This window comes from Cohaesibacter gelatinilyticus (genome assembly GCF_900215605.1).
GTDB lineage: Bacteria > Pseudomonadota > Alphaproteobacteria > Rhizobiales > Cohaesibacteraceae > Cohaesibacter > Cohaesibacter gelatinilyticus.
The window spans coordinates 1-115,343 of the sequence record NZ_OBEL01000005.1 but is presented as its reverse complement, the minus strand read 5'-3'; the positions used below and the strand labels follow the sequence as shown (position 1 = coordinate 115,343).

Here is a 115,343-nt window from a genome sequence, read left to right as displayed (position 1 = left end):
AGGGCGATAGGCCCTTCATATTCATCTCCGTGACAGCCCCCAAGAAGAAGGCAACGGGGGCCTTCTCCTCGTTTGATGGAAAACAGAGGAACCCTTAGATTGGCCCAAGCGCTATGATTGAGAGATGCTGGCACATCAATATAGCCTGCATGAAATCCTTCAGCGTCCAGATCAAGAGCTGTAGAGAGCATTGTGTCTTCCTGACTTATGAATAAAAAGACAGGCATAAAAAGCGCGAGCTGGCTGCTTACTTAAACTCTTGCTTCTTATGCCTGTTGAGGGAAGCTGGTTTTATTGTTCTAAAATGCTACCCACGACCTTGTTCAAACGCCCAAGGCCTTCTCGCAGATGCGCTTCCGGCAATGCGGAACTGAACCGGAAGTGATTCTCGACATGGAACCGACTACCAGGAATGACCAGTACATCTTCTTCCGCATGCAAACGGCGGCAGAGGGTCTCTGAGTCAATTGGCAGATCAAACCTGATGAAAGACATCGCCGATGCTTGTGGCGGCGAGACAGTGAAGACACCAGGATGAACCTGCAATGCCTCAGTGAGTGTCTCAAAGCCTGTACGGATCAGACGCCGCGCCCGTTCGACCAGCAGACCACGAGCCGGTTCTGCAAGCGCAGCCTCTGCAAGGCGCATGGACAATGTTGTCGCGGCCACTGTTGCATATTCATGACGACGCCAGCTCGCCGTGATGGTGTCTTTTGGAGCGACCATCCAGCCAAGGCGCAGGCCGGGAAGGCCATAGGCCTTACTCATGGAGTTCAGAACAACGACCTTGTCATAGTCACCCCAGAAGCTTTTGGTCACTTCATCGGTATCACGTTCAGTGCCGATATAGACTTCATCAGCGACAACCCATGCCCCAACTTTGGCTGCGGCAGCAATGATGCCATCACGCTCTTCCTGACTGACAACACGACCAGTTGGATTGTTGGGATTGATGATATGGATGACTTTGGTGTTCTCATCCACTGCATCCATGACGGCTTGCGGATCGATTTTCCAATCATTCAGCGGATCCATGTCCACATAGCGTACTTCGATGCCACGGTTGCGCACATCGCCGGTCAATTGCTCATAGATAGGGCGGAATGCAACCATGTTATCACCCGGTTCCAGCAGAGTGTTGGCGACCAGGGTATTGGCCTCTGACGCCCCTGCGGTCACCAGAATATTGTCTGCATCGGTGCCCGGATACATCTTTGAGATATGTTCACGCAGCAGGGTAGAACCATTCACCTGCGGATAATCCAGAACCGTTTGCCAGATTACATCCGGATTGAGGCCGGTCAATTTGACCAGCTCGTCAACCTTCATCGGATGAACACCACTTTCCGAATAATTATAAACGACACCGTGTTCCAATTCCGACAGGAACTGCTCAACATGGAATGGGTGAAACATGAGGTTTCCTCTCTTTCAATCAGGCATATCTTTTTTCTAGTGTCGAAAAGGCAGCCGTTAGTAACAGAACCATGGCCAGATAGATTGCGCCAGCGGCAATGAAAGCTTCAAAAGGTGCAAAATGCTCTGAGGAGAGCTTTCTGGCAATTCCGGTCAGATCCATGATGGAGATGGTGCTTGCCAGAGATGTGCCCTTCAACATCAGAATGATTTCGTTGCTATAGGCAGGCAACGCGATCCGTGCAGCCTGCGGCATCAGGATCAAACGTCCCGTTTGGAAATTGGAGAAGCCATAGGCAGCAGCGGCCTCCAGCTGCCCTTTCTCTACCCCTAGGACACCACCGCGCATGATTTCTGATGTAAAGGCGGCAGAGTTCAGACCAAGAGCAAGAACGGCGCAGAACCATGCTTCGCGCAAGAAGGGCCAGGCGAAGCTGTTTCGAATGAACTCGAACTCTCCCAAGCCATAATAGATCGCGAACAACTGGACCAATAGCGGCGTGCCGCGGAAAAACAGCACATAGAAATCTGCAAGTTTCGACACAATCGAAATGCGGCGCAAACGGACAATGCACAACAGCAAGCCGAGAACAAAACCAATACTGAGAGCGCTTGCAAGGATGGCCAGTGTGACCGGTATCCCTTCTGCAAGGTCAGCGAAGAATGAAAAAAGCAAAGACCAATTCATGCTAACCTGCCTTCAATGCGAATTTGTTTTCTGCGCGACCGAACAAGCGCTCTGAACCAAACGAAATCAGAAGGTAGAGCAGCGCAGCAACTGCATAAAATGTAAATGGCTTGTGGGTCGATCCTGCTGCGACGGTTGCCTGACGCATCAATTCGGCAACGGCGGTCAAAGATACAAGCGCCGTATCTTTCAACGTTACCAGCCAGATATTGCCGAGTGCTGGCAGAGAAACTCTCAACAGCTGTGGCAACTCGATCAGCACGAAAGCCTGCGGGTTTGAAAATCCATAGGCATGGGCCGCTTCGATCTGCCCTTTGGGAATGGACTTGGCCGCTCCGCGAAAGGCTTCAGATGTATAGGCAGTCACAATGACCATCAAAGCAAAGGCACCAAGAGCAAAACCACTAAGATTTATCCGCTCCGTATATCCAAAACTTTGCGCCACCGAGCGAACCACAGCACCGGATCCAAAGAAAAACAGATACAGGACAAGAAGCTCGGGTACACCACGAAAGATCATTGTATAGGTGACCACCAGCCAGCGCGAAACCCGCCCCTGTCGTCGCAGGATCATCAGCAGCAATCCAGCAATGCAGCCACCGGCAAATGCTATGATTGCCAGGGCAAGGGTGGTCCCCAAACCTTGCAATAATTCATCGCCCCAGCCTGATTGTCCGTAGGAAAACAATTCTAGCATATTGATCACATCTTGCTGTGGTTGGATCGATGGCCCAGGCCGCCGATCATGAGAAGAGCCAGAAGCGCCCAAATAAATGGGTTAGATGGGCGCTTCTGTTTGGACTTTAGGGAGCAACGGAATAGCCGAACCACTTCTTGGACAGCTTTTCGATTGTGCCGTCTTTCATAAGTTCTGCGATCGCTGCATCCATTTTGGCCTTCAGTTCAGCATTGCCTTTGCCAATCCCGAAGCCGATGCCTTCACCCATTTGAGGATAGTCAGCATAGGTCAGGGTCGGGCCAAACATATTCAGTTTTGCATCAGGATTGGCCTTGGAAAATTCCTCCCAAGACGCCACTTCCATAAGAGCTGCATCGATACGGCCAAATTTCAAATCAGCGATGATCTGGTCAGCCTGCTGGTAGATTTTGACGTTCACACCAGGGAAATTCTCGGCAACGACAGATTCAAAAATCGAGGCCCCCTGAACCCCAACGGCTTTCTTGTCCAGTTCTGCCTTGAGTTTTGCCTGATCCTTGATAGAAGAGAACTTGTCTCCGGATGTCGCAAATGCTGCAGGGGCCTGCGCATAGGCATTTGAGAAGTCGATGCTTTTCTTGCGCTTCTCAGTGATGGAGATAGCCGATACAATCATATCATATTGGCCGGCAACCAAAGCCGCCAACAAACCATCATAGGCCTGATTGGTCCATTCACACTTTACTTTGGCTTTCTCGCATGCGGCATTGCCTACATCGATATCAAAGCCAATCATGTTGCCGTTGGTGTCTACTGACTCCCAGGGCGGGTAATCTGCACTGGTGGCAATTCTGATGGATTCAGCCGCCGCTGGCAGGCTGACGAATGCCGACAGTGCAGCAGCTAGAACGACTTTCTTCATTTGAACATTCCTCCTTGTTAAATGACTGACGCCAGAAACTGAGCTGCTCGCTCTGTTTTTGGCGACCCAAAGACTTCTTCCGGCTCGCCATCCTCAGCGATCCGGCCTTGATCGAGAAAAATCACACGATTGGAAACCCGGCGCGCAAAGCCCATCTCATGGGTCACCAAAATCATGGTATTACCCTGATCTGCCAGTTCCTCGATCACCTGCAGCACTTCGCCGACCAGTTCGGGGTCCAGCGCAGAGGTCGGCTCATCAAAAAGCAAAAGAGATGGATCCATAGCCAAGGCGCGCGCAATTGCGGCACGCTGCTGCTGACCACCGGAAAGTTGATGCGGGTAGTAATGCATTCGCTCCCCCAAACCGACACGCATCAGCAGCTCTTCCGCCCGCTCATTTGCGGCCTGCTTATTGCGCCCCAAAACATGGATCGGAGCGATTGCTACATTTTCGAGAACGGTGAGATGTTGCCAGAGATTGAAGCCCTGAAAGACCATCGGCAGTGCGGAACGGAGCTTTTGAACATCCTTGGTGACTTTCAGTTGACCTTCATGGTTCGTTTGAAAATCTACCTTCTGTCCATCGATGTGCATCACGCCCTTCTCGGGTACTTCAAGCAAATTCAAGCAACGCAGAAAGGTACTTTTACCCGATCCAGAAGAGCCAATGATTGAAATCACCTGCCCCTGTTCTGCACTCAAGGAAATGTCTTTGAGAACGGTAAGCTGACCATATGACTTTGTAAGATTCTCCACGGATAACCGAGATATGGGTGCGGTCATAATCTATCTCCTCCCAAAGACAGGCATGATCAGAAAATCCAAAATGGATATTTTTGTCTTATCGATAGACGCAGAAGTCGTCGGATATGATCGAATACCATATCCGGCTCTTCAGGATCGATCGTGTCTGTTACTTGGATCGCTGTTCCATGTTCAGCCAAACCGACTTGGCAATCGCAGCATCCTGCACTGCCACTCCGGTTAGATCGGCAATCGTGATATCGTCATCCGAGCGAGGCTTGGCTCCGTTCAAAAGCGCTTCACCAAGTGGCGTCAGATCACTTTCTGCAATCACCTTGGCTTGCAACGCGTTCGTTGTTTCACCATGCTCGATACATTGGGACGGAGAATCCACGAAGATTTGGGAAGCTCTTGCGAAGAGCTGTTCATCGATTTCCTGTTTTCCCGGTGAATCAGCACCAACAGCGACAATATGCGTTCCAGGCCGCACCCATTCCGCTTCGATCAGTGGAGCTTTTGACGGTGTGGTCGTTACGATCACATCCGCTTTTTCACAGAGCTCGCTTGGCGTCTCCGCTTGTGCAACATCAACATCAGGCAATTCAGAGCGCAGGACCTCTATCAGCGAGGCTGTTTTCTCATCATCCCTGCCCCAAATGACAACAGATTTGTAGCCAAGCAGCTCACAGATCAGTTTTGCCTGCAGATGTCCCTGAATGCCGCTACCCAAGATACCGATAGTCTTTGCCGAGCTACGAGCACCCAGGCGAGTTGCCAAAACGCCAGCAAGTGCTGTTCTGAGATCAGTCAGAACGCCCTCGTCTTGCAGAATGGCCAGAGGCGTTCCATGCTCGGCCGAAATCACCGCCATGAAACCATTTGATGAACTCATGCCCTTGGCAGGATTGTCATAGAAGCCAGTTGCGAGTTTGACGGTGAAGACCTCATCTCCATCAACATGCGCACATTTAATGTGACACTCACCGTTTGATGTATCAAAGCCCAGATGGGTTACAGGAGCCACCTGCGCCTTGCCTGAAGCAAATGCTTTAAAACCATTTTCAATATCGTTCAGAACAGCTGGCAGATCGACATGGTCTAGGATCTGCTCCTTCCCGATGATTTGCATGGCGGCCCAATTCCCTTTGTTGCGAGAAATATCTCAATTTTATTTCGTAGACATTTTGTCTAATTTAGACTAAACAGTATACATCAAAATATGATCTGACAAGCCGGAAAATTCCATGACAGTAGATTTGGTTGATATTCAGCACGCACAGGACCGCATTCGCCCCTATGTTACCCCCACGCCCTTGGCAATCTCTCACAGCTTAAGTAGGCATCTGAATTCCAAGGTTTTTTTGAAATACGAGACACTGACTTCAACGGGTGCATTCAAGTTGCGCGGAGCAACCAACAAATTGCTGAGTTTGCCTGAGGAACAACGCAATCGTGGTGTCATTACCGTTTCCAGCGGCAATCATGGCCGGGCGCTTGCCTATATTGGAAAAGAACTCGGTGTTCGGGTGATTGTGTGTGTCACTGAAATCGTTCCGCCCGAGAAAGTTCAGGGACTTCGGGACTTTGGTGCGGAAGTTGTGGTCCATGGAAGCAATCAGGATGAAGCAGACGCCGAGGCACGGCACATTGCGGAAAGTAACGGCCTGCTATTTGTCTCCCCTTTTGATGATCGTGAAGTCATCGCTGGGCAAGGCACCATCGGATTGGAGATATTGGCTTCCCAACCGGATCTGGACTGCGTTCTGGTTCAGCTTAGCGGAGGCGGATTGATGAGCGGCGTTGCCAAAGCCATCAAGAGCCTGAAACCGGAGATCGAAGTCATTGGAATTTCATCACTCCATGGCGCTGCCATGTTAGAGAGCATCAAGGCTGGCCACATCGTCAACGTAGAGGAAAAGCCTTCCATCGCTGATGCCTTGCCGGGGCCCATTCCACCAAACAATCGCTATACATTTGCGATGTGTAGAGATCTGGTCGATACTCATATTCAGGTCTCTGATGAGCAGATTGTAGAAGCAATGGCCCATATTCTGCATAACGAGAAGTGCATCGTCGAAGGCGGAGGCGCTGCCGGCGTCGCGGCATTGCTGAACAATCAGGAGCAGTTCCACGGGAAAAATGTTGCGGCCATTCTGAGCGGAAACAATATCAGTTCAGAGCGCGCTATCAATCTGATCGGAGACTAACCAAGCCCCAGCGACCTCGACTGCTTTAATTGAGGTCGCAATTAATAGCTTTGAAAAATAAAGAGAAATTCAGACAATAAAAAACCCCGTCAGATTCACTCTGCTCGGGGATTTTGGTGCCCAGGAGAGGACTCGAACCTCCACTTCCATACAGAAACTAGCACCTGAAGCTAGCGCGTCTACCAGTTCCGCCACCTGGGCAACTCAGGTGTGAGGCGGTTTTTAAGGAGGTCTTGGTCCAATGTCAACGCGCCTATTTTAAAAATGTGCACAATTCACACGATAAAATCTCACCCAAGGGTGCAGTATGGGGAAAGTCTGCGATTCTGGCCTTCACACAGCGCTGTGGAAGGACTATGGAGAGAGAAAGGTATTTCATCCATTTGTGACTCTTGTGATAAAATACCATCTGCGCTTGTTCGCAAAGGGACCAAAACAATGATGGCAAATCAATCGTCCAAGATTGTAACTGTATTTGGTGGCTCAGGTTTTCTGGGACGCCATGTTGTCCGCGCTCTTGCTAAACGCGGCTATCGTGTACGCATTGCCGTACGTCGTCCAGAACTGGCTGGCTTCATGCAGCCGCAAGGTGGCGTCGGACAGATCTTCCCTGTTCAGGCAAATCTGCGCCATGACTGGTCCATTGAGCGCGCAATTGAAGGCGCTGACACCGTCGTCAATCTGGTCGGTATCCTTTACGAGACGTCCAAGCAGAGCTTTGAGTCTGTTCATAAAGATGGTGCTGAGGCCATTGCAAAGGCAACTGCCAAAGCCGGCTTGAAGAATCTGGTCCAGATCTCCGCTATCGGTGCTGATCTGGAAAGTGACTCTGACTATGCACGCACCAAAGCTGAAGGCGAGAAAGCCGTGCAAGCTGCAGTGCCTGAAGCTGTGATTGTTCGTCCTTCTCTTTTGATCGGCCCCGACGATGATTTCTTCAATAAATTTGCCGAGATGAGCCGCTTCTCTCCTGCCCTGCCACTTATTGGTGGTGGTGAGACCAAATTCCAGCCGGCCTTTGTTGGCGACGTAGCTGAAGTGATTGCTCGTGCCGTTGATGGTGAACTGGAAGCCGGTCAGACCTATGAACTTGGTGGACCGGAAGAGAAGAGTTTCAAAGAACTGCTCGAAATCATGCTTTCCGAGACTCAACGCAAACGTCTTCTGTTGCCAATGCCATTTGGCATCGCCAAGGCTCTTGCATGGTGGACCGAGATGCTTCCATCACCTGTTCTGACCTGCGATCAGGTAACTTTGCTGAAGACTGACAATGTTGTCAGCGATGCCGCAAAATCTGCCGGCCGAACCTTTGAGGGCCTAGGGATAAAAGCCCAGTCGGTTGAAGCTGTTGTCGGGTCGTATCTGTGGAGCTATCGCCCTGCTGGTCAATATGAAGCCAACCGCGCGCGTTAATCCCGATTTTCATGCTGACAGGATATGAAAGGCGAGCCAATGACTCGCCTTTCTTTTTATCTGAATGGTAGTCTGCTCTATTCATCAATGCTCTTTGGCTGGCATAATTGGCATCAGATCCATACGGGCCTTGAAGCTTGACCAATCTTTTTTTTCCGGATCAGACCAAGCGCTTTCCGCAATCGCAGAGAGGCGTGGGAAAACCATATGATTGAAGCGAGCACGGCTGGTCAGATTTTCGCTCCAGATGCAACCCTGAATACCGAGCAACTTGCCTTTAGGCATTTCACCGGCATCTGGCTCAAACTCATAAGTTTGCTTTGCCGATGATATTCCCGCCCAGCTAAGACCGGGCTCGTCCCAATTATCGGATTGTGCCATGTCCAGATAATAGGCTTCGCCCGGACATAGAATGACATCATAGTCTTGTGTGGCAAGATCCACACCATTCTCGGCTTTCAACCAAGCCATGATAGGGCTTTTTTCCGGGCTAAGACCCTGCTCCTTTGCAGCTTCTTCCCAGCCAATGGCAGTTTTCTCATGTTTGGCCAACAGCTTTTCGATATAACGCATGATAACTGCTTGCATTTTTTTGCTGTCAGGGTTCCCGTCTTCATCAAGCAGGCTTTTGGCCTTGGCCCAACTCATTGCTGCGCCAGATCCATTCCAAGCCTGTTCGGCAACTTCATCGCCTCCAACATGAATCCATTTGGAGGGAAACAACTCGACCAATTCTTCAAAGATTGTATCAAGAAACTTCCAAGTTGCCGCAAGACCCGGATTGAGCGCATTGTTGACGTAACCCTGAACTGATGCACCTCCCTGCATGGCGCTGGGGTCGACCAGTTCCGGCAGTGCCATCAGAGCTGCATGGCAATGTCCGGGAATATCGATCTCCGGCACCACGACGATTTCCAGCTCGCTCGCACGGGCGATGATCTCTCGCATATCTTGCTGCGTGAAGAAGCCGCCATGACGCTCCGGCCCAGAACCATGCTGAGGCTTGAGCGATAACTCATGGCCGCGCCATGCACCGATTTCCGTCAGGCGTGGATAGGCCTTGCTCTCCAAGCGCCAGCCCTCATCGTCGGTCAGATGCAGATGGAGACGGTTGAAGCGGTTCCAAGCCAGAATATCCAGAAAATCCAGAATGTCCTGTTTGTCATAGACCTGCCGGGAGACATCCAGATGCATTCCGCGCCAGGCAAACCGGGGGCTATCAATGATCATACCAACTTTGGGAAAGGCAAATTGATCATTGTCTCTTGCGCTTATCGCCATTTGGGCTAATGCGATCAGCGCATAAAGGCAAGCTTCACCATCATTGGTGGTGATGAGGATATGATCTTCACTGAAGTCGAGAAGGAAGGAAGTATCCTTCTGATGATCTTCTTCGTCCTCTTCGTTTGAGAAAACAAAGTTCAGTTCCTCTTCTTCATCTTGTTCATAATAACCAAGATTGACCTCGAGCAAATCAGGAGCTGGTTGATCTGAAAATAGCGAACTTTCCAACGCAAAAAGACGCTCAATCAGATCATTCGCACGACGACAAAGAGCGGTATCCGACAAGAAAAAGCCCCTGGGCTCTTGCTCGAACCAGTCCTCGATCCGTGCGACTTCGGGCGCTGGCAAAAGACCCAAAGGTGAAATCTTTGAAATTCGAATAGGTTCCTGATCTGCACAGGTCTTTGCAACTTCAATTGCTTTTGCTGGCTGCAAAGGCTCACAGGTCACAAGTTCAATGGATCCATCATCATGAATGAGATAGGCGCAACTGGGGCCATCCGTGCAATGAGAAGGTTTATGACTCAGACGTGGAATGGTCACGCTCCAAACCACGCCATCCTCGCCTGCTTCGCAGTCTGTCAAAGGACCTATTTCATGGTAATTTGCAGTGCGCGCAACAAAGCAACCATTTTCCAACTCCGTCTCTGGTGGGATCCGGGTAATGGATGTAAAAGCCAATCGTGCGGTGCTTTCCAATTGACTATCAGGCTCACCACTTAAGGTAAGTCTCATGGCACCGGTGTTTGTACTCTTCTCAATCCATTGGCTTTGCAACATCCACGTCATCTACGTATCCTTGCCCGTCTTATTCCCCGGTCCAAATATAAAAGGCGGAGCCAAGCCCCGCCATTTACTCGATGTCTGTTAAGCGTCTTGGCCGCTATTAGTCAAGCGGTGGAATACGCAAAACCTGACCAGGATAGATTTTGTCCGGATGGGTCAACATTGGTTTGTTGGCTTCGAAAATGCCTTCATATTTTGCGCCATTGCCATAATGTTCGGAGGAAATTGCCCAGAGGGTATCGCCTTTTTGGACGGTGTAGAAGGTTGCTTCCGGCTCTTCGGTCTTGACTTCAATATTCTCTTCAACCTTGGAGATGCCAAGGGTATTCCCCAGTGCCAGAACAATCTTTTCTCGCAAGGAACTGCTCTCAGTGGCACCCGCCACCTTGACGGTATCACCTTCAACTTCGATTTCCAGATTTTCGGCTTCCAGACCATGTTTTGCAACTTCGGCCTTGAGATCTTCCGCTGCCGGAGTCTCATCTTCAGAAGTGATGCCGATTTTCTCACCAACAGACTTAATAAAATCAAATACGCCCATGTTCAAACTCCATCAACCGGCCCAAATCACAGGCCAACAGCTGCTCTATTTTATGCACCCATATCAGGCAAAGCAGATTTATGACCAAAAAACAATAAAGGAATGAGCCTAAGAGTGCTTTCCCAGGCCCATTCCTACAGTTTTCTGTCTTTTCTAGTTTTTAGAATGAGCGCTGCACATCTTGCAGGAAAGAGCCGACCATCTGTTTCAGCTCTCCAGCCTGCCCTGCAACATTGCGCGAACTATGCAAAACGTCGTCCGCACGATGTGTGGTCTCACCTGCTTTTGTGGTAACTTCACTCATGTTGGTTGCAACAGTCTGCGTGCCCTCCGATGCAGTTTGAACAGAGCGAGCAATCTCGTTGGTTGCAGCCCCTTGCTGGCTTACGGCACTGGCAATGGAAGAGGTATAAGAAGAGACATTTTCCATGATTTCGGCAATTGCGCCAATGGAAGATGCAGCATCACGGCTGGAATCCTGGATATCATGGATTTGCTGTGAAATCTCTTCTGTTGCTTTCGAGGTCTGAGTTGCCAGCTCTTTCACTTCAGAAGCCACGACAGCAAAGCCTTTCCCCATCTCACCAGCACGAGCTGCCTCGATTGTGGCATTCAGTGCCAACAGATTGGTCTGCTCGGCAATGTCACGAATAAGGCTCACCACCTCACCAATTTTGCTGGATGCATGCTCAAGGCTCTGCACCTTGACATTGGATGTCTCGGCGGCTTGTGTGGCTTCGCTGACAATGTTCTGGGTTTGCTCGACCTGCTGATTGATATCGGTGATCGAAGCCGCCAACTCTTCTGTCGCCGTCGCAACGGTCTGAACGGAATCTGCGGCCTGCCCCGATGCACCATCTGCCTGATTTGCCCGCTCGGAAGTATCTTTCGCAATGGCAGTCAGAATTTGGGCATCATTTTCCATACGACCCGCATTTTCACTGACCTCGACAAGTGCTTGCTGAATGGCAGCGTCAAATCCAACTACCAATTCATGCACTTTTTGGTGACGCTTGTCTTCCTGGTCACGACTTTCCTGTTGCTGATGTGCCAGATCATCTGCCAGTTTTGCTTTCTCTCGAAAGACCTCAAGTGAACGGGCCATTTCGCCAATTTCATCCTTACGGTTCTGATCATCAATCCCACAGGTCAATTGACCGGATGACAGCGATGACATGGCTTTTTGCAGGCGTGAGAGAGGGGCAGTGATAGAATGAGACTGCCAATAGCCGATCACCCCACCAAGAATGATAAGGGAGACGAGAATAACTGCACTGATCCAGAGATAATTGCTCCAGACATTTGCAAAATAATCCGCAGGCACAAGAACATGAAGCAGCCCGATTGGATGACCTGAGAAATCACGGATTGGATGGAGTGCGGAGGCGTAAACATCACTCGCAATTTTCAAATCATCCAGCATCACTGTTTCTTTTACTGCACTCAGCAGTTGATCCTTACCCAGCAAAGGATCCTTTCCAGCAGTACTGGCCATCAACGAGATATCTGCGGCCTTGGTACCAAATTGCTCGAAACTGGTGTTCGGTAGCAGGTAGAATTCTGTTTTTACGCCACTTTTGTCAGTGAAAACCTGAAAGAAATCCTTGCCAAATGATAGACCGAATTCGATAGAGCCAACATGATTGCCTTGATGCGCGATGGGTACAACACCACGGACACCAATACCTGCGCGACCACGCTCCAGCCCCATGATGGTGGTTTTTTGGGTATTGGTTGCAACTACTGTCTTACGAAAGCCAGAGAGATCATCACCGAATTTTTGCGGTTTATGAACACGCAGGAAAGACGTGGCTGGTGACAAATGGAACTGGAATTGACGCACACCATTTTCTTGCTTCCATTTCGCAAATCCGCTATTGAATAGAGCTCCCAATCCTTCCCGGTCCTGCTCAGCCATTGCTTGTTGAACGGCTGGAATTCCTGCCACCAATGCCGCTCGATTTACCGCATCGCGGTTCCAGTTTTCGATCCGACTGTCCAGTTGCGCGATGTAAGCTTTCAGCTCGCGTTGCTGGGCAGTATCAATCAGATCGCTGATAACGATGCTGGTAATCGTGGCCATCAGACACAGGACAACAAATACGATACCCGAGAGGGTGACGATGAAGCGATTTCGGAGGGACATAAGAAGGCTCAATTCTAATACAGATTGGACGGTCGGTAAAATTCGAACATACGACCATTAACAAAATATAAAATATGAATGTGTCTCGCGCCTATAAGTGAAACATATCGAACTATTTTGTTTGAAACCGAACAAATGAGAGAGAGTTATATGACAAAATTACGCATTTCTACCGGCTCTGATATGGAAAAAGAGGCAGGATATTCTCGTGCAATAGTCGATGGAGATTGGTGTTTTGTTTCAGGCACCACCGGGTATGACTACAAAACCATGACGATGCCTGATGATATTGTCGCTCAGGCCCATAATTGTTTTGCGACAATAATTCAGACATTGGAGGAGGCAGGCTTCAGCCTTCAGGATATTGTTCGGACAAAATATTACGTGACATCAAGGAAACATGCTGATGCCGCTTTTCCCGTCTTTGGGCATTATCTTGGCGAGGTTCGTCCAGCAGCGACCTTGATCATCTGTGATTTGCTGCGAGAAGAGATGAAAATCGAGATCGAAGTCACCGCCAAGAAATCTGCGTAGAACCATTCATTCTACCAAAACAAGAAAAGCCCGGCATGGGCGGGCTTTTGATTTTATACTTCCATCACAGATCAGAATTTGAAGACCAGATAAAGGGCCAGATCTTGCCAAAACCACAGCAAGGCTGCTGTTGCAAGCATCATGATGGCAAATGGCCAGGCACCGCGGACCACTTCCTGTAACTTTGCTTTTCCCACCGCCTGGATGATGAAAAGGTTCATGCCAACTGGTGGAGTAATCAGAGCCGTCTCGATGAGGACTACAAAGAAGATGCCGAACCAGATGGGATGAATGCCCATGGCTTCCAAAGCCGGATAGAGCACCGGCACCATGATGAGCAACATGGAGATGGATTCCAGAAAAAAGCCCATCAGCAACAAAACACCGCCAACTGCCAGCATGAAGATATTGGCATCTGAAATATTGGTTGTCAGTGCCGTCGAGATTGCTTGCGGGATCTGGAACAGAGTGATGGCATACGAGAAGACCTTGGCACCAGCAATGATCAGGAAGATCATGATCGTGGTGACCATAGCCTTATGAGTGGCATCTTTGACCTTCTCCCAATCCATACGTCCCATGGCATATGTCATGGCCAAGGCAAGAACAAAGCCAACACCCGCACTCTCACTCGGTGTTGCGATCCCTGCATAAATGGAGCCAATGATACAGGCTGCAAGAAGAATCGTAGGCAGCGCCATCAGGGTTGCGCGCTTACGCTCAGCCCAATCGGCCTTCGGGCTTGGCGTATAGCCACCACCAAAGCGGGAATAAAGCATGCCATAAATGATAAAGAGCCCGGCCAGGAACAGGCCCGGCCCGATCCCTGCCAGGAACAGGCTTGGGATGGATTCTTCCGTCACTACACCATAGAGAATGAGCGGAATCGAGGGCGGAATTAAGATCCCAAGTGTTCCTCCGGCTGCTAACATTCCAAGTGTGAAGGAACGGTTATAGCCTCTTGCTTCCATCTCTGGCAGAGCAACCGTACCAATGGTAGCGGCTGTTGCGACAGACGACCCGGAAATTGCAGAGAAAAGCGCGCAGGAAATAATCGTTGCAACACCCAGCCCGCCCGGCCAATGCCCAACCCAGCTTTGCACGGCTGCGAACAGATCCTTACCCACGCCGCCTTTCAGCAAGACACCAGACATCAGAAGGAACATGGGCACGGCCAACAACTCGAAACTGTCCATGGTGCCATAGAGCCGTTGCGGTACGCCGACCAGTGGAAAGCCTTTCCACCAAAGCAAAATGACACCAAGACCTCCAAGCGCGAAGGCAACGGGAACGCGCAAGCCCAACAGAACGACAAGGGCGCCAAGAATGATTGCTGCTTCCATTTTATTTTCTCGCTTCTCTTGGCATCAGTCTGCGCTATGGGCATCAAGCTCTGGCACACCTATGGTCCAGACCTTGACGATCTCGGCCAATGCTTGCACAAGCAAGAAGCCCAACCCGACCCAGATGGAACCATGGGTCAACCATTTTGGTGGGGCTAGAAAAGAATCTGTGGTATGGCCAGCCAGAGTTGCTTTCAGCCAAAGATCGAAGCCGAATTTGACGGCAACAGCACAAAATCCGGCGATGATGATGAGAGACAAAGTCTCCACCAGTTTTCGGGCCAGACTATCCGTTTGCTTGAAAAACAGATCGATGACGATCAACTCACGATGCTTGAGCACATAGGCTGACGCCAGAAAGGTCGCCCAGATCTGAAAGATGCGTGAGACTTCATCCACCCAGATGGTCGGGGCGATAAAAACATAGCGCATCACTACTTCATATGTGACGAAGAAGCCCACCGCAAACAGCATCCAGGCGGAGAGCTTTCCGGTAAATTCGGCGATTTTATCTATGAAAGCGAGCATGGCTCTTCCTCGCTATAGAGATTAGGGGCAACCGTGGCCGGCCGCCCCCTTTTTCAAAGCAAAAAGCTTATTTTGCAGCTTCGATGACCTTGGCAGCGGTCTCACCACCATTTTCGATGAAGCGATCAACCACTGCTTTGGTTGCTTCGCGCCATTTGGCCCGCTCTTCGTCGGTCAGATCAACGATATTGATCTTGTCTTTGAGGAATTCGAGAGTTTCATTCTCGATTTTCAGCATATTGTCGCGAAGTTCCTTCTCGACCTTCATGCCGCACTCATTGACGATCTTCTTATTGGCATCAGAGAGGCCATTGTAGAAGTCATTGTTCATGACAGCCACGAACTCGATATCCGCATCATAAGACAGGGTCATATTCGGCATGACTTCATAGAGCTTGCGGGATTTTACGCCGGTGATACCGGTGATGCCAGCATCAACCGCGCCCTGCTGATAAGCCAGAAACTGTTTGGAGCCGGACATCAGGGTTGGTGCACCGCCCAGAGCTTCCACGGTCCAGCCAAGAAGCTTACCGAAGGTACGAACCTTCTTGCCTTTCAGATCGTCTGGCACGCGAACAGGCTCTTTGGACAGATAAATGGTGCGGCCATAGGCCTGCCACCACAGAATGCGGGCATTGGTCTGTTCCAGAACGGCAGCATCCAGCACCTTGCGTACGTCGGAACCAGGAGCGGTGGCTTTTTTCACCTTCTCTTCGCTATCCAACAGGAATGGCACATAGATGGCGTCCACGGCGGGTACGGTACCAGCAAAACGTGTCAGAGATGCAGCACCCATTTCAATAGCACCGGACCCGACGGCTTCTGGTACCTGCTTGTCCTTATAAAGCTGGGCAGACGGAAACAGCTGCACTTTCAGATCAGATGCCTGACCTTCAACACAGGATTTCCAAGCATTGAAATTCTGGCCCAAAGGGTGCTTTTCCGGAAGCTGAAGCGTGATGCGGATGGTTTTGTCGGCCATTGCAGATGTGCTGGCAGCCGCACTCACGGCCAAGGCTGCGACGGCACCTAACAGAAGTTTTTTCATGATTTTCCTCCCCAGTAGTGAAACTTGCGTCGGATTTGGGTCAATCCGACGAGAATATGGTCTGGCTAATATGGTCAGGACGACCAAAGGCGGGGCTCGCTTATACACGAACTGTTCTATTTGACGTTTGTTTGTTGCAGGTTAGTGGAGAAAGCGGCTTGTTGCAAGCCTTCACAAATTGCCTGTTTTGCAGATGTTGCAAAATTTCGGTCAATTCAGCCCAAAAGTAATATTCACATAATCTGATTGATAAGATTTTCGCACAGCAATTCGTCCGCACCACCTAAAGGTGCAACTGACTATGCTCAGTCATCCGGCAGTGAGCCAGCGAGCCTTTTGGCACTGGTACGCAATTCAACAAGAATATCATCGCGTATTTTCTCATTATAGCGGCTGATCAGACCAGAGACTGAAAAGGCACCGGCAAGTGCCCCCCGCGCATTGAAGATCGGCATGGCAACCGAGAAGAGATCAGGATCTCTCTCGCCTAGTGAAACATAATAGCCATCAATGCGAATTTCATCATATGGCGCACCACGCGCACCACTATAGGCGAGCAAAATTCGGCCGGTTCCTCCCATATTGACCGGCAATCTCAAACCTTCTTCCAGATGGTGACGCACTTCTTTTTTGGAATTTTCTCTGTAAAGACAAAGTCTTTGATCACCTTCTCGTACAAAGAAGGAAGACGTCTCACCGGTCACTTTGGTCAGGTAGCGAAGCTCAGGCCGTATTTGATCACCGGCTGCAAAATTCTTGCGATAGAGCGATCCCAAACGCCACAAACCCGGCCCCAAATGATAACGCCCTTCCTCATCTTTTCGGATATAGCCAAAGCGCTCAAGAGATCCGCAAAGGCGCAGGATAGTACTTTTATAAAGTCCGGTTACCTGCGCCAACTCGCTTAACGAGAAAGAAATTTGACCTTCGGAAAAGACCTCCAATATGCTCAAAGCACGTTCAACAGCTTCCACTTTTTGCTCTGGAGATTTTTTCTCGCTGGTCATATCCCATCCTGCACTATTCTATTATTTGCACTCATTGTTCTGCAGAACAGAATGCATTGTCAAGATGATCTTGCTTCCCGATAGATGATATAGAGAGAGGCTGCCACGATCAGACCTGCCCCAAGCCAGAGCTGTCCAGGAGGCGCAAAGCCAAAAGCCAGGAATCCACCCAGTACATTGAGAGGCAGTTTGACATGATCGAATGGTTGCACATAAGTGGCATCAGCCGTTGCATAGGCCTTGGCAATCAGGAACTGGGCCAGCATGGTCAGGATACCGGATCCTATGATCAAGGCGACCATCAAACTCGAGATTGTCTCAAAACCGCTTCCAAGCGCCAGTAGGCCATTGATTGGCGTCATCAGGACCAGAAGATAGACCGTCACCGTTGTAGCAGGTTCCTGAGAGGTCAGGCTTTTGGTCAAAACAGATGTCGCTGCCCAGAAGATGGCTGCGACAACCGGCCAGAGCGCATGGACGCTAAAAGCATCAGACCAAGGCGCCAGGATGATCATTCCTCCAACAAAGCCAATGAGCGTCGCACTCAGACGATGCCAGCCAATTTGCTCGCCCAGAAACAGTCTGGCTCCAATTGTGACAAAGAAGGGTGATGTCATGATGAGCGCAATAGCTTGCCAGATTGGCACATGAGCAAGGCCTGCGACCCATGCCTGAACACCAAGAACAGCAAATAGCACCCGGAGCAAATGATGGCCAAGGTGACGGGTTTTCATTGCACTGAGCCCTACCCTGGCTAACCAGGGAAGTGAGAGCAACAATGCAACCAGATATTGGCCGAAGACCACGAGAGGGGAAGAGAGCCCCAGTCGCATGGTCAAGAATTGAGTGGTGACATTGACGAGAGCGAAGAAAGCTCCTGCAACGATCATGAAGGCGGCGGCACGAAAAGCAGCAGAGCGAAAGAAGGGATCCTGCTCCGAAGCACGTGCTGGATTTTGGGAAGTCTGATTCATTTGGCTTTCCTTTTCCATGCAAGTTTTGCATGGCTCAAGCGTTGGTGAATCAGGACGCACGGATTGAGAGGATCTGGCTCTGCCCAGTGAATAGATCACACACAGACAGGCACATCTACCCAAACAGCCATTTGGCCATCAGAGGCAATGATCCCGTTCAATTGCCGTTCTCTTTCATCCGGACTGTAACCGTCGGCTCTGGAATCGCACCAGATCTGCTGACCATTGCCTCTGTACCTGGTAAGGCGCTTTGGCAATGCGCTCGCGGGCTGACAGAAAAGCTTTGAGGCCTTTCTGAATACCGCCGGTGGGGACTTTCACCCCGCCCCGAGAACAAACCCACAAAAGATGCATCTCTTGCAAGCGGGGCGAGAATGCTTTGTTTTGGAAAGAAAAGCAAGCCTGCCAAAAGCGCAGGCCGTAAAGCACATCTGCTTTCACAAAAGACAAAGGCGGGATCCAAGGTCCCGCCCTTTTGTCTTGATTATCTATCCTTTGCGTAGGTTACGCATCAGGTTTGGTTTGATCCGCATCACCATCTGACTTTGGTGCGGAGCTTTGACGATTGTGGCGGCTCTTCATGAAGCGATCAAACTCTTCCTGATCTTTCACGCGGCGCAGCTCTACCAAGAAGTCTTCAAACTCAGCTCTTTCAGCCTCCAGCTTGCGGCGCTCTTCTTCGAGGCGCTCCATCTCAGCCTTGCGATATTCATCAAAGGCTACATTACCGGTCTTCGAGAAGCCACCATGGCGACTACGCGTGCCACAACATGCTCCATCTGCATGACTTTTCATCCGGCTCTTCATGTCCTGGAACATTTCACGCATTTCATCTCCCCAAATAATATAGGCCAACATTGCAAGACCAAGCGGCCAGAAGAAAATAAAACCAAGAATCATCAAAGCAACATGAGGTGCTTTCCAAGATGATTTAACGGTTGCTGCCTGTGACATTGTCTTCCTTTCGATTGGTTTTACGTTATGCAAAATTGCAATTTCTTCAAACAAGCAACTTTGCCTCTCACACCACAAGAGATGGGTCATTTTTTACTTGCTTCAAGATTTTTTGAGCAAAATTTATTTTTCGCGATTTGTCTTGAAGTTGGAGCTTTTCCTCCCATACGTGCCCGTTCATTGATGTAAGATCAGACAATATCAATGAACAACTGGTTTCAACTGTCACTGACGAAAGCACATCACTTCGTGAATTAAATTCCCTAATTTCAATGAGTTAATCCATTGACGCTACGCCAATGGCATTGGAGAAGCCTCGAAATCCTTACAGGAACACAAAAAGGCCGGATGAAAATCATCCAGCCTTTGAAATTCTCGACAATTTTGTGAGCTAGCTAGATCACGCTTGCTTTTTTGCTGGCGCCTTGCGGCGTGGAGCACGCTTTGCGGCAGGCTTGGATGCAGCGCTCTTGGTTTTTGCTTCTGTTGCACCGAGCTCATGATCCTGTTTACGAATGAATGCAGAGATGCGAGGTGCTATTTCAGAGCGGAAACGGCTGCCGTTGAAGACGCCATAATGACCGACACCTGCTTGTTCATAGTGATCGCGCTTGTCATCGGACAGGTTTGGACACAGGTCATGAGCGGCTTTGGTTTGGCCGACACCAGAAATATCGTCCTTCTCCCCTTCCACTGACATGAGAGCCGTCTGGATGATCTTGCTGCAATCCACTGCCTTGCCACGATATTCGAGTGTGCCATTGGGCAGAGAATGATCAAGGAATACAGCTTTCACCGTTTGCAGATAGAATTCTGCTGTCAGATCCATCACTGCCAGATATTCATCATAGAAATCGCGGTGCTTCTCGGCGGAGTCGCCGTCACCAATGATAAGATGATTGTAGAATTCCTGATGTGCCGAGACATGGCGATCCAGATTCATGCCCATGAAACCGCCAAGCTGCAAGAAACCAGGATAAACCTTGCGCGAAAAGCCTGCATGGGGGAATGGCACATGCATGATCACATTTCTCTCGAACCAGCCATCACCCTTGCTTTTGGCAAAGTCATTCACTGCCGTTGGTGAGATGCGGGTATCGATTGGACCGCCCATAAGCGTCATGGAAGCTGGCGCCATTGGATCATTGTTTTCATTCATGACGGCCGCCGCCGCCATGACAGGAACAGAAGGCTGACAAACTGCCATAATATGAGTGTTTGGCCCCAGATGATGCAGGATATCCATGATATATTCGATATAATCACACAGACCAAACTCACCTTCAGTCACAGGGACCAGACGCGCATCAATCCAGTCAGTGATATAAACATCATGATTGGGTAGCATCGTTTCCACCGTGCCCCGTAGAAGCGTTGCATAATGACCGGACATCGGGGCAACGATCAGCAGTTTGGGATCTTTTTTATGATCGGCGGGCAGCATCCGCTCGAAATGCAGCAGATTGCAGAAAGGGCGTTGCCAGACAACTTTTTCATGAACGGAGACAACTTCACCATCGACAGTCGTATCTTCCAGATCAAATTCAGGCTTGCCATACTGGCGTGTTGTGCGCTCGAACAGTTCGCACGCGGCTGCCAGAGATTTTCCCCATGGCGTTTGGGAGATAGGATTGACCGGGTTCTGCAGATAGATGCGGGTTGCATCAGCTGCGGCACGCCAAGGACTCAGAATTGCATGGTTCCATTCATAGAGTTGATAGAATGGCAAGGGCATGGCAGAAAGATCAAATTCCGGCATTTTTCCTTCAAACCAATTGCTCTGCATTGTCATTCGATTGTCTCCTGTTGGACCATTGCTGGTCTTAGTCCCGTCCACCTCAAAGTTGACCTATATATTTTCGTGCCGCTCATCCAAGATCAATTTGTGCATCGCACTACATTACTGTTACATTCTGTTCAGTGACAAGGAGGAATATACGCAACTTTTGGGGAATGCCGAATAGTTTTAGCGAGATTTATGCTGCAATGCAACAATTGCTGGCCATCTTTCGTTCATAGTTTCGAAAAAATGTAATTTTCTTCATTCCATCTTGCAAGCTCATGCAACACGGCTCATAGTCTACGACGATTACAAAAACTCCGTAGAGTCAACAGGCACTCCATGCTCACTTCCTCGCTGGCTGATCCCAGCTTTGGCAATCGCCATATAAAATTGGACACGCTTGTACGCCTGCGCTGGCTTGCCATTGGCGGCCAGACCGTTGCTGTTGTCATTGTCCATTGGTTGCTTGGGTATGCGTTTGAGGCTTGGCTTTGTCTTGCCTTGGTCGGTCTTTCTGCTTGGCTGAATTTCTATTTACAATTCCATTTCCGCAAGCATTTTCGCCTCAAATCAGAGATGGCCACGGCGTTGCTGGCCTATGACAGTTGTCAATTGGGTGGCTTGCTTTATCTGACCGGTGGTTTGCAAAATCCCTTTGCCCTGCTTTTGTTGGTACCAGCAGTTATCTCAGCCACCACTCAGTCGGCACGCTATACAATCTTTCTGGCTGGTATCATAAGCCTGATCGCTACCTTGTTGATCTGGTTCCATCAGCCCCTGCCGTGGGCTCAAAACAACCCACCAGAGCTGCCCCTCCTTTATATAGCAGCAATCTGGGTAGCGATTCTCCTCACCATGGGCTTCATGTCAGTTTATGCGCATCGCGTGGCCCAGGAGGGGCAGTTGCTCTCTGACGCCCTGTCTGCAACGGAGCTAGTTCTGGCAAAGGAACAGCATTTATCCAATCTCGACGGCTTGGCCACCGCTGCCGCTCATGAATTGGGGACACCTTTGGCTACCATCACACTTGTTGCCAAGGAATTGGAACGCGAGCTGATTGAGGATGATCCCATCTATGACGATGTTCTCTTGCTGCGTACGCAATCAGAACGTTGTCGCGAAATTCTGGGCAAATTACGTTCTCTCTCGAGCGCGGAAGATGCAACTTTCGCCAAAATGCGCCTGAAAGCACTGATTTCAGAAGTCTGCGAGCCTCATCTTGGTTTCGGCATTGAGATTGTTCAGAAGTTCCCACCCAATCTGGAACGCCAGCCTGTTCTATTACGCAATCCAGGGCTCCTTTACGGGCTGGGCAATTTGTTGGAAAACGCTGTTGACTATGCCAAGGGCAAAGTCGAACTCACAGCCAGTTGGAGCGATAGCCAGATCACCTTGCGGATCATGGATGATGGTCCCGGTTTTGCCGATGATGTGATCAACCGTCTCGGTGATCCATATGTGACCACGCGCGCGCACCATTACAAGTCTTCTGGCTCGGAAGCTAATGAAGAAAAGAGTGGTTCTTCCGGGCAAGATCAAATCAATGGCGGACTTGGTCTTGGTTTCTTCATCGCCAAGACCCTTTTGGAGCGTTCCGGAGCAAAAGTCTCAATTGCAAATCGACAAAGCCAGCCTCTTGGCAAGGATAAGCAAGGCGGCACAAATTCTGAGCAGATCACTGGCGCCATCGTCCTTATTTCGTGGTCCCGCCACGAACTTGAGGCAGATCAATATAAAAGAAGTAAGTTTGATGCTAAATTAAACCTTGAGACTGAATGACACAGGCCCTGCTTCACTATCCCGCAGGGTATTTATACGGACTATACAATAGGCAGCGAGATAAGCCGAAATGACCCTGACAGCTGAAACCATGCCAAATGAGCCCGGATATCTTTTGCTCGTAGACGATGATCGCCCATTCCTGATCCGTCTGGCACGGGCCATGGAAAGCCGTGGATTTGAAATTCAAACCGCAGACAGCGTTGCAGATGCGCTGACTTTGGTGAATAGCAAGCCTCCTCGCTATGCTGTTGTCGATATGCGTCTTGGCGATGGCAATGGTCTGGATGTGATCGAAGCCATTCAAAAATCCAATCCGGATGCCCGCACGCTTATGCTGACCGGCTACGGCAACATCACAACCGCTGTTACCGCCGTAAAGCTTGGAGCCATCGATTATCTGGCAAAACCAGCCGATGCGGATGACATCTATGCCGCTCTGATGAATGAAGGCGAGAAAAAAGCAGCTCCACCGGAAAACCCCATGTCGGCTGATCGTGTCCGTTGGGAGCACATTCAAAGGGTTTATGAATTGTGTGATCGCAATGTTTCCGAGACCGCTCGCCGCCTGAACATGCATCGCAGAACCCTGCAGCGTATTTTGGCCAAGCGCGCGCCGCGCTAAGCCAAATTCAGAATGGAGGTAGCAAAAGGGCCGTTCTTGCGGCCTTTTTCTTTTAGCGATCAGGTCCAAGTCGACTTGGCACACCGGGATCCATGACATCATGCAAGCGGTTGGCTGCGCTTTTAGCAAAAAGCAAGGTCACAGCCTTCCGACGAGCTGCTGGCAGTTTGTGCTCCGGAGCTGATCTTAATTCCTCTGCGCCATGGCTATCAGCAATGATGAAGCCAGCCTCTTCAGGGAAGATTTCCGCCGACGTCTCATGATTGGTGGCAAAAAAGAAGCGATCACAGAAGTCACGATAATCAGGCCATTTCTGATCGGCCCGAAAATCTTCCAGCGATGATTTGATCTCGACAATCCAGATCTCGCCCTTGGCATTGATAGCCAACAGATCGGCTCTGCGTCCAGACTTGAGCGTGACTTCCGGTATTGATGCAAAACCACGTTGGCGCAGATGACGCATGGTGCCGCGCTGGATTTCCAAAGCACGGTCGGACTGACGGCCATCCGTCGGGACCGCCAGATCCGGTTTAATCATCTTGCTCATAGGCTCGATCCGGTGTGATTAATCAAGCACCACTTTAACCGCCTTGCGGAAGCCGTCAACAAAGCGCTCGATATGAGCCTCTTCCATAATCAGCGGTGGTGAGACAGCGATGGCATCACCAAGGCCACGGATCATGATACCCTGGTTCCAGCATTCTTTCAGCAGGGCTGCACCGATCGCACCGGGTTTGCCTTCCAGTGGCTCGAACTCGATTGCACCGATGAAGGCCATGCCTCGTGCATCAATCACACGGGGCAAGTCTTTCAAGCTTTGAAGGGCTTCCTGCAGCTTATCGCCGACCGGCCCAGACGCGCGATCCCAGAGATTTTCGCGATCATAGATATCCAGAGCAGCAAGCGATGCTGCGCATGCCAGTGGGTGGGCGGAATAAGTATAGCCGTGGAAGAATTCAATGCCCTGACTGGTCGAGAAAACGGCTTCCTTGATGAAATCACGGCAAGCCACCGCTCCCATAGGCACGGTGGCGGAGGTGATGCCCTTGGCCATGGTCATGATATCCGGCACAACACCAAAGGTCTCAGCGGCGAAAGCCTTGCCTGTGCGGCCAAAACCAGTGATGACCTCATCGAAAATCAACAAAATGCCATGTTGGTCACAAATCTCACGCAGGCGCTTCAGATAGCCTTTTGGTGGCAGCAACACACCGCCAGCACCAGCAATTGGCTCAACGATCACAGCTGCAATGGTGGATGCGTCATGGAAGGCAATGAGATTTTCCAACTCATTGGCCATATCCGCGCCGCCATATTCCGGCTGGCCGATGGTGAAACTGTTGCGTGACAGATCGTGGGTGGAATTCAAATGATCCACTGGCAACCATTGACCAAAAGCACGACGGTTTGCAGTCAGGCCACCGAGAGAGACACCACAGAAATTCACACCGTGATAGGCGCGCTGGCGAGAGATGATACGCTTGCGACCAGTATCCCCTTTTGCATCATGATAGGCATAGGCAATCTTTATGGCTGTGTCCGCGCTCTCAGAACCGGAATTGGTGAAGAAGAGGTTGTTGAGATCACCCGGTAGCATCTTGGCAAGACGCTCGGAGAGCTCAAAGGAAAGCGGATGACCAAAGTTGAAGCTCGGTGCAAAGTCCAGTTCCTTGAACTGGCCATGAACAGCATCTGCAATTTCATCGCGCCCGTGGCCCAGATTACAGCACCAAAGGCCTGCAGTCATATCGAGGATTTCTTCTCCTTCAGGGGTGAGGTAGTGCATCCCCTTGGCGCTTTGCACCAAACGGGGATTTTGCGCGAAATCCTGATTGGCCGTGAATGGCATCCAGTGATTGTCAAAGGAAATGGGCTTGTTGCGCGAATAGGCGGTCATGGATCCTCCTCGTGGCTTGTCTCTGGTCGAGCCAGGTCCAGCCAAATTATTTCTATTGCGAAGAGCTTGAAAGAAAATTGGATCCAAAGGCAAGTGTTTTTTGCGCAAGTTGCTCAAAATATAGAGCGACGCGAATTGGGCTGTTCATGATTATCTGACATTGGTTCAAATGGAACAGCTTCCCTCATCGCAAACATTGCGATTTCGATATTTCAGGAAAAGCTTGTATGCCGCCATCCAGACACTCTTCAGACCCGGCACTGTGAAAATCCAAGCAAAAGGGCGCAGGAATGGTATCAATCGCCACATTGCAGCAAAGGCATCAACCGCAATCAACCAACGTCCATCACTATCCCTCACATGCATGATGGTTAGCAGATCATACCGACTTTCACCATCAACCACTGAACCTGCGGGGAGTTTGGATGCATCAACCCAATTGGCTTCGACATCGGCATGCTTTCTATAGAAGGCAATTTCCTTTATACAGATTGGGCATTCTCCATCAAAATAGATGGTTTGCATGAGTATCTCTCCAAGCGTGCTTTACATCAGATATAGTAGCGCAATCGGACTTTCCAAATCTCAGGGGTAATTTGCCGGATTATCCTAACGACTGAACTATCTTGTTTACGCGCGAATAATTGGCTTGGATCGGAAATAGATCCAAGCCAATTTAAACCAACAGATCTTACGATTCTTTACTCAGCAAATCGTCAATGATCTCCTTGACCCCGAAACGAACAGGATCGCAGACCGGCAGACCATATTGCTCCTTTATTTCCTGAATGGCGTTCAGGGCCTCTTGCTCGGAGAGAGAGGATGTGTTCAGGCTGATCCCAGCACATCTGATTTCCTTCGACACAATGCGCCCAAGCTGCTCCGTCAGCGAGATGATGTGTTCAATCGATCCAACCCTATGGTCCTCGAAACCCGACAGCTGTTTGCGACCATATTCATGGCATACAACAAAAGCATCAGGTTGTGCACCATGCAGAAGTCCCAATGATACGCCTGCATAGGCTGGATGAACCAGAGACCCTTGCCCTTCTATCACATCCCAATGGGCGTCATCGGCCGAAGGAGCCAATGCCTCGACGGCTCCAGCAATAAAATCTGATACCACCGCATCAATCGCGAGGCCTTGGCCATCGATCAATACACCGGTTTGGCCCGTGGCGCGAAATGTTGCTGAAACGTCCCGTGCTAGCAACTCGCGATGCAGTGCCAGCGCTGAATATTTCTTTCCGACAGCACAATCCGTTCCGACCGTGAGCAGTCTCTGCCCGGATCTTTTTCTCCCGTTTGCAATTGGGTGAGGTCCATGAGACAGGCGTACATCATAGATGTTTCTTCCTGTTTCCTTGGCTGTTTTGTCCAATGCGGGAATTGAGCGCAAGGGTGAGTGAAGTCCTGACGCAATATCCATCCCCGCTTCCATGGCCTCGACAATCCTGGTGATCCAGCTGTCTGGCAATTGTCCACCGGGTATTGCAGTTCCGATAACCAGAGTTTTCACCCCTTGTTGAACTGCCGCATTCAAGTCCAGATCCGGCAAACCCAGATCTGCAGCACAACCGGGTTCCCTCAGTTGTCCGGCACATCTTTCCGGTCGCCAATAGGCCAACCCAGCGCCTGTCTTGGCCATTTCAGGGATCTGCGTATCGCCCAGATAGATCAGATAAGGGGCTTCAATTTTAAGCATGAAAAACTCCGTGAACATTCAGCCCCAAAGGGAAGGGGAAAATGCAGATAACGCGCCATCTTTATATGTCATCGCCGAAGGTCGATCGGACGCAAGCAGCAATGGACCGTCCAGATCGGACCAATTCGACAAGGTTCCGATAACATAGGCAGGAGCCATGGAAAGCGAGGTTCCCGCCATACACCCCACCATGACGCCCAGATCTGCATCTTTTGCAGCTTTTGCCAATGCAAGGGCTTCTGTCAGTCCGCCAGTCTTATCCAACTTGATATTGATGCCTTGATACAACCCGATCAGATCGGGAAGATCTTCTCGGGTATGACACGATTCATCAGCATAGATCGGCACCGGGCAATCCACATTCCGAAGCTCATGATCACACTCTCTACTAAGGGGTTGTTCGATCATGGCAACGCCAAGATCCGCCAATTGCGGACCAAGCTGGCGCAGATCTTCCGCTGACCAGCTTTGATTGGCGTCGATGATCAGTTCGGCATCCGGTCTCGCTTTACGAATTGCAGCGACGCGATCCAGAACACCTTCTGCATCTGCCTTTATCTTGAGAACATCGTGCGTTGAATCCTTCGCCAGTTGCGCCATCATTTTTGGAGCGTCCAGACCAATGGTTTGGTCCACCGTGATTGTATCAGGCCCGGGTGGCAAACCAGCAAGTTCCCATATGGTTTTGCCACTCGTCTTGGCCCGCAAATCCCAAAGAGCACAATCAAGCGCATTACGAGCTGGTCCGGGTGGAAGAGAACGACAGATCGCGTCTATCGCCTCTCCATCCATGAGTTGATTACGGACTTGCTCCAATATCTCGGCAGTTTCCTCTGCCGAGATATCAAAGACCACCGGAACCACGCCCTCTCCATGCCCGGGTATCCCATCACTTTCGAGGGTCACATATGCAATATCCAGCGCCGATATCGAAAATCCGGCAAAGCGAAAGGGTCTGGCCAATGGCCAGCTTTCCATCTTGAATGTGTAATTGATCATTCGCGAATTGCCTCTCGCTCAGGGCGACCACCTTTTCGGGACCGAAGGGTTGGCGCAGCCAACATGATGATCACGAACAAACCGGTAGCGATTTTCAGATCTCCCGGTGGCAATCCAGCAGCCAGACAAATCGAAATGAGCTGATAATAGATTATAGCCCCAACAAATGGCGCAAGAAGCTGTCGCAAGAAGGATCGTTTTCCTAGAACCGCCTCTCCAATCATCAATGCTGCGAGAGCGTTGATGAGAATACCAAGGCCCATATTCACATCTGCAAATCCCTGGCTTTGGACCATCAATCCTCCGCCAAAGGAAGCAAATGCCCCAGCAAGACCCACTCCGCCGATCGTGGCACGCCAGACATTGATGCCTTGAGCTTCTGCCATATCCGGATTGGCGCCGACAGCTCGCATGGCAATGCCCCGTTCGGTCAGGAACCAATAGTTCAAGACCAGAATGGTAATCGTCACCAAGCCACCTGCAACCAAGATTTTTGTCATGGTACCAGTGAGTTCCAGCCAGCTCAGCAGATCAAAGATTTTGTCTTGACTAAAAATGGGCACATTGGCTCGGCCCATAATTCTGAGATTGATGCTGTAGAGCATTGTTGTGACCAAAATCCCGGCCAGCAGCGTATGAATACGAAATCTCAGGTGAAGGAAGGCTGTGGTACTGCCTGCCAAAAACCCGGCCAAAGCTGAAAGCAACAGCGCCGGTATAGGAGGGATCCCAGCCAGCAATGCAACTGCGCAAACGCAACCACCAAGAGGAAATGCACCCTCAGACGTCAAATCAGGGAAACCAAGAATACGAAAAGGCATCATAACAGCGAGAACGACAAAGCTCAGTGTCAAGCTCTGTCCCAATGTCACTGTGATGAGCGAAAAGTAAGTTGCAAGAATCTCACCCATACTAGCCTCCCAGAACCATCCGGTCGGACTTGACCGAAAAATAATCGATCAACTTTGGGACCGAGGTATTTGCCTTCTCATCTCCAGAAAGCTCACGAATAACCTGCCCTGCATCCAGCATTACAATGCGATTTCCAAAGTCGATTGCATGCTGCATGTTATGAGTGACCATCAAGGTGGTCAGTTTCAGGGCTGTAACTGCCCTCAAGGTCGCATCCAGAACAAGATCGGCGGTGCGAGGGTCCAAAGCGGCCGTATGCTCATCAAGCAAGAGGACATCAGGGCGATCCGACACAGCCATGACCAGGGAAAGAGACTGTCTTTGTCCTCCGGACAATAGCGAAACAGGTGTGTCCATTCTGTCTTCCAGTCCAAGACCCAGATAGGACAGCTCTTCGCGATATTTGTCCCGTCTTGCAAGCGTCAAACCAATCCGAAGTCTGGCTTTTGACTGCCGCATTTCAGCCAACAGCATGTTTTCCGCTATTGTCATGCTGGCTGCGGTCCCCTTCATAGGGTCCTGAAACACACGAGCAACATGATTTGCCCGACGATGAACGGGCATTTGCGTCACGTCATCTCCGTTGATAACAATACGCCCGGAATCAAGCCGCTGTGCGCCAGCAATTGCATTCAACAGCGTACTCTTGCCCGCACCATTACTGCCGATCACTGTGGCGAAGTCACCCTCAGCCAACGTCAAATTCAGCCCATCAAGTGCAACTTTCTCGTCGGGGAGCCCCGGGAAAAAAACCTGACGAGCATCTTTAACCTCAAGCATATTACGTTCCCTTGAAGCAGCCGGGTTCTCACCTTGCGTGAGCACCCGGCCTGAAATGGTCTATTTGATGATGCAATCACAATTGTCGAATTCCGCTGGAATTTCCGCACCAATGGCGTCCATTGCCGAACGAGAGATCGTGATGGCGTGATCTTCATAGGCCGGGCGCAAAGGAGCGATATCGGCGGTCTTTTCACCCTTCAGCAAACGAAGTGCGATTTTGCCCGCGTTGTGGCCAATTTGCTTGTAGGAAACGGAGAATGCTGCAGGCAAGATGCCCTTGCGTACAGGGCCATCGTCAGAATTCAGAAGAGGCACTTTGGCTTCATTTGCCGAAGCAGCGACTGCAGCAATGGCAGGCTGGATCAAATTGGAGCCAGATCCATAAATCAAATCAGCCTTACGTGCGAGAGCCGCGACACGCGCTGGGATTTCGTTGGTATTATCGATGCTGACTTCTGCAACCGAAAACTTTGTCCCTTTGGCAGCCTCTTTGACACTTGCCACCATAGCAACGTCGTTGGCTTCACCCGGATTGAACGGAACGCCGATTGTTTCAGCTTTCGGGAACAGCTTCTCGACCAGTTTCAGAGTTGCGCCAATATCCAAGCCATCACTTGCGCCTGTCATTTTCTTGCCGCCTTTTTCCCAGGAAGGCACCAATCCTGCTGCAACAGGATCCGTTACTGCACCAAAGACCATGGGATAGCTGGCATCGGCGAACATATTGAGTGCGTTCTGAGCAACCGGTGTCGTGATGGCGAAAACCAGATCTGGTTTGCTTGCATTGATCTTGGCAAGCATCTGAGGCAGAAGTGTCGTATCAAAATTCACATGATCGAGGGTGAAAACAACGTCTTTTCCTTCAGACATCCCTGAGGAAGTGATTTCCTTTTTAAAACCCTCAGCAACCGCGCTGAGCTGTGGATGCTCGCCGAAATTGGCAATTGCGATTTTCAGCGCATCAGCATTTGCAACATTGCAAACGGGCACCAGCATAAGAGCCGCAACAAGGCCGCTCCAAATGGATTTGCGTTTCATATCTTGTTCTCCTCCACGGGGAATTCTTTATTTTTGCATTTCCCCTTTGTAAGTCTTAACATGATTTTGCTTATATGCAAATTTTTTGCATATAAGCAAAATTAGCTGAAAGACAACTCTATTGTAATGCCATGAAACAATCACCTGAAAAGCACGACAGAGTCGAGTCTGATCATCCTCAACATCAGGATCTCGGACGCCGTTTGCGCTTAAGCAGAAAATCAAAAGGAATGAGTTTGGCACAAGTCGCCGAAGCAGCAGGGCTGGCGATCTCTACCATTTCCAGAGCAGAGCGAGGCTTGCTCGCTCTTACCTATGACAAGCTCATCAAAATCGCCGAAGGGCTTGATGTGGAATTATCCGTACTCTTTGGAAAGTCTGGAGAAAGCTTCAAAAGCAATAGCCTGTCAGTTGCGCGCCTTGGAGATGTACAAGTCCAGGAAACGGCAACCTATCGATATGAAATGCTGTTTGCCGATATATGGCACAAAGGAATGACCCCCATGACTGGTGTCGTCAAAGCGCATTCCCGCGCCGAGTTCGACCAGTTCATAGAACATCCCGGCGAGGAATTTCTGTTTGTCCTATCCGGACAATTGACCGTACATACAGAAGCTCATGAACCAGTCCTGCTCAATTCCGGAGAAAGCATTTATCTGGATAGCGGGATGGGGCATATCTATACATCAGCCGGTGAAGAAGACTGCCGTATCCTCGTTGTATGTTTGACGCGATAATCCTTTTGAAGACTATAGTGCCATACCAGCTGCATATCCCGACGACCAGGCCCATTGGAAGTTGTAACCGCCAAGATGACCGGTGACATCCACGACCTCACCGATAAAATAAAGACCCGGAACATTATTGGCCTCCATGGTCTTGGAGGAAAGCTCCTTGGTATCAATCCCACCGATGGTGACTTCGGCTGTTCGATAGCCTTCTGTTCCCATTGGTACAATCTGCCAGCGATGGATATTCTCTTCTGCTTTTCGCAAGATTTTGTCGCTTTGCGTCGCCATGTGGCCGGACAGGCCATCGCGCGCGGCGATGGCTTTTGCCAGCTTCTTTGGCAGGATATGGCCAAGCGCATTGCTGATATCCTGCTTTGGATGCTCTTCTCGCGCTTTCTTCAACTCTTCCAATATATTGACGTCGGGAGCCAGATCGATGGTTACCGGCACACCTTCTTGCCAATAGGAAGAGATCTGCAAGATGGAGGGACCAGACAGACCGCGGTGGGTGAAGAGAAGACCTTCTCGAAAAACGGTCTTGCCAATTTTCACGATAGCGTCAACAGCAACACCGGAGAGCGGCACAGACCACAGCTTTTGCTGCTCGGAAAATGTAAAGGGTACAAGGGCGGCTCGGGTTGGCAGGACATTGATGCCGAACTGCTTTGCCAGATCATAGCCAAAGCTGGTTGCTCCCATTTTGGGAATGGACTTTCCGCCCGTTGCAACAACCACTGCCCGCGCCAGTTCCATACCTGAGCTGGAGGCCACTGAATAAAGCTCACCTTCGCGCAGCACTTGTTTGATCTGAGAATGAAGGCGCAGTTCCCCTCCATGTGCACGCAACTCTCCTAGCAACATATCGATGATCTGCTGAGCGCTGTCATTGCAGAAAAGCTGTCCCAGTGTCTTTTCATGATAGCGGATATGATGGCTTTCAACCCATTTGATGAAGTCATTCTGGGTATAGCGCTTCAACGCCGAGATACAGAATCGGGGATTATCGGACAGATAATTCTTTGGCTTGATATCCAGATTGGTAAAGTTACAGCGGCCACCGCCTGAGATACGAATTTTCTCAGCCGGTTTCTTTGAATGGTCCAAAACCAGAACTTGTTTGCCACGCTTTGCAGCCGTGATGGCCGCCATCAAACCGGCAGCACCGCCACCAAGGATGATGGCGTCCCAGATTTTTCCGGCTGGATTTGAATTGGACATGATGTGTCTCTTCTTTCAGGAAAGCTAATTTTGCGTGACAAGATGAGGCCAGTGGCCATGTGTAGCGGATTTACCCACTTTTTGCCCAAAAGTGCAAAGTTTTTTGGATTTTTTTTCTTACCTTAAATCCGTCTATATCCAGATACGAAATCTCTTAGGTCCAGAGAGTCTAGAAAAGCATTTCTCCTGCTCTGCTCTTTGCAGAAAAGCGGCATCCATAGCTTTGTTTCCTAATGGCTTTCGAGGCCTTGAACTCTCTCGACAATAGAATATTTTTCGATATAACCCAGTCAAGAATAAATGTTTTAGCAAAACATTCTATGAGAATTCGAAATCTATCATGTTGCGTGTGCATCTCGCCGATCACCCTTTGGACCATGAGGTTTGCAACTTGAAGAGAGAGGCCAGGAGAAGACCATGGCACTTGCCCGACAATCCCATTTGGCACAGCTGGAAGCTGAAGCCATTCATATTTTTCGAGAAGTGGCCGCCAGCTTCAAGAAGCCGGTGATGCTTTATTCCGTGGGTAAAGACAGCTCGGTCATGCTGCATCTAGCACGCAAGGCTTTCTATCCTTCTCGTATTCCTTTTCCATTGCTTCACGTGAACACCGGCTGGAAGTTCCGCAAAATGATCGAATTTCGTGATCAGATGGCCAAAGACTACGAATTTGATCTGATCAGCCATACCAACCCGGACGGTTTGCGTGACAACGTCAATCCGTTCGATCATGGCTCCTCACTGTATACACAAATCATGAAAACGGATGCCCTGAAACAGGCACTGAATGCTGGCGGCTATGACGCTGCCTTTGGCGGCGCGAGACGCGATGAAGAAAAAAGCCGCGCCAAGGAACGTATTTTCTCCTTCCGCTCGGAAAATCATGGCTGGGATCCAAAAAATCAACGCCCGGAACTATGGTCTCTTTATAACACTCGCATTCGTGACAAAGAGAGCATCCGCGTCTTTCCCCTGTCAAATTGGACCGAACTGGATATCTGGCAATACATCCTGTCTGAAAACATTCCGATTGTTCCCCTTTACATGGCTGCCAAACGCCCTGTCGTCGAGCGTGATGGCTCACTGATCATGGTAGATGATGAGCGTCTGCCATTGCAGCCTGGTGAAGTACCACAAGAGAAGCTGATCCGCTTCCGTACTCTTGGTTGTTATCCGCTGACTGGCGCAGTGGAATCCGGTGCCGACAGTCTGGAAGAGATCGTCGAGGAAATGCTGGTGGCAAAGAGTTCCGAGCGCTCCGGCCGTATGATCGACCATGATGATTCTGCCTCCATGGAAAAGAAAAAACGCGAGGGCTATTTCTGATGAACCAAGCTGTTTCCCTCTCTCCTGCAATTGATGCAGGCACTCCTGCTTCCGCGCTGTCCAACTATCTGGCTGCACAGCAGGAAAAGAGCTTTTTGCGTTTTATTACCTGCGGTAGTGTTGATGATGGCAAGTCCACTCTGATTGGGCGCTTGCTCTATGATACGAAACTGATTTTCGAAGATCAGCTTTCAGCTTTGGAACGCGATTCCAAACGTCACGGCACCGTCGGTGAAGAGATAGACTTCGCACTGTTGCTTGATGGTCTACAGGCCGAGCGCGAACAGGGCATCACCATTGATGTGGCCTACCGCTTCTTCGCCACCGACAAAAGAAAATTCATCGTAGCGGATACACCCGGACATGAGCAATATACCCGGAATATGGCGACTGGCGCGTCAAACTGTGATCTGGCTGTCATTCTGGTCGACGCTCGCCATGGCATTGTAACCCAGACCCGTCGTCACAGCTTTATCAATAGCCTGATCGGTGTGCGCCATGTGGTGCTAGCGATCAACAAGATCGACCTTGTAGACCATGATCAGACGGTTTTTGACAGGATTGTCGCCGATTATGAGCAATTTGCCTCCGGTTTTGATTTTGACTCGATCACTGCTATCCCACTGTCCGCTCGCTTTGGTGACAATGTCGTGGAGCGGGGTCCAAACCTTGACTGGTATGATGGTCCAACTCTTCTGAGCCATCTGGAGAATATCGAGATCTCCAAAGATGAGAGCGCCCGCCCACTACGCTTCCCTGTCCAATGGGTGAACCGACCAAACCTCGATTTCCGTGGTTTTTCGGGCACCGTTTCCTCAGGTCGCGTCAGCGTGGGTGATGAGATCGTCGTTGCCAAATCCGGTAAAACCTCTCGCATCAAGGATATTGTTACCTTTGATGGCAGCCAACAGGATGCCGAGGCTGGTGAAGCTGTTACTCTGACGCTGGAAGACGAAATCGATATCAGCCGGGGTGATATCATCACTCAACCTGATCATCGGCCACATATCAGCAATCAGATTGCTGCTCACTTGATCTGGATGGATGATGCGCCACTTCTGGCCGGTCGCTCTTATGTGTTGAAAATCGGTTCGCAGGAAGTCAATGCATCCATTACCACCATCAAGCACAAAGTGGAAATAAACAGCTTTGCCCATGAAGCGGCCAGCAAGCTGGGTTTGAATGAAATCGGTTTTTGTAACCTCTCGACTTCTTCACCTATTGTCTTCGATAAATATGAGGAAGATCGTCAAACTGGTTCCTTCATTCTGATTGACCGCTTTACCAACCAAACAGTTGCAGCTGGCCTTGTCTGGTTCGGCCTTGGTCGTGGCGAAAATCTGGTTTGGCACAATCTGGATGTCGATAAGAAAGCGCGTTCAGAGCAAAAACACCAGAAAGCCAAGGTGCTTTGGTTCACCGGCCTGTCCGGTTCTGGCAAATCCACAATTGCCAATCTGGTCGAGAAGAAACTGCACGCCGTTGGCAAGCATACCTATCTACTGGATGGTGACAATGTACGCCATGGTCTGAACAAGGATCTGGGTTTCTCTGACGAAGACCGCGTCGAGAATATTCGGCGTGTTGGTGAGGTTGCCAAGCTCATGGCCGATGCTGGCCTGATCACGCTGGTATCCTTCATCTCGCCATTCCAGGCTGAACGCGATCTGGTGCGTGGCATGCTTGATGAGGATGAATTTGCGGAGATCTTTATCGATACACCATTGGAAGTCTGCGAAGAACGTGATCCCAAAGGGCTTTATGGAAAAGCGCGTAAGGGCGAGATCGCCAACTTTACCGGCATTTCGTCGCCTTATGAAGCTCCAGCCAACCCGGACGTCCATGTGAAGACCACAGAACGCAATGCCGAAGATGCCGCCCTTCATATCATCCGTGAAGTTCTGGGTGAGGATGGCATTGATCCGGATCTGGCTGATTTCACCATCTGATGGACCGATAATCCGACATTAAAAGGGAGGCCTTACCTCCCTTTTTTCCTAGCCAAACACCTATCAGCCTGCTTTTTTGAACTCAAGCTTACCAGGCTTGGGCAATACCACGTCCAGCACTTGCTCAAGCCCTTCGATTGCCTGCTGCATTTCCTCTTGCAAGCGGAGCAAATGCTGTGTGCCTTCACTTTCCAACTCGCTGGTTTCGATCTCTCTCCATGATAGACATGTCTGGAAAAGCATTTGTGCACCAATATTAGCTGAGGCTGATCGTAAAGCATGGGCCTCATCGCGAAAGGCTGCACTGTCTGTTTGATCGACTGCATCTGAAAGTTTCAGCAACGCATTGGCAGCATCATGGCTGAATTGCTCGGCAAGTTCAGAAACAAAATCCTTGCCACCCAGATCGACCAGATCATTCACCGTTGTCTCACAAACCGGAGATAACTGTTCTACAGGCACCTCTTCAAGATTGGTTTTGGTTTCCTGTTCTTGAAGCTGGCTCGGTTCAACTGGATCAATTCCCTGATTGTCGTTATCGGTTCTCACTTGGGCGTGCAGATCAATCGCTTTGCTGAGATCCGTCCGGTCGATCGGTTTATGCAGACAGCCTTGCATACCCACAACTTTGCAAGCCTGTTCCATTTCCAGATTGGCATCTGCGGTCAAGGCGAGGATTGGCGTGCCAACCAGACCCTGTTCTTCACAAATGCCTGTATATTGTTCGGAAGCATCCAGTCCATTCAGAACAGGCATGTTGATGTCCATCAATACCAGATCAAAACAACCCTCTTGCAATTGCTCCAATGCTTGCTGACCATCTCCCACCAAAATGACGTCATGTCCCATGCTGATCAGCATTTTCTCAATAACCATCTGGTTGGTTTTGTTATCATCGGCCACCAATATGGTTCGGCTCTGAGGAGAATTCTCATGAGACGTTGCGGTTATCCCGTCCAAGCTATCATGCAGATGATTGGCAAAAGATGCCAACTTACGCAAATCGTAACGCGGTTGTCGGCGATCAATCCAGGAAAGTGCGGAAGATGCATATCCAAGGGCCGGTGCTTGAGCTATCTCCCCTTCATCACCAATCCAGACAAATTCAAGGGAACCCGCATTGGTTGATTTTGCCAGCCGCTTTTCTATCTCCTGAGGTACTTCCTTTATAAGAGCGCGATCAAGCAACAATACTGGTGTTGCTCCTTTGCGCACGGCTTCTTCTGTCACCGCCTGAAGTCCCTGCTCAACCGATGCATGGGCTTGGTCTACCATATAATTGGATCCAAGAGATAGCACCAGATCTTCATCATGGGTCACAAGCACCATCGGGAAATGACAGTCCGGCTCCATCATCTCGCGCTCAATCTGGCGATATTGCAGTGGGACTTCGATGGAAAAATTGCTTCCTTTTCCGACTTCGGACCGTAATGAAATTTCACCGCCCATGCTGTGAACATATTCCCGGCATAGTGCCAAACCGAGGCCAGATCCGCCAAAGCGATCAAGAATGGACTCATCCTGTTGGGAAAAGCTTTCAAAAATCGCCTGCTGCGCATCCTTGGGAATGCCTGGTCCCGTATCAATCACCTCAAAGCGCAGACGTTGACTGTTTTTCTCGCTCTCCACCACCGAGATGGACAAGGTCACGCTGCCTTTTTCAGTGAACTTGATCGCATTGGTTAAAAGATTGATCAGACAATCTTCCAAAAATCGCATATTGCCAAAATAGGATGAACCAAGAGCTGGATCACCATGAATGGTCAAGTTCAAGCCCTTTTTCGTGCTTTGCACTTTGCTCACTCGATAAACCCGGCCAACAAGCGCAAACAAGCTGAAAGATTCCAGCTTCTCGGGCATACGGCCACTTTCCGCACGAGAAAAATCCAGCAATGTATTGATCAGATGCAAGAGTGACTGGCCAGATTCCGATATGGTTTTTGCCATGCGTCTTTGTTCGCCGTCTATTCTGGATTCGATCAACAAATCGGATAAACCGCAAATTGCATTCAATGGCGTACGTACTTCGTGCGAAATGGAGGCAAGAAAGCGCGATTTGGCACGGCTCGCCTGTTTTTCGCCTTCCAAAGCATAATTGAAAGCCTTCAAAAAGCGCGAAACGTAGCCAATCAGCAGCAACATGCCTGCAATCTTCGCAATGCAAGTGATCGGTGCCTGTGTCCAGCCGCCCTGCAGACCCCAAAGCACAGAGAGAGATGTGACAGACAGAATGGCGCCATAGGTCAGATAAGCAGTGCCATACCGGAAGCCGGAGCTGAACACCATCCAAAGATAGAGTGGAAGCAAGAACCCTTGATCTGCTCCAAACGTCAAAGCTGAACAGATGAGTAAGGAAGCATCCGATGTGATGGACAGAACACGACGGACGGGATTGGGTTTTGGGAAGTAGAGCAAATGCAGAAACAGAATAACGGCTAAACCCAGATAGCTCATTCCGGGCGCAAACAATAAGTTAAAGGTACGCTCTGCATCTGGATAACCCGCCTGCATGAACGCGAAGTGTATCGATGTCCAAATGACAACCATACCGACCCGTGAACGTTGAGCTTCATGTTCGCCATCCTCACGGTTGGCAAGGATTTGAGTTATCTTTGCTTTATAATGAAACCCGGCATACCAGACTTTGCCAAGAAGAGAAGGCATCAGGCTGCTCCTTCTTTGGACATGGGCACGTCTTCTTGCATTTGCTGTCGTAATAGATTCGCCATCACCGAAGCTGGTTGAGGTTTGCCAAAGAGATAACCTTGTGCGCTATCACATTGTTCCAAACTCAGCATCTCGGACACCTGTTCATATTCCACACCTTCCGCAATGACTTCCATGCCAAGGCTATGGCCCAAACTGATGGTGGCCCGAACAATCGCTGCATCCGAAGGATTTTCATGCATGTCACGGACGAAAGATTGATCCACTTTTAGCCGGTCAACCGGGAAATGTTTGACATAAGAAAGAGATGAACAGCCTGTTCCAAAGTCATCAATTGAAATCTTGACACCCAATTGACGCAATTGTGCCAATTGTATTGCTACAGCTTCTGTATCATGCAAGACGATACTTTCCGTAAGCTCCAGATCCAGCAAATGCGCCGGGAAACCACTTTCTCCCAACAACCGACCGACCAGAAGCGGCACAGATTGCCGCTGGAACTGAACAGGTGAAAGATTTACCCCTATTGAGATATCCGGCAGGCCTTCCTTGCGCCATGCAGCACCTTGTTGGCAAGCTGATCGTAAAACCCATTCATTAATAGGCATGATCATGCCGTTTCGTTCTGCACGAGGCAGGAACTCGCCCGGAGTTATGATTTTTCCCTGCTCGGTACGGATGCGCAACAGAGCTTCAGCTCCAATGATCCGGCCACTCTGCAAATCAACCTGCGGCTGATAATAGAGCTCGAACAAATGATTGCTCAGCGCATTTCGCAATAACTCGTCGGTCTGAAAATCATCTTTTTCCCGCTCTTCAATGTCTGAAGCAAAGAAGCAGATATTGTTGCCATTTGCTGCCTTGGAGCGATACATGGCCAAATCAGCGTTGCGCATCAATTGCTCGAAATCACCACCATCGTCCGGATGTGTCGCAATTCCAACGGATCCCGTCACCTCGGATGCAGCTTTCATGGAAGTAATTGCCTGAGGCAAGGCGTCCTTGATCGCTTCCGCCATCCGGGCAATTTCTGCATCAGAACGCACATTGGCTTGAAGAATTGCGAATTCATCACCACCCAGTCTTGCCGCCAGATCATCTGCCCCGATGACATCTGAGAGTTGCTCACCAACCCGGATCAACAATTCATCTCCAACGGCATGTCCATTCACGTCATTGACCTGCTTGAACCCATCCAAATCAACCAAATGGATGGCAAATCGCCCGTCACCACGGCGGCAACGTCCGATTTCCCGCTCTACCCGATCGCGTAGTAAAATTCTATTGGCCAAACCCGTCAGGGAGTCATGGTGAGCCAGATGCCGCAAATGATCTTCGGCTGCCTTGCGATCAGAGATGTCCTGCGCATTTGTTACAACACCGATTACTTCGCCATTGTCTTCAAAAAGGGGGGATTTTGTTGTCTGGAAAACCCGCTTCCTACCGTCAACTCCAAGAATTTCTTCCTCATAAGCTCGTACGGGCTTTTTGGATGCAATAACCAACTGATCGATCTTGCGAGCCCTTTTTCCTCTTGGTTCTCCCAGAATTTTGATGCTGTCCTGCCCGATCACGGTCTCAATATCCAGTCCCAGATATTTGGCTTTACAAACATTCATGAACAGAAAATTGCCATTCAAATCAGTCGCACTGACCATGACGGGGATAGTATCAATCACTCTCGCCAACTGTGCTTGAGCGTGTCTGGTAGAACTTTCCAGGTCGCGCTCACTCTGTGTAAGTGATTGTTCCAGATGTCTGGCACGATCTGCCAAAATCTGGTTCTGGCGATGCAGCCGCAAAAGATTTCGGGCTCGTGCAGAAAATTCTCGATGATCAACCGGGCTCAGCAAAAAATCGGTTGCGCCGGCATCCAGTGCCCTTAGCCGTAATTCCTTTTCTTCAAAAATGGTGATGGCAATGACGGGAATTTCGGACAGATGCTCCTGAGAGCGAATGCGCTCAATGAACTCATCTCCATCCATCCGAGGCATTTTGAAATCGGTAATCACCAGATCAGGCGTGTTGTCTTTCAGCCAATCCAAAGCAAGGATAGGATCTGCCAGTGGCGTGACCTTAACATCCTCAGCCAAACCCTGTGCCAACTTGGCATAGATCTGACGGTTGGTGTTTTGATCGTCAACAATGAGAATGACTGGCATCGTTCTCGCCCTGGCTAAAATCAAAGCATCAAACGGAAATAGCCGATCACGCCAGCATGTCCGTTCAATGCAAGGTAAAGTTAGCCAAGCCTATCCAGCACAAGTTAATAAGGCAGCGCATGTGACGCCAAAGTTGTACGAATATGCCGCAGTTCCTCGACTTATCGTTAATCAAGGGTAAATTGAACTGCTTGGAAATTCCTGATGTCTAGCGCAGACCACTCCATGGATCTTTGGAACTTCTGCTTTTGGAAGATCGTCTCTTTTGGCGCTTGGAAGAACCAGAAGAGTGAATGGCTGCAGTCGGTGTGTTGTCTGCATTTGCATATTGCGGGTATTTTCTTGCGCCTGTGACCGTCAACTGACCCGTTGACGCCAGATAGGCATAAATCGCGATCGCACTATCCGCCCGCGCATAAATCTCAACTTCACGAGCGTCAAGCAGCGCCACTTCGGCATCGAGAACATCCAGAAAAGAACGCTGTCCTGCTTTTTCCTCGATCTTGATACCGCGCAAGGCATCACGTGCAGCTTTCACTTCTGCTTTCGCCTGTTTGACAACGGCCTTTGAAGACTTGTAACGCAAATAGCGTTCCCGAGCAGTGGCACGAATTTTGGCAGCCAGTGAAGAGGAGCGATATCGTGCTTCGCTACGGTCTGCCTTGGCTTTTTTGATATCGGCTGTTCGGGCGCCGCCGTCAAAGATGGGCAAGCTCAATCGCAAGGAGAGAGACTTCTCCGATGATGGTGTTGTCTTGCCAATTGATGTATGAGATCGGGTCAGCCCAGCATTGACATCAACACTTGGTAGCAATGCGCCCTTGGCAGCTTTGACACCATAATCCATCGCCCGATTGTTCGCACTGGCAGCACGCAATTGCGGATGCATGGATATCGCTTTCTGCTCAGCTTCCTTTGCAGATTTTGCAACAAAGCGCCTTGGCATTTGCGGATAATGCAATTTAGCCGGACGATACCCTACCAATGCCTCAAATTGACCAATAGATGCTCCAAGATCAGCTTGCGCTCCAGACAACGATGCTCGGGCACGGGACAGCAAAGCTTCGGTTCGCGACAGATCCGTTCGTGTCAATTCTCCGGCCCGAATGCGAGCGCGTGTCGCACGCCGTTGCTTTTGCAAATTGTCAACATGCCGACGTCGCAGACTGATCATCTGCCGCGCGGAGTAAACGTCCATATAGGCGCGAACGGCTTCCAGCAGTGTTTCAGTCTCTCGGCTTCGAACGTTGTACTGGCCGGATATATATCTATGACGGGACTGTTTCAGCTTATTTCGATCTTGGAAACCATTGAACAGACGATGACTGGCAGACACACCATACTGACTGGTGCGTGTACGACGTGTGGATCCCGATTTGGAACGTTCATCAGCAAGAGTGTGAGATCCTGTGGCCGACAAGCTCGGCAACATGGCCGAACGCGCCTTGTCAACCTCGGCTCTGCGTCCCCGTTGGCCGGCCTCTTCGGCCTTGATATCGGGATTGTTGTCATAGACATCATAAAGCATCTGGGACAGGCTCTGCGCGGAGACAGGAGAAGCCAACAAACCAAGCATCATACTGGCTGCCAGCATCACATGCCGAATGCGATCTTTTTTTGAAATGCCGTGAGCCATGATGCCGGATTTCTATCCATAACCTTAAGATCGCCCTGTCTTGCCAACAATCAGAGCCGAACTTTGCAAAACACATTTGGATACCGGATCAGGCATGCTTTGAAAAAGCCATACAAATCCAATGCCCTGTTTCATTTGTAAATTTTTATGGTTAACAAAGAGTGCAAATTCGCATCAACGCTCTGTAAAGGCCTGATCAAGTGAACGGAAAACAGGCTTTAACAAGTAACGTGCGAGGGATTTCTCACCGGTCAGAATATCCGCAGTGACAACCATGCCCGGAAGCACGGGATAACTGGCCCCCTCACGCATCAAGTTGTTCGCATCAAGAGCGATCTGGATCTTGAAATATGGATCGCCTCTTTCATCCTCGAATGAGGTAGCAGAGATCGTTTTGACCTCACCCTCGAGAGTTCCAAAAACATATGGATCAAAGGTCGATACCGTTACCTTGGCGTTGGCTCCCTGACGAATATGACCGATATCTTTTGGCGGTACTCGAACCTCAGCCACGATGTTGCGATCATCAGGTACAATACGAGCGATCACTTCACCTCCACGAACAACAGCTCCAACGGTATTAATCGCCAATTCCTGCACCAGACCACTGGTCGGAGCGACAATATCCAGACTTTGGACCCGGTCTTGTTGCTTGGTCAGAATTTTATCCAACTCGGACAGTTCTGCCTGACTTTGCTGGCTTTCTTTGGCATATTTCGCCTTGCTGGCCGCACGTTGCTCCTCGAGCTGAATTTCTGCCTCGGAAATTTGTTCTGTCGCAGTTGCAATTCGACCATCGAGAGCAAAATAACGCGATCGCGCTTCTTCCAACGCTGCTTCGGCTTCCAGAACAGATCGACGAGAGGCATATTGCTGTCTCAACAAACCTTGCAGAATTTTGTGTTGCTCAGCTGCAATTTCCATGCGCTTCGCCGCACTGTTCTTTTCCGCTTTTGCGGTTGCAAGTTCAGCCTTGCGTCGTGCCACCTGACTTGCAAGCTTGGCCTCTTCTCGTCCCATCCGGGCTTTCTCTGACGTGAAGAAACCATAGGAGCTTTTGACCAGTTTGGGATAATTGGTCAGGTCATCGCCATAGACCGGCTGGGCCTTTTGTTTGGAGAGAGCATCCAGATTGGCAATCGTCATGCGCAGAGAAGCAGCACGCACCGCCAAGCGATCTCGGTCCGACTGAGTGGCTGTTGATCTCAGACGCGCAAGTGGCTGGCCTTTTGCGACGCGATCTCCTTCCCGGATCAGAAGCTGATCGATATAACCGCCTTCCAGATGCTGCACCGTCTGTACAGAGGCACTTGGCTGAATTTGCCCGGTTGCATGTGTGACTTCGAGAACAGAGGTGAAGAAACTCCAGGCAATGAAGCCAATCAGAAATGCAAAGCAACCGGAAATCACATAGGCAAACAATTGGGGCGGATGCTCCAATTCCAATGCCAATGGCAAAGACAGAGCCTTTGGATCAAGCTCTTCTTCCCTTGATGTGAACCACTTTTTCATTTTGACCCTGAGACCCAAGAACGCACGATGACGTCAACAGACCTTATTATGAATTATTTAATCTTAATGCTTGGTTGCCGAATGCCACCAGAAAGCTCGTTTCAAGGCTTTTTTGAACATTCATGATAATTTGTTGCGCCTAGACAGCCATTTTATTGAATGCATCCAATTGTGGGAGAACCTGTTCTGGAGATCCGTTCATGATCAACTGACCTTCATGAAGCACGAGTACCCTGTCAGCCATTTTCATATGGCTGGGACGCTGTGTCGTGAACAAGATCGTCGCCTTGCCACGCAACGCTTCCATCTGATCCATCAATTTGCGGTCCGTTGAGAAATCCAGATAATTGGCAGGCTCATCCAGGAAATAATAAACAGCCTCTCTGGAGAAGGTTCTCACCAACAGCAGTTCCTGCTTCAACTGATCCGGCATCTTGTTGACAGTATCCACCTTCAAACGGGTCTGTAGACCTTCTGGCAGGTCCGGGTGATGGAGATCAATATCGAACTGCTCCATCTTGGCTTCAATATCGGCTGGCGTGATCGCCGGATCATTGAGCTGGAAATTCTGTACCAAAGTGCCATAAAAGAAAGTCGGATGATCTGGCTGGTAACTCACTTCGCGTCTCAGTTCCCCCAGATCAATCTGGCGAATATCGAGATCATCATAGCTGACAGACCCAGCTGTTGGACGATAGAGCCCTGCCAACAATTTCAGCAACGTTGACTTGCCACCACCACTTGGTCCGGTGATCGCAACAATTTCGCCCGCTTCAATCGACAAGTTCGCAGCCTTGATTGCCCCATCCACCGCCTTGGGATAGCGAAAGGATACATTCTTGATTGCAAGATTCCCTTTGAAAGTCCGGCTGATATTGGGCACTTCACCCGGGGTGGATTCGATAGGCATCTTCATCAGATTGTTGATCATGCGCACAGCTTCAAACAGTTTTCCTACTCTGGACAAGCTCAGAAACGCATTTTGCAACGGCGACAAAACCCGCCAGATCAGTGCCATGATTGCAATCAGACCACCAATAGACAGATTACCCGCCATCACTGCCAAGGTGCCACATCCCAATGTCAGCAGCCCTGCCAGCATCGACAGACTTTGCGACAGGGTCTGGATTTTTTGCGAAAAATGATTGGATCGAAAATCAAGAGCTGCAAACTCGGCAGCCGCTTCATCAAAACGTTGCTGCCAGATCTTCTCTCCGCCAACATTGCGAATATCACGCTGCATCAAAAACAGTTCCATCATGATATTCTGTTTCTTCGTCTTGGCCTCTCCAGAATGAATGGTCTGTCGTTTTGCGATGGGAAGCGAAATCAAGGCAAGAATGGTATAACTGATTACCAACAATGCTGGAATTGCAGCCAACCAGCCACCTATGACTGCAATAGCAACGATGAAAATGATAACAAACGGCAAATCCAGAATGGCCGTTCCCAATGTTCCCAGGAACAATTCCCGCAATTTTTCAAACTGCCGGAGACGCGCCAGCTGGGCCCCAATTGGCGCGCTGTGAACCATTGTAAAAGGCATGTAAAGCAGATGCTGGAACACCTCGACCGACAGAGCCGTATCAAAACGCGCACCGATATACGCCATGACTTTGGAGCGCAGCAAACGCAAGCCAAAATCTGCTGCAATCACCATGGTAATTCCGACCACAAACATGGCCAGGCTGTCCAAAGCCTTGGATGGAATCACATATCCGTAAATGGACATGATGAAGATTGGCACGGCCAACGCCGCCATATTGATACCGAAATTGACCAGAAACAGGCTCATGAACAATTTTTGGAAGGATGACACTGCCTGTGTAACCCAACCAAAGGACTGGATTTTTTTGTTCAGGCTCTCCAGATCTATTTTCTTGACGTGATAGAGCCTCTGAACTGATTTGGGGGCAAACCAGATTTCGTGCTGGCCCGTCTGTCCGTTGAAGCGGGTGATTTCGCCACTGATCGGATCGAGATCCAGAAGAACCGATATATTCCCCATCTCGTCGACATGCAGACAAGGCAATTTTTCGGCCGTTAAACTGGCGATCAGCACCGTTTCTTTTTTTGTCGCCAGATTCAGACGTGCAAGCACAGCGCGCAGCCCTGTCAGATCCGATACTTTATCAAAATGGGGCAGAGCCTGTGCCAGATGGCGCCCCTCTCCGCTCCACCCAACCGCGGTAAGCAGGATTTGAAGACAACGCCCGGCAGAACTGTCGTAATCAATACCAGCCCAGCTATCTGCCATACCCTGTTTAAAATCTTCCTGATTCAAGGCTGAGACCAGAATATCCTCTGCAGCCAGATCTTCTTCATAAGCACGATAGTCCTCACGCTGGCCTCGCGGATCCAGCAAACCTTCAGACTCAGTATTAGGCGATGGTACAGGCATTTCAGCCTGCTGCTTTCTCGCTGCTTTTTGCTGATCCGCCAGTTGTTGCAAATCATCCAGATCAGCCTGACCCTCGGCTATTCGGCGGGCCACATCCTGATTGGCAGACAATTGAGATGTAGCTGGCTCCTGAGCACCATCCCTCTCAGATTTGATAGGATTCAGATGGATAGACGGTTTTCTCGGCTCGTTCATGCCACGCCTCCCATGCCTTGTCCCATCGTGAGATCAATGGATCGCTTTTGTTGCTGCACCTGCCCGGGAACCGTGTATGGTTTCAAATCGCCATCTTCCAGCACAAAGGTTTGATCAGCAATCGCAAGAAAAGACGGGCGATTGGACAACAATAATGTAGTCATGTTGCCTCGAAGACTTTCCAAACCGATTTTCAGCAGTGAATCCGCTCTTTGATCCAGCAGGGCATTGGCTTCTTCGAGCACGAGAATTTGTGGACGTCTTGCAATCGCTCTTGCAATACAAATCCGTTGCTGGAAGCTGGGTGGCAAGCTTTCGTGACCATTGCCCCCAATCATCATGTCGTATCCCTGCGGCAATTGCTGGATATCACTTTCTAACCCAATCAATTGAGCAGCCCAGCGGGCAGCCGCCAAATCCTGACGGATGTTGAAAAGGGTCAAATTCTCCAATATCGTGCCTCGGAAAATCGCCGGACTGTTGGGCACATAGGCGATGGAGTTCGTCAGATCGAAATCCTGAAGATCTATGCTTTTCTCGCCACCCATCAGGATGGTACCCGCTTCCGGCGGTGTTCGACCTCGCAAGACCCGGAAGAAATGATTGTCGTCTCCCGCCTGATTCCCCTTCAGGCCAACAAACTGTCCTGACGGAATGGTGAGATTGATTTTCGGGCGGTGCACATCTGCCTCGGTATCGACGGGAAGCTCGATTTCCTGCAATTCGATTGCACCGCTTTGCAGAGCATATGTTGGTCGTTCACGTTGTTCGTCCGGATTGATAGCAAACAGCTCATCAACATTTTGCTTGACCAGATCAAAATTGCTCAACTCGCTCCAGGAACGCACGGACCGCACCAATACTTCAACTGCTCTGCCACCAAGGAGCAAGCAACATGCCAGAGAGCCGATGGACTGACTGCCTTGAACGACCAGAAATGCACCACTGGAGACAATGGTCACCATGGTGACAGCGGCAAAAGAAGCACTTACTGCCTGGGTCACACCCTCCAAACGGACCGAATGATGAAAAGCCTGTGCGATTGTTTCCTGCAATCGTTCATACCGACGCATCATCTGAGGTTCACACGCCATGGTCTTGATGGTTTCAAGGCCAGCTAAAACCTCAATGATGAAATCATATTTGCGCCGATCCAGGCTCTGCCTTTCTTCCTGCAATTCCTGGGTTTGTCTGGTTTTTGCCAGCAGATACCAGGCAAAGATGACAAACAACCCGACAACCAACCCAGCAATCACAGGACTGACAATCGCCATCACGCCCAGAAAGATGAAAATGAACGGCAGATCCACCATACCCATACGCGCAGGCCCGGCAAACATTCTGGCTGTTGCTGAAAGAGCATTCATCCTGTCGATATGTGTGCTGGCAGGCTGGCTTTCTACTGCACTTGGCTCTGCTTGCAAGACCCGTTTGATGGCTTCAACTGACGAGACATAATCGATGTAAGATGCCGACCAGCCGGAAATGTGCGAGCGGATGATCTTCATCAATGTATCTACAACAATAACCAGGCTCAAGCCCGCCATAAGATAGAGCAATGTATCATAGGAGAAATTGGGAATGATCCGATCATAGATCTGCAAGATGACAATCGGCATCGCCAGACCTAAAAAATTGACCACGAAAGAGGCTGCGATAATTCGTTTGGGCACACGGATTAGATTGGCAAACCACATGGACTGCATGGAGCTTGGCGGTGCAAATGTGGTTTTCAGTCGCTGCCATGAGTTGTCAAAAGAGGCTTTATGCTCAGCCTCCTGTATCTGTTCAAACTGGCTATTCTCTTGCTTCATGTCATAACTCAATCTGACGTCTTCATCGCCTTGCCCTCAGACTGGGAGAACGACATTCGCGTTGCTCAAATTCATCTTGGCTCCGCAGACACTTCTGCGAGCACTATGCATGCCAAGTTGTTTAACCTTTCTTAACCACGTTTGTTAAATTCCGTCCATTTGAGCTATTTTGCTTTGAATTCAGACCTGTTCGATAAAATTTTATCTAAATTGCAACATTGAATTAAGGCCTATTAATATAGCGTCGAAGCCTGAAATCCTGCCTTGTTTCAAAAGGAAGAAGTCATGGCTGACGAAAAAATTACACCGTCTTCCCCCTCCAATGCTGCGAAGTCTCATGAGGCGCATCGCGCGCAGAACTCTGCGCAAAAGGCTGAAGCCGACAAATCTCCCAACGCCATTCATGACTATGACACGCAGGACCTGAGTGCTTCCCGTCAGGATATTCTCAATCCCAATCTGCATTATGGGACAAGCACCGAAGACGAGTTGCTGATCTCGCAAACAGATACATCGACCGGTGCCAAACAGGAAGCGGATCTCAGCCCTAGCAACCAAGGGGATGATGGTACGGACCAAATCCCATCCTCTTCAAACACCAATGAGGGCGCGGGTGGATTTGATACAAGCGGAACATCTTCTTCTTCTGCATTGCCCACCAATGGCCAGTCAGCCAACATATCAGGGGCGTTTCAACGTCAAAATGATCAACCATCCGGTTTTGCACCTGTTCAGACAAGCAGTGATGAGACCAGTGATCCCGGTCTGAACGCTCCGAATGCCGCTTCCCTTTCTCCATCCTCATCAGATGGAGGAACGCCCGGTGTTTCAACAGGCGGCGGATCTTCCGGTCCTGAAAATCAGGCACCGACAGATCTGGATCTTTCAGATAATTTGGTCACGGAAAATGATGGTGGCGCTGTTATTGGTGTTCTCAGCACAATTGATGACGACAATAGCGGTCATACCTATGACGTCAATGATGATCGCTTTGAAATCGTTGAACAAAATGGCGAAACCATTCTCAAACTCAAGGATGGTGTCAGTATTGACTATGAAGCCGAAGGCGACAGCATCGATTTGACGATTACGGTGACTGATGCTGAAGGGGCCAGTTACAGCGAAGATTTCACCATTTCGGTACAAGACATCAACGAAGCCGTCGAAGCTCAAAATGCCAGCGCAACAGCGACGGAAGATCAGGCAAGTCTGGATGGACAATTAATTGCGACTGATCCGGATGGTGATACTCTGAGCTTTTCTCTTGTCTCCGGGCCGTCATCTGGCAGCGTGAGCATCAATTCGGACGGTTCCTATAGTTTTACGCCTGGTTCTGATTTTCAGCATCTTGCGGCGGGTGAAAGTCAGACAGTCACCTTTGATTATCGTGTTGACGATGGCAACGGTACATCTGATACAGCAACAGTGACCATCGAGGTTACCGGCAGCAATGACGCACCGACGGCGGTACAGCTGTCCAATAGCTCTGTCTCAGAGAATAATGCAGGTGCCGTTATCGGCACATTGACCACTTCCGATGTGGATTTATCCGATAGCCATAGCTATAGCGTTGATGATAACCGGTTTGAAATCATTGAGCAAAATGGCGACCAGGTTCTCAAGGTCAAAGATGGTGTTGCTTTTGATTACGAGGTCGATGGCGATAGCATCACTCTCAATATCACAGTTGATGATGGCCAGGGCGGTGTCCTGACCCAAAGTTTTAATGTCGCTATCGATGATATAAATGAGGCGGTAACCGCCAACGATAGTTCTGAGACGACTTCGGAAAACACCATATTGAGTGATCAGGCAACCGCGACTGATCTCGATGGCGACAGCCTGACTTACAGCCTCAATGGCCAGCCTTCCGAGGGTTCGGTCACCATGAATGCGGATGGCAGCTACAGCTTTGCCCCTGGCACCGACTTCGATGATCTGGCCGTTGGCGAGAGCCGCACTGTTACCTTCGATTATACCGCTGATGATGGCAAAGGCTCAACAGACACCGGCACCATCACCGTGCAGGTCACAGGCACCAATGATGCCCCGACTGCCGTGCAGCTGTCCAATAGTGCAATCGTTGAGAATGCAGATGGCGCTGTGGTTGGGACCCTGACCACAACGGATGTCGACAGCTCCGACACCCATAGCTATACCGTCTCCGACAATCGCTTCGAGGTGGTTGAGCAAGGTGGCAATCAGGTCCTCAAGCTCAAGGATGGTCAGACCCTTGATCATGAAGCTGCCGACAGTGTCTCTGTCACCGTCACGACAAATGACGGCAATGGTGGAACCTTCGATCAGGACTTCACGATCAATGTGACGCCTGTTGCCGATGCGCCCAATCTGACCATTGGAAGCAGCACGAGGGCTGTGATTGATACAAATTTCGAAAGCGCCAATACTAATTTCCAAGGGCAGTATGACGGCTGGCAGTCAGATAGTGGCACGATAGAAATGTGGATCAATCAGAGTGATTCAGCTCAAGGTGGCAACAATCATATCGAGCTGAATACCGACCCGTCTGATAGCTATGATGACGCGCCGAATATCTATCAAACTGTCGATACCGTTGATAATGCATCTTACCAACTTACTTTCGATTATTCCGGTCGCCCAGGCTTTGGCGCGGATGTCAATAAGGTCGAAGTTTTGTGGGATGGCGTCGTGGTGGAGACCATTTCAGTGGATGCCACTGCCAATGCCACTTACGCCTGGCAGTCCATAACCATCAATCTGCAGGGGGATGGCGATCCATCGCGGATCGAGCTTCGTGAAGCCGGACTTGATACCGAGCAAGGCCGCGGCATGATGATCGACAACATCAAATTGACCGAAACCATTGATGATGGCGCACATGGAACAGCAGGAACCGCAATCAAGTTACCTGACCTTACCAGTTCTTTGACAGACAATGACGGCTCGGAAAGTCTGGCCCTGGTGATTGGCAACCTGCCACAAGGCACTGTTCTTTCTGACGGAACCAATAGTGTAACCATTGGCTCTGACGGACAGAGCCCCAATATTGAAAGTTGGGACCTGAGCACGCTTGAAGCGACGCCACCAGCCAATTATAGCGGCGAAATTGCTTTGCAAGTGACCGCAACAGCCACAGAGACAGCCACAGGTGACACAGCAAGCACCTCTGGAACCATCGATCTCTATGTCGAGGCACCTGCTACCGGCCTTTCTCTTGATGGCACCACCAGTACAGCCAGTGGCGCGAATGGCGCGATCAATAGCACCAACTGGTCCCAAACCAACAGTGGGTTTACCGTTACCGGTCAGAATGTTTCAGGCGGAAGCTTGACGGGCGCCAGTGCGGCAAATGTCGAGGTTTGGGATGGTGCCCTTGGCGTCAATGGCACGGTTTCAGATACAGACAGTGGTATGGCTTCTCAATTGGCCTATGACAAGGCCTCGGGAGAATCCGAAACTCTTGCCATCGACTTTGACAATGACGTCAGTTCCGCGAGTTTCGACTTCCAGCATCTTTACACCAGCAGCTATGGCGAAAGTGGTCATTGGGCCGTTTATAACGATGGTACTCTGGTTGCCGAAGGTGATTTCTCTGAAAGCACATCGGGAAGCGGAACAGGCACGGTCACAATCAATCCGGGGCAATCCTTTGATCAGATCAAATTCACCGGAAATCTGCAAAATGATGGGTCTGATGGTTCTGATTTCCAAATCAAGGAAGTTCGGTATCAAGAGGCGGATCAGACTGTAGAGAATAACGACACCCTACGCGGACAGGATGGCAATGATATTCTGAACGGTCTGGGCGGCAATGATACTCTTTATGGCCACTCAGGAAATGATGTGATTGATGGCGGCGCTGGAAATGACATCATAGAAGGCGGACTGGGTAATGACACCTTGCGTGGCGGTGAAGGCGATGATCTGTTTGTTTTCCGTATGGGGGAAGGCAATGATCAGATTGATGGCCATGGAGGAAGTGGCACGGATAGTTGGACCGATGTCATCGAATTGCGCGAGGCCGCAGGTGGCAGTGATCTTGATTATGGTTCCGACTGGACGCTGACTGTTTCCAACGGCTCCTTCCTGGTCAATGGTGACGACACCATTGATCTGTCGGATGGTGCAGAAGGAATTATCACCTTCAGCGATGGATCGAGCATCGAATTTGAGAATATCGAGAAGATCGAGTGGTAACTCTGCCGGATGCACCTGATTGGTGGATCTGGTACATATCAAGCATCAGGGTCGGAAATCATTGGGTTTCCGACCTTTTTTCTTGAACAAGTGCCTGCCCATTAACGGTATTTTAGAAGCATGGTTTTAGGCTAATCACTAACAATTTGAGGTGATTAGGCAATGTTAGACACGATTGCAGATTTGGCGCGGGAAAAGTCCAGTGACAAGCGGCGCGAATTGCTTGGCAAGGTAGCCGATTTGTTCTTTGATGGTGCGGAGCATCATACTCAACAAGAAGCTCTGATTTTTCGCGATATCGTGTTGAAAATGCTGAATGATATCGACCTGGAAGGGCGAACGGACTTTTCACAGCGCGCCGCACCAAGATCCGATTTGCCACCTGAGGTCGCTCGCCAACTGGCTCAGGATGAAGTTGCCGTGGCTGGTCCGATGCTTCAACATTCACCGGTTCTGACCGATGATGACTTTGTGGAATTTTCCCAAAAACTCTCCCCTGAACATCTTGTGTCTATCGCCCAGCGCGATCATCTCAGCGGGACCGTAACTGATGCTCTGATTGAAAATGGTACCCGAGAGGTCTGGCATAAAGTTTCGCAAAACCATGGCGCAGAAATTACCGAGAATGGTTTCAACAAGCTCGTAGACAATGCAGCCGATGATGCAGTTTTGCAGGCCAGTCTTTGTGGGCGTCCCGACATTCCTGCAAGCGTAGCGGAGAATTTGTTACCCCTTCTTCCTGAAGAGGGGAAACGCCGTCTGGCATGGTTGTTTGAGAATTCTGCCGAAGAAGCCGAGGCATTGGTAGGACAAGCCCAGAAAGCCATGGTGAAAGAAAAGCTGGCCGGGAAAAAGGGCCGGATCGAAGCGAAAATTCTGATCAATGATGTGAAGGCGGGTAAAACTCCATTTTCTGATGCGCTTGATCATTTGATCGAAGGCGATCGTACCCAAGATATCATCATGTCCCTGTCAGCCATTTCCGAGATTGAAGAGGCCGCTGTTTCCAATGCCTTCTATCAGATCAAGGATGAGGCCATCGCCATTCTCTGCAAGTCCACCGATGTGACGGAAGCGACCTATACACGCTTGATCTCGATGCGCTGTACCAAACTGCATTTGCCGGATTCCATGGTAGCGCGCAGCGTGGAACGCTATAAAGTTCTGGATCTGGGCTCTTCCCAACGAGCCATGCGTTTTGTACAGATGCGCAAAAGCCTGGCAAAAGCATTGGGATAGTCAATCCATCCTCGGACAGATATACAAAAGGGCTCCCAATGCGGAGCCCTTTTTCTTGATCAGCTACGATAATGAAAGCTCAGGTGGCAGTTGGTTGGGAGGCTTTGGCTGCTTCTTCGGGCACCTGATCGGGGCTCAAAACGTCAGCAATAGCCTCGCGTGACAATTCACCTTGAATTTCACCTTCTTCATCGACCACCGGAACCGGATAGTCAGCATTGATTGTCTCTGGCAGAATATCTTCCAACACAGCATCCGGGGCTACAATCGGGATATCCTCATACACTTTCTCACAAAGTGCGTCATCGCCATTGTCATCGCGCACGGCCTCTTCCAGAGTCTCTTGGGAGACAATACCTTGATAGCCGTCATCGGTGACATGATAGCCATAATCATCATCGGTCTTGCGCATCTGCTTCAAAGCATCTGAAATACTGTCTGCTGTAATGCGGCAGATTTGCGGTTGCATTACGGTTTCCACCGTCAAGGCACGTGCGCGGTTCACATCACGTACAAAAGCTTCCACATAATCGGTTGCAGGGTTGAGCAGGATTTCCTCTGGCTTGTCATCCTGAACCAGCTCGCCATCTTTCAAAATTGCGATGCGATTGCCAAGATGCAGGGCTTCATCCAGGTCATGAGTGATGAAGATGATGGTTTTGTGCAACTTCTCCTGCAATTCAATCAACTGATCCTGCATTTCCGAGCGAATCAGGGGATCAAGGGCCGAGAAAGCCTCATCCATCAACAGGATTTCCGCGTTGGTCGCCAATGCACGCGCAAGGCCAACCCTTTGCTGCTGACCACCTGACAATTGGCTTGGATATTGTTTTTCATATCCACCCAAACCAACTGTCTCCAACCATTCGACAGCACGCTCATTGGCTTCTTTCTTACTTAGACCCTGAACGGTCAATCCATATGCAGCATTGTCCAGCACAGTCCGGTGAGGCAACAGGCCAAAACGCTGGAATACCATGGACATCTTGTGGCGACGAAACTGCTCCAGTTGATTCTGATCCAGTGTCATCACATCGGTGCCATCAACCAGGATATTGCCCTCGGTCGGATCAATCAAACGGTTGAAATGGCGGATCAAGGTGGATTTACCGGAACCGGAAAGCCCCATGATCACGGAGATCTCTCCGCGATTGATCTTGAGATTGATATCTTTCAACCCCAGAGTGTGGCCGGTCTTGGCCAGAATTTCATCCTTGGACAATCCCTCATGCACCAGATGCATGTGCTTGTTGGCCTCGGAACCAAAGAGTTTATAGAGCCCTTTGACCTCAATGAGGGTGGCGTTATCTTGCTCGCTCATCAGTGGGCCCCTTTCAGATGTTTCTGACTGCGTTTTGCATAGGCCTGACTGACACGGTCAAAGATGATGGCCAGGGCCACGATGGCCAGACCATTGAACAAACCAAGAGTAAAATACTGATTGGTAATAGACTTCAGCACCGGTTGTCCGAGCCCTTTCACGCCGATCATGGAAGCAACCACAACCATGGCCAGAGCCATCATGATGGTTTGGTTGATACCTGCCATGATGGTGGGCATGGCCAACGGGAGCTGAACCTGGAACAAGCGCTGGTGCTTGGAGGCCCCAAAAGCCGTTGCAGCTTCCAAAACTTCCTTGTCAACGAGGCGAATGCCCAGATTGGTCAAGCGGATAACAGGCGGGATAGCGTAAATCACGACTGCAATCACGCCCGGTATCTTTCCGATGCCCAATAGCATCACAACCGGGATGAGATACACGAAGGCTGGCATCGTTTGCATGACATCGAGAATTGGTGTCACAACCGACTGGATCCGGTCGGAACGTGCCATGGCGATGCCAATGGGAATGCCAATGAAGATGGACAGGATCGTACAGACCGTGATGATCGATAGTGTCCGCATCGTGTTGTCCCACATGCCGAAATAACCAATCAACAACAGGGCAATGACAACACCAACCAATAATTTGGCTGAGCGGGAGGCACTATAGACGATACCGCCAATGACCAGCACCATGATAGGCCATGGCGTGGCAAGCAGAAGTTTTTCAAACCAGATCAGGAAAGCAAGAAGTGGATCGAAAAAGCCTTCGATTGCGTCTCCATATTCACGGGAAAAGCTGCGATAGGCTCCATCCAGCGTCTTGCGTATCTGAACCAGGCCTGACCTTTCCATTTGGGGGAAGTCGGTTAGCCACGATGTTTCAGCCATTGCAGGCTCCATTGTTTCTCTGGTTTGAAACACAAAATCCCGGATACGTCTCTGCGTACCGGGATTTTGCAGGTTTAATCTGAATGCTTATAGCTCAGAAGCGGCTTTCTTGACCTTTTCTGCGACATCAGCAGGCAGCCAGTTCATCCACAAATCTTCGCGGGTCTTCAAAACATGGGCTGCGGTAATTTCTCCATCAGCCTGCTCATCTTCCATCCATGCCAGAATATTGTTCATGTCGGCATTTTTGAAGGAACGCTTGCCAAGATATTCATTGATGTTTTTGTTCTTCTTGGCAAAATCACCAGTGGTGATGGTCTGTACCAGAGACGGCGGATACATGGTTGGTTTTGGATCTGCACAATCTTCCTGAGTTGTACAAGCGGTGAAATGTTCGACATCAATGCCGGAACCGAAATCCACCTTCACCATCTTGTATTTACCAAGAACTGCTGTAGGCGCCCAATAATATCCAAACCAGCCCTGCTCACGCTCATAAGCTTTGGCAATGGATCCTGACAGGCCAGCGCCCGAACCCGGATCAACATAATCAAAGCCGGCATCTTCAAATTTCATGGATTTTGCCAGATTACCGGTTGAAATCTGACAGTTCCAGCCCGCAGGACAGCCATAAAATGCGGCGCGGTCTGGATCCTCGGGATGCTCAAACAATTTTGCATTGGCAAGCACACCTTTGATCGTGGCAAGAGATGGGTCTTTTTCGACCATATAGGCCGGAACCCAAAAACCTTCTTCACCACCATCGGACAAAGACTTGCCAGCAACAGCCAAACGGCCATCAGCGACACCTTTTTCAATGGCCTCTTTCATGGAATTTGACCAGAATTCTGGCGCAATATCCGGTTCGCCCTTTTCCATCATGGAAGCGCCGGTTGGCTGAGTATCGCCAGGAACGAGCTCCGCTTCACAGCCGTAACCATGTTCCAGAATGAAGCGGTCAAGGTTGGCAATCACAGATGCTGATTTCCAGTTCATGTCCGCAATGGTGACTTTGCCGCATTCGCTCGCATGGGCACTGACAGCAGCGCCAGACAACATCAGCGCAGCAACCAAAATCCGTTTCATATAGTTTCCTCCCGGGATAAATCTCTCAAGCCATATTCGCAGGCAGACCATGCACAATAAAAAACCTGACTGTGTCCTAAGATTGACAGTCATTGAAGCATGTCAAAAAGTTTCCTCTTGAAACTTGTGGCCCAAGAGTAACAAGTTCTGATGAAAGGCGTCAATCTTTACCCCTCATACCAACGATTAATTGAGTTCGATAATCATTCTCCTGATAGCCTATACTTGATATCAATACAGAATATTCACTTGAAGGCAAATCAGATATGCTTGTTTTTCTTAATCAATTCTTTCGATGCGACTTTTTTATTATTTTTATATAACCATTAGGTCGGTTTTAGAACATTCTCAACACCACTTGAGCAACTTCCGACCAGTCCTTGGCAAGTGTTCATACTTAGGATACTAGCCATCCCCAACGCGGCAATTCGCGCAACAAAAGACTGTGGATTGGATTCCATTTTCACGCTGGATCTGGAATAAGATTTGCGAGAAGCAAGTTTAAAATGCACTGAGCACATCGAGATGTGAATTTTCGCCAAAGACCTGCTCTAACATATTGACGCACAAAGTGCTTTTGAGCGACATTTTATCTTTAGACAATTCTGCATAAAATAGAATGGCAAAGGCGTGGATTCGCAAATGAATGTGACGGGCGTTTATTCGCCCTCACCAAACAGATCATCAACCAGATTGGTGATGGCGTTCAGGACTTCTTCGGCTTCGTTACCACTTGTTTCCACTTCAATGCAACAGCCCGGGGCAGCCGCCAGCATCATCAAGCCCATGATCGATGTACCACAAACCGTCTGACCATCTTTCGAGACCGCCACACTCGCATCAAATCCTTCAACCAACTGAACAAATTTTGCCGAGGCGCGCGCATGGAGACCTCGTTTATTCTTGATTGTCAGAGTGTTTTTTACGGCGCTCACGGCTGGTCTCTTATCGGTCTTGGCGTTTTCCGCTCGATTGGCAGAAATTACTTTTTGTTAGCGATCAATGCTAGTGGAGATCATGACCCTGATAGCAATTGACTTGCGATATTGATATATTTGCGTCCCGCATCGCAAGCCTCAACAACCGCTTCATTCATTGGCTTGGTATTGCGCAAACCGGCCAGCTTGATCAGCATTGGCAGATTCACCCCGGCAATTACTTCGACCTTTTCTTCATCCATCACGGAAATGGCCATGTTGGACGGGGTCCCACCAAACATATCAGTGAGCAAAACCACACCCAATCCGTCATTCACTGCCTCAACAGCATCCAGAATATCCTGGCGGCGCTGTTCCATATCGTCATCAGGGCCAATGCAAATGGTCGCGATTTGCTCTTGTGGTCCGACAACATGTTCCAATGCGGCGCGAAATTCTTCGGCCAGCCGACCGTGGGTAACGAGTACTAGGCCAATCATGCGGCGTCTTCGACTCCCTTGATGCGAAATTGATCCCCTGCCTATGTGGGCAAGACAGCTTTGCTATCATGACCGTTCGTCGCTTGAACGCAAGACAAAAGTCGCCAAAAAGGCAAAAGTGATCATGGATGAAATGTGGATAGACGGGCAAAGATAATATCTGATGCCGTAATACAGTCCCGACACGGCACTTCCAGCTTCTGAATCGTTCGATTCAGCAAGCATATATGAGTATTTTTCGCTTCTGGCATTCGGTCCACGTCGTCAGGCCTGATCAGATCGACAACCAGATGAAGTCGCACGAGTTTTTCGAATCTCTCTTCATCTTCAAGTGAGCAAATACCAATACCGCGGACTTCCTGCTTGGTAAATGTTGCTTCAGGTGCAACTGCAATGAGGGCTGATGATCCTTCGGGGGCAATCAGATGGACATAATCGTCGCTGACAAGGGCGGTGAATACGCCCTTTTGGTGGCATTGTCTGGCAATATAGCGCCGCAATTGCGATTTGCCACTCCCCGATTCTCCACGCAATAAAACCCCGTAGCGGCCAATCAACAGGCAGGATGCATGATCAAGTTCCTGATCTGTTTTGGCGGAACGCAGCAATGAACAACCGGATATGTTCATTGCTTATTCCTCATCGCTTGTCAAAGCGGGGATACGGACAGTGAAGCGAGCACCGAGAACACTGGCAATACCTGTATCATCAACCTCTCCCAATCGGTTGGATGCGATGATCTTGCCTTGATAGGCCTCGATAATCTGTTTGGAAATGGACAGGCCAAGGCCCGAATTCTGACCAAATTCCTCACCTTGCGGACGATCTGTATAAAATCGCTCGAAGACACGGCTGACATCCTCTGCCTGAATGCCAGAGCCATCATCATCAATGGTTATTTCCACCCAATTAGCAGTTCTTGTCAGGCTCACCCTGACTTCTCCATCTTGTGGGGTGAAAGAGCGGGCATTGTCGATCAGATTGACAAAAACCTGGCCAAGACGACTGTCATTGCCAAGAATATCGAAGCCTTCATTCTGTTCGTCCTTACAGTCAAACAAAACGGAGATCCCTGATTTCGCACCAATTTCATCTTGAATCGCGACAATCGTCTCCAGCAAGGCTTCCAAATTGATCCGTTCTGATTCAAGGCGTGCCAACTCTGCGTCCAAGCGCGAGGCGTCCGAGATGTCCGAGATCAATCGGTCCAGACGACGAACATCGTGCAGAATTATATCAACCAGTCTTTCTCTGGATTGATCATTCCTGGCCAATGGCAGAGTTTCGACCGCCGAGCGCAGGGATGTCAGCGGGTTCTTCAACTCATGAGAAACATCTGCAGCAAAAGCCTCAATTGCATCCATGCGCTGATAGAGCGTATCGGTCATATCGCGCAGTGATTGTGACAACATGCCGATCTCATCTTTACGATCCGAGAAATCCGGAATTTGCTCGCGCGCCTTGACACCACGACGTACGCGTTGCGCCGCTTCAGACAAGCGGCGCACCGGGCCGGCAATCGTGCCTGCCAGCAAGATGGACAAGGTTCCGGTAACCAGTGCTGCTATGAAAAAGAGGCGCACAATACCCCAACGCTCTGCCTGCACGATTTCATCAATCTCACCATCGCGAGTAGAGAGCAGCAACGCCCCGGCGATCACACGTGAGCGCTGAATAGGAACCGCGACAGACACGATCAGCTTCCCTCGATCATTGACGCGAACGACCGAGCCAGGCGAGCCATCCAGTGCCAAGACCACTTCCGGATATCCGCGCCCATCGCCACTTCCAAGCTCCCGATAAACCGGCAAATCTCCCCGACGCATCCAGAGCAGAATATCTTGCCAAAGTTGCTGCCACCACAAGGCTTGCCATATTGAGGCATCTCCTGCGTCATCGGGAGAAGGCAAGGCAAATCGAAGAATACCCTTACGATGCAAACGCCGGGAATCGATGACCAGATTGCCTTCCAGATCGTATATTCGGGCTCGGGTATCCGTTGGTGAGATGGCTGCCCTCAGAATGGGGGCGGCACGTTCGGGATCAATGGGAAAGTCAAAGAAACCAAAAGTGTCTTCGCTGGGTGTGAAGCTTTCACCCGCTTGCAGTTCAAGCAAACGATCCGGATTGATGGTGATCGCATCAGCATCCGCTGCTGCTGAGGCAGAAACGGCACCGGCAATGATTTTGCCTTGTGTCAGCAAGGACGTCACACGAGCATCAATCAGACCTGCGCGGAACTGATTGAGGTAGAGAATGCCGATCACCAATACCGCAAGTGCCGCAAGATTGAGCAGAACGATGCGGCGGGTCAGTGATGAGAAGGCGATCATTTCCAAAAGACGTGCAAGGCGAACACGCAACCTGAGCCACCATGCCTTGCGGGCACTGATCGTGTTGCCCGCCTGTTGGCTGTGGCTATGCTGTTCTTGCGCGTCCATCTGGTTATTCGGCATCCTTATGCTTGTTCGCGGAAGCGATAACCTACGCCATAGAGGGTCTCAATCATATCAAAGCTGTCATCTGCAACCTTGAACTTTTTGCGCAAACGCTTGATGTGGCTGTCAATGGTGCGATCGTCGACATAGACCTGATCTTCATAAGCTGCATCCATCAGAGCATTGCGGCTTTTTACCACACCAGGACGCTGCGCAAGTGAGAACAGGATCAAAAACTCGGTGACGGTCAGGGTGACGGGTTTTCCATCCCAACAACAAGTATGACGCTCCTGATCCATGGAGAGCTTGCCACGCTCCAACAGATCGGATTTTGGCGTTTCGGCATCTGCCCGGGCCATGCTCTCACGCGCCTGCGCCCGGCGTAATACAGCCTTTACCCGCTCTACCAGCAGTCTTTGGGAGAAGGGTTTGTGAATGAAATCGTCAGCCCCCATTTTCAGGCCAAACAATTCATCAATCTCATCGTCCTTGGAGGTGAGGAAAATGACCGGCAGATCAGTCTGCTGTCGTAAACGACGGAGCAATTCCATACCGTCCATACGAGGCATCTTGATATCCAGAATGGCCAGATCAGGTGGAGCATGCAGCAATCCATCCAGACCAGAGGCACCATCGGTATAGGTATCAACCTTGTAGCCTTCTGCCTCCAGTGCAATGGAGACGGAGGTGAGGATGTTACGATCATCATCGACCAGGGCAATCGTTGCCATGCCACTTCCTTTCTTGCTGCTGTTTGCGCCAACTCCACAACCACTCAAGCAGAGTAAGTCGGGACCATCTGGCTTCCTTTGCTTGCCAAGTGCTGACTCCGCAAAGGGACAACAGGTTGTTATGCCAACTCTATTATAGAACCGTTTGTTTGGCAGGTAAGGCTAGAAAGTCGCAAAATTGTGGCACTTTCTACCATCAGGCATGGAATCGCACACTGATCCCCAATTTCAAGCCTTCAACAGGCGAACTGCTTGCGCTTTTTAACAGTTTTATGAACTCCTGTGAACTATTCGACCAAAGGATGAAAAATGGGCAAAAAGTTAGCTGTAAAATGTCATCGACTTGTTATATGAGAGAGCCGTCCGATGATGGTTGGCCGCCTTTGTCATTAAATATAGATCGTCTCAGAATCGAGCCTGTCCTTGTTTTTGGCACATATCTGGCCTAGTGTCGCGGGCATTCGGAAGACAACAAAAAACAAAAGGTCTTTCGCAAGGGGTTTAGAGTAGAAGCGGGTACATCCGCCGGATCATACAAACTTCCGCAGCTTTTTTTGCGGATTCCCGAATGGCTGGTCGCTTGACTGGCGATTGGCTACCGGGCTGGCCAAGAGGTCAGATTGTCACAATTATAAATGCGGCACGAAAACGTGCCACATTATGAGTGTCTCAAGGGGCTTGAAAAAGTGAAACAATTCGGCACGTGGAACGAAAACCACGGAGCAGATCAATCTGGTTTGCGTAACCTCGACAGCGTCTACTGGAATCTCCGTGAACCGCAGCTCTATCAAGAAGCATTGAACCGCGAAGAAGGCCAGATCGTTGCTGGTGGTGCACTGGCAGTCGATACCGGCAAACATACCGGTCGCTCTCCCAAGGACAAATTTGTTGTTCGTGATGCAAACACTGAAGATGCTTGCTGGTGGGACAACAACAAACCAATGGACCCAGCCAAGTTTGACATTCTGTATGAAGACTTCATGGATCATGCAGAAGGCAAGCAGCTTTTTACTCAGGACCTGTATGGCGGCGCTGACGAAACCTATCGTCTGCCAACCCGTGTCTTTACAGAATTTGCATGGCATTCCCATTTCATTCGCAATCTGATGATCCGTCCGGCTCTGGAAGAACTCTCTTCTTTCGTTCCTGACTGGACCATCATCGACCTGCCAAGCTTCAATGCAGATCCTGAGCGCCATGGTTGTCGCTGCGAAACCGTTATTGCGGTGAACTTCACCAAGAAAATGGTTCTGATCGGCGGCACATCCTACGCAGGTGAGATGAAGAAGTCTGTCTTCTCCATCCTCAACTTCCTGCTGCCTCCTCAGGGCGTGATGCCGATGCATTGCTCCGCCAATGTAGGCGATAAAGGCGACGCAGCTGTGTTCTTCGGTCTGTCCGGCACTGGTAAAACCACCCTTTCTGCAGATCCTAGCCGCACATTGATCGGTGATGACGAGCATGGTTGGGGCGCTGATGGCCTGTTCAACTTCGAAGGCGGTTGCTACGCAAAAACCATTCGTCTGTCCAAGGAAGCAGAGCCGGAGATCTTTTCCACCACCGAACGCTTCGGCACCATTCTCGAGAATGTTGTGGTCGATCCGGTTAGCTGTATTCCTGACTTCGACGATGGGTCCAAAACCGAGAACACCCGTTGTGCCTATCCGATCCACTTCATTCCGAATGCATCTGATACCGGTCTGGCTCCACATCCAAAGAATATCATCATGCTGACCGCTGATGCCTTTGGCGTTCTGCCTCCGATTGCGCACATGACCCCTGAACAGGCCATGTATCACTTCCTATCTGGTTACACCGCGAAAGTGGCTGGCACCGAAAAGGGCGTGACCGAGCCGGAAGCAACCTTCTCCACCTGTTTTGGTGCCCCGTTCATGCCGCGCCATCCTTCCGAATATGGCAACCTGCTACGCAAGCTGATGAAAGAACATCAGGTCAATTGCTGGCTGGTTAACACCGGTTGGACCGGAGGTCCTTACGGCACTGGTCATCGCATGCCGATCAAGGCTACCCGTGCCCTTCTGACCGCAGCATTGGATGGATCCCTGAAGAATATGGACTTCCGCATGGACGAAACTTTCGGAGTTGAAGTCCCTGTGTCAGTTCCCGGTGTTGATGATGCCCTGCTGAACCCACGTGATACCTGGGCTGACAAGGCAGCTTATGACGCACAAGCTACCAAGCTGGCAGGCATGTTCGTCGAAAACTTCAAGATCTTTGAAGCCCATGTCGATGACAGCGTGAAATCAGCTGCTCCAAAGGCTTTGATCGAAGCTTAAGGTCGAACATCTTCCGAATAATAAAAAGCCCGTTCTCTTGATTGAGGGCGGGCTTTTTCAGTTTACTTCTCTCACGGCTATTCCTTGGATTTATACGTCTTCACGCTATTCCTGATCTAACGATCAGGGCTCCAGACAGGGCGCTTCGCGCTTGCCTATCGGCCGTCGCAAAAGGAAAGATTTCCTTTTGCGGATCCTTTTCCCTCTCTAAGTATCTCATGGAAAAGAATTCGGCAGAAACATAGGTTTCTGCCGGGAGCCAACAGGCGACCGAACCGAATGGTTCGTGCCCTCGCAAGCCTGAGCGAAGCGAAGAATAGCTGGCAAGAGATAAAATACATCATCATGTAATGATGATGGGCCCTTTTTTGCCAACCACGACTGTGTGCTCAAACTGTGCGGTCAGATGGCCGGGGGTGAAGAGCTCCCATTCCCGCTCGCCTTCTTCAGCGTAATCAGCGCCGGTTGACAGGAATGGTTCAATCGCGAGCACCATTCCTTGTTTGAAGGTTCGGCGATCAGACTTATCCGAAATTGCGAGAATTTCAGGTTGATCATGCAAAGTTTTGCCAACGCCATGACAGCCCAGCAGATTTTCGATCAGACTATAACCAGATGCTTTCGCCTCAGCCTCAAAAGCCTGCGGAATAGTCTGCATGCGTACACCGGGCTTCAGGCCTGCAATTGCCTTGTCACGCGCCCGTTTGGCGGCTTTGACAATAGCTTCTTTCGCAGGTAGCACCGGAGGCAAGATAAATGTAGCACCAGCGTCGGCGAAGTAGCCATTCTTGGAAGCCGAGACATCAATATTGATCATGTCGCCCGGCTTCATGGTCTGTTCATCCGCCCAACCATGCGCGATCACGGGCTCAATGGAAATGCAAGTCGCCCCCGGGAAATCATAGATCAGCTCTGGTGCGCTCTCAGCTCCTTCGCGTTCCAGAACTTTACGCCCAAGATCATCCAACTCTCGAGCTGTCATACCCGCTTCCAAGGCCTGCCCCATCGCTTCAATCGTCAGACGTACCGCCGTGCCGCATGCTTTCAGGCCTTGCAATTGATCTTCGGTGGTTACGATCATGGCGTTTCTCTTTCAATCGGCAGAGCGAGGATAAAGCCTGCCCGGTACTGGACAAGGCTTCCTGAGACAAGGATGCTGAGCGCTTATAGGAAGATCGTCCCAAGAAAACAAGAAATTTGAGCGGAAGAGAAGCAATGGCGCAGAAAGCCCACTATCAGGCCTTGTCCTTTAACGAGCAAAGCGAAGCAGAAATGCAAACCAATGCCGATCGCTTTTTCGATATCATGAAAACCCGCCGCACAGTTCGTGATTTCTCTGATCGCCCTATTCCCCGCTCGATCATTGAACGCTGCGTTGAGACAGCGGGACGAGCACCTTCCGGTGCCAATCAGCAACCATGGACCTTTGCCTGCATCGCCAATACGGACATCAAGAAACAGATCCGAGAGGCGGCAGAAGAAGAAGAGCGAGCTTTTTATGCAGGACGCGCTGGTGACGAGTGGCTGGATGCCTTGGAGCATCTTGGGACGGATGCCAACAAGCCCTTTCTGGAGACTGCTCCCTGGCTGATTGCCATTTTTGGTCAACGCTATGGCGTGGATGATGAAGGAATGCGACACAAGCATTATTACGTGCCGGAATCCGTCAACATCGCCACCGGTTTTTTGATTGCAGCTCTTCATCAGGCGGGCCTTGCAACTCTTACCCATACGCCGGCCCCAATGGCCTTTCTCAATCAGATCTGCAATCGCCCGGAAAATGAGAAGCCGTATATCCTGCTGGTGGTTGGCTACCCTGAAAAAGGAGCGGAAGTTCCGGTTATCGAGAAAAAGAGTCTGGAGGAGATTTCGGTCTGGCTATGACGCAAAAAGGCCTGGTCGAAACCAGGCCTTTTTTCGAACCAAATGCATCAAGTCTCTTACTTAATCTCGTAGAGCGTGGTTGAACCGGAAACCTCATTGGCGACCGCAATCATTGGGGTGCCGGTCGGGCTGACTTTCGCATCGATGAAAGCGATGCCTTCCGGGGCGATGTCACCTGCCGTCATTTTCTCGGCAGAGCCTTCAAGCTTCACATTGTTGGCATAGGTCACATAGTGAGCTTTGGCTGGCTCGGTGATGTCATAGACCACAACACCGCCCATACGTTCCAGACCTATGAAGGCATAGCGCTTGCCATCCATCTCTCCAATGGCAAGAGCTTCCGGCTCGGTGCCTTTATCGTCGGAACGATTGTCAAAGCTCTCATTCGTGCCCTGGCCATTGAAGGCGGTCGGAGCCAGCTCAGCCATCTTGGCTTCGATCTCGGTACCGGAGTCGAAGACCAACTCACCTTTTTCATTGAAGATGGAGAAGGAACGTCCACCATAGCCATAGATGGCATCCAGATCACCGTCACCGTCTGTATCACCTTTGGCAGTGGTGATTTTCAGACGACCCAAATTGCTCTTCTTCTGAAGCTCTTCCGCGTTCGGGAAGGCTGTTGGATCCAGCTTGACCTTACCAAGGCGCGTTTCCTCGGAATAGCCATCATAGTCACGCGCGTCACCTTCGTTGGCTGTCACGACATAATTCATGCCACCCTGTGTAAAGGCCATGATGGTGTCAGGCTGACGCATGGAGAGAACCGGCCAGGTATTGCGATTAATCTTTTCGTCCTTGTCGGACAGATCAACCGCATGCTTGGAATAATCCTGAAAACCAAGAGCGAATACTGATGTCAACTCGGCCTTTTCCAGATCGATCACTGCCATTGCGTTATTTTCCTGCAAGGACACAAAGGCGGTTTTACCGTCAGGCGTCACTGCACTGTATTCAGGCTCAATGTCCTGCGCAAGACTGGTACCGTCTGGTGATGGTGCATGGAAGCTCTCGCCAAGTTTTTGGGCATCCAGGTCATTGAAGGAGATGGTTTTCACATCCAGCGACGGGATGGAAACAAGGGAGACCGAGCCTTCCGGATCATTTTTGAAATCATCAGATGGCTCGCCTTCATTGGCAACCACAACCAGTTCGCCATCCGGGGCAAAGACAACACTATCTGGCAATGCGCCGACTTGTGCTTCACCGACCAATGTACCATCAGTTTTATATAGCACCAGCTTGCCAGCAGTCTGCTTTACCTTCATCTCAACGGCAATGGCGACATAGTCTCCATGAACAGCGACGGAGTTGGCGGCCTTACCATGCTTTTTGACATCAATGGCCCCGATCTTTTTGATCTCGGCCGGATTGGAAATGTCGAGAATATCGATGCTTTTATCGTTGCCATTGACGACGAAAAGCTTCCTGCCCTTTTTGTCATAGGAGACGACCTCGGCTGCGCCCTTATCAAAGACGCCAGATTGGTAGGAGCCAACAACCTTCAATGACATGGCATTTACAAGACCGGGAGCGGTCAAAAGCGTGGCCAGCAACAAGCCTTTTGCAAAGGATTTCAGCATTTTCTTTCCCCACATGAATCAAGTTGCGCAGACCCTAAGGACTGTGTGTGACAGGTTAGTGAAGCTTTCCCTTCCCACTATCAATCGCAATTGTCCGCCAGACAAGAAAGTCTGTTTGCTGCCTTTTCCTATTGCCGTGAGTTGGATAGGTTGGGGGCAACAATCGAGGAGAGAATTTCAATGTGCCGTTGGATTGCCTATCGGGGACAGCCGGTTTTTCTGGAACACTATATCACCAAGCCTGCCCATTCCCTGATCCATCAGAGCCTGCATGCCGAAGAAGCCAAAACGGAAACCAACGGTGACGGTTTTGGCCTTGGCTGGTATGGCGAGCGTGATGCGCCGGGGGTCTATCACGAAATTCTTCCTGCCTGGAATGATTGCAATCTCAAGAGCCTAGCAGCGCAAATCCGCTCTCCCCTCTTCTTTGCCCATGTGCGGGCCTCGACCGGCACTGCAACCAGCCGTGCAAACTGTCATCCCTTCTCCGCAGAGCAATGGATGTTCATGCATAATGGGCAGATCGGGAACTATCGTCAGGTTAGGCGCCGATTGGAAGCTCTGTTGAATGATGAGCATTATGCACTTCGTCAGGGATCAACCGACTCGGAATTGCTCTTCCTGCTGGCTCTTCAGCAGGGACTTGATGCATGCGCAGTCACGGCTTTTGAGGCTGTTCTTGGCGAAGTGAAACGCGCCATGCAGGACAAGAAAATAACAAGTCCTTTGCGATTTACCTCGTGCCTCTCTGATGGCAAACGTCTGTTCGGTTTCCGCTGTTCATCAGATGGTCATGCCCCATCGCTCTATTATCGCAAATATGAAAATGGCGATGTTGTTTTGGTTTCTGAACCAATTGACCGCCAATCCGAATGCTGGAATGAAGTGCCCCAGGATCATGCCATCTGCTTTGCTGGTGACAAGGTGATCACGCGCCCATTACAGGTGGCTTGAGAGGATTTCAATGAAGCGCGATTTTCCTTTTCTCAATGCTGATATCGAAGTTGCTTTTGACGCCTTTGATGAGATGGAGCGAGAACACTTACTCGCCATTCGAAAACTAATCTATGAATTAGCAAAGCAGGACAAGGAAGTCGGCACCATTGTCGAGAGCTTGAAATGGGGACAGCCCAGCTACGACACCAAGCCAAGAACCGGCACGCCGATCCGTCTCGGGATGGTCAAATCTGCTCCTGATCATGTGGCGCTTTTCGCCCACTGCCAAAGCAATGTGATGGCTGTGGCCCGCCTCCATTATGAAGATCATTTCTCATTTGAAGGCAATCGGGCCTTGCTCATCCCTACCACAAAAGCGCTACCAATTGAGGCAGTGAGCCATGTGATCCGCATTGCTCTACGCTATCGTCTCAAAGCTTAGATTCTCTCAGTTTTGGGGCACAGTTCCTTATAGAAGATCCGGGTTGGATGACGGACACCGTCAGGTCGTTCTGCATAGTTTGGAATATCACCCAGCATCTGATAATCGCACGCCTCATATAGAGGAACTGCACCTGAGCTGCTTTCAGTGTCAAGGATCAACAATTGAATTCCTGCCACTCTAGCAGCTTGTTCCATATGCTCCAGCAATTTGGCAGCGATGCCTTGCCGACGACAGGATGGGCTGACTTGAAGCTTTTGCACTTCCGCCCGGTGTCGCGAATTTGACTTGCTTGCACGAGCAAGCAGAACGCATCCAGCAATCTTGCCTGCACTTTCAGCCACGAATAGACGGCAAATCTGGCCATCAAGCTGGGCGATCAGATGTTCCCACCACATGATGATGGGCTCTGGACCTTCTTTCTTCAAAAAGCCTATGGAAGCCCCTGCTTCGACGCAATCTGCCGTAATTTTCACCAGATCTGCCTCAATTCTAGGCAGATCTGTAGGGCTGACTTCATAGACTTTGACGGAATTGGACAAACTACTCATGACGTTGCCTTTGCTCCTTCCAACGATTGGAAATTATCAAGCAAAGGTTGTGCCAGTTGGTATGTAATCTGTTCGCCTTTAATGTGCCTCATCCCAGTTATCTGCCGATTGGGCGTCCACTTTCAGTGGAACGGAGAGTTGCATGACTGGCATGCAGGCCTCTTCCATCACGGATTTGATAACAGGAAGCGTCGCTTCAACTTCTGGCTCTGGTAGTTCGAAAATCAATTCATCATGGACCTGAAGGAGCATGATGGCAGAAGAGCCAGCTTTGATCAGAGCATCATCCATCCGGATCATTGCACGGCGAATGATGTCAGCAGCCGAACCCTGAATCGGTGCGTTGATTGCGGCGCGCTCCATGAAGGCCCGCATTTGTGGGTTTTTGCTGGTGATCTGCGGATAATGGATCTTGCGGCCAAAGATGGTTTCGACATAGCCATGATCGCGCGCGGTTTGCTTGGTGTCTTCCATATAGGTGCGAATGCCCGGGAAGCGCTGGAAATAGGTATCGATATAGTCCTTGGCTTCGGTTCGTGAAATGCCGAGCTGATTGGCCAAACCAAAGGCAGAGATACCATAGATGATTCCGAAATTGATGGCTTTGGCGCGGCGACGGGTCATCGGATCCATGCCTTCAATCGGCTCGCCGAACATTTCGGAGGCCGTCATGGCATGAATGTCCAGGCCATCGGCAAAGGCCTGTTTGAGCTGGGCGATATCAGCAATGTGAGCCAGGACCCGCAGTTCGATCTGGCTATAGTCAGCAGAGATAAGCTTGTTGCCGCTTTCTGCCACAAAGGCTGTACGGATCTTGCGACCTTCTTCGGTTCGGATCGGGATATTCTGCAGGTTCGGATCAGAGGATGCCAAACGCCCTGTGGTAGTGGAAGCCAGCGAATAGGATGTATGAACACGACCGGTTACCGGATTGATAAAACCGGGAAGCGCGTCAGTATAGGTGCTTTTCAGCTTGGATAATTGACGCCAGGCTACAACGCGGCCCGGCAGTTCATGACCTTCTGCAGCCAGATCATCAAGCACACTGGCGGACGTCGACCAAGCCCCGGTTTTGGTTTTCTTACCACCTGGCAGACCCATTTCACCAAAGAGAATATCACCCAATTGCTTTGGTGAGCCGATATTAAAAGGCTTTCCTGCCAATTCGTGGATCTCTTCTTCCAGCGCGCCCATACCTTGAGCAAAATTGCCGGAAAGGCGCGAGAGGATCTGTCGATCCACGGCAATACCGCGCTGTTCCATACGCACCAGAACAGGCATCAATGGGCGCTCAAGACGCTCATACACTGTGGTCATGCGTTCGGAAGCCAAACGAGGTTTCAGAATTTGCCAGAGGCGCAAGGTGACATCGGCGTCTTCCGCCGCATAAGCCGTCGCCTTATCCAATTCAACCTTGTCGAAGGTGATCTGCTTCTTGCCAGTACCTGCAATTTCCTTGAAAGGGATTGGCTTATGACCAAGCCAGAATTCTGACAGCTCATCCATGCCGTGGCCATGTTGCCCTGCATCCAGCACATAGGACAACAGCAAGGTATCATCAAACGGATTGAGCTGAATATCATAACGGCTGAGAAGCAGCGCGTCATATTTCAGATTCTGGCCGATCTTCAGAATGCTTGGATCTTCGAGAAGAATTTTTAGCTTCGGAAGTGCCTGATCCAGTGGAATTTGGCCTTCTGCAAGACCGCCACCGAACATATCATCATCACCCTTGGTATGGCCAAGCGGAATGTAACAGGCTTTCCCCGGTTCAGTAGCCAGTGAGACGCCAACCAGATTGGCCTGCATCGCATCCAGACTGTCCGTCTCTGTATCGACGCTGATATAACCAATGCGTTTGGCCTCAGAGCACCAGCGTTCCAGTGCGGTCAGTTCGGTGACCATCTCATACTTCTGATTATCAATCGAAAGGGCGCCCACTTCACTTGCAATTTTTGCCGCAAGATCGGCAGGGCCACCGCTACGTGCAGTGCCCTCACTCCCCTCAGCTGATGCTGAGCTTTCCTCTGCTGCCATTTTCGGCGCAGGTTCCCAGCCTTCAATATTCAGATCGCATGCCTCGACATTTTCCGCTTCTGTCTCGGTTGCTTCTGCGATGCGGCGGGTCAGTGTGGTGAAATTCAAGGCTTTCAAATAAGAGACCAGTTTTGGTCCATCCAAATCATCGCGGAAGAGATCGTCGATTTCCATTTCCAGCGGCACATCTGGTTTCAGATAGACCAGCTCGCGTGAAATACGGGCCTGATCAGCAAATTCGATCAGATTTTCGCGCCTCTTCTTCTGCTTGATGGTTTCCGCCCCAGCAAGCAAACTCTCTAGATCACCAAACTCGTTGATGAGCAAAGCGGCGGTTTTTATGCCGATACCCGGTACGCCAGGTACATTATCGACCGAATCACCAGCCAGCGCCTGAACATCAACCACACGATCCGGGGCCACACCGAACTTCTCGACCACTTCATCATGGGAGATGCGTTTGTTCTTCATGGTATCGACCATGACAACACCGGGCTGGACCAGCTGCATCAGGTCTTTATCAGAACCGACAATGGTAACATCTGCTCCGGCAACCAATGCCTTCTGGACATAGGTAGCGATGATGTCATCGGCCTCATAGCCAACCTGTTCAATCGCCGGAATGTTGAAGGCCCGCACAGCATCCTTGATCAGGCCGAACTGGGGCCTTAAATCTTCCGGCGCCGGTGGGCGATGGGCTTTATATTGATCATAGATTTCATTGCGGAAAGTATCGCCCTTGGCATCAAAAATCACAGCAATATGGCTGGGGTCGACACCTGAAAGACCTTTCTCACCTTCCTGCAACAGCTTCCAGAGCATATTGCAGAAGCCTGCGACAGCACCAACCGGTAGCCCGTCACTCTTTCGGGTCAGTGGCGGCAAGGCATGGTAAGCACGGAAAATATAGGAGGAACCGTCCACCAGAAAGAGATGGGGTTTATCTGCCATGATTAGATATCCTTTCCTCACCAACCACTTTGACTATTTGTCAAATCACATGAACAAACCATGATCATGTTTGGGTCACCATAGCGAAGAGTGGCGATGAGGGAAAGAAAGGATACGGGAAAAGTCGCACTCGCCCCCAAGATCGCGTGAGGATGGGGGCAGGTGGATTTTGGCCCTATTCCGCAGGAGCGGTACGCACCTTACGGCGGCGCTCAAGATGTGCCCACTTTGGACGTTTATAGAGAAAGGTTCCCATCCCGCTTCGGTTGACCAGCTCGAACATCGCGATTGCCCCGCCAACCGCAATGGAAAACACGATGAGTGAGGCAATACCACTGCTACAAACAGCGCAAATCTTTGGTAACAGGATACGTGTGACTACCATGGGCAGGAAGAAACCCAAATAAATTGGAAGGGAATTCTGACCGCAATATCCAAGGAATGCGCCTGCTCCCCGATTTGGCAGTACCGCGCAGAAAGAAACCACAGCCACCATTCCGGATATGCCCAGAACGAGAGCCATCGGCATGTTGGCATTATATCCCATGAAGACCATGGCGGCATTGACCAGCCCCCATGCCATCAACCCGAAATAAACAGATAGTTTTTGTTCCTGCGCCGAATGGGCCAGCCGAAACCAGAAATCTCTTCCGAAATAGCCGATCAGGAAGAAAATGTAATAGTCCGCAAAGCGGTCGAGGATAAAAATCGGTATCTCTTCGGAGATCATCTTGAAGCAGATGGCAACAACAAACTGACCGAGAACCGGCAGTTGATGTGTCAGCCGCAAAACAAGGAAGAAGATTGGCAGGAGATAGATAAACCAGAGTAGGCCAAATGGAGAAATGAAAGACTTGAAGAAGAGAAAGACCGTGCCATCCACCCCCAAGGTTGAGGCAAAATTGGCGCCTTTGAAGATAAAGTTGATGCAGAGCCAGAGAAAATAGAAATAAAAGAAGTGAACAAACTTGCTATCCCAGAAATTGCGCCAATTCTGGGTCATTGCCTTGACTGCAAAAAGACCGGCTATTGCAAAAAAAACCGGCATGCGAAATGGTTGTGCAAACGAGATAACCTCATGCATCCAGCCTTGAACTGCATAATATTTCTCAACGCCCAAGGTCGAATGCAACAGCACCACCAAGAGAATTGTCAGGCCCTTGGCCCTATCCACCCAGTCCACACGTTGCGGTAATTTCGCCATTCCACTCTCCATCAATCGCACACCAGTTTAGGCAAGTGGATTTAACGAATGCGTTTAGCAGCATGCAGGAATGATGGTTAACTGGAGTTAGGCTTAACAAAGGTTTGTGAATAGGGATATGTTAACAAACTATTGACGGCTGAGACCTAGAGTGATGGCAAAGATGGATCTACCCATCAATTTGCCGCAATGTGTCTCTAGGACGTAGGCTCCTAAACGCACAAGCTGTTTCCAATCTGCCAGCAAGAACCTTATTACTCGCCATGACGCGTTCCAAAAAGCCATCCTCACCCAATAAGGGGGCAAAAGCTCCAGGATCACAAAAGCGCAAAGCCGGAGCCCGTGCGCCATCGGATATCCAGCTTAGTGCCGAAGATCGCACTACCCAACCCGCTACGAAATCCAAGCGTGCCACCAAAGGCAAGGGAGCAAGAAAAACGTCTGCCCGTAAGACGAAAGTTGCCAAAAGCAGCAAACCCAATATCCTGTTTCGCGCAATCCGGTTTCTTGTCTATTGGGGCGTGATCCTTGGCATCTGGGGCGGCATCGCCGTTGCGGGCATTGTCGCCTATTATGGTGCGCAGCTACCACAATCTACGGATTGGCAGATTCCAAACAGGCCACCAAATGTGCAAATTCTCAGCCACGATGGCGGCCTGATAGCCAATCGAGGCAAAACCGGTGGCCAGGAAGTGCGCCTTTCCAGCCTGCCTCCATATTTGCCTGATGCCGTTGTAGCAATTGAGGATCATCGCTTCTATTCCCATTTCGGGTTCGACCCGATCGGCTTTACCCGCGCCATGGTCACCAATGTGATCAGGGGTCGCTTGGCTCAGGGCGGTTCTACCCTTACCCAACAATTGGCGAAAAATCTTTTCCTGGAGCACAAGCGCACAATCGAACGCAAGGTTCAGGAACTGATCCTGGCCATCTGGCTTGAGACCAAATTCTCCAAGGAAGAAATTTTGGAAATGTATCTCAATCGGGTTTATTTTGGAGCAGGTGCAACCGGTGTCGATGCTGCTGCGAGAACTTATTTCAACAAACCTGCCTCTGTGGTGACGTTAGCCGAAGCTGCAACCATTGCAGGTCTTCTGAAAGCACCATCCCGCCTTGCCCCCAACCGCCATCCAAAACGCGCACGAGCACGAGCCAAGCTGGTTTTGGCTGCAATGGAACGCGAGGAATTCATAACACCGAAAGAGCGCAAACTGGCCATGACCATGCCAGTCAAGGCAGTGGCGCGGCACAAAACGAATTCCCTGAATTATGTGGCTGACTGGGTGATGGAACAATTGCCCGCTTATATCGAAGATATCAATGAAGACATCATTGTCGAAACCACTCTGGATCTGCGCATGCAGACATTGGCTGAGCGCGCCATTTCCAGTGCACTGGACACATCGGGCAAAAAATATGGTGTGGGTCAAGGTGCTTTGGTTTCTGCCACCCCGATGGGTGCTGTTCGGGCTCTTGTGGGCGGACGCTCTTATCAGAAAAGCCAGTTCAATCGTGCCACCAAGGCAAAACGCCAGCCCGGCAGTGCCTTCAAGCCCTTCGTCTATCTGGCTTCACTTGAGCTTGGTAACAGCCCCAATGGCATGCGGGTCGATGAACCGGTCCGCTTTGGCAAATGGTCTCCCCAAAACTATTCCAAGAAATATATGGGACAGGTCAGCTTGCGCCGGGCTCTGGCTTTGTCACTGAATACAGTCGCAGCCCAGCTTGCATTTGAAGTCGGTCCTGCCAACGTAGCCTCCACCGCCCGTCGATTGGGTATTCATTCCAAGATGGCCAATAATCCATCCATTGCCCTTGGAACATCCGAAGTGACACCGATCGAACTTGTTGGTGCCTACCTTCCGTTTGCCAATGGTGGATTACGCACCGACCCATATGTGATCTCTCGCATTCTCACAAAATCCGGCGATGTGCTGTATGTTCACCCTGCCCTTGCTGGAACTCAGGTCATTGCGCCGAATGTTCTGGCCAATATCAACAGCATGATGCAAGAAACCCTGATCTCTGGTACCGGAAAGAAAGCCTTGCTTCCCGGTCGCCCGGCGGGAGGCAAAACTGGAACCAGCCAGAATTATCGTGATGCCTGGTTCGTAGGTTATACTGCCAATCTTGTGACAGGTATCTGGTTTGGTAACGATAGTGGCAAAGCTACAAAAAAGGCCTCCGGCGGCAATTTGCCCGCATCGGCCTGGAAAGCCTATATGGTGGGCGCTCATAATGGTATGACCATCGCTGCGCTCCCCGGCGTCAGTGCTCAACAGCTTGCAGCCAGTCGCAAGCGTCTTGGAGCTGAAGCCAATCCATGGGTCAATCCGGATTTGTTGCCAGAAGGTCAATCCGCCATGCCGGAACCAAAGCCTCGCGGTTTCTTCTCTCGGCTCTTTGGTTTGAATTAGAATGGAATTTGTAAGGCGTTATTCTGATCCAAAACGATGCAGATAGCGCCCTTCTTCTTTCAACCAGACCCTGGCTTCCTCAAAATGAGGACAAGTCTCTTCCACCAGTGCCCAGAAACGGCTGGAATGATTCATTTCGCGCAAATGAGCCACTTCATGTGCTGCCAGATAATCCAGCACTGAGGGTGGTGCAAAAATGATCCGCCAGGAAAAGGATAATATTCGATTGGAAGAGCAAGAGCCCCAACGACTGGTGGTGTCCTTGATACGAATGGCGGCCGGTTTCACTGACAAAGCATCGGCGTGATGATCAACAGCGATTTGCAGATCTGACCGTGCCTGTTTCTTCAACCAATCAGTGACACGGCGCGGCATATGATTTTCCTCACCACTGATCAGAAGGCTATGGCTTTCACCTTCGATCAACTGACGGACCGTGCCTCTACTTTGCCCTACATGAACCAATTTATGGGCGATATCCCGTACCGGTATCTCTGCCCCGGCTACAAAAGGCACCGCAGAAGGCCTTTGCTCCGTGCGACTAAGCAGCCAATCAACTTGATCGCCCAGAAAGCTCTCAATTCTGGCAAGAGACAGGCCCGGTGGAATTGTCGCGACAGGCTGACCGGTTCGAGTATCCAACCGCAAAATCAGCCGCTTTGCCTTGGGGTTGGGCTTGAGTTTAATCTCAAGTGTTCCATTCTCGTGGGATATAGACAGCATGGGAGGCAGCTTGCTGACCGACATCAAGCGTTTTCGCATGCTCCCTCCTCTCACTCAGTATCAGACAACCAGATATGGTCCGGTCGCTTGAAGATCAATCTTCAAATTGCAAATGAACCAATTTTGCATAATGAGCTTCATTGGCCATCAGATCGTCATGGCTTCCTTCTTCCATCAAGGATCCTGCCTTGATCACACAAATCTTGTCTGCATTCCGGATGGTTGACAAGCGATGAGCAATCACCAGTGTGGTGCGACCTTCTGACAGACGATCAAAGGCTGCCTGAACCTTGGCTTCAGACTCGCTGTCCAAAGCTGAGGTTGCTTCATCCAACAGCACGATTTTGGCATCTTTCAAGATAGCTCTGGCAATGGCAAGGCGCTGCTTCTGTCCGCCAGAAAGCGAGGCACCATTCTCACCAACCAATGTATCATAGCCATCGGGCAAGCCCATGATGAAGTCATGCGCGAAAGCATCTTTCGCCGCCTGTTCAACTTCTTCCTGGCTGGCTCCAATTCGGCCATAAGCGATATTCTCACCAACGGTACCGGTAAAAAGAACTGTATCCTGCGTCACCAGCGCGATGTGATCATTCAAAGAGGTGAGAGTGATATCGCGAATATCCTGACCATCAATGCAAACCGAACCATCGCTTACATCATAGAAACGCTGGACCAGTGCCAGAAGTGTGGATTTTCCTCCGCCGGATGGACCAACAAGTGCCGTTCTCTCACCACCCTTGACCGTCAGAGACAGGTTTTTGATGATCGGATCATCCTGCTGATAGGAGAAAATCACATTGTTGAAAATGATCGACCCTTTATCAATCTCAAGCGCAGGGGCTTCATGCTTCTCAACCAGTTTGCTTGGTCGGTCAAGAATTTCGAACATCAAACGCACACCTACCAGACCGGATTCCAGCCCCACTTGCAGGCGGGACAGACGCTTGGCTGGTTCATAGGCCAACAACAGTGCGGTAAGGAAGGAAATGAATTCTCCAGGGCTCTGGCCACCGACAATGGTTCGATATCCGGAATAAAGAATAACAAGTGCGATGGCGATACCGCCAAGGGTTTCCATCAATGGACTGGTGCGGGCACCCAGCTTGGCGATTTTGTTGGCTCGTTGCTCCACACCCGAAATAGCCTCTGCCATATACTCACCCATCACCGTCTGAAGGCCGAAGGTACGAATGATTCGATAACCCAGAGCACTTTCCTGCATATTCTGGGTAATCTGGGTCAGCGACAGGAATTCTGCCTTGGCAATTTTCTTCACGCGCTTGACCAGTCGGGAGACCGCATAAATGGCCGGAGGTGCCACAAAAAAAGCAATCATCGACATGACCGGATCCTGAATGATCATCACCAGGATCAGACCGATCAGGGAGAATAGATCCCGGCCAAAGGACGTCACCAGCATGTTCAGAACACTTCGAGCCGCCTGTGCATTGTGCGAAATGCGAGTGATCAGCTCACTTGACGGATAATCATGAAAAAAATCTGCACCTTGTGAGAGAAAATGGCGATAGAGTTTTCGTTGATGATCGGCAACGATAGCATTTCCTACCACAGCCAGAATCACCGTTTGCCCATAAGTCGCGAAGCCTTTGACAAGGAAAATTGCCATCACCGCTCCAGAGATCATCCAGACCTTTGAGAAGTCACGATCAACAAAGATCTCGTTGACCACATCACGCATGATCCAGGCGCTCAGTGCGGTGCTTGCAGCAACCAGTCCCATGAAGACAAATGCCAACGCATATTTACGCGCATAAGTCCTGAAGTTTTCGGATAGAAGCCGGTGTATCAGATAGCGCGAGCTGTTTTGATCCGCAAAGAAGCGATTCCATTTTTCCGCCAGCATTGGCATCCTCTCTCAGCGATCTTCGCAGACAAATCCTATGCTTCCTGCGCCAGACCAGAATCTAAGCCTGTTTGCTTGATATTCAATCAAGATAATCGAACTGATGGCTTTGTTGTGACTGTTCCATAGCCGATCTGGGCGACAAGGTCGATGCTTTTTGAAGCTCTGAGTCTTTTTGCCCCTTTTTGTCATTACTGATTGGCACACAGACCGAATGAGCGATGTTAATCACTTGTTGACGCTGTTTGGCGAAAAGCAGGCTCTGCACGCAGATAAGCAGGCAATGGACACCGCATGGTTACTCTTTCTGGATGATGCTAACCAGAGTTTTAACTAAAGTCTCCTCTTGTCGTGCTTCGGCTCGCCAACGAACTAAAAAAGCGACAATGTCTGGCATGTTATCCATTATCAAGCCTCATATAATCAAAGCATTGGTGATCATCGCTGTGATCCTTGGTTCTGGTTTTGGGTATGTTTCGGGCTTTTTCTCTCCAATTGATAATGGATTGTCAGGCTTGCGCATGGGGTTGACCAGCCGTCCTGCTTCTCAGTCCATTGTCTTGTTGGAAATTGACAACCGCAGTCTGTCAGCAATTGGGACATGGCCGTGGAAACGATCCATCTATGCCAAAATTGTTCAGGAAAGCTTCTCGCATGGTGCCGAGGAGTTGGCTTTTGACATTGATTTCAGCGCCCAATCCAGCAAAGAGGAAGACTATTTATTTGCGCAGGCTCTGGAAAATGCACCCGGCCCTGTAACACTGGCCATCTTCCAGCAATATCAGGATTCCCAGAAAGGGAATCATACTGTTCAGATCAACCGCCCCATTGCACAATTGAATGAAAATGCATGGGCTGCGACGGTCAATGTACTCGCTGATAGTGATGGCATTGTTCGACGCTTTCCCTATGCTCAAATGATGGATGATGAGCTGGTTTCCTCTCTGGCTGCAAGCCTTGGCGAATATCAGACTCTGCATCAAGGCGACTTTCTCATTGATATGAGCATCAGGGCCTCATCAGTTCCGGTTTATTCCATCATCGATTTGCTGGAAGGACGCCTTGATCCCAACATTTTTGCTAGCAAGAAAGTTCTAGTCGGAGCTGGTGCCGCGGAATTGCGAGATACGCTTGCAGTCCCTCTATACGGCATGATGACCGGACCGTTGCTGCAAGTCATTGCAGCTGAATCTCTGATGCAAGGACGCGACCTGCAGCCTCTTCCCCCAAAATGGTTGGGCCTGATGTCTGCCATTCTGCTGAGTGTCGTCGCTGTTCTGCTTTTTTTAATCAGGCGACCTCTCTTTGCCAAACTTGGCTTGCTGGCTCTTTTGGGCATAGTTATTGAAATAGTGGCATTCGCAATCTATCTGAACAGTCGCTATGTGGCCGAAACTGCTCTTCTACAGGCGCAATTGGTCAGTCTGGGCACCATGACCGTCTTGCTTGAGGTTCGTCTGAAAAGCCTCTTGCTGTCGTTGTCACGCAAACATAACCAAAGTCTGGTCAATCTTCTGGAAACCATCGTCGAGGACAGTTTTTCCGGTATCCTGATTTGTTCTCAAGACGGCAAGTTGCTTGAGGTAAGTGACGAAGCCCGATCTGTACTTTCCGGTCTTGGTTATCAGGCTCGCAAAGAAGCGCTCATTGGCGATGCACTGCCTCCTGCTCTTCAGAGCGCTCTTCAGACCTGTCTGCGAAAGCCCCAGGACTATGGCAAATCACATGATTTGCAGGAAGTCACCCTGCATCGCCCTGTTCGGGGAGCCGAAAGCGAGCGCAATTGGGAAGAGCTTATTCTGGAATACTCGCTCACTCCATCTTTGGTAAGTCCAAAAGACGACAAGGCAAAGACCAATGGCGATCAATGGGTTGCAACATTGATCTTTCACGATGTTACCAAAGAACGCCAGGAGAAAAGACGCCTCGCCTATCTGGCCGATCATGATGCTTTGACAGGACTTTATAATGAAAGTGGTTTCTGTCAGACCGTTGACCAGACCATGATTGAAAATCTGGAAGAAAATGCTCTCATCCTTGCCTGTGAAGTGCGCCGTCTGGACAAGATCCAACATTCTCTTGGATCTGCATATGGTGATCTTCTGATCCAGAAGATCACACGGGAACTTTCATCCCTCAATGCATTCGATCTTATGGGATGTGGTCCACAAAAAGAGCTGCTTTTTTGCAAATTCGGGGCTGGTGAACAGGATGTAGACCGTCTTTCTGCCCTGATTGCAGATGTGATGGAAGCTCCGCTTTCCTTACGTGGTCATCAGGTCATCGCCGGCAGTTTCATAGGCGTTGCAGATTTTCACGATGGCGGTCAATTGGCTGAGGAAGTGAGCAGAGCTGCAATTGTGGCCATGAACCGTTCCAAGGAAGTGGGCGGAACCTACTTACGCTATACAAGTGATCTTGCAGCCGATGTCATGCATCGCCGTGTTCTGGAGCGAGAGATCATTGATGCGGTGGACCGCAAAGAATTTGAAATGCATTACCAGCCCCAGACTTCCCTTGCCAATGGGAACATCATTGGCTGTGAGGCTTTGATCCGCTGGAACCATAGGGATCTTGGAATGATCCGGCCTGACCTTTTCATTCCTATCATGGAAGAATCCGGGATGATCGTTGATGTGGGACGCTGGATTCTTGATCAAGTCTGTATGGATGCTGCTGCCTGGAACAAACCAATCAATGTTGCTGCCAATGTTTCAGCCATTCAGTTTGCACGCTCCGATATTCTGGAAGACGTCGACAAATCTTTGCAAAAAACCGGTTTGAAGACACAGCGGCTTCAGATCGAAATTACCGAAAGCCTGTTCATTGCCGATCCGGATGCAATCATCAAATCCCTGAAAGCACTTCAGAGCCGTGGTATTGCCATTGCGCTCGATGATTTTGGTACCGGCTATTCATCGCTTAGCTATATTCATCAATTCCCCTTGGACAAGATCAAGATTGATCAGGCATTCGTCAAACATCTGCCTGCCTCCATGGATTCCATGGCCGTGATCAATGCAATTGTTGCCTTGGCACGCAATTTCGAAATGGACATTGTGGCCGAAGGAGTAGAAACAGCCGAACAATGGGAAATCCTGCGTTTGGCCGGTTGTCACATTGGTCAGGGATGGCACTTTGGTAAACCCATGCCAAACGCCGATTTTGCAAATCTGCTGGTTCAACAAGAGACAAATCAGGATCAAAGCATTGTTGCCTGATTTTCCGCCCCGGTATGCGAATTTTTTCATAGCCCATAGAGCTTTGAACCACCGACAACTTCACAGAAAGTTCGATTTACACACCGATGGGCAGGATCTTGGCAGCAAAGCTCATTGTTCAAGTTGGGCCAGTTCAGCCAATAGCAGATCTGTCGTCACCTGACGGCAATAGCCTTTGATAGTGGCTAGGGAATTGTCGTGACGAGACTGGCTGTAGGTCATGCAGGCATCTGTGACTTGCGTCACCAGATATCCCAGATCACAAGCATCGCGAATAGCGCTCTCCACACATTGGTCGGTGATGATGCCGCTGATCACCAGTTGCTTCACCCCCATATTACGCAACACATAATCGATATGGGTAGAGACGAAGACCGAGGACGAGGATTTGGGAAAGACGATCTCGTCACCTATTGGGACCAACTCGTCAATCACCTTACCATCCCATGATCCTTTGGGAACATTGAAGCCGGTGATCTTATAATCAAGGCTGCGGTCCCGGCCATCAAGGGTCAGGCTTTCAATGGTGGTGTAGAGCACCTCGATATTGGAAGAGCGACAGCCCGCCTGCAAGCGCTGCATATTGGGAATGACGCGCTCGCGCATCTGCTCGAAGAACCAGCCATATTGCTGCTGAAAGCTTTCTTCTCCTAGATCCTTGAACTCGGCTCCCTGCCGATGAGCGGCGAAATTTTGCACATCGATAAAAAGAAGCGCCGACTGATCCGGCACCAGAGCAATGTCACGCGACAGGGTCATATCAGACCTCCTTGAGCAGATGGTGGATGACAGGGCGAAGCAGTTGAGCCCATTTGTCCTGCCCAGCTTCATCTGCAATTTCATTATTTCGGATTTCGATCAGACTATGAGGCAAGCCACGTGCCTCCCCATGATGAGGAACAAACCAGTCGGATGCGTCCTCTATCTGATAGGGCTGGTTCATTCCGATATGAATGTTCGAATGATGCAGCATCACATAATCACGCAGCAATTCCGATGTCTTTCGATCCTGCCGAAAGAGCAGCCCCATGGTCCAGGGACGGTGCTCACCATTCAGATACGGGGTATAGCTGTGAATGGACAGAACGATCTGGATAGTGCCGCTATCAAGAGCTTGCGCAACGGCGCGATTGAAGGGAGAGAAGATCTCCCGCACCCGCTGGCGTCGTTCCTCTTCGCTCAAATCCTGATTGCCGGGAACGGGGATATGATCGCTCACAGCTGGTGACGAATCTGGCGCAGCGGGTGGGCGATTACAATCAATCACCAGCCGACTGTAACGCTGCAAAAGGGCTGGTGTTCCCAGCATATCAGCCAGTTTGCGCGTTACCGAGGCAGCGCCGATATCCCATGCAATATGGCGCTGCAAATCCTCGTCTGATAAACCCAAATTGCCCAGTTTTTGCGGGATAGCTTGCCCGGCATGCTCGCAAACCAGCAAAACCGGATAAGAGCTATCAGGATTGATCATTTCCACTGGATCTGGATCCTGCAGCGACAACAGGCTCTCCCGCAGCTTTGCGCTGGATGCGTTTGTCATGCCCATCACCCTATACCTTCTCAGCTTTCAGCACAGCAGATGGCAACAGGCCATTGGGACGCATCAAGAGAACCAGAACCACAAGGCTCAAACCGATGGGATCGCGAAATTCCTGCAATTCATGAGGCAGAAAGGCAGCCAGATAAATCTCAATGAAACCAAGCAGGAAGCCCCCGGCGACCGCACCACGCAAGCTACCAAGCCCACCCAGAATGGCGGCGATGAAGGCCTTGAGGACGGGAGTGAAGCCCATCAATGGATCAACCGATGCCCGTTGCGAAACCCAGAGAACTGCAGCAACGCCCGCCAACAGACCAGAGAGTGCAAAGGCCCCGGCAATGACCGTATTGGCTCGAATGCCCATCAACCGGGCAATGGCAAAATCTTCTGCAGCCGCTCGCATGGCGATGCCATATTTCTGCTTCGCCATAAAACGATCCAGAAAGATCAGCATGACCACGGTCGCGACAATTGCCGCCATCTTGTTGACGCCAATGACAAGGCCGAAGACAGACAGGCTCTCGGATAACACACCAGGCAGCAGAACCGGTTGAGACCGGGCAGCAATGAAATTCTGAAACAGAACTTGCAGGATCATGGCCACGGCAAAGGATGTCACCAGCATGGTGGCTCCCGATGCATTGCGCACGGGTCGAAAGGCGATCAACTCCATCAGCATGGCGGCAATCATTGCCGCCCCGATGGCCAGAGGAATAGCAAAGGCAAAGGGAATGCCCGCCAGACCGCAATACATCAATACATATCCGGCAATGGTCATCAATTCCCCATGGGCGAAATTGATCAGCCCCATGATGGAAAAGACGACGGCCAGTCCAAGCGCCAGAAGGGCATAAGTCCCCCCCAGCGAAATGGCATTTACGGTTTGCTGAAGAAACAGATCCACGTCAGTGGCCTCCTAGATATGCATCTTGCAAATTGCTGGTCTGTTCGAGCTCTTGGGCCGCGCCAGAAGCAACAATCTGCCCACCCGCCATGACATAACCGCGGTCGGCCACATCCAGCGCCATGGCCACATTTTGCTCCACCACAACAAGCGTCACGCCCTGATCGCGCAATTGCCCGATCAGCTCAAAGATCTGCTCGATGATGATGGGAGCCAAACCCAGGGATGGCTCATCGAGCAGCAACAGCTTCGGATTGCTCATCAAGGCTCTGCCAACGGCCAGCATCTGCTGCTGTCCACCAGACAAGGTTCCGGCAAATTGGTGACGGCGCTCTTTCAGAATGGGAAAGAGCTCGAAAACCCGATCCCAAGCGGCCGAGATCGCCCCTTTATCCGCAATACTGAAGGCACCCATTTGCAAATTTTCAGCCACCGTCAGCGCACCGAACACACGGCGCCCTTCCGGTGACAGGGTCAGGCCCGAAGCCGCCAAACTCTCCGGGGCCTGATTGGTTGTGTCTTTGCCTTCCAGATGGATCGAGCCGGAGGCAACCGGCACCAGCCCAACCAGAGCATTGAGGGTCGAAGATTTTCCGGCCCCATTGGCACCGAGCAACGTCACGATTTCCCCCTCAAACACCTGCAGATCGATTGCACGCACTGCGTCCACCGGGCCATAGGCAACTGAGAGGGAGCTGACGGAAAGCAAAGGCTGTGTCACGAGACAATCCTCATTGCATCTTTGGCGCAGGAATCAGAGATGCATCTGGTGCAGGCTGTCCAACCAGATCACGCTTGCCATCTTTCACGCGGATCAAGGTGACTTCACGTACCGGCATGCCATTGGTACCCTTGTAGGTAATCAGGCTGGTTGCACCACGCACACCCTCCAGATTGGCCAGAGCATTGCGAATATCCTCGGCCTTGGTGGAACCACCAGCGGCGATGGTTGCAGCTTCCAGAACCTTGATCAGGTCATAGCCAACTGCATTGAAAACGGTTTGCGACTCTTTACCGGTCTTGTCCTTGTAAAGCTTGTTGAATGCCTCAAGCGCACTGCCCTTGGTGGCGTGACCTGCAGTTGTGAAGACAAGATCCTGCGCCACATCGCCAAGCGAGAAAGTGGTCGGGCTATCAACCCCGTCAGACCCGATAACCTGGCTTTTGACGCCAGCAGCGCGCAAGGCTTTCAGGAAGGATGGGAAATCCGGCTCATAAGCAGAAGTCATGATCACATCCGGCTGCGGGCTCAGCGACGCAATCCGCGTGGCAATGGCAGAGAAATCCTGCTGACCGAGGGAATAGGTATCCTCGCCCACCACGGCACCGCCGAGCTTTTTCATGACATCGGCGAAATAGAGCGGCATGGAGGTATATTGGCTATCCGGCGAGAAGACGATATAGGCGGAGCGATGACCCTGATCAAAAGCCCATTTTGCGGACACGGTAGCCTGTACATTATCACCAGGGAAATTGGCAAAGACGTAATCACCACCAATCATCGGCAAGGTCGGCGATGAAGCACAGGTGGAGATGGCCGGAATTTTGGCGCTATCAACAATACTGGCAGCAGCGAGAGCCGGATCAGCATCACATGGTAGAACGATGGCGGAAACACCTTCATCCACCAATTCCTGCACCGCAATGGCCGTTTGTGCCACATCGGAGCGGACATCTTTTTCTACCAGTTCGATCTTGATCTTACCGTCGATACCACCCTTGGCATTCAACTCTTCCACGGCCAGATGCAAGCCTTCCACGACAGGCGCATCATAGGGGGCGATACCGCCGGTTTGTGCCGTGGCCAGACCCAGTTTCAGGCTCTCAGCCGCCAGCGGGCTGGTCAGCAGAGCCGCAATGGCTGTTGTCATAAGGAATCTTTTCATCTCATTTCCTCCCAGAATGATAAATGGTTGTGCGGTGCAGACTTGCTGCGCCTCACACCTTCGATTTTCCCAAATAAGCTTCAATCACTGCCGGTTCCTTACGGACTTCATCTGGCAGTCCTTCCGCGATCAGCCGTCCCTCATTGAGAACAATCACCCGATCACAAAGCTGGTTGATCAGCTTCAGGTCATGATCAACCATCAAAATTCCGATACCCAAATCCGTGCTGAGCTGGCGCAGGATCTCCATCAGCTGGTCAGTTTCCTCACGGTTCATGCCAGCGGCCGGCTCATCCAAAAACAACAGGGACGGCTGGCAGGCCAGCGCCCGGGCGATCTCGCCCCGGCGCTGATCGCCATAGGACAGATTGCCTGCATCCTCCGTTGCCAGATGCAGGATATTCATTCGGCTCAATGCCGCCTTGGTGCGGATATCGGCCCCTTCACCATCATGCGTTGACAATGCTGCGACCAATACATTCTGATAGACGGATAGATCGGTGAAGAGGCGAATATTTTGAAAGGTTCTGGCAATCCCGCGCTGGGCAAACTGGCGCGAATTCATGCCGGTCAGTTGATCCTTCGCCAACAGGACTTTTCCTTCCGTGGGCTGCAAGACGCCGGAGAGCATATTCATGACCGTGGTCTTGCCCGATCCGTTAGGGCCGATCAAACCGAGAATTTCGCCAGGCTTGAGCGTGAGCGAGACATCCTTGACCGCGACAAGTCCGCCAAAACACATGACCAGATTCTCCGCCGACAATGACTTGGTGTCTGGCGCAATTTTCGCCAGATCTGCCTTCTCCACGCCCTCAGCCTGCTTCGATCTGAACAAACGCTCTTCCCATTCCTTCAAACCGGCCAGTCCCTCAGGCTTGCGGAACATGGCCAGAAGGATCAATAATCCGATGCCGATCTGGGTGGTTCCGAAGATTGGCGGCACTTCAATCAGACCCAAATCAAAACCGCTTTCCAGACGGCGCAGGATCTCGGTCATGAGCGTGATGACGACCGCGCCGGAAATGGCCCCGGTAATGGTACTCATGCCGCCGACAATCAACATGCTGAGCAGAAAAAATGTATCAGTGAAAAAGAACTTCTTGGGACTGAAAGCACCTAGGAAATGGGCAAGCAAAGCCCCGGACAAGGCCATTAGCACGGCGCTCAAAACCCAGGCAAACAGTCGTTCCCTTTGAATATTGACCCCGACGGCGGCAGCCGCGATGGCATTGTCCCGCCCTGCCCGCAACCGCAGGCCCGAGACAGAATCCCGATAGAGGCGTGCGGCGATCAGCGCCAGCAGACAGGCGATTGCTGCCCACCACAAGTCGGTCTCTCTTGGCACACCAAAGAAGGTCTGTGCCCCTCGCGTTACATCACGCCAACCGATGGTGATGCCATGCACGATGATCAGCAACCCGAGGGTAGAAATAGTGGCGGCCGAGCCTTCCAGACGACCAAGAGCCAAGCCGATCACAACGGCAACAAAAGCCACAAGCACCAGAGCGAGAAGCGTGGCGGAGAGTAAATTGAGCTCCATTCCCGCCAGCCAGTCAGGCAGCTTGGGCAAGGTCGCCTGCTTCAGTCGCACTGGCAACGTAAGGAGAGCTGAGGCATAGGCTCCTATCCCCATGAAGGCAAGATGGCCAAAGCTCAAGATACCGCTATTGCCGCTATAGACCCCCATCCCTACAACCGCGATGAGTGAGATAAAAAATACGGTCAATATTCGCTCCGCAGCGACGCCGACACCGGATGCAACAAAGCTGGCACCCACAATCAGAACCGCAAAAACAAGAAGAGAAGCAAGCAGATGCTGTCGAGAGAGAAGGAACATATCACCATCTTTTCGGCTGACTTGGGTGCTTCAGTATTCTGATTATTTTTTTTCAAAGTCAATTCATTTTTTTATATTGATTAAATTTTTTCATTTTCTATACTGAAGTCAAGCAGCAGGAGACGCCATGACTGTTCGTCAATTAATCGAAGAAAAATCGGAAGATTTCACCTCATCCGAACGCAAGTTATCTGCCGCTCTTCTGGCCGATTATCCCTTTGCAGGACTGGAGCCGATTCAAACGCTTGCCAGCAAAACCAGCGTGTCTTCGCCGTCCATTTCACGCTTCATCACCAAGCTAGGATTTTCCGGCTATCAGGATTTTCAGCAAAGCCTGATTGCGGAGCTGAAAGAAGGTCAGAAGTCACCTGTTGACTTGCATGAGACCAGACGTGGCTTTCAGGGGGCTTTTCTGGAAGGATTCATGTCTCGTGCCAGTCAGTTGCTGGACGAGACCACACAGATCATTTCCGAGAGCCAGTTTGATCAGGTCTGTCAGGCATTGGCGCGGGAAAATCGCTCCATCTATCTGATCGGCGGACGGATGAGCGATGTCGTCTCACAATATCTGGCGCGACATCTGCGTCAGTTCCGTCCCAAGGTTTATCATATCCCGTCCGACCCCGAGATCTGGCCGGAATATCTGCTGCGCATGAAACCCAAGGACATTCTGTTCGTTTGCGATTTTCGCCGCTACCAGCGCAGTCTGGAACTTCTGGCAGAAAAAGCCCACAAGCAGCGCAACGCCCAGATCATTCTGATGACCGACACATGGCTGTCACCCATTGCCAAACATGCAAGCGACGTGTTGCCCGTGCCCATTGACAGCGGCACCATCTGGGACAGCTACACCGCCGGCCTTGCCCTGGCAGAAGCATTAGTCACCCGCATTACCGAGGCCAACTGGCAGCAAACCAAGGACCGTATTGAAGCCTGGGATGCCGTAAGGCTCAATCTTGGAGATCCAAGCGATGATATCTAACCCTTTGCTCTTCACCGCGACATCCGATATCGCCGGCAAGACCCGTGGCAAAGCCTTTCCGCTTTCGGATCTGGACAAGCGCAGTAAACGCGGCATCGGCTGGGTGCCGACCAATGTACAGATCACCTGCTTCGATTCCATCGCTGATAGCCCGTTTGGATCTCTGGGCGACTTGCTGCTGATCCCCGATATGGAGACATTGGTTGCTGTCGATTTTGAAGATGGCAAACCGGTCGAGCGGTTCGCATTGGGCGATATTACTTCTCTGGATGGCGAAGCGTGGAATTGCTGCACGCGATCAATCTTGAAGTCCGCCTTGGCACGTTTGAAAAATGCGGGCGGTGTCGAGCTGTTCTCTGCCTTTGAGCATGAGTTCCAGATCAAGGATGTCGATGGCAGTCCTGGTGAAGGCTTCTCGCTTGGAGCTTTTTCTGAGCGGCGGGCGTTTGGTGAATGCCTGATGGAGGCACTGAAACAAGGTGGCCTGATACCCGATACATTCATGAAAGAATATGGTGCAGCTCAATATGAGGTCACCAACGCTCCGACCACAGGTGTCACCTCTGCTGATCACGCGGTCATCTTGCGAGAATTGACCCGCCTCAGCGCAAAGCGCATGGGCGAAAACGCAACCTTTACCCCCATTCGAGATCCATCTGGTGTGGGCAATGGCGTGCATATCCATCTCAGTTTTCGTGATAAAGAGGGCAACCCCAAAACCCATGATGACAGCGATCCTCATGGCATGTCTGCCCTGTCCGGCTCCTTCATTGCGGGTGTCTTGAAATATCTAGATTCGATTGTCGCGCTGACCGCCCCATCAGCCATTTCCTATCTGCGGCTTACGCCCCATCGCTGGAGTGCTGCTTTCAACAATCTCGGATATAGGGATCGTGAGGCATCCTTGCGCATTTGCCCGGTAACATCGAATGATCCAACCAGCATTGCCAAGCAATATAATTTCGAGTTCCGGGCGGCGGACGCTGCTGCCTCTCCTCATTTGGCGCTGGCAGCCATCATTCATGCCGGCGCCCAAGGCATCGAAGACAATCTTCCAAAGCCGGACGTCACACAGGATGATCTATCCTTGCTTTCCGAACAGGAATTAACGGATCGAGGCTTTATCCGCCTGCCTCAAAGCCTGCCCGGGGCTCTTGAACGTTTTGAGCAAAATGAAGTGGTGCGTGGCTGGTTTGGCGAGGAATTTGCCAATATCTACCTCGCCCATAAACGCGGTGAATTGGATTACCTCAAGGACATGAGCGAATCCGAGATCTGCGCGGCCTATGAAAGTGTTTACTAGGACACAAATTCACAAAATCGATCAACTACATTAGCAGCACCAGGCCATGCAGAACCTCTGACAATTGTAGGCTTTCATCAGAAGGTCGAAAAAATCAAACCATCCTTATGATTTTCGATCTAGAAAGTGGGCGGTGTGCAGGCTGAGATGCACAGGCAAGGGATCGAGCCCGTATTGCGGAATTTATGGGGAATATGACTTTCGAAATACCAGGCATCACCCGGACCGAGCAACCTGCGCTCTTCCCCGACCGTTACTTCAAGCTTTCCTGACACCACGATGCCGCATTCCTCTCCTTCGTGGGTGATGGAAACCCTGCCCGTATCCGCCCCTGGCTGGAATGTCTCATACAGCATCTGAATGGCTTTTTGCGGTCTGTCTGCCCCGACAAGGCGGAAGGAGACTGCCCCTTTACCGATCTCCAGCAGGTCTGATGCTTTATAGAAATAGCTATTGCCTTGAGAGAGATCGAAGCTGAAAAAGCTCGCCAGATCCATCGGCAATCCATCAAGAATACGTTTCAATGCGCCAACCGATGGGCTGGATTGACCATTTTCAATCATTGATATCGTGGCATTGGCCACACCGGTTTTTCTTGCCAGAGCCCGTTGTGATAATCCGAAGGTCTCGCGTACTTGCCGCAGTCGTGCACCGACATTTTCTTCAACACTTTGCTGTGTTTCGGGTCTCTGCTCAGACATATTTTCAAGCTCGCATTGCTAACGCAGTTGGGAATTTCAACCAAGGAATGTTCATTCTGTTCAATATTCCTAACATTTTACATCTCTTTCCATATATTTCAATGACTTACCAGATTAAAAATAAGGACTTGTTCAAAATGTCTGAATTCTCGACACTGAAAGAAGATAAAAACAACGCCCTGATCAGGGCCTGTGAGAGGAGATGGTCATGAATAGACACGTAAGTTCTGGCATGCCCAATGATCTGCAAAATTACTGGATGCCCTTCACCGCCAATCGCCAATTCAAGCAGGACCCTCGAATGATCGTCTCTGCGGATGGCATGTATTACAAAAGCTCCGACGGTCGGGATATTCTGGACGGCACCGCAGGCCTATGGTGTGTCAATGCGGGGCATAATCGCCCTCTGATCACACAAGCGGTCCAAGAACAAGTCGCTCAGCTGGATTACGCGCCGAGCTTCCAGTTCGGCCATCCAAAAGCATTCGAGTTGGCCAATCGGGTGGCTGACATGTTTCCGGATGGAATGGACCATGTCTTCTTTACAAATTCCGGCTCTGAATCCGTGGACTCTGCTTTGAAGATTGCACTTCATTATCATCGCATGCGTGGCGATGCTGCACGGACCCGTCTGATCGGGCGTGAGCGCGGCTATCATGGTACCGGCTTTGGTGGCATTTCCGTTGGCGGCATCGTCAAGAACCGCATGCATTTCGGTTCCATGCTCACTGGCGTTGATCATCTGCCCCATACCCACGATCTGGAACGCAATGCCTTTACCAAAGGCTGCCCGGAGCATGGTGCCGAAAAGGCAGATGCTCTGATTGACATCGCAACTTTGCACGATCCATCAACCATCGCTGCTGTGATTGTCGAGCCTATGGCTGGCTCCACAGGCGTTCTGATGCCACCAAAAGGCTATCTGAAGCGTCTTCGTGAGCTATGCGATCAATATGGCATTCTGCTCATCTTTGATGAAGTCATTACCGGCTTTGGTCGTCTCGGCGCAGCAACTGCTGCGGAATATTTTGGTGTTACACCTGATATCATCACGACGGCCAAGGGTTTGACCAATGGCATCATCCCTGCCGGTGCTGTGATCGTTGCCAACAAGATCTACGAGTCCGCCATGGAAAATGCCGATGCTCCGATTGAGCTGTTCCACGGCTATACCTATTCCGGTCATCCAATCGCGGCGGCGGCTGGCCTCGCAACGCTGGAAACCTACAAGCAGGAAAACCTGTTTGAGCGTGTGGCGGATCTTGCTCCTTATTGGGAAGAAGCCGTACATAGCCTGAATGGAACCAAGCATGTGATTGATTTGCGCAATCTCGGCCTTGTCGGCGCGATTGAATTGGCTTCACGTGACGGGGCGCCGGGAGCTCGTGGTATGGATGTGATGGTCAAGGCTTGGGAGAAGGGCATCATGGTGCGCGTGACGGGTGACATTCTCGCACTTTCCCCTCCTTTCATCATTGAGAAGGCGGAGATCGATCGCATCTTTGAAACATTGGCGGAAATTCTGCCAACCGTCGACTAACTCATATTCAAGATGAGATTTTGAAAGGGCTCCTCAATTGCCGAGGAGCCCTTTTTTCTTGGAAAGGCATGCCCTTCTTTGCTCTTTGTGATGACTTTGCCGGGCAAGTGATCATAATAGGAAAACAGATGGTGCCCGATCTATTGAGGCATCTTGCCGGGAAGAGGAACTAGGCATGTTTGAGCAAATGCAAAAGGCCGAAGGCGATAAGATCTTGGCCCTTATGGGTCTGTATCGCGCCGACGAACGCGCTAACAAAATCGATCTTGGTGTCGGTGTCTATAAGGACAGCCAAGGTCAGACGCCTATCATGACATCGATTGGCAAGGCTGAGAACTGGCAGATCTCCCATCAGGCTTCCAAGACCTATGTCGGTCTGGCCGGTGATGTCGGTTTCAATGATGCAATCACGCGCCTTGCACTGGGCAATGATTATGACAAGAGCCGCATTCGCACTCAGCAAGCCCCTGGTGGTTCAGGCGCCTTGCGCATCATTGCCGAAATGCTGGCTGGTGCCAAAGAAGGGGCAACCATCTGGGTGCCGGATCCGACCTGGCCAAACCATATGCCGATCTTTGGTACTGCTGGCCTGACCATCAAGACCTATCCTTATTTCAATGCCGAGACCGGGCAGGTTCGCTTCGATGATATGGCAGAGGCTTTGAAGGCCATTCCTGAGCAGGATATCGTGTTGCTGCATGGCTGCTGCCACAACCCGACCGGCGCCAATCTAACCATCGATGAATGGAAGATCGTTGGCGAGATTTTGGTTGAACGCAATCTGCTGCCTTTCATCGATATTGCCTATCAGGGCTTTGGTGATGGCCTGGAAGCAGACGCTGCAGGACTACGCCACCTAGCTGGCGTCGTGCCGGAAATGGTCGTGGCCCTTAGCTGTTCGAAGAATTTTGCCGTTTATTGCGACCGTGTTGGCGCAGCCATCCTGATGGGTCGCAATGGCGATGAAGCTGACAAGGCTATCAGCCAGTTGGCGCTCGTTGCCCGCAAGAGCTATTCCATGCCACCAAACCATGGTGCCGCAGTTGTTCGCACCATTCTGGAGAGCGATGAGCTGCGCGGTGAATGGCAGACTGAACTGGAATCCATGCGCCTTCGCATGCTGACCTTGCGCACCGGCCTGGCGGATGCCTTGCGTCAGAAAACCAATAGCGAGCGCTTTGACTTTGTCGCCGAACATCGCGGTATGTTTTCACGTCTCGGCCTCACCGCCGCTCAGGTCGATCAGCTGCGCGAGCAACATGCCATCTATATGGTCGGCGATAGCCGCATCAATGTGGCTGGCCTTCCTGATGACGGGCTGGATGAGTTGGCGGCTGCCATTGCCAGTGTGCTGTAAAACAATAGCGATATAATAGATACAAAAAGGCCGGATCGATGATCCGGCCTTTTTATTTGTCTCTTTGGCACGCTAGCTTGCGCCTTGTTTCCAAGCATGTTCCCGAAAACCGCGCACACTTTTCGGGAATATGCTCTAGCTCATTTGCACAACAAGCCAAAGCGAGAAATAGGGCACCGCGATCAACAGGATCAGGCGTGCAATATCTGCCAGCCAAAAAGGTAGAACCCCTTTGAAGATCGTACCCAGTTCCACGTCAGGCAGGACATTGCGCAGCACGAAAACATTCATGCCAACCGGCGGTGAGATAAGACTGATCTCGGTAACCACAACAACAATCACAGCAAACCAGATCAGCACCAGCTCCGGGTCTTCCAAAATTTCCAGACCAAAATCCAGCTCGGTGATCAGAGGATAGAAAACCGGCACTGTAAGCAAAATCATGGAGAGGCTCTCAAGTACGCAACCCAACACGATATAGATCAGCACGATGCCGAGCATCACCACATACGCGTTGACTTCCATATCGCCAACCCATTCGGCCAATGCATCCGGCAGACCCGCAAAGTTGATGAAGTTGGAGAAGACTTCCGCACCAATGATGATGGCAAAGATCATGGCAGTTGAACGTGCACTTTCGATGGATGCATCACGCAGACTTTCCTTGTTCACCGCGCCCATATAGAGGGCAATCAGGAATGCAGCAAATGCGCCAACAGCAGCAGCTTCTGTGGGAGTGAAGAAGCCACCATAAATGCCAACCATGATCAGAACGAACAAGCCAGTGATCGCAATGACACCCACACGTTCTTTCTGAGAAAAAAGCTCCGTACCTTCAGATTTGGGGGCAAGATCAGGGTTCAGGCGTGTCGCAACAACGATTGCGCCAACATAAAAGATCACACCGAGTAAGCCCGGTATCACCCCGGCAATAAAGAGTTTGCCGATATCAGACTCTGTCAAAAGACCATAGATGATCATGACTACAGACGGTGGAATGAGAATGCCGAGCGTCCCACCAGCGGCAATGGAACCTGTTGCCAAGCTGTCCGCATAGCCATATTTGCGCATGGACGGCATGGCAACTTTGGACATGGTGGCTGCGGTTGCAAGAGAGGAGCCACAAACCGCGGAAAAGCCACCACAAGCCACCACAGACGCCATGGCCAGCCCACCGCGATAACGACCAAGCAGATGATTGGCTGCGGCATAGAGACCGTGACTGACCCCAGAGATGGTCAACAGGTTGCCCATCAGGATGAAAAGCGGAATCACGGACAAAGTGTAGGAAAGGCCGGTATCAAAGGCGATATTTCCCAACATGGACCAGGCTGCTCCCCAGTCACGCATCAGGGCAAAACCAACCACTCCAACCAGGATCATGGCGAAGGCAATTGGCACGCGCAGAAAAATCATGCCCAGCAGAACCGCAAAGCCAATGAGGGATTCAAACATGAAAGATCAGCCTTTTTTCATGGCATTGAGAGAAATGGCAAGGACCAAAGCTGCACTTACCAGACAGGACAGGCTGGCGATGATACCGACCGGAAACAGAGGCAATTCCAGAGAATTGGTCACGGCTCCGTCTTCTGCCAATTTCAGGGTGTGGTGCGCCAGACGCCAGCTAAGTGCCAGAAGCACCAGCATTGAGGCAAGACCTGCAAAAAGGACTGTTGCCTTATCCGCCCAATCGCCCAGCATATTGGCCAGCAAATCGACTTCGATATGTTGGCGTGCTGCAGTTGTGAGTGGCAGTGCAACAAATATCAAAGCCGCCAACATCAACTGGGTCAGTTCAAACGCACCATTGACTGGAGAATTGAACCAGTAACGCGCCACCACATCGACCGACGTCAACATCGTCAGGCCAGTCAACAGCAGAATGGCGCAGGTTCCCAGCCATCTGGAGAGATTGGACCAGCCCTTGATGGGCCGGTCCGGAAAACCATAGAGGTCTTTTGACATGAGAGGTCGCCTTACTTGGCAGCCTGGCTGCGCATGGCTTCAAGAGCGGCTTTGCCATCGAAACCTTGTGCTTTCAGAGCTTCAGACCATTTGGCCTCATAACCGGAAGCAAGTTCCTTGATAGCTGAAACCACAGCGTCTGGAGCCTGGCTGACTTTGATATCGCTCTTGGCAACATGTTCGGCACCGGAGGCATCAGAGGCATCCCACGCCTTGCCCGCACGTTCGGCAAAGGACTCACCAGAAATTGCCATGATGGCTTTCTTGTCGGCATCGGAAATGGCATCCCATTTCTTGTCATTCATCACCAGGAACCAGCTGGTGTTGTAGATGCCACCAGGAATTTCCATGGAGTTGGTCAGATGCTTGGTCAGCTTGAAGGCTTTGATTGCTTCTACCGGAAAGGTCACGCCATCAATCACACCGCGAGAAAGTTTCTCGAAGACTTGACCTGGCCCCATGAACTGGGTTGTGATGCCCAGATCGCCAGCCAGATCAGCAATATAACCACCTGGTGTGCGGATCTTCAGACCTTTGAAATCTTCAACCTTGGTGATCTCACGCTGATTGTTATGGAACATGCCAGGACCATGGACGAAAAGGCCCAGCAGTTTCACACCCTTATGCTCATCTTGAGCTTTCAGATCGCCACCATAGACATTCCAATATGCTTTGGACGTGGACGTCGCATTGTCACCCAAAAACGAGAACTGGCCAATGCGGGACCGCAGGAAGCGATCATCCTTGGTAAAGGAATGCAGGCCATAAGTAATGTCTGCCACCCCATCAACAGCCATATCGAAATGCGCAGGAGGAGGGCCAAGTGGCTTGGCCAATACACGGATCTTGACGCGACCATCGGTTACCTTGCCGACTTCCTTGGCCCAAGGCTTCATGACTTTGGCAACAATCGGATGCTTTGGAGGCAACCAGGAAGACATGACCAGTTTGGTTTCAGCCAAGGCAGTACCTGCCTGTAGAGCCAGAAGACCACTTGCAGCGACAAAAGCAATACCGCTTTTCTTCAAAATCGATTTCATCTTTTCCTCCCATGAAATCTCGAAGGTCCGATTTTGTCCAAAGAGTTTTACGAACCTGCGCTTAAATTTGTTGCAAGTGTAACCAAATTTAAGCGCAATTACAATATCCAACTTTTATTCAAATCTATATATTTGAAATTATTTATCTTTTGCCTATTTTTATCACTTCAAAAAGGAATTCCTAGATGAAACTATTGAGAATATATTTTCTAATTTTGGGCAAAAGTAAGGGTTCTTCCCCTTGAACTTGGTAGGAAATTAAGTCAAGCATAGGCTTGATAGAAAGGCAAGATTGATATGACTGACGGACCAAACGAGACAATCGAAGATGCAAGCATGTCTGCTCATCAACAACAGATGAGTGCGGAAAATTTCGACCTGAAATCCTTCTTTCCTTATCTTGTTCGCGTTTATTATCAGTCAGTTAGCGGGTCTGTTGGCGATGTCTACAGCTCACTCTATGATTTGGGGGTATCCGAATGGCGTGTCATGGCTGTTCTCGCACCTCCTCAATCCATGTCCGCTTTGGACATCATTGAGCGATCCTCGATGAACAAGGTCAATGTCAGTCGCGCTGTCGCTCGGCTTCGCAAGCGTGGCTTTCTGAAACAGGATATTGATGGCGATGATCGCCGCCGCTCCGTGCTGCGCTTGACCGAAGAAGGCCGCAAAGTCTTTTACGACCTCATCCCACGCGTCAAGGAGGTGGAGCGCCAATTGCTGGCAGGTCTTAGCGAGGAAGAAGTGCGCACACTTATCTCATTGATGGCGCGCGTGCGGGAGAATGCCAGTAGTCTGGAGCTTTGAAAGCTTGATTTCAAAAGTCCTGAGCCAAGCCCTCGACGTAATACCAGCGCCCGGATTTCTTTCGAAACAGGCTCATTTCACGATGGACTTGCAGTGTGCCACAAGAAAGATAACTTGCTTCGAATAACACGGTGCCTTGTCTATCGGTAGTGCCACCTTTTTCGCTTGATAAAACTTTCAGACCAGTCCAGTGATTTTCTGCTGCCCACCGGGATACCCCAAAATGATCAAACCGAGCCTGATATTTCGGCCATAAGGTCTCTCGCAGATACTCGATCTTTTGGAGCTTGTAGGCGCAGTAGCGCGAACGCATGAGCTGCTCGGCGGTTAGCGGCAGACTTTCACCGTCCAGAAACGGGCCACAACATTCACCCAACGTCTTTTGACTTCCACAAGGACATGGATCAGTTGCTGCACTCATCTAAATTCAAGCCTCATAACTGGCGGAGAATGGATCTCATTTCGCCAGCTTTACCATGCCCGAGTTCAAAATCAAATTTAAAGCACTATTCGCGACCATCGCCTTGCAAACATTGCTTTAAGTCTTTGTTTTAACGCAATTTCTTATCCGAAACGTTACGCAGCTTTTCGGAACACGCTTTAGATTCCAGTCCGCTCCAGCAGGCTGAGCCAGTTTTTATGAGCAATCTTTTCGATCAAGTCTTCACCATATCCATGCTGGCGCATGGCATCGATAAGCTTGGCATTGCCAGCTGCGGATCCGATATCTTTCGGCAATGTGCAGCCATCAAAATCTGATCCGAGCGCTACTCCGTCTTCTCCCAGTTTGTTCAAAAGATAATCCAGATGGACCAGCATGCGCTCAATCGGCGTATCCGGATTATGCTGATCACCATCTTCGCGCAAGAAGCCAACCGCGTAGTTCAGGCCAACAACGCCTTTGCTCTCGGCAATCGCATCCAATTGTTTGTCTGTCAGATTGCGCGGTGTGTTGCTAAGTGCATGAACATTGGAATGGGTGGCCACAAGAGGGGCCGATGAGAGTTTTTGGACATCCCAAAATCCTGCTTCATTGAGATGGGACATATCGATCATGATGCCCATCTTGTTGCAGCGACGAACAAGCTCCTTGCCCTTTTCGGTCAGACCTGCTCCCTGATCTGGCGATCCGGGGAAATCGAACGGCACCCCGCATGCGAAGATATTGTCTCGGCTCCAAACTGGGCCAATTGAGCGCAATCCAGCCCCATAGAGCACGTCCAGAGCATGGAAATCCTGATCGATTGCTTCTGCCCCTTCGATATGAAGCAACATGGCAATGAAACCTTCGCTCATAGTCGTCTTGATATCTGAGGTTGTACGACAGATCCGAACAGCACCGTCCGCCTCAGCTTCCAGACGATAGGCCATTGAGACCAGATGCATGGTGTAATTCAGGGCATAATCCTGTGCAACCGGCTCACACATTTCGTGAAAAGCCAGTTCCCTGCCTGTTTCATTGACTGGCGGAACAAACATGGCAAAAAAGCCACCGGCAAATCCTCCGGCTTTGGCCTTCTTCGCATCAATATGCAGATTGTCGTGTCCATCAAAGAAGGAGATGAGGGCACCTTTTCTCTCGGCTCCCACCAGGCGCAGCAGGGTATCGTTATGGCCGTCAAAAATCTGCATGAGAATGTCGGACATCCCAAGGCTCCTTGATCTATTCATACAATGAGTTGCGCTGCCCTGTCTTCAATCCGGCAACGCATGAAGATATCTATAATTGCTTTAAGCAAATTCCTTGAAGCTTTGCAGCGCCGCGCGGTCATAGCCTTGCGATGCGGTCCATAGCTGTCGGGTATAATCATGAGAAACGTCACCGGAACGCAGTTGCTCCTCAGAGATTTCCTCGATGATTTCCCCTCTGTTCATGACAGCTATCTTGCTGCACAAATGACCCACCACTGCAAGATCATGACTGACCATGATGTAGGTAAGGCCATGGGCCTTTCGAAGAGCCGAGAGCAGATTGAGGATCTCTGCCTGAACAGAAACATCAAGCGCGCTGGTTGGTTCATCCAGAAGGATAACCCGAGGCTCCAGAATCAAAGCTCGTGCGATTGCCACACGTTGACGTTGACCGCCGGATAGCTGATGCGGATAGCGAAAACGATAATCCGGCCCCAGACCAACCTCTTCCAGGATACTGACAATGCGATCATCGTGATTGTCCAGCTTATGGATAATCAATGGCTCCTTGAGCGTATCATTGATAGTACGTCTTGGATGGAGTGAGCCATAAGGATCCTGGAAAACCATCTGCATATGCTTGCGCGACGCAACAGTGCGCTTGTGAGACAGCTCTTCGCCATCAACTTCAATTCTGCCGGTCCAATGTGCATTGATACCGACCATAGCCCTTAGAATTGTGGACTTTCCGGATCCTGACTCACCAACCAAACCGTAGCTTTCGCCCTCTCCGACATGCAGATTTACGTCCTTGAGAGCCCGAATGGCGCTCTGGCCTGTGCCAAATTGAATACCAAGATTCTCAATGGTAATCATGACGCGGCTCCCTTGTCACTCAACACATCTTCTTGCAGCCAGGCGGGATCACGCTTCAGGACCGGAAGGTCCTTGTGATCTCCATCCAAACGTGGCAGGCAATTCAGCAAGCCTTTGGTGTATGGATGTTGGGCATTGTCAAGGTTCTTGGCGTCGAGAACCTCCATGATCCGGCCACCATACATGACCAGAACCCGGTCACAAAAGCTTGAAACCAGATGCAGATCGTGACTGATCAAAACCAGTCCCATACCGCGCTCACGTACCATATCATCGAGCAAGGACAGCACTTGCATCTGAACGGTCACATCCAGCGCTGAAGTGGGTTCATCGGCAATCATCACTTGCGGATTGGTGATCAGCATCATGGCGATCATGATGCGTTGCCCCATCCCACCGGAAACCTGATGCGGATAAAGATTATAGACTTTCGATGGTTCGCGAATGCGAACCGTATCCAGCATAGCCAGAGCCCGACGTTTTGCTTCGGCCTTGGAGACATCTTCATGCTGGCGGCAGGATTCAGCAATCTGGGCACCGACGGTCATCACCGGATTGAGTGAATATTTGGGATCCTGCATGATCATGGAAATACGGGAACCACGGATATCCCGCATTGTCTTATCGTTGGCCTGCATCAAATCCATGCCATCGAACATCATCTTTTTGGCTTCGATGCTGCCATTACCCGCAGTCAAGCGCAGCAACGCCCGTCCTGTCTGGGATTTACCGGAACCGGATTCTCCCACAATTCCGAGCCGCTCTCGGCCAAGATCAAAGCTCACCCCGCGCACGGCATGAACCGGACCTTTGGGTGTTGAGAAGCGCACATGGAGATCTTCAACCGAGATAAGCGGTTTTTCTGCGGACGGATCCGAAGTTGCATTGGTCATATTCGCACCATCCATCATCAATGTCCTCCCGAACTGCGAGGATCAAGCACATCGCGAAGGCCATCACCAAGCAGATTGAAGCCCAGAGAGACCACCAGAATTGCAATGCCAGGAATGGTTGGAACCCACCATTGATCAAGCAGGAAATCACGACCGGTCGCGATCATTGCTCCCCACTCTGCCAGCGGTGGCTGCGCACCAAGGCCAAGGAAACCCAGACCAGCAGCAGTCAGGATGATCCCTGCCATATCGAGCGTCAGACGTACAATGGTCGAGGACAGGCACATGGGCATGATGTGGCCAAGCAAAATACGGATCTTGGAAGCCCCCATGATTTCGGCAGCCATGATATATTCGCTGTTGCGTACAGTAAGCGTTTCCGCACGTGCCAATCTCGCATAGGGCGACCAGGTGGTCAGCGCAATTGCGAGAACCGCATTCTCCAGTCCTGGTCCGAGCACTGCAACAAAGGCCAGTGCCAGAATGAGGCGAGGGAAAGCAAGAAAAATATCAGTGACACGCATCAGAACTGTATCGACCATGCCTCCCAGCAGGCCAGCTGTTGTACCGATGAGCAGGCCGAGCGGCATAACAATGATCGACACGAGGAAGATGATGTAAAGCGTGATACGAGACCCCCAGACGATCCGATCAAAGACATCACGCCCAAGCTCATCCGTACCGAACCAATGCTCTGCACTTGCTGGCTGAAGACGATTGGCCAGATCCTGCGTGGTTCCATCACCAGACGCAATCCAGGGCGCAAAGAGGGCCACGAAGCACAGGAATGCCACGATGAACAGGCCCAGCATTGCTATGGGGTTGGTTTTGAAGCTCAACCAGCTGATATAGGCACGCTGACAACGGGCCTGAAAAGCATTGTCGGGAAAGTCGGCCAGAAGCCAGGCTTTGAAACCCGAGTTTGGTTTGATCGCAGTTTCACTCATCACTTGGACCTCGGATCGACAATTCGGTAGAGCATATCGGACAGCATATTGATACCGACAAAGGAGATGCCGACAACCAAGGTGCCACCAATCACCGCATTCATATCAGCGTTGAACAAAGAGTTGGTGATATATTGGCCAATGCCGGGCCAGGCGAAGACGGTCTCGGTCAGAACCGAACCTTCCAAAAGGCTGGCATAGGTAAGGCCGATGATTGTGATGAGTTGCACCAGCACATTGCGGAAAGCATGATGCCAGATCACCGCGCCTTCATTCAGCCCCTTGACCCTTGCCGTCAAAACATATTCCTGATTGAGCTGATCAAGCATGAAGGAGCGGGTCATACGAGCGATATAAGCCAGTGAATAGATTGCCAGCATGGAAGCAGGCAAGATAACGTGAGAGACGGCATTTTGGAAGACGTCCCATTCTCCTGCGAGTGCTGAGTCGATAAGAATGACGCCAGTTACGGAATCGACGACACCGTCATAGAAAAAATCAATGCGCCCCGGGCCAGCAACCCAGTCGAGTTTGGCATAGAAAATCAGCAGCGCCACCATTCCGAGCCAGAAAACAGGGATGGAGTGGCCCAAGAGCCCAAGAATCCGAACAATATGATCGATAAGCTTACCTTGCCGAACCGCAGCCAGCACCCCGGCAGGCACACCAATAATAATCCCGACAAGTGTCGCGATTGTTGCGAGCTCCAGTGTTGCGGGAAAGAAGCGTTTGATATCTTCCAGCACAGGTCTGGTGGTCATCACAGACCTACCGAAATCTCCCTGGAGAACATTGCCAAGGAAAATCAGATATTGTTGCCAAATCGGCTTGTCCAGCCCAAGCTGGATATACATTGCTTCATAGACTTCTTTTGACGCCCGATCGCCAACTATGGCAACAACGGGGTCATTGGGCATGATGCGACCAATAATAAAGGTCACAGCGGTCAGACCGATGAAGGTAAGCAGCAGCATGGCGATGCCGCCAGCGATCTTTTTCATCACACTCCAATAGGGAGTGAGGTCTGTTGGCGCGCTTTTTATGGTGGAACTGTCAGTCATTCAGGCAATCCTGCAGCAAGATTTTCTCATTTGCCTTTTGGTGCATTTGCCAGCTTCTCATCCTCTTCTCATCAGGGATGGTTTGAAACCGAACATGCACGAAGTGGTGCGCGTTCACTCTGCTGATGCATGTATTGTCAGGCAAAGTTCGCACACTGAACAAATGCATCCACGCAGAAAAATCCGCGTGGATGCCAGAATGTCGGCTTATTTGGTAACCGTCCAGTAATAGGCCTGATCTGAGGTTACGCCGTTGACAAAGTCTTTGACGTTTGCCCGCTGACCGTAAGTACCGATCGCCTGGAACATGATGGTGAACGGAGAATCCTCACGTACCCTTTTCTGCAGGTCAGCGTAGATTGCTTCACGTTTTGCAGGATCGGACTCGGCAGCGGCCTGATTGGTCAGCTCGGTCAAACCTTTCGCATCCCAAGCATTACGCCAAGTCAACTTGCCGGTTAGTTTCGCTTCGAAGCGATTGTCCGGGTTGTGAGCAAATGCATCGGCGTTGGAATGTGGATCGGAATAATCCGGACCCCAACGAGCCACGATCAGCTCATGCTTGCGAGCACGATATTTTGGCCACAGGGTTTTACCGTCAGACAGAATGATCTCGGATTCGATGCCAAGAGTTTTCAGGCTGGCCTGTACGCTTTGCGCAACTTCCTTGAACGGAGATTTGTTCAGTGTATCGATGGTGATCTTGGTGCCCGGTTCGACACCAGCTTCAGCCATCAGCGCCTTCGCTTTGTCCATGTCGTAGCTGTAAGGAGTGTCCATGGACGCTGCCCACATGCCTGATGGCCAGAAGCTCTGGTGGATCTTGTATTGGCCGTCAAGAATGGAACCAACCATGCCTTCATAATCTACCAGATAGTTGAGCGCTTCACGCACTTTCGGCTTGGAAAGCACGGGATGCTCCATGTTGGTAGCCAGATACATCAAGTAGCCCTTCGGATAGGACATTGGCTTGACGTCCGCATTGCCAGCCAAACCTTTAAGCTGATCGGAGGTAAGCTCCATTGCAGCATCCACGTCACCTTTTTCAAGAAGCAGGCGTTGTGCAGATGGTTCAGCCACGTGACGAATGACCACGCGCTTCATTGGTGGCTTGCCATAGCGGAATTTGTCGAATGCTTCGAGCATGACAAGTTCGTTGGCTTTCCAGCTTTTCAGCTTGTAAGCGCCTGAACCAGCAGAGTGATCCTTCAACCATGCATAGCCCATATCGCCGTCAACTGCATGAGCTTCAACTTCCTTCATGTCGACGATGGAGGCCACACTGGCAGAAAGCAGGTTGAGAACCAAGGCTGGAGACATATCAGCAAGGATGTTGATCTCAACAGTCATCGGGTCAATGGCTTTGACAGCTTCATCGACATTATCCTTGGTCCAGCCAATCTGCTTGATGATGAATGCTGGGGTCTTGTCGAGTTTGACTGCACGCGCGAGTGAATAAGCTACATCAGCGGAGGTGACAGGGTTGCCGGAATGGAAAGTCAGACCCGGGCGCAATTTGACGGTGATTTTCTTGCCGTCATCAGAAAACTTGTAGGATTCGGCAATGCCGCCGACCAGCTTGGTCAGATCACCCGGCTCGAAGAAGAAGAGGCGCTCATAGATATTGGCAATGATACGGCCCGCAGTGAATTCGAACACTTCTGCCGGGTCAAGCGTAATTGCATCTGCTGTGTTGCGTGCAATCACGAAGGTGTCTTTTGGAGTTTCTGCCATGGCTGGCAGAGATGGAATGGCGACTGATGCCGCGAGGACAGCAGCAACAGACAGGCCCTTGAACGTCAATGGAAAATTCACGCTTGATCTCCCTCAGGATGATTTTCAACTTTTGTAAGCGCTGACAATGATGCCAGCACGGAGCTGATACTGCCTTCGCTTCGTTTTTCGAGCGATGGTCAAGCATTCAGGTGACTGTTTAAGCCTAACGCCAATAGTTGAAATCGACCAACAGACTTGTTATGCAAAATTTGCATATATTACAAACTTGCCCAAAATTTCCCCATTTGGTCATGGAGTAGACAATGGACACGAACTGGCTGACTGATTTTCTGGTCTTGAGTAAAACCGGTAGTTTCTCGCAAGCAGCAGAGGAGCGATACATCACTCAGTCTGCATTTTCACGCCGAATCAAAGCCTTGGAGAACTGGTTGGGAGCTGATTTGATCGATCGCAGCTCCTATCCGGTTTCCCTGACTCCTGAAGGGGTGGCCTTCAAGGATACTGCTCAGAGCGTCTTGCAGGAGCTGCAACTAAACCGCGTGGAATTTCAAAGGCGTAACACAAGCAGATTACCTGATCTGCGCCTTGCTTCCGCCACCACGCTAGCCCTGAGTTTTGTGCCAGAATGGCTTGAACAAATTCAATCAGCCTGTGGAAACTTTTCCGTCTCGATGGATACTTATGATTTTTACCAAATGGTGGAAATGCTGTCAGATCGAAAGATTGATCTGGTGTTGCTCTATTATCATCCACAGGTACCTGCTTTTCTCGAGCAACATGAGTTTGAATCCCTCAAACTTGGTACAGATGTTATGCATCTTTGTACTGCAATGGATGAAAAAGGCCGCCCGGCCTATGATGTCAACCGACCACCCCATAGTGGATTGCCCTATGTAGGCTATGGCCAGACTGGATATTTCTCCAAGGTTGAGGATCTGATTTTCTCACAAATGACTGCTCAGGATCCCAAATTTGTGTGTTCATCACAAAGTGGCACTTGCGAGTTCATGAAAAAACTGGCGCTCATGGAGCGCACAATGTTGTGGCTACCCACCTGCAGCGCACATGACAGTCTTCAGGCTGGAGAAATTACTCTGGCGGGAGATGGTAGATTTGACACCGAGTTGGAAATACGGGTTTACAAAAGTCGTAATAATTCATCTCCTCTGGTTTCAACTATCTGGTCTCATTTGCAAAAAGATCCATGTGCAGGGCATCTGAAACGCTACCGGCTTGATGGAGATGTAACTTCATAAATGTGCCTCCGGCTCTCTTTCCTGCTTTGAATCTGACTTGAATTCAGATGGACACAGCAAATCCCAGCTTCTGCTCCATGACGTAGCGCAAGGACCTTGTCCTCAAAGTTCTGTATTCTTGTCTGGGTCAGTTGTCTGGGGTCAGCTGAGGAGAGTTTCATGGGATCACTTAAAAAACTGGTAGTAGCAAAGGAAGACTGGCTGCTTGAACAGGTGGTCATGTATGCAATTGCCAATGGTTATACCGAGCATACCTCAACATTGAAGGAAGCTTGGCGTGCCTCTATTTGTGGCCTGACCGAACCTTTGCTGCAGGCCTTGAAACGCTATGATACACCTCCGGAAATTCCGGCCAATGCCGACTTCACAGAGAATTCCATTGCTGCATATGGCATTGAACAAGCCCGCCTGCATCGTGCTCGTGGAGTAACATTGAACCTTTTTCTGGGTCTGACCAAATATTATCGGCACGCTTATTGTGATCTCGTGCGCAGATTTTCTGCAGACTTGTCGGATCCGGAAGGAAGCCGCCTATTTGTCGAGCGGTTTTTTGATCTGGTCGAACTTGGCTTTTGCTCTGAATGGGCCATGACATCCAATGAGGACAAACTGGCTGAAATACAGAGCCATAATCGGCAAGTTACCAATGAAAAAAACAAATATCTGACCATATTCGAGAGCTTGCGTGATCCTGTCATTCTGCTTGATGAGCATAATCAACCGCAAAATATGAATCACGCTGCACATCATCTGCTGCTGGGTAGAAGCGAGCCTGGTGCAATTTATTATGGCCGCGATCATGCTCATCCAGTCATCGGATCGTTGACCCAAATTCTTGAGCGCGCGGCTGATGAACACAATTTCGAAATCAGTTTACCTACCATTTCGGGCCTGCGAATATTTGATGTCCGCATACAGGAAATGCTGGATATCAGTGAGAAATTCTTGGGGACTGTCCTGATTCTCAATGATGTGACCGAACATAAACGCGCCAGAGACCTTGCGGAGTCCGCAAACCGGGCAAAGTCGGACTTTCTGGCGGTAATGAGCCATGAAATTCGCACGCCATTGAATGGGCTTCTGGGACTTGCCGATCTTTTGAAAGACACCGATCTGTCAAACCAGCAGCATCAGTTTGTGAATGGTATTACCAGTTCCAGCAATGTTCTGAGGTCAGTTCTGAATGATGTTCTTGATTATTCAAAAATCGAAGCCGGCGTTCTCGATATCGAAGCGCATGATTTTGATCTTGAAGAAATCTTGAAACAAGTCATCGACGCAGTGATCGCTCAGGTCAGATCAAAAAAACTGAACATCGAGCTCGATATTTCTGACGATATCCCGGATAAATTGCATGCCGACGAGACCAAGCTGTTGCAAATCTTGATCAATCTGGTTGGGAATGCAGTCAAGTTTACCCATCACGGCGGGGTGCGAGTCAAAGTGCGATATGCCTTGGCAACAGAACGACAGGCAGACGAACTGTTGTTTGATGTAATTGATACCGGAATTGGCTTGCCTGAAGGTGATAACTCTGCTCTTTTTGACGCGTTCAGTCAGCCCAACACCGCGTCAAGTCGCGTTTATGGCGGAACTGGTCTGGGCTTGGCAATTTGCAAGAAGCTTGTTCATGCCGTTGGCGGCACCATAGGCTGCGCAGCCAATCCCGATGGTGGCAGCATCTTCAGTTTTTCCTATCCGATCATTGATGGTACTTTTTCAATAGACAGCAATCTGATCGGTGAACTGTCGGATCAGCCGCTCGGCGATCTGCATGTTTTATTGGTGGAAGACAATGAGGTAAACCGCATTGTTGCCGAGGGGTTCCTCAGGAAACTTGGGCATAGGATCTGTGTTGCCGAAGATGGGTCACAAGCACTTCTTCGCCTCAAAGATCAGAAATTTGACTTGATGTTGCTTGATGATCGTATGCCGGGCCTCAGTGGACGTGAGCTGTTACAACTCATGAGATCTTCGAAGGATTCAGATATCGCGCAATTACCGGTGATCATTCACAGCGCCTGTGTGGTTCGCCGCGAAATTGAGGATTGTTTCAAAGCAGGCGCAGATGGTTTTCTGACCAAACCCTTCACACAGGACGATCTGGCGAGAGCGATGCGGGACTGTCTTTTGGCTGATCGGCTGGAGGAAACCACACGATCATTGGCTCAGATCACCGCAGATTTTTGTGATGATCGTGTCATGGAGCAACATATCGAACTATTGGGTGAGAAAACCGCTCTTTCCATACTGGAAGCGTTTCACACATCTTCTCGCGATCTGATCAAAAGCCTGCAGACAGGCCTTCAAACCGGAGATCTGAGCCTTGCCGGACGGTCAGCCCATTCCTTGAAAAGCGCCTCACGGAATGTTGGCATGTCCTATTTGGCAGATCTTGCCTCGGATCTGGAAAGCATGATCGATCAGAATCAAACTGACCGCGCTCATCTGATGGTCAAGAAAATCCAGGATGCCCATGTTCAGGCTGTCGAATACATCAATCAATCCTGGCGATAGCCAGCAGCCAAGTCTGATTGGTCACCAAGCTAATGGCGTTTGGAGCCACCCGTAAAAAGATAGCCAATCCCATGAACTGTGATGATGAAGACAGGATCTTTGGGATCTGGCTCAATTTTTTTCCTCACGCGACCAACCAACACATCAACCGTGCGGTCTGTCGGATCCCAATCGCGGTGATTGAGATGATCGAGCAGGCTGTCTCTGGTCAGAACGCGTCCCTTGTTGGAAACAAGAGCTGCCAGAAGCTCAAACTCGCCTCTGGTGAGGCGAACACCTTGCCCATCATGATTGGTCAATGATCGCTGATCGAGGTCAAGTGTCCAACCCTCGAACTGCAATTGCCTACTCTCGGGTTTGGCTGGTTTGGCGGCATTCAGGCGTCTGAGAAGATTTTTGGTTCTCGCTAGAAGCTCGCGCGGATTGAACGGTTTTATCACATAGTCGTCAGCACCCATTTCCAAGGCGACAATGCGATCAACATCATCGCTTTTGCTGGTGACCATGATAACGCCAATATCAGAAGCGCGCCGAACATCTCTCAATAGCGTCAAACCGTCCTCGTCCGGCAAACGAATATCGAGCATGATGAGATCGATATCACCTTTTTCAAAGGCGGCTCGCATCTGTTGACCATTTTCTGCCGTGGAGATCCGGTAGCCCTCCTTCTCGAAATATCCTGCGAGCGTCAAGCGGCTGGTCAATTCATCCTCGACAACAAGGATATGCGCTTTCTCTATCATTCTGGTTCCTGAGGATCGTTTTTTACAATCCGTTTACAAGCATTCTACAGACCATTCATATTTGTCCGGAACGGCATTTACAACGCTCATTTACATCTCTTGTCAGCAACAAAATCCTCGGATGGCTGGAGCAAGGAGATGTCATCATGAAATTATGGAAAGCATTGTGGAGCAAAACATCGATCTATCCAATCGGTGTCTTGCTGGTTGGCGCATTTTCCTTCGGCATTATTTTCTGGGGTGGTTTCAACACCGCGATGGAAGTGACCAACAGCCTGGAATTCTGCACATCCTGTCATGAAATGGAAGACAATGTGTACCAAGAATACAAAAAGACCGTGCACTATTCAAATCCTTCAGGCGTCAGGGCCATTTGCTCGGATTGCCATGTTCCCAAAGACTGGTTTCATAAGACGGTTCGCAAGATCAAGGCATCCAAGGAAGTCTATCACAAGGTGATAGGTACTATTGATACCAAGGAAAAATTTGAATCTCACCGGCTGGAAATGGCGCAAAGAGTTTGGGCGGAAATGGAAGCCAATGACTCGCGCGAATGCCGCAATTGTCATTCCTGGGATGCCATGGATTTTGACAAGCAGCATGAAAAAGCGGCAAAGCAAATGAAGAAGGGGATGGCTGAAAACCAGACCTGTATCTCATGCCACAAAGGCATTGCCCACAAATTGCCTGATATGTCTCAAGGTTATAAACGCCTGTTTGAGGATCTGGTGATCCAGGCCAAAACAGATGCCGACAAATCCGATCATCTGGTCACGCTGCAAACCAAGTCCTTCTATCTCAACGAGGACAGCGCACAAAAACAAGGGAAAACCGGAGGTAAATTACTGGCAGCTACCGATGTCGAAGTTCTCGATAGAAATGGTGATCTGGTCAAGATTGCTCTTAAAGGCTGGCAACAGGACCAAGTTGACAGAGTAATTTACGCCTTGCGTGGCCAACGCATCTTCTCCGCAACACTTGGCAAACAAAGTATCGACAAAATCAAACGCATCAAGACGGAAACTGATGAAGACACCGAACTTGTTTGGCATCAGGTTTCCCTTGAAGCATGGGTCACAAGGGATGACCTGCTGGCTGACAAGAAGCAGCTTTGGTCCTATGCGGATGAAATGTATAGCGCCAGCTGTGCGACCTGCCATTCCCGCCCCGACCCGGGTCACAATCTTGCCAACCAGTGGATCGGCATTCTGAAAGCCATGAAGCGCTTCATTTCACTCGATAAAGAACAATATCGCTTCTTGCAAAAATATCTTCAGTTCCATGCGAAAGACACCGGAGGCGCAGCGCATCATGGATAATCATATCGTGGATGATCAAGCAAAGCGGATCTTTCTCTACAAATGGTTTGCCAATCTGTTTGCGAAGGAAATTGATGAGACCACTCTGGCTCTCTATCGCACAGATACGGGGCAAGGTTTGCTTGCAGAAATGAAGGAAATTGCAGCGATCGCTCCTACAGCGCAAGCCTTGCGTGAATATGCTCAAAAAGCTGATCCGATCTCTTCAATCGTCAACTCATTGGCATCGTCTTTTGCCTTCCTGTTTCTTGGCAGTGGTGGCAAGAAATCGGTTCCGCCTTATGAATCGGCCTTCACCGGTACGACAGGCCGACTTTATCAGGCCCCTGCCAGCAAAATGGAAGCCCTGCTGCTGGCCAATGATCTGTCGCCTGGATTGTTGGCATCCGAGCCAGCAGATCATCTGGCCATTCAGCTCTCCTTGCTTGCCCATCTGTGTGAGCAAGGAAGCACGGATAAAGAATTGGCATTCCTGGAAAATCACTTGCTTGTCTGGGTAGCGGATTTTGCATGTGCCTGCAAAGCACATGATCAGGAAGGATTTTATGGCACGGCAGCTGTCTCTCTTGTGGGCTGGCTCAAAGATCAACGAGATGCCTTGCACATTCAGCTTGCCGATCTCCAGAAACCTAAAAACTAGCCACGTTTACATTACATTTACGCGATTTTACATCCTGTTTAAGCCATTCGCGAACGCCATTTACACCTAGGCTTTAGACAGGAATTACTGCGATGCAGAAGGCTCATCACACGCTCTTTTGATCAGTCCCTGCCTCATATCCATCTGCAAACTAAAGGGGTAGCAGAGATGTCGAAACTCAATGGATTTTACAAATCTCGCCGTGATTTCTTAAGAGGTGCAACTGCGCTTGGTGCTGTAGGTGTCTTTGCTCCTTCCATTCTGATGCCTGGCTTTGCCCGCGCTGCCGTATCCGATGGCGAGGTTCTGACCGGCTCGCACTGGGGGGCCTTCCGCGCTGTCGTCAAGGATGGTCGTTGGACCGAAATCAAACCTTGGGAAGGGGATCCACATCCGTCCAAACAATTGGCCGGTATCCTTGATTCCGTTTATTCACCAACCCGTATCAAATATCCAATGGTGCGCCGTGCTTATCTTGAAGGCGGCCCTGGTAGCGATGTTGCAGGACGCGGCAAAGATGATTTCGTCCGGGTCTCCTGGGACAAAGCCCTTGATCTGGTTGTTGGTGAATTGAAGCGTGTGCGCGAAAAATACGGGCAGGCAGGCACCTTTGCAGGCTCTTATGGTTGGAAGAGTTCCGGCCGCCTTCACAATTGTCAAAGCCTGCTGCGTCGTGCACTCAATGTCGGGATGGATGGTGCCTTCGTAAACAGCTCGGGTGATTATTCAACCGGTGCCTCACAGGTCATCATGCCGCATGTCATGGGAACCCTTGAAGTCTATGAACAACAAACCGTTTGGCCAGTTGTCATTGAAAGCACAGATGTCCTCGTCTTCTGGGGTGCCGACCCGATCAAGACCAATCAGATCGGCTGGACCGTGGCCGATCATGATAGCTATGCCTATCTTGAAGCATTCAAGAAAACGGGCAAGAAAGTTATTTGTATCGACCCTATTCGGACGGAAACTGCCAAATTCTTTGATGCGGAATGGATCGCTCCAAAACCGCATACAGATGTTGCCATCATGCTCGGTATGGCCCACACCCTTTATACTGAAGAGCTCCACGACGTCGATTTCCTGGATGAATATACCGCAGGCTTCGACAAGTTCGTGCCATACTTGACCGGTGAAAGCGACGGTATTGCCAAGAGCGCGGAATGGGCTTCAGAAATCAGCGGCCTTCCAGCCGATCAAATCAAAGAGTTGGCCCGTTTGTTCCAAACCAACCGCACCATGCTGTCCAGCGGTTGGTCCATCCAGCGTCAACATCATGGTGAACAGAGCCATTGGATGCTTGTAACCCTTGCTTCAATGCTGGGTCAGATTGGTTTGCCCGGTGGTGGTTTTGGCTTGAGTTATCATTATGCCAATGGTGGCACCCCATCCGCAAACAGCCCTGTTCTTCCGGGTATCACGGATGGCGGCAAGGCTGTCGAAGGTGCCGCATGGCTCACCAATGCCGGTGCTGCCTCCATTCCGTTGGCTCGCGTGGTCGAGATGCTGGAAAATCCGGGCGCAGATTTTGATTTCAATGGCACCCGCTCCAAGTTCCCCGATGTCAAAATGGTCTACTGGACCGGCGGCAACCCATTTGCACATCATCAGGATCGGAATCGGATGATCAAAGCCTGGCAAAAGCTGGAAACGGTGGTTGTTCAGGACTTCCAATGGACCGCAACAGCCCGTCATGCCGACATTGTTCTTCCGGCTACCACGTCTTACGAGCGCAATGATATCGAGCATATCGGTGATTATTCGCTGAAAGCCATTCTGGCGATGAAGAAGGTTATCGACCCTGTCTTCGAAGCCCGCAATGACTTTGATATCTTTGCCGAAATCGCCGACCGCCTTGGCAAGAAAGATGCTTTCACCGAAGGCAAGGACGAGTTGGAATGGATCAAGTCCTTCTATGATGAAGCCGTGAAGCAGGGAGAAGCAAAGAATATCGAAGTTCCGGATTTCGAGAGTTTCTGGAAAGAGGGTATTGTCGAATTTCCAGCAACAGATGAGGCAAAAGCCTTTGTGCGTTATGCCGATTATCGGGAAGATCCACTTCTTGAACCTCTTGGAACGCCTTCCGGCAAGATCGAGATCTATTCCAAGAATATTGAAAAAATGGGCTATGATGATTGCCCCCCACATCCAACCTGGATGGAGCCAATTGAGCGCATTGACGGACCGGATGCCAAATATCCACTGCATATCAATTCCGGTCATCCGCAAGATCGCCTGCACTCACAGCTTTGCGGAACCATCTTGCGCGAAGGGTATGCAATTGCCGATCGCGAACCATGTGTGATCAATACCGAGGACGCCAAGACGCGTGGTATCGCATCCGGTGACGTGGTGCGCGTGTTCAACGATCGCGGCCAGATCCTGACTGGCGCCATTGTAAGCGATGATATTCGCCCCGGTGTCATTCGGGTCTATGAAGGGGGTTGGTTTGATCCTGTGGATGCAGGACAGGCCGGTAGCCTTGATGCATATGGTGATGTGAATTGCCTGACGCCAGATCTGGGTACATCCAAACTTGCCCAAGGCAATTGTGGACATACCGGCATAGCAGATGTCGAGAAATATGTAGGTGGGCTCCCCGAGGTCAAGGTATTCAAGACACCAAAAGAAGCTTGAATATGCCACGTCCTCCAAAACCGGCAGCAAGGGGGATCATTCGATCCCCCTTGTCATTTCTCTTGATCAGGAAGTGTTGCAATGTCACTCCTTCTGCACCCATCAGCTCTTCCCCCAGCATTCCGTATGATCGGTTTGTTCCTGACATTCTCTGTTTTTCCAATGCAATCAGTTTGCGCAGAGCAGGTTCCAACATTGTCTTCTTTCGTCCGCCATGAGACCAGCATCCGCATCGATGGTGCACAAAAAACCGCAGGTCGGGTCATGTTTGCAGCCCGAGTGAAAGTGCTGACGCAGCGCAATGACGAAAGCTTGCTTGAAATAACCGGCTGGCACCAATCAGGGGCAAAACGGGTTCTCTATGCGAAACCCGGTAAACGGATCATCGATCTTGTTCTCAAAAAATCGGCAACATCTCGCATGATTGAACTCTCGCGATGGCAAGATCCGGACACGGATTTGCTTTGGATACAGGCTGCCTTTCAAGGCTGGATCAAAAGCGATAGCCTCGTCTCGAGCGATACATCCCTATGGATCGAGGCAGAAACACTTTTCACGACCAATTGCAACAAGTGCCATCAACTGAGAATCCCGCACCATTATACTGTCAATCAATGGGGCAGCCACATCAAGGTCATGGGTCCCAGAACCGGATTGCCCAAAGCCAAGCAACGCAAAATCCTGAAATTTCTGCAATACCGGGCCATGGATATTACAGACGGACATTAGAAATACCGTTGGACAAACTCCAAGCCAATTCCATGGATGCCCCTTAAGACCATTACTAGTCAGCAGAATAATAGATGACCACTCCAAACAATCCCTCACCCGGGCACGAGGCATTTGCGCGCAAAAGGGCGGGGCAAATTCTGTATTTGAAGAATTTCCGCATGGAATCACAGCACAGACACGACAGAATGTGCCTGAATTTTCGAGCGGGCATTGATGCTTGATGCATTCAAAAATACATCATAACAGTCAAATCAAGCTATTGAATTGTGAGAGGATATTCAGCTTTTGCCATCTTGTCGCAGATAGTGGAGAGTGAAGAACAAGGTTCAAACTCAAAGCCCAAGCGCCTTGGGTTGGTCGATGGCAGGACGAAAGACAAGATGGCGGAGAGACAGAGAAAACCTTGATGATCTCCTGCGGTGTAACCGTTATCACTTTTTGTTAATTTGTTCAATACGTTAGTCAAGAGAGAACGCATGTGATACCTAGCTTAGATACTATATGTGCACTGTAAAATGTACCAACATGATGCACTCTTCAGCCCCAGTTCGTCTGGGTGTGAAGAACGCTGGGATTGGTGCAAATACAATGGAAAAGTTTATTTTTGCCCACTAGCTGATGACGTGCTCAAACGGACAAACCGAAGGCAAATCACACGACTAAACCACTTCTATGGTTGCCGTCCGTGATGCAAGCGTTTTCTGATTATAAGCCAAGTAAATCGAGTGCGGTCTTCTATGAGGCCTTTTTCAT

General features: G+C 50.4%; 92 protein-coding genes, 1 tRNA gene and 1 riboswitch (1 of these 94 running past the window's edge). Of the genes, 27 read left to right on the top strand and 66 right to left on the bottom strand.

Annotated features, from left to right (window positions below):
- From CRO57_RS18260 to CRO57_RS18230, 7 genes are all read right to left on the bottom strand, one after another.
- Positions 1-191 carry the beginning of a succinylglutamate desuccinylase/aspartoacylase domain-containing protein gene (locus tag CRO57_RS18260; protein ID WP_170956161.1) on the bottom strand. Its footprint begins 802 nt before the window's first position, so the window shows 191 of its 993 coding nt (coding positions 1-191); it begins with the start codon at positions 189-191; the stop codon falls past the left edge of the window.
- 100 nt (positions 192-291) lie between these two features.
- Positions 292-1,416, bottom strand: a complete 1,125-nt coding sequence (locus tag CRO57_RS18255) for an aminotransferase class I/II-fold pyridoxal phosphate-dependent enzyme (protein ID WP_097154937.1) — start codon at positions 1,414-1,416, stop codon at positions 292-294.
- A 19-nt stretch (positions 1,417-1,435) separates the two neighbouring features.
- On the bottom strand, positions 1,436-2,104 hold the full coding sequence (locus CRO57_RS18250) for an ABC transporter permease (RefSeq protein ID WP_097154936.1): 669 nt from the start codon (positions 2,102-2,104) through the stop codon (positions 1,436-1,438).
- A 1-nt stretch (position 2,105) separates the two neighbouring features.
- Entirely contained in the window at positions 2,106-2,801 is a 696-nt protein-coding gene (locus CRO57_RS18245) for an ABC transporter permease (protein ID WP_097154935.1), read from the bottom strand.
- A 106-nt stretch (positions 2,802-2,907) separates the two neighbouring features.
- Positions 2,908-3,684: a transporter substrate-binding domain-containing protein gene (locus tag CRO57_RS18240; protein WP_097154934.1), complete on the bottom strand. Its 777-nt coding sequence runs from the start codon at positions 3,682-3,684 to the stop codon at positions 2,908-2,910.
- Positions 3,685-3,701: 17 nt separating this feature from the next.
- Positions 3,702-4,469 (bottom strand): amino acid ABC transporter ATP-binding protein, encoded by a 768-nt coding sequence (locus CRO57_RS18235; protein ID WP_097154933.1) that lies wholly within the window; start codon positions 4,467-4,469, stop codon positions 3,702-3,704.
- A 130-nt stretch (positions 4,470-4,599) separates the two neighbouring features.
- The gene (locus tag CRO57_RS18230) at positions 4,600-5,559 is read right to left on the bottom strand and encodes a Rossmann-fold NAD(P)-binding domain-containing protein (RefSeq protein WP_097154932.1); all 960 of its coding nucleotides are present in this window, start codon (positions 5,557-5,559) and stop codon (positions 4,600-4,602) included.
- Positions 5,560-5,674: 115 nt separating this feature from the next.
- On the opposite strand from CRO57_RS18230, the gene CRO57_RS18225 reads away from it, so the two are divergent.
- A complete protein-coding gene (locus tag CRO57_RS18225) occupies positions 5,675-6,637 on the top strand; it encodes a threonine ammonia-lyase (protein ID WP_097154931.1) in 963 nt (320 codons plus the stop codon).
- A 114-nt stretch (positions 6,638-6,751) separates the two neighbouring features.
- Here CRO57_RS18225 and CRO57_RS18220 read toward each other — a convergent pair.
- Positions 6,752-6,838, bottom strand: a tRNA-Leu gene (locus tag CRO57_RS18220).
- 240 nt (positions 6,839-7,078) lie between these two features.
- On the opposite strand from CRO57_RS18220, the gene CRO57_RS18215 reads away from it, so the two are divergent.
- Positions 7,079-8,050, top strand: coding sequence for a complex I NDUFA9 subunit family protein (locus CRO57_RS18215; RefSeq protein WP_097155173.1), 972 nt, complete (start codon positions 7,079-7,081; stop codon positions 8,048-8,050).
- Positions 8,051-8,134: 84 nt separating this feature from the next.
- On the opposite strand, the gene CRO57_RS18210 is transcribed toward CRO57_RS18215, so the two are convergent.
- From CRO57_RS18210 to CRO57_RS18200, 3 genes are all read right to left on the bottom strand, one after another.
- Positions 8,135-10,123 carry a beta-N-acetylhexosaminidase gene (locus tag CRO57_RS18210; protein WP_097154930.1) on the bottom strand — a complete coding sequence of 663 codons (1,989 nt, stop codon included), beginning with the start codon at positions 10,121-10,123 and terminating at the stop codon, positions 8,135-8,137.
- 97 nt (positions 10,124-10,220) lie between these two features.
- On the bottom strand, positions 10,221-10,661 hold the full coding sequence (gene lysM / locus CRO57_RS18205; protein ID WP_097154929.1) for a peptidoglycan-binding protein LysM: 441 nt from the start codon (positions 10,659-10,661) through the stop codon (positions 10,221-10,223).
- 160 nt (positions 10,662-10,821) lie between these two features.
- Entirely contained in the window at positions 10,822-12,807 is a 1,986-nt protein-coding gene (locus CRO57_RS18200; protein ID WP_097154928.1) for a methyl-accepting chemotaxis protein, read from the bottom strand.
- Positions 12,808-12,957: 150 nt separating this feature from the next.
- Between CRO57_RS18200 and CRO57_RS18195 the strand changes: the two genes are divergently transcribed.
- Positions 12,958-13,341 carry a RidA family protein gene (locus CRO57_RS18195; protein WP_097154927.1) on the top strand — a complete coding sequence of 128 codons (384 nt, stop codon included), beginning with the start codon at positions 12,958-12,960 and terminating at the stop codon, positions 13,339-13,341.
- A gap of 71 nt (positions 13,342-13,412) precedes the next feature.
- On the opposite strand, the gene CRO57_RS18190 is transcribed toward CRO57_RS18195, so the two are convergent.
- The 7 genes from CRO57_RS18190 to CRO57_RS18160 form a co-directional block, all read right to left on the bottom strand.
- A complete protein-coding gene (locus CRO57_RS18190) occupies positions 13,413-14,684 on the bottom strand; it encodes a TRAP transporter large permease (protein ID WP_097154926.1) in 1,272 nt (423 codons plus the stop codon).
- A 24-nt stretch (positions 14,685-14,708) separates the two neighbouring features.
- The gene (locus CRO57_RS18185) at positions 14,709-15,212 is read right to left on the bottom strand and encodes a TRAP transporter small permease (RefSeq protein ID WP_097154925.1); all 504 of its coding nucleotides are present in this window, start codon (positions 15,210-15,212) and stop codon (positions 14,709-14,711) included.
- Between the two features lie 67 nt (positions 15,213-15,279).
- Complete coding sequence (dctP, locus tag CRO57_RS18180; protein WP_097154924.1) at positions 15,280-16,260, bottom strand: TRAP transporter substrate-binding protein DctP; 981 nt, start codon at positions 16,258-16,260, stop codon at positions 15,280-15,282.
- A 305-nt stretch (positions 16,261-16,565) separates the two neighbouring features.
- The gene (locus CRO57_RS18175) at positions 16,566-17,267 is read right to left on the bottom strand and encodes an IclR family transcriptional regulator (RefSeq protein WP_097154923.1); all 702 of its coding nucleotides are present in this window, start codon (positions 17,265-17,267) and stop codon (positions 16,566-16,568) included.
- Between the two features lie 59 nt (positions 17,268-17,326).
- The gene (locus tag CRO57_RS18170) at positions 17,327-18,241 is read right to left on the bottom strand and encodes a DMT family transporter (RefSeq protein WP_097155172.1); all 915 of its coding nucleotides are present in this window, start codon (positions 18,239-18,241) and stop codon (positions 17,327-17,329) included.
- Between the two features lie 162 nt (positions 18,242-18,403).
- A riboswitch (FMN riboswitch) is annotated at positions 18,404-18,580 on the bottom strand.
- 165 nt (positions 18,581-18,745) lie between these two features.
- On the bottom strand, positions 18,746-19,195 hold the full coding sequence (locus tag CRO57_RS18165) for a DUF2852 domain-containing protein (protein WP_097154922.1): 450 nt from the start codon (positions 19,193-19,195) through the stop codon (positions 18,746-18,748).
- A 400-nt stretch (positions 19,196-19,595) separates the two neighbouring features.
- Positions 19,596-20,987, bottom strand: coding sequence for a polyhydroxyalkanoate depolymerase (locus CRO57_RS18160; protein WP_280176194.1), 1,392 nt, complete (start codon positions 20,985-20,987; stop codon positions 19,596-19,598).
- A gap of 330 nt (positions 20,988-21,317) precedes the next feature.
- On the opposite strand from CRO57_RS18160, the gene CRO57_RS18155 reads away from it, so the two are divergent.
- Positions 21,318-22,757 (top strand): ActS/PrrB/RegB family redox-sensitive histidine kinase, encoded by a 1,440-nt coding sequence (locus CRO57_RS18155; protein ID WP_097154921.1) that lies wholly within the window; start codon positions 21,318-21,320, stop codon positions 22,755-22,757.
- 70 nt (positions 22,758-22,827) lie between these two features.
- On the top strand, positions 22,828-23,382 hold the full coding sequence (locus CRO57_RS18150; protein WP_097154920.1) for an ActR/PrrA/RegA family redox response regulator transcription factor: 555 nt from the start codon (positions 22,828-22,830) through the stop codon (positions 23,380-23,382).
- 52 nt (positions 23,383-23,434) lie between these two features.
- Here the strand turns inward: CRO57_RS18150 and CRO57_RS18145 are convergent, their stop codons facing one another.
- The 8 genes from CRO57_RS18145 to CRO57_RS18110 form a co-directional block, all read right to left on the bottom strand.
- A complete protein-coding gene (locus CRO57_RS18145) occupies positions 23,435-23,929 on the bottom strand; it encodes an MmcB family DNA repair protein (RefSeq protein WP_210200935.1) in 495 nt (164 codons plus the stop codon).
- An 18-nt stretch (positions 23,930-23,947) separates the two neighbouring features.
- Positions 23,948-25,279, bottom strand: coding sequence for an omega-aminotransferase AptA (aptA, locus tag CRO57_RS18140; protein ID WP_097154918.1), 1,332 nt, complete (start codon positions 25,277-25,279; stop codon positions 23,948-23,950).
- Between the two features lie 165 nt (positions 25,280-25,444).
- Entirely contained in the window at positions 25,445-25,804 is a 360-nt protein-coding gene (locus tag CRO57_RS18135; protein ID WP_097154917.1) for a thiol-disulfide oxidoreductase DCC family protein, read from the bottom strand.
- 166 nt (positions 25,805-25,970) lie between these two features.
- A complete protein-coding gene (locus CRO57_RS18130) occupies positions 25,971-26,984 on the bottom strand; it encodes an N-acetyltransferase DgcN family protein (RefSeq protein ID WP_097154916.1) in 1,014 nt (337 codons plus the stop codon).
- Positions 26,985-27,002: 18 nt separating this feature from the next.
- The gene (locus CRO57_RS18125) at positions 27,003-27,983 is read right to left on the bottom strand and encodes a dipeptide epimerase (protein WP_210200934.1); all 981 of its coding nucleotides are present in this window, start codon (positions 27,981-27,983) and stop codon (positions 27,003-27,005) included.
- On the bottom strand, positions 27,980-28,894 hold the full coding sequence (locus CRO57_RS18120) for an ABC transporter permease (protein ID WP_097154915.1): 915 nt from the start codon (positions 28,892-28,894) through the stop codon (positions 27,980-27,982). Before CRO57_RS18120 ends, CRO57_RS18125 begins: the two co-directional genes overlap by 4 nt.
- A 1-nt stretch (position 28,895) precedes the next feature.
- Positions 28,896-29,675 (bottom strand): ABC transporter ATP-binding protein, encoded by a 780-nt coding sequence (locus CRO57_RS18115; RefSeq protein ID WP_097154914.1) that lies wholly within the window; start codon positions 29,673-29,675, stop codon positions 28,896-28,898.
- Positions 29,676-29,735: 60 nt separating this feature from the next.
- Positions 29,736-30,716, bottom strand: coding sequence for an ABC transporter substrate-binding protein (locus CRO57_RS18110; protein ID WP_097154913.1), 981 nt, complete (start codon positions 30,714-30,716; stop codon positions 29,736-29,738).
- 131 nt (positions 30,717-30,847) lie between these two features.
- Between CRO57_RS18110 and CRO57_RS18105 the strand changes: the two genes are divergently transcribed.
- Positions 30,848-31,453, top strand: a complete 606-nt coding sequence (locus CRO57_RS18105; RefSeq protein ID WP_097154912.1) for a helix-turn-helix domain-containing protein — start codon at positions 30,848-30,850, stop codon at positions 31,451-31,453.
- A gap of 12 nt (positions 31,454-31,465) precedes the next feature.
- On the opposite strand, the gene CRO57_RS18100 is transcribed toward CRO57_RS18105, so the two are convergent.
- A complete protein-coding gene (locus CRO57_RS18100) occupies positions 31,466-32,665 on the bottom strand; it encodes a BaiN/RdsA family NAD(P)/FAD-dependent oxidoreductase (protein ID WP_097154911.1) in 1,200 nt (399 codons plus the stop codon).
- Between the two features lie 417 nt (positions 32,666-33,082).
- On the opposite strand from CRO57_RS18100, the gene cysD reads away from it, so the two are divergent.
- Positions 33,083-33,991 (top strand): sulfate adenylyltransferase subunit CysD, encoded by a 909-nt coding sequence (gene cysD, locus CRO57_RS18090; RefSeq protein ID WP_097154909.1) that lies wholly within the window; start codon positions 33,083-33,085, stop codon positions 33,989-33,991.
- A complete protein-coding gene (cysN, locus tag CRO57_RS18085; protein ID WP_097154908.1) occupies positions 33,991-35,940 on the top strand; it encodes a sulfate adenylyltransferase subunit CysN in 1,950 nt (649 codons plus the stop codon). The genes cysD and cysN overlap by 1 nt, the downstream gene beginning before the upstream one ends.
- A gap of 63 nt (positions 35,941-36,003) precedes the next feature.
- Here cysN and CRO57_RS18080 read toward each other — a convergent pair whose 3' ends face one another.
- The 6 genes from CRO57_RS18080 to CRO57_RS18050 all read right to left on the bottom strand — a co-directional run bounded on the left by CRO57_RS18080 (position 36,004) and on the right by CRO57_RS18050 (position 48,327).
- Complete coding sequence (locus CRO57_RS18080; RefSeq protein ID WP_097154907.1) at positions 36,004-38,604, bottom strand: ATP-binding protein; 2,601 nt, start codon at positions 38,602-38,604, stop codon at positions 36,004-36,006.
- Positions 38,604-40,769, bottom strand: a complete 2,166-nt coding sequence (locus CRO57_RS18075; RefSeq protein ID WP_097154906.1) for an EAL domain-containing response regulator — start codon at positions 40,767-40,769, stop codon at positions 38,604-38,606. Before CRO57_RS18075 ends, CRO57_RS18080 begins: the two co-directional genes overlap by 1 nt.
- 208 nt (positions 40,770-40,977) lie before the next feature.
- Positions 40,978-42,405: a TolC family outer membrane protein gene (locus CRO57_RS18065; RefSeq protein ID WP_097154904.1), complete on the bottom strand. Its 1,428-nt coding sequence runs from the start codon at positions 42,403-42,405 to the stop codon at positions 40,978-40,980.
- A gap of 174 nt (positions 42,406-42,579) precedes the next feature.
- Entirely contained in the window at positions 42,580-43,917 is a 1,338-nt protein-coding gene (locus CRO57_RS18060; RefSeq protein WP_097154903.1) for an HlyD family type I secretion periplasmic adaptor subunit, read from the bottom strand.
- A gap of 139 nt (positions 43,918-44,056) precedes the next feature.
- Positions 44,057-46,513 (bottom strand): ATP-binding cassette domain-containing protein, encoded by a 2,457-nt coding sequence (locus tag CRO57_RS18055; RefSeq protein ID WP_097154902.1) that lies wholly within the window; start codon positions 46,511-46,513, stop codon positions 44,057-44,059.
- Positions 46,510-48,327 (bottom strand): ABC transporter transmembrane domain-containing protein, encoded by a 1,818-nt coding sequence (locus CRO57_RS18050; protein ID WP_097154901.1) that lies wholly within the window; start codon positions 48,325-48,327, stop codon positions 46,510-46,512. The genes CRO57_RS18055 and CRO57_RS18050 overlap by 4 nt, the downstream gene beginning before the upstream one ends.
- Before the next feature lie 285 nt (positions 48,328-48,612).
- On the opposite strand from CRO57_RS18050, the gene CRO57_RS18045 reads away from it, so the two are divergent.
- Together CRO57_RS18045 and CRO57_RS18040 are read left to right on the top strand one after the other, a co-directional pair.
- Positions 48,613-52,506, top strand: a complete 3,894-nt coding sequence (locus CRO57_RS18045; RefSeq protein WP_097154900.1) for a calcium-binding protein — start codon at positions 48,613-48,615, stop codon at positions 52,504-52,506.
- Between the two features lie 162 nt (positions 52,507-52,668).
- Positions 52,669-53,745 carry a DUF2336 domain-containing protein gene (locus tag CRO57_RS18040; protein WP_097154899.1) on the top strand — a complete coding sequence of 359 codons (1,077 nt, stop codon included), beginning with the start codon at positions 52,669-52,671 and terminating at the stop codon, positions 53,743-53,745.
- A 79-nt stretch (positions 53,746-53,824) separates the two neighbouring features.
- On the opposite strand, the gene CRO57_RS18035 is transcribed toward CRO57_RS18040, so the two are convergent.
- From CRO57_RS18035 to CRO57_RS18000, 8 genes are all read right to left on the bottom strand, one after another.
- The gene (locus CRO57_RS18035) at positions 53,825-55,066 is read right to left on the bottom strand and encodes a quaternary amine ABC transporter ATP-binding protein (protein ID WP_097154898.1); all 1,242 of its coding nucleotides are present in this window, start codon (positions 55,064-55,066) and stop codon (positions 53,825-53,827) included.
- Positions 55,066-55,959, bottom strand: coding sequence for an ABC transporter permease (locus tag CRO57_RS18030; protein WP_097155169.1), 894 nt, complete (start codon positions 55,957-55,959; stop codon positions 55,066-55,068). Before CRO57_RS18030 ends, CRO57_RS18035 begins: the two co-directional genes overlap by 1 nt.
- Positions 55,960-56,046: 87 nt before the next feature.
- The gene (locus CRO57_RS18025) at positions 56,047-57,045 is read right to left on the bottom strand and encodes an ABC transporter substrate-binding protein (protein WP_097154897.1); all 999 of its coding nucleotides are present in this window, start codon (positions 57,043-57,045) and stop codon (positions 56,047-56,049) included.
- 659 nt (positions 57,046-57,704) lie between these two features.
- Positions 57,705-57,980 (bottom strand): HPr family phosphocarrier protein, encoded by a 276-nt coding sequence (locus CRO57_RS18020; RefSeq protein ID WP_097154896.1) that lies wholly within the window; start codon positions 57,978-57,980, stop codon positions 57,705-57,707.
- Between the two features lie 80 nt (positions 57,981-58,060).
- Positions 58,061-58,462 carry a PTS sugar transporter subunit IIA gene (locus tag CRO57_RS18015; RefSeq protein WP_097154895.1) on the bottom strand — a complete coding sequence of 134 codons (402 nt, stop codon included), beginning with the start codon at positions 58,460-58,462 and terminating at the stop codon, positions 58,061-58,063.
- Positions 58,463-58,584: 122 nt separating this feature from the next.
- On the bottom strand, positions 58,585-59,091 hold the full coding sequence (locus CRO57_RS18010; protein ID WP_097154894.1) for an HPr kinase/phosphorylase: 507 nt from the start codon (positions 59,089-59,091) through the stop codon (positions 58,585-58,587).
- A 3-nt stretch (positions 59,092-59,094) separates the two neighbouring features.
- Positions 59,095-60,903 carry a stimulus-sensing domain-containing protein gene (locus CRO57_RS18005; protein WP_097155168.1) on the bottom strand — a complete coding sequence of 603 codons (1,809 nt, stop codon included), beginning with the start codon at positions 60,901-60,903 and terminating at the stop codon, positions 59,095-59,097.
- Positions 60,904-60,920: 17 nt separating this feature from the next.
- On the bottom strand, positions 60,921-61,631 hold the full coding sequence (locus CRO57_RS18000; RefSeq protein WP_097154893.1) for a response regulator transcription factor: 711 nt from the start codon (positions 61,629-61,631) through the stop codon (positions 60,921-60,923).
- Between the two features lie 686 nt (positions 61,632-62,317).
- Here CRO57_RS18000 and CRO57_RS17995 point away from each other — a divergent pair.
- A complete protein-coding gene (locus CRO57_RS17995; RefSeq protein ID WP_244580144.1) occupies positions 62,318-63,928 on the top strand; it encodes a phosphoenolpyruvate carboxykinase in 1,611 nt (536 codons plus the stop codon).
- Positions 63,929-64,271: 343 nt separating this feature from the next.
- Here the strand turns inward: CRO57_RS17995 and map are convergent, their stop codons facing one another.
- A complete protein-coding gene (map, locus tag CRO57_RS17990) occupies positions 64,272-65,009 on the bottom strand; it encodes a type I methionyl aminopeptidase (RefSeq protein WP_097154891.1) in 738 nt (245 codons plus the stop codon).
- A gap of 134 nt (positions 65,010-65,143) precedes the next feature.
- Here map and CRO57_RS17985 point away from each other — a divergent pair, with 134 nt between their 5' ends.
- A complete protein-coding gene (locus CRO57_RS17985; protein WP_210200933.1) occupies positions 65,144-65,812 on the top strand; it encodes a nitroreductase family protein in 669 nt (222 codons plus the stop codon).
- Positions 65,813-65,868: 56 nt separating this feature from the next.
- Here CRO57_RS17985 and CRO57_RS17980 read toward each other — a convergent pair whose 3' ends face one another.
- Positions 65,869-67,392: a choice-of-anchor I family protein gene (locus CRO57_RS17980; protein ID WP_210200932.1), complete on the bottom strand. Its 1,524-nt coding sequence runs from the start codon at positions 67,390-67,392 to the stop codon at positions 65,869-65,871.
- A 180-nt stretch (positions 67,393-67,572) separates the two neighbouring features.
- Between CRO57_RS17980 and CRO57_RS17975 the strand changes: the two genes are divergently transcribed.
- Both CRO57_RS17975 and CRO57_RS17970 read left to right on the top strand, forming a co-directional pair.
- Complete coding sequence (locus CRO57_RS17975) at positions 67,573-68,346, top strand: class II glutamine amidotransferase (RefSeq protein WP_097154890.1); 774 nt, start codon at positions 67,573-67,575, stop codon at positions 68,344-68,346.
- 10 nt (positions 68,347-68,356) lie between these two features.
- Positions 68,357-68,770 carry a DUF1801 domain-containing protein gene (locus CRO57_RS17970; RefSeq protein WP_097154889.1) on the top strand — a complete coding sequence of 138 codons (414 nt, stop codon included), beginning with the start codon at positions 68,357-68,359 and terminating at the stop codon, positions 68,768-68,770.
- Here CRO57_RS17970 and CRO57_RS17965 read toward each other — a convergent pair.
- The 3 genes from CRO57_RS17965 to CRO57_RS17955 form a co-directional block, all read right to left on the bottom strand.
- Positions 68,767-69,321 (bottom strand): GNAT family N-acetyltransferase, encoded by a 555-nt coding sequence (locus CRO57_RS17965; protein ID WP_097154888.1) that lies wholly within the window; start codon positions 69,319-69,321, stop codon positions 68,767-68,769. The two genes, CRO57_RS17970 and CRO57_RS17965, sit on opposite strands and share 4 nt — an antisense overlap.
- 78 nt (positions 69,322-69,399) lie before the next feature.
- On the bottom strand, positions 69,400-72,309 hold the full coding sequence (polA, locus tag CRO57_RS17960; protein WP_097154887.1) for a DNA polymerase I: 2,910 nt from the start codon (positions 72,307-72,309) through the stop codon (positions 69,400-69,402).
- A 175-nt stretch (positions 72,310-72,484) separates the two neighbouring features.
- Positions 72,485-73,513 carry an acyltransferase family protein gene (locus CRO57_RS17955; protein ID WP_170956160.1) on the bottom strand — a complete coding sequence of 343 codons (1,029 nt, stop codon included), beginning with the start codon at positions 73,511-73,513 and terminating at the stop codon, positions 72,485-72,487.
- Positions 73,514-73,776: 263 nt separating this feature from the next.
- Between CRO57_RS17955 and CRO57_RS17950 the strand changes: the two genes are divergently transcribed.
- Positions 73,777-75,930: a transglycosylase domain-containing protein gene (locus tag CRO57_RS17950; protein WP_097154885.1), complete on the top strand. Its 2,154-nt coding sequence runs from the start codon at positions 73,777-73,779 to the stop codon at positions 75,928-75,930.
- Positions 75,931-75,948: 18 nt separating this feature from the next.
- Here CRO57_RS17950 and CRO57_RS17945 read toward each other — a convergent pair whose 3' ends face one another.
- Both CRO57_RS17945 and CRO57_RS17940 read right to left on the bottom strand, forming a co-directional pair.
- A complete protein-coding gene (locus CRO57_RS17945; RefSeq protein ID WP_210200931.1) occupies positions 75,949-76,692 on the bottom strand; it encodes a M48 family metallopeptidase in 744 nt (247 codons plus the stop codon).
- A gap of 55 nt (positions 76,693-76,747) precedes the next feature.
- Positions 76,748-78,520: an ABC transporter ATP-binding protein gene (locus CRO57_RS17940; RefSeq protein WP_097155164.1), complete on the bottom strand. Its 1,773-nt coding sequence runs from the start codon at positions 78,518-78,520 to the stop codon at positions 76,748-76,750.
- A gap of 386 nt (positions 78,521-78,906) precedes the next feature.
- Between CRO57_RS17940 and CRO57_RS17935 the strand changes: the two genes are divergently transcribed.
- Positions 78,907-81,741, top strand: coding sequence for an EAL domain-containing protein (locus CRO57_RS17935; RefSeq protein ID WP_170956159.1), 2,835 nt, complete (start codon positions 78,907-78,909; stop codon positions 81,739-81,741).
- Between the two features lie 111 nt (positions 81,742-81,852).
- Here the strand turns inward: CRO57_RS17935 and CRO57_RS17930 are convergent, their stop codons facing one another.
- Genes CRO57_RS17930 through CRO57_RS17905 form a run of 6 tightly spaced genes read right to left on the bottom strand, consistent with a single transcriptional unit; the run spans position 81,853 to position 87,908 of the window.
- Entirely contained in the window at positions 81,853-82,500 is a 648-nt protein-coding gene (locus tag CRO57_RS17930; protein ID WP_097154883.1) for a cysteine hydrolase family protein, read from the bottom strand.
- 1 nt (position 82,501) lies between these two features.
- A complete protein-coding gene (locus tag CRO57_RS17925; RefSeq protein WP_210200930.1) occupies positions 82,502-83,281 on the bottom strand; it encodes an N-formylglutamate amidohydrolase in 780 nt (259 codons plus the stop codon).
- A 10-nt stretch (positions 83,282-83,291) separates the two neighbouring features.
- Positions 83,292-84,185 (bottom strand): branched-chain amino acid ABC transporter permease, encoded by an 894-nt coding sequence (locus tag CRO57_RS17920; RefSeq protein ID WP_097154882.1) that lies wholly within the window; start codon positions 84,183-84,185, stop codon positions 83,292-83,294.
- A 1-nt stretch (position 84,186) separates the two neighbouring features.
- The gene (locus CRO57_RS17915; protein WP_097154881.1) at positions 84,187-84,906 is read right to left on the bottom strand and encodes an ABC transporter ATP-binding protein; all 720 of its coding nucleotides are present in this window, start codon (positions 84,904-84,906) and stop codon (positions 84,187-84,189) included.
- A 10-nt stretch (positions 84,907-84,916) separates the two neighbouring features.
- Positions 84,917-86,071 carry an ABC transporter substrate-binding protein gene (locus tag CRO57_RS17910; RefSeq protein WP_097154880.1) on the bottom strand — a complete coding sequence of 385 codons (1,155 nt, stop codon included), beginning with the start codon at positions 86,069-86,071 and terminating at the stop codon, positions 84,917-84,919.
- A 52-nt stretch (positions 86,072-86,123) separates the two neighbouring features.
- The gene (locus tag CRO57_RS17905; RefSeq protein ID WP_097154879.1) at positions 86,124-87,908 is read right to left on the bottom strand and encodes a branched-chain amino acid ABC transporter ATP-binding protein/permease; all 1,785 of its coding nucleotides are present in this window, start codon (positions 87,906-87,908) and stop codon (positions 86,124-86,126) included.
- 127 nt (positions 87,909-88,035) lie between these two features.
- Here CRO57_RS17905 and CRO57_RS17900 point away from each other — a divergent pair, with 127 nt between their 5' ends.
- Both CRO57_RS17900 and CRO57_RS17895 read left to right on the top strand, forming a co-directional pair.
- Complete coding sequence (locus tag CRO57_RS17900; protein ID WP_097154878.1) at positions 88,036-88,890, top strand: MurR/RpiR family transcriptional regulator; 855 nt, start codon at positions 88,036-88,038, stop codon at positions 88,888-88,890.
- On the top strand, positions 88,880-90,193 hold the full coding sequence (locus tag CRO57_RS17895; RefSeq protein ID WP_097154877.1) for a glutamine synthetase family protein: 1,314 nt from the start codon (positions 88,880-88,882) through the stop codon (positions 90,191-90,193). The genes CRO57_RS17900 and CRO57_RS17895 overlap by 11 nt, the downstream gene beginning before the upstream one ends.
- A 119-nt stretch (positions 90,194-90,312) precedes the next feature.
- Here CRO57_RS17895 and CRO57_RS17890 read toward each other — a convergent pair whose 3' ends face one another.
- Positions 90,313-90,894, bottom strand: coding sequence for a cupin domain-containing protein (locus CRO57_RS17890; RefSeq protein ID WP_097154876.1), 582 nt, complete (start codon positions 90,892-90,894; stop codon positions 90,313-90,315).
- A 208-nt stretch (positions 90,895-91,102) separates the two neighbouring features.
- Here CRO57_RS17890 and aptA (CRO57_RS17885) point away from each other — a divergent pair, with 208 nt between their 5' ends.
- Both aptA (CRO57_RS17885) and CRO57_RS17880 read left to right on the top strand, forming a co-directional pair.
- Positions 91,103-92,434: an omega-aminotransferase AptA gene (aptA, locus tag CRO57_RS17885; protein WP_097154875.1), complete on the top strand. Its 1,332-nt coding sequence runs from the start codon at positions 91,103-91,105 to the stop codon at positions 92,432-92,434.
- A 175-nt stretch (positions 92,435-92,609) separates the two neighbouring features.
- Entirely contained in the window at positions 92,610-93,791 is a 1,182-nt protein-coding gene (locus CRO57_RS17880; protein ID WP_097154874.1) for an amino acid aminotransferase, read from the top strand.
- 135 nt (positions 93,792-93,926) lie between these two features.
- Here CRO57_RS17880 and CRO57_RS17875 read toward each other — a convergent pair whose 3' ends face one another.
- The 3 genes from CRO57_RS17875 to CRO57_RS17865 are packed head-to-tail and all read right to left on the bottom strand — an operon-like array spanning position 93,927 to position 96,796.
- Positions 93,927-95,246 (bottom strand): TRAP transporter large permease, encoded by a 1,320-nt coding sequence (locus CRO57_RS17875; RefSeq protein ID WP_097154873.1) that lies wholly within the window; start codon positions 95,244-95,246, stop codon positions 93,927-93,929.
- A 6-nt stretch (positions 95,247-95,252) separates the two neighbouring features.
- Complete coding sequence (locus CRO57_RS17870; protein WP_097154872.1) at positions 95,253-95,756, bottom strand: TRAP transporter small permease; 504 nt, start codon at positions 95,754-95,756, stop codon at positions 95,253-95,255.
- An 11-nt stretch (positions 95,757-95,767) separates the two neighbouring features.
- Positions 95,768-96,796, bottom strand: coding sequence for a TRAP transporter substrate-binding protein (locus CRO57_RS17865; protein ID WP_097154871.1), 1,029 nt, complete (start codon positions 96,794-96,796; stop codon positions 95,768-95,770).
- Between the two features lie 297 nt (positions 96,797-97,093).
- On the opposite strand from CRO57_RS17865, the gene CRO57_RS17860 reads away from it, so the two are divergent.
- Entirely contained in the window at positions 97,094-97,603 is a 510-nt protein-coding gene (locus tag CRO57_RS17860; RefSeq protein WP_210200929.1) for a MarR family winged helix-turn-helix transcriptional regulator, read from the top strand.
- Positions 97,604-97,613: 10 nt separating this feature from the next.
- Here CRO57_RS17860 and CRO57_RS17855 read toward each other — a convergent pair whose 3' ends face one another.
- From CRO57_RS17855 to CRO57_RS17820, 7 genes are all read right to left on the bottom strand, one after another.
- The gene (locus CRO57_RS17855) at positions 97,614-98,024 is read right to left on the bottom strand and encodes a YchJ family protein (RefSeq protein WP_097154870.1); all 411 of its coding nucleotides are present in this window, start codon (positions 98,022-98,024) and stop codon (positions 97,614-97,616) included.
- Positions 98,025-98,203: 179 nt separating this feature from the next.
- Positions 98,204-99,250, bottom strand: a complete 1,047-nt coding sequence (locus CRO57_RS17850) for a dipeptidase (RefSeq protein ID WP_097154869.1) — start codon at positions 99,248-99,250, stop codon at positions 98,204-98,206.
- An 84-nt stretch (positions 99,251-99,334) separates the two neighbouring features.
- Positions 99,335-100,111, bottom strand: a complete 777-nt coding sequence (locus CRO57_RS17845; protein WP_097154868.1) for an ABC transporter ATP-binding protein — start codon at positions 100,109-100,111, stop codon at positions 99,335-99,337.
- Complete coding sequence (locus CRO57_RS17840) at positions 100,108-101,022, bottom strand: ABC transporter ATP-binding protein (RefSeq protein ID WP_244580143.1); 915 nt, start codon at positions 101,020-101,022, stop codon at positions 100,108-100,110. Before CRO57_RS17840 ends, CRO57_RS17845 begins: the two co-directional genes overlap by 4 nt.
- A complete protein-coding gene (locus CRO57_RS17835; protein ID WP_097154867.1) occupies positions 101,022-101,951 on the bottom strand; it encodes an ABC transporter permease in 930 nt (309 codons plus the stop codon). The genes CRO57_RS17840 and CRO57_RS17835 overlap by 1 nt, the downstream gene beginning before the upstream one ends.
- Positions 101,951-102,952, bottom strand: a complete 1,002-nt coding sequence (locus tag CRO57_RS17830; RefSeq protein ID WP_097154866.1) for an ABC transporter permease — start codon at positions 102,950-102,952, stop codon at positions 101,951-101,953. Before CRO57_RS17830 ends, CRO57_RS17835 begins: the two co-directional genes overlap by 1 nt.
- A 267-nt stretch (positions 102,953-103,219) precedes the next feature.
- Positions 103,220-104,827, bottom strand: a complete 1,608-nt coding sequence (locus tag CRO57_RS17820; protein ID WP_097154864.1) for an ABC transporter substrate-binding protein — start codon at positions 104,825-104,827, stop codon at positions 103,220-103,222.
- A gap of 224 nt (positions 104,828-105,051) precedes the next feature.
- On the opposite strand from CRO57_RS17820, the gene CRO57_RS17815 reads away from it, so the two are divergent.
- Both CRO57_RS17815 and CRO57_RS17810 read left to right on the top strand, forming a co-directional pair.
- Positions 105,052-106,005 (top strand): LysR family transcriptional regulator, encoded by a 954-nt coding sequence (locus tag CRO57_RS17815; protein ID WP_097154863.1) that lies wholly within the window; start codon positions 105,052-105,054, stop codon positions 106,003-106,005.
- Positions 106,006-106,164: 159 nt separating this feature from the next.
- Entirely contained in the window at positions 106,165-108,522 is a 2,358-nt protein-coding gene (locus CRO57_RS17810; RefSeq protein ID WP_097154862.1) for an ATP-binding protein, read from the top strand.
- Positions 108,523-108,551: 29 nt separating this feature from the next.
- On the opposite strand, the gene CRO57_RS17805 is transcribed toward CRO57_RS17810, so the two are convergent.
- On the bottom strand, positions 108,552-109,265 hold the full coding sequence (locus CRO57_RS17805) for a response regulator (protein ID WP_097154861.1): 714 nt from the start codon (positions 109,263-109,265) through the stop codon (positions 108,552-108,554).
- A gap of 146 nt (positions 109,266-109,411) precedes the next feature.
- On the opposite strand from CRO57_RS17805, the gene torC reads away from it, so the two are divergent.
- The 4 genes from torC (at position 109,412) to CRO57_RS17780 (ending at position 114,587) form a co-directional block, all read left to right on the top strand.
- Positions 109,412-110,584, top strand: coding sequence for a pentaheme c-type cytochrome TorC (gene torC / locus CRO57_RS17800; RefSeq protein WP_097154860.1), 1,173 nt, complete (start codon positions 109,412-109,414; stop codon positions 110,582-110,584).
- The gene (locus tag CRO57_RS17795; RefSeq protein WP_170956158.1) at positions 110,577-111,224 is read left to right on the top strand and encodes a TorD/DmsD family molecular chaperone; all 648 of its coding nucleotides are present in this window, start codon (positions 110,577-110,579) and stop codon (positions 111,222-111,224) included. The genes torC and CRO57_RS17795 overlap by 8 nt, the downstream gene beginning before the upstream one ends.
- Positions 111,225-111,392: 168 nt before the next feature.
- Entirely contained in the window at positions 111,393-113,858 is a 2,466-nt protein-coding gene (torA, locus tag CRO57_RS17790; RefSeq protein WP_097154858.1) for a trimethylamine-N-oxide reductase TorA, read from the top strand.
- A gap of 81 nt (positions 113,859-113,939) precedes the next feature.
- Positions 113,940-114,587, top strand: a complete 648-nt coding sequence (locus CRO57_RS17780; RefSeq protein ID WP_141401272.1) for a hypothetical protein — start codon at positions 113,940-113,942, stop codon at positions 114,585-114,587.
- Positions 114,588-115,343 lie beyond the last annotated feature (756 nt).

Coding starts and splice junctions, on each gene's coding strand:
- CRO57_RS18255 (WP_097154937.1), bottom strand. CDS start 1,416: ATGTTTCACCCATTCCATGTTGAGCAGTTCCTGTCGGAATTGGAACAC.
- CRO57_RS18250 (WP_097154936.1), bottom strand. CDS start 2,104: ATGAATTGGTCTTTGCTTTTTTCATTCTTCGCTGACCTTGCAGAAGGG.
- CRO57_RS18245 (WP_097154935.1), bottom strand. CDS start 2,801: ATGCTAGAATTGTTTTCCTACGGACAATCAGGCTGGGGCGATGAATTA.
- CRO57_RS18240 (WP_097154934.1), bottom strand. CDS start 3,684: ATGAAGAAAGTCGTTCTAGCTGCTGCACTGTCGGCATTCGTCAGCCTG.
- CRO57_RS18235 (WP_097154933.1), bottom strand. CDS start 4,469: ATGACCGCACCCATATCTCGGTTATCCGTGGAGAATCTTACAAAGTCA.
- CRO57_RS18230 (WP_097154932.1), bottom strand. CDS start 5,559: ATGCAAATCATCGGGAAGGAGCAGATCCTAGACCATGTCGATCTGCCA.
- CRO57_RS18225 (WP_097154931.1), top strand. CDS start 5,675: ATGACAGTAGATTTGGTTGATATTCAGCACGCACAGGACCGCATTCGC.
- CRO57_RS18215 (WP_097155173.1), top strand. CDS start 7,079: ATGGCAAATCAATCGTCCAAGATTGTAACTGTATTTGGTGGCTCAGGT.
- CRO57_RS18210 (WP_097154930.1), bottom strand. CDS start 10,123: ATGACGTGGATGTTGCAAAGCCAATGGATTGAGAAGAGTACAAACACC.
- lysM (WP_097154929.1), bottom strand. CDS start 10,661: ATGGGCGTATTTGATTTTATTAAGTCTGTTGGTGAGAAAATCGGCATC.
- CRO57_RS18200 (WP_097154928.1), bottom strand. CDS start 12,807: ATGTCCCTCCGAAATCGCTTCATCGTCACCCTCTCGGGTATCGTATTT.
- CRO57_RS18195 (WP_097154927.1), top strand. CDS start 12,958: ATGACAAAATTACGCATTTCTACCGGCTCTGATATGGAAAAAGAGGCA.
- CRO57_RS18190 (WP_097154926.1), bottom strand. CDS start 14,684: ATGGAAGCAGCAATCATTCTTGGCGCCCTTGTCGTTCTGTTGGGCTTG.
- CRO57_RS18185 (WP_097154925.1), bottom strand. CDS start 15,212: ATGCTCGCTTTCATAGATAAAATCGCCGAATTTACCGGAAAGCTCTCC.
- dctP (WP_097154924.1), bottom strand. CDS start 16,260: ATGAAAAAACTTCTGTTAGGTGCCGTCGCAGCCTTGGCCGTGAGTGCG.
- CRO57_RS18175 (WP_097154923.1), bottom strand. CDS start 17,267: ATGACCAGCGAGAAAAAATCTCCAGAGCAAAAAGTGGAAGCTGTTGAA.
- CRO57_RS18170 (WP_097155172.1), bottom strand. CDS start 18,241: ATGAATCAGACTTCCCAAAATCCAGCACGTGCTTCGGAGCAGGATCCC.
- CRO57_RS18165 (WP_097154922.1), bottom strand. CDS start 19,195: ATGTCACAGGCAGCAACCGTTAAATCATCTTGGAAAGCACCTCATGTT.
- CRO57_RS18160 (WP_280176194.1), bottom strand. CDS start 20,987: ATGACAATGCAGAGCAATTGGTTTGAAGGAAAAATGCCGGAATTTGAT.
- CRO57_RS18155 (WP_097154921.1), top strand. CDS start 21,318: ATGCTCACTTCCTCGCTGGCTGATCCCAGCTTTGGCAATCGCCATATA.
- CRO57_RS18150 (WP_097154920.1), top strand. CDS start 22,828: ATGACCCTGACAGCTGAAACCATGCCAAATGAGCCCGGATATCTTTTG.
- CRO57_RS18145 (WP_210200935.1), bottom strand. CDS start 23,929: ATGAGCAAGATGATTAAACCGGATCTGGCGGTCCCGACGGATGGCCGT.
- aptA (WP_097154918.1), bottom strand. CDS start 25,279: ATGACCGCCTATTCGCGCAACAAGCCCATTTCCTTTGACAATCACTGG.
- CRO57_RS18135 (WP_097154917.1), bottom strand. CDS start 25,804: ATGCAAACCATCTATTTTGATGGAGAATGCCCAATCTGTATAAAGGAA.
- CRO57_RS18130 (WP_097154916.1), bottom strand. CDS start 26,984: ATGCTTAAAATTGAAGCCCCTTATCTGATCTATCTGGGCGATACGCAG.
- CRO57_RS18125 (WP_210200934.1), bottom strand. CDS start 27,983: ATGATCAATTACACATTCAAGATGGAAAGCTGGCCATTGGCCAGACCC.
- CRO57_RS18120 (WP_097154915.1), bottom strand. CDS start 28,894: ATGGGTGAGATTCTTGCAACTTACTTTTCGCTCATCACAGTGACATTG.
- CRO57_RS18115 (WP_097154914.1), bottom strand. CDS start 29,675: ATGCTTGAGGTTAAAGATGCTCGTCAGGTTTTTTTCCCGGGGCTCCCC.
- CRO57_RS18110 (WP_097154913.1), bottom strand. CDS start 30,716: ATGAAACGCAAATCCATTTGGAGCGGCCTTGTTGCGGCTCTTATGCTG.
- CRO57_RS18105 (WP_097154912.1), top strand. CDS start 30,848: ATGAAACAATCACCTGAAAAGCACGACAGAGTCGAGTCTGATCATCCT.
- CRO57_RS18100 (WP_097154911.1), bottom strand. CDS start 32,665: ATGTCCAATTCAAATCCAGCCGGAAAAATCTGGGACGCCATCATCCTT.
- cysD (WP_097154909.1), top strand. CDS start 33,083: ATGGCACTTGCCCGACAATCCCATTTGGCACAGCTGGAAGCTGAAGCC.
- cysN (WP_097154908.1), top strand. CDS start 33,991: ATGAACCAAGCTGTTTCCCTCTCTCCTGCAATTGATGCAGGCACTCCT.
- CRO57_RS18080 (WP_097154907.1), bottom strand. CDS start 38,604: ATGCCTTCTCTTCTTGGCAAAGTCTGGTATGCCGGGTTTCATTATAAA.
- CRO57_RS18075 (WP_097154906.1), bottom strand. CDS start 40,769: ATGCCAGTCATTCTCATTGTTGACGATCAAAACACCAACCGTCAGATC.
- CRO57_RS18065 (WP_097154904.1), bottom strand. CDS start 42,405: ATGGCTCACGGCATTTCAAAAAAAGATCGCATTCGGCATGTGATGCTG.
- CRO57_RS18060 (WP_097154903.1), bottom strand. CDS start 43,917: ATGAAAAAGTGGTTCACATCAAGGGAAGAAGAGCTTGATCCAAAGGCT.
- CRO57_RS18055 (WP_097154902.1), bottom strand. CDS start 46,513: ATGAACGAGCCGAGAAAACCGTCTATCCATCTGAATCCTATCAAATCT.
- CRO57_RS18050 (WP_097154901.1), bottom strand. CDS start 48,327: ATGAAGCAAGAGAATAGCCAGTTTGAACAGATACAGGAGGCTGAGCAT.
- CRO57_RS18045 (WP_097154900.1), top strand. CDS start 48,613: ATGGCTGACGAAAAAATTACACCGTCTTCCCCCTCCAATGCTGCGAAG.
- CRO57_RS18040 (WP_097154899.1), top strand. CDS start 52,669: ATGTTAGACACGATTGCAGATTTGGCGCGGGAAAAGTCCAGTGACAAG.
- CRO57_RS18035 (WP_097154898.1), bottom strand. CDS start 55,066: ATGAGCGAGCAAGATAACGCCACCCTCATTGAGGTCAAAGGGCTCTAT.
- CRO57_RS18030 (WP_097155169.1), bottom strand. CDS start 55,959: ATGGCTGAAACATCGTGGCTAACCGACTTCCCCCAAATGGAAAGGTCA.
- CRO57_RS18025 (WP_097154897.1), bottom strand. CDS start 57,045: ATGAAACGGATTTTGGTTGCTGCGCTGATGTTGTCTGGCGCTGCTGTC.
- CRO57_RS18015 (WP_097154895.1), bottom strand. CDS start 58,462: ATGATTGGCCTAGTACTCGTTACCCACGGTCGGCTGGCCGAAGAATTT.
- CRO57_RS18010 (WP_097154894.1), bottom strand. CDS start 59,091: ATGAACATATCCGGTTGTTCATTGCTGCGTTCCGCCAAAACAGATCAG.
- CRO57_RS18005 (WP_097155168.1), bottom strand. CDS start 60,903: ATGGACGCGCAAGAACAGCATAGCCACAGCCAACAGGCGGGCAACACG.
- CRO57_RS18000 (WP_097154893.1), bottom strand. CDS start 61,631: ATGGCAACGATTGCCCTGGTCGATGATGATCGTAACATCCTCACCTCC.
- map (WP_097154891.1), bottom strand. CDS start 65,009: ATGATCGTAACCACCGAAGATCAATTGCAAGGCCTGAAAGCATGCGGC.
- CRO57_RS17985 (WP_210200933.1), top strand. CDS start 65,144: ATGGCGCAGAAAGCCCACTATCAGGCCTTGTCCTTTAACGAGCAAAGC.
- CRO57_RS17980 (WP_210200932.1), bottom strand. CDS start 67,392: ATGCTGAAATCCTTTGCAAAAGGCTTGTTGCTGGCCACGCTTTTGACC.
- CRO57_RS17975 (WP_097154890.1), top strand. CDS start 67,573: ATGTGCCGTTGGATTGCCTATCGGGGACAGCCGGTTTTTCTGGAACAC.
- CRO57_RS17970 (WP_097154889.1), top strand. CDS start 68,357: ATGAAGCGCGATTTTCCTTTTCTCAATGCTGATATCGAAGTTGCTTTT.
- CRO57_RS17965 (WP_097154888.1), bottom strand. CDS start 69,321: ATGAGTAGTTTGTCCAATTCCGTCAAAGTCTATGAAGTCAGCCCTACA.
- polA (WP_097154887.1), bottom strand. CDS start 72,309: ATGGCAGATAAACCCCATCTCTTTCTGGTGGACGGTTCCTCCTATATT.
- CRO57_RS17955 (WP_170956160.1), bottom strand. CDS start 73,513: ATGGCGAAATTACCGCAACGTGTGGACTGGGTGGATAGGGCCAAGGGC.
- CRO57_RS17950 (WP_097154885.1), top strand. CDS start 73,777: ATGACGCGTTCCAAAAAGCCATCCTCACCCAATAAGGGGGCAAAAGCT.
- CRO57_RS17945 (WP_210200931.1), bottom strand. CDS start 76,692: ATGCGAAAACGCTTGATGTCGGTCAGCAAGCTGCCTCCCATGCTGTCT.
- CRO57_RS17940 (WP_097155164.1), bottom strand. CDS start 78,520: ATGCTGGCGGAAAAATGGAATCGCTTCTTTGCGGATCAAAACAGCTCG.
- CRO57_RS17935 (WP_170956159.1), top strand. CDS start 78,907: ATGTCTGGCATGTTATCCATTATCAAGCCTCATATAATCAAAGCATTG.
- CRO57_RS17930 (WP_097154883.1), bottom strand. CDS start 82,500: ATGACCCTGTCGCGTGACATTGCTCTGGTGCCGGATCAGTCGGCGCTT.
- CRO57_RS17925 (WP_210200930.1), bottom strand. CDS start 83,281: ATGACAAACGCATCCAGCGCAAAGCTGCGGGAGAGCCTGTTGTCGCTG.
- CRO57_RS17910 (WP_097154880.1), bottom strand. CDS start 86,071: ATGAAAAGATTCCTTATGACAACAGCCATTGCGGCTCTGCTGACCAGC.
- CRO57_RS17905 (WP_097154879.1), bottom strand. CDS start 87,908: ATGTTCCTTCTCTCTCGACAGCATCTGCTTGCTTCTCTTCTTGTTTTT.
- CRO57_RS17900 (WP_097154878.1), top strand. CDS start 88,036: ATGACTGTTCGTCAATTAATCGAAGAAAAATCGGAAGATTTCACCTCA.
- CRO57_RS17895 (WP_097154877.1), top strand. CDS start 88,880: ATGATATCTAACCCTTTGCTCTTCACCGCGACATCCGATATCGCCGGC.
- CRO57_RS17890 (WP_097154876.1), bottom strand. CDS start 90,894: ATGTCTGAGCAGAGACCCGAAACACAGCAAAGTGTTGAAGAAAATGTC.
- aptA (WP_097154875.1), top strand. CDS start 91,103: ATGAATAGACACGTAAGTTCTGGCATGCCCAATGATCTGCAAAATTAC.
- CRO57_RS17880 (WP_097154874.1), top strand. CDS start 92,610: ATGTTTGAGCAAATGCAAAAGGCCGAAGGCGATAAGATCTTGGCCCTT.
- CRO57_RS17875 (WP_097154873.1), bottom strand. CDS start 95,246: ATGTTTGAATCCCTCATTGGCTTTGCGGTTCTGCTGGGCATGATTTTT.
- CRO57_RS17870 (WP_097154872.1), bottom strand. CDS start 95,756: ATGTCAAAAGACCTCTATGGTTTTCCGGACCGGCCCATCAAGGGCTGG.
- CRO57_RS17865 (WP_097154871.1), bottom strand. CDS start 96,796: ATGAAATCGATTTTGAAGAAAAGCGGTATTGCTTTTGTCGCTGCAAGT.
- CRO57_RS17860 (WP_210200929.1), top strand. CDS start 97,094: ATGACTGACGGACCAAACGAGACAATCGAAGATGCAAGCATGTCTGCT.
- CRO57_RS17855 (WP_097154870.1), bottom strand. CDS start 98,024: ATGAGTGCAGCAACTGATCCATGTCCTTGTGGAAGTCAAAAGACGTTG.
- CRO57_RS17850 (WP_097154869.1), bottom strand. CDS start 99,250: ATGTCCGACATTCTCATGCAGATTTTTGACGGCCATAACGATACCCTG.
- CRO57_RS17845 (WP_097154868.1), bottom strand. CDS start 100,111: ATGATTACCATTGAGAATCTTGGTATTCAATTTGGCACAGGCCAGAGC.
- CRO57_RS17840 (WP_244580143.1), bottom strand. CDS start 101,022: ATGATGGATGGTGCGAATATGACCAATGCAACTTCGGATCCGTCCGCA.
- CRO57_RS17835 (WP_097154867.1), bottom strand. CDS start 101,951: ATGAGTGAAACTGCGATCAAACCAAACTCGGGTTTCAAAGCCTGGCTT.
- CRO57_RS17830 (WP_097154866.1), bottom strand. CDS start 102,952: ATGAAAAAGATCGCTGGCGGCATCGCCATGCTGCTGCTTACCTTCATC.
- CRO57_RS17815 (WP_097154863.1), top strand. CDS start 105,052: ATGGACACGAACTGGCTGACTGATTTTCTGGTCTTGAGTAAAACCGGT.
- CRO57_RS17810 (WP_097154862.1), top strand. CDS start 106,165: ATGGGATCACTTAAAAAACTGGTAGTAGCAAAGGAAGACTGGCTGCTT.
- CRO57_RS17805 (WP_097154861.1), bottom strand. CDS start 109,265: ATGATAGAGAAAGCGCATATCCTTGTTGTCGAGGATGAATTGACCAGC.
- torC (WP_097154860.1), top strand. CDS start 109,412: ATGAAATTATGGAAAGCATTGTGGAGCAAAACATCGATCTATCCAATC.
- CRO57_RS17795 (WP_170956158.1), top strand. CDS start 110,577: ATGGATAATCATATCGTGGATGATCAAGCAAAGCGGATCTTTCTCTAC.
- torA (WP_097154858.1), top strand. CDS start 111,393: ATGTCGAAACTCAATGGATTTTACAAATCTCGCCGTGATTTCTTAAGA.
- CRO57_RS17780 (WP_141401272.1), top strand. CDS start 113,940: ATGTCACTCCTTCTGCACCCATCAGCTCTTCCCCCAGCATTCCGTATG.